This window comes from Ruegeria sp. HKCCD6157 (genome assembly GCF_013110685.1).
GTDB lineage: Bacteria > Pseudomonadota > Alphaproteobacteria > Rhodobacterales > Rhodobacteraceae > Ruegeria.
The window spans coordinates 401281-512441 of record NZ_WVRB01000001.1 but is presented as its reverse complement, the minus strand read 5'-3'; the positions used below and the strand labels follow the sequence as shown (position 1 = coordinate 512441).

The following is a 111161-nucleotide window of genomic DNA, read 5'->3' as shown; positions in this document are numbered from 1 at the left end:
ATCAGTCGGCTGTTCTTGAGACACTGATCTCTCAGGCCAGCCTGACGGACACGGATCGCAGCGCCATTGGCGCCGCGGCTGCGCAGCTTGTGCGCGACATCCGGTCCAGCACTTCTCCGGGGTTGATGGAGGTGTTTCTGGCCGAATATGGCCTATCCACCGACGAAGGCATCGCCCTGATGTGTCTGGCCGAAGCGTTGCTGCGCGTGCCGGATGCCGACACAATTGATGCGCTGATTGAAGACAAGATCGCGCCCTCCGATTGGGGCAAGCATCTGGGGCAATCCTCGTCCTCGCTGGTGAACGCCTCGACATGGGCGCTGATGTTGACCGGAAAGGTGCTGGACGAGGGCAAGGCGTCTCCGGTCGGGGCGCTGCGCGGTGCGATCAAGCGGCTGGGCGAGCCGGTGATCCGCACTGCCGTGGCCCGCGCGATGAAAGAGATGGGCCGGCAGTTCGTTCTGGGGGAAACCATTCAGTCCGCCATGGACCGCGCACGCGGGATGGAGGAGAAAGGCTATACCTATTCCTACGACATGCTGGGCGAAGCAGCCCGAACCGAAGCGGACGCGGCGCGCTATCACCTGTCCTATTCCCGCGCCATCTCGGCCATTGCCGAGGCCTGCACCCATGACGACATCCGCGCCAATCCGGGTATTTCGGTAAAACTGTCCGCCCTGCATCCCCGTTATGAGCTGGCACAGGAACAGCGTGTGATGGACGAGCTGGTGCCGCGGCTGCGGGCGCTGGCCCTACTGGCCAAGGCGGCCGGAATGGGCCTGAACGTCGATGCAGAAGAGGCGGATCGCCTGTCGCTGTCGTTGCAGGTGATAGAGGCGGTGATGTCCGACCCGGCCCTTGCGGGCTGGCACGGGTTTGGCATAGTGGTTCAGGCCTATGGCCCGCGCGCAGGCCTGGTCCTGGATACGCTGCATGGCATGGCCGAACGTCACGATCGCCAGATTATGGTGCGATTGGTCAAAGGCGCCTATTGGGATACCGAGATCAAACGCGCGCAGGTCGAGGGGGTGGATGGCTTTCCCGTCTTCACGCACAAGGCGGCAACCGACGTCTCCTATATCGCCAATGCACACAAACTGCTGGGCATGACCGATCGGATCTATCCGCAATTTGCCACGCACAACGCGCACACGGTCAGCGCCATCCTTCACATGGCCAAGGATCAACCGTTCGAGTTTCAGCGCCTGCACGGCATGGGCGAGACCTTGCATCAGATCGTGATGGACAAGCAGAACACCCGGTGCCGCATCTATGCACCTGTGGGGGCGCATCGCGACTTGCTGGCTTATCTGGTTCGGCGCTTGTTGGAGAACGGTGCGAATTCATCCTTCGTCAACCAGATTGTGGACGAGGATGTGCCACCGGAAGTGGTCGCCGCCGATCCGTTTGTTGCGATCCGGACCCCTCCGCCCGCACTGCCGACCGGGCCGGAATTGTTCCAGCCTGAAAGACCGAATTCCAGGGGTTTTGACCTGCATCACACACCAACCCTGGATCAGATTGATGCGGCACGGGATCAGTTCCGCGCCCATCACTGGTATGCGCAACCCTTGCTGGCCGACGCGGCCAAACCCGATGCGGATGAGCCGGTGATCAATCCGGCACGGCCGCAGGACAGGCCCGGCGCGGTGGCCCCAGCCAGCGCGGCGGATGTGGAAATGGCACTGGCCTCGGCCAACCCCTGGGATGCCCCAGCCGCCGAACGCGCCCGCATCCTCAATGCCGCAGCCGATCTTTACGAAGCCCATTATGGCGAGTTGTTTGCCCTGCTGGCGCGTGAGGCCGGGAAGTCGCTGCCCGATGCGGTGGCCGAACTGCGCGAGGCGGTGGATTTCCTGCGTTACTATGCAGCCAACATGCCCGATGCCGAACCCGCAGGGATTTTCACCTGCATCAGCCCGTGGAACTTCCCGCTGGCGATTTTCTCTGGGCAGATCTCTGCGGCGCTGGCCACCGGAAACGCGGTTCTGGCCAAGCCTGCGCCCCAGACGCCCCTGATCGCACATCGTGCCGTGCAGCTGCTGCACGAGGCGGGGGTGCCGCGCGATGTGCTGCAACTGCTGCCGGGTGGGCCCGCCGTAGGTGCGGCGCTGACGTCGGATCCGCACATCTCGGGCGTGGCCTTCACAGGGTCAACGGCCACCGCGCTGAAAATCCGTGCGGCGATGGCCGGATCCATGCGCCCCGGAACGCCGCTGATCGCGGAAACCGGCGGTCTGAATGCGATGATCGTCGACAGCACCGCCCTTCCTGAACAGGCCGTGCAATCGATCATCGAAAGCGCCTTTCAGTCGGCGGGCCAGCGATGTTCCGCCCTGCGCTGCCTGTATTTGCAGGAAGACATCGCCGATGACGTTCTGACCATGCTCAAAGGGGCGATGGATGCGCTGTCGGTCGGCGACCCCTGGCTTTTGTCGACGGATTGCGGACCGGTGATCGACGAACAGGCCCGTCAGGGCATCGTCGAGCATGTGACCAGGGCGCGCCACGAAGGGCGGGTGCTGAAAGAGCTTCCGTTGCCGCCCGAAGGTATCTTTGTTGCGCCGACACTGATCGAAATCCCTGGCATCGCCGCGCTGGAACGCGAGGTGTTCGGCCCGGTGCTGCACGTCGCCCGGTTCAAGTCGCAAGAGATCAACAAGATCATCGCCGATATCAACGCCACCGGATACGGCCTGACCTTCGGCCTGCACACCCGCATCGACGACCGCGTGCAGCATGTGACCGAGGCGATCCATGCGGGCAACATCTATGTCAACCGCAACCAGATCGGCGCCATCGTCGGGTCTCAGCCCTTTGGTGGCGAAGGATTGTCAGGCACGGGCCCCAAGGCGGGCGGGCCGAACTACATGATCCGGTTCTGTGCACCCGACCGTCAAAGCACGGCGGATACATGGGGCGCCGTGGCTGATCTGCCTGCGGCGCAAGGTCAACCTGCGCCGGTCAAAACCCGGTCCCTGCCCGGCCCGACCGGTGAATCGAACCGCCTGAGCGAGTATCCCCGTCCGCCTCTTTTGTGCTTGGGACCCGGAGAAGCCGCAGCGCGTGCGCAGGCCGATGCTGTATATGCGCTGGGTGGCACCGCCATTCAGGCGACCGGGATGCTTGACCTGCACCGGTTGGAAAACCTGACCGGCATTTCGGGCGTGTTGTGGTGGGGAGACGACGAAACAGCGCGGCTGATCGAACAGCATCTGGCGCGCCGCGACGGCCCGATTCTGCCGCTTATACCCGGCAAGCCCGACCGCGCGCGTGTTCTGGGTGAACGCCATGTCTGCGTGGACACGACCGCGGCGGGCGGAAACGCCGCGTTGTTGGGAGGTGCGGCATAAGCTTGCCTTGACGCTGGGCGCACAAAAGCCCAGCGTCACGGCATGTTTCCGATCCGCGACCATAACCCCTCGGGGCGCACACCTTATGTTGTCTATGCCTTGCTGGCGGCCAATATCCTGATCTTCCTCAGCTATGTGGGGATCATGGATGATGGGCCGCGGATCGGCAGGCTGTTTTTCGACTACGCCATTATTCCGGCGCGGGTCAGCGACGGGTTCGGGCTGGAAACCCTCGTGACATCCATGTTCCTGCACGGGGGCTGGATGCACTTGGCGGGCAACATGCTGTTTCTGTGGATCTTCGGTGACAATCTGGAAGACGAGATGGGCCATCTGCCCTTCCTGCTGTTTTACATGGCGGCCGGAATCGGCGCGGGCCTGATTCACGTCATCACCGGGCCCGAGTCCCAAGTTCCCACTGTTGGGGCCTCGGGCGCGATTGCGGGCGTGATGGGCGGGTATCTGTTGCTGTTCCCGAAAGCACGGGTGGATATCCTGCTGATCCTGATCGTCTATTTCAGGGTCTTTACCATTCCCGCCTTCATCATGCTGGGCGTCTGGCTGGCGATACAGTTCTTTGGCAGCGTCACCAGCAATCCGGACGAAGGCGGCATCGCCTATTGGGCCCATACCGGGGGGTTTGCCGTTGGCCTGATCCTGTGCATACCGCTGTGGCTGAGACGCGGCGGAATTCAGTTCTGGGATCGCACCCATGGCCACCCGCCCCACCCGGAGGCGAAGTACAAGCTGTCACAATCCCGCATTCCGCGCGTTCCGCGCCGCTAAAGCCGGTTCAAAGGGCGCCTAGCCCCGGATCACCTTTGCGAACTGATCGAAGATCGGTTCGTTTGAACAGATCACTTCACCATCTTCCAGCACGTTGCCTTCAGGGTTCAGCGCCTGCACGAAGCCGCCAGCCTCTTTGACGATGATCACACCGGCGGCCAGATCCCACGCATTCAGGCGGCGTTCCCAAAAGCCTTCGTACCGGCCTGCGGCCACATATGCCATATCCAGCGCGGCGGCGCCCCAACGACGCACGCCGGCGCAGGCAGGCATCAGACGCGCCAGATCCTGTAGGGTTGCTGGCAGATCCGAGCGGCCACCAAAGGGCAGGCCGGTCGCGAAGACCGATTCAATCATGCGATGACGACCCGACACGCGAATACGGGTGTCGTTCATCCAGGCGCCCTCACCCTTTTCAGCAAAGAACATCTCGTCCTTGGCGGCGTCATAGATCACGCCGGCAACGATCTTGCCCTTGTGTTCCAGGGCTATGGAAATCGCCCAATGCGGCAGGCCGTGCAGGAAATTGGTGGTGCCGTCCAGCGGATCGACGATCCAGCGGCGGGTCGGATCCTCGCCATCGATGGAGCCGCCCTCTTCGGCCAGCCAGCCATAGGTCGGCCGTGCGCCCAGCAGCTCTTCTTTCAGGATGGCTTCGGCGGCGATGTCGGCCTTCGAAACGAAATCACCGGCACCTTTCATCGACACCTGCAGATTCTCGACTTCACGGAAATCCTTGACCAAAGAACGCCCCGCCTTGCGCGCGGCCTTGATCATGATGTTGAGATTTGCGCTGCCAACCATTGTCAAAAGGCTCCTGTCCGGTCAAACCGCGCGTATACTGCCGCAATGCGCCCTTGCCAAGAGGAATGATGCGCATAACAGACCCGCAGGAAACGCCGTTACTGGGATTGCAGCTTGCGCGCTTCTTCCCGGGCCAGTTTCACCAGTTCCTGCACAAAGGGTTTCTCCAGATCTTCCGACCGGACCGCGGCATAGAGACGCCGTGTAATGCCCTCTTTCGTCAAGGGTCTGGTGACGTAGTCCGAGTTGTATTTGACCTCGCGCACGACCCAATCCGGCAGCACTGAAATGCCCCGGTTCGATGCGACCAGCAGAAGGATGACGGCGGTTAGTTCCACCTGCCGGATCGTGGCAGGCTCAACCCGCGCCGGGATCAACAGCTGGCTGAACACATCCAGACGCGTGCGTTCCACCGGATAGGTGATCAGGGTCTGGCCGCGAAAATCCTCGGCCTCGATATAGTCTTTCTTGGCCAGGGGATGGGTCGAAGCGGCCACAAACACCGCGTAATAATCGAAAAGTTCGACAAATTCGACGCCCGGCAGGTCTTCGGGATCGGACGAGACCACCAGATCGACCTCTTCCTTCTGCAAGGCCGGAAGCGCGTCGAAGGCCAGACCGGGGCGGATATCGACATCCACGTCGCCCCAGGACTTCCTGAAAGATTCGAGCACCGGGAACAGCCATTCGAAACAGGCGTGGCATTCAATGGCTATGTGCATCCGCCCCGTGCGCCCGTCCCGCAGCGAAGAAAATTCATTTTGGGCGGCTTCGACCTGCGGCAGAATTTGCTCGGCCAATCGCAACAGGCGCAAACCGGCAGCCGACAGTTTCATGGGTTTGGAGCGGCGCAGAAACAGCTCGACCCCAGCCTGATCCTCCAACCCTTTGATTTGATGGCTCAATGCGGACTGGGTGATGTTCAACTGATCCGCGGCGCGGGCCAGCCCGCCGCATTCATGGATCGCCTTGATGGTGCGCAGGTGCCGGAATTCAATATGCATTTCAAACAGCATTCATGTTGTTGTTGAGTAATATGAGTTTGTTTCACAATGCTTGCCATGGCACAAGAGGCTCAGTTGATCCAGTGAGGCCACGATGTCCAAACCTGAAATTTCCTTCGAGTTCTTTCCGCCCAAAACTCTGGAAGCCTCTTTCCGCCTTTGGGACACGGTCCAGACATTGGCCCCTTTGGATCCCCGCTTTGTTTCCGTCACCTACGGCGCTGGTGGCACGACGCGTGAACTGACACGCGACGCGGTTTCGACCCTGCACAAGTCATCGGGCCTGAACGTGGCCGCTCATCTGACCTGTGTCGATGCTTCGCGGCAGGAAACGCTGGAGATCGCAGACACCTTTGCCCGCGCCGGCGTGCAGGACATCGTCGCCCTGCGCGGCGACCCGCCAAAGGGTCAGGACAAGTTTGTGCCGCACCCCGACGGGTTTTCCAGTTCAGTCGAACTGATCGAGGCTCTGGCCGAAACCGAAATGTTCAGCATCCGTGTCGGGGCCTATCCCGACACCCATCCCGAGGCTGCAAACATGGCTGCGGATGTGGACTGGCTGAAGGCCAAGCTGGACGCAGGCGCAGACGAAGCGCTGACACAGTTCTTCTTCGAAGCCGAAACCTTTTTTCGGTTCCGCGATGCTTGCGCCAAGGCCGGTATCGACAAACCGATCGTGCCTGGCATCTTGCCGATCGAGAACTGGGCAGGTGCTCGCAACTTCGCCAAGCGCTGTGGCACGCATATTCCCCTGTGGGTCGAACAGGCGTTTGAAAAGGCGGTGCGCGACGAGCGTGAGGATCTGTTGGCCACGGCAATCTGCACAGAGCTGTGTTCAGACCTGATCGAAGGCGGCGTGGACAAGCTGCACTTTTATACCCTGAACCGTCCCGAACTGACGCGCGATGTCTGCTTTGCACTGGGCATTACACCGAGCGTTGAGTTGGAAAACGTCGCCTGACTTTCAAAAAACTCAATGATTCGCCCGGGTTACGTTTACGCCCGGGCGTTTGTCGTTTCAGAAGATGTGTACTGTTTCACAACCCCGCCCGTAAAACGGTGCCTTTGAGGGACAATTGAATCTCAGCATCGCGATTGTTGTCCCCAGCCCGGCAAATCATCCCTGAAATTTGACAAAACTATGACTGTGACCACACTGGTTCTGTGTAGTTTGTAAAGAGTGTTTTGAGTATGGAACCTGTCGATAAAGTGCGGGCGCGCGCGGATGCGTTGGCGGATCTGGGGTTGAGTCCCTGCGCCGGTTCCCAAGAGATCAGGGACGCCTGGAGGCAGATCGCATTCCATTCACATCCCGATCATACGGATGGGGACAGTTCCGGTTTTTCGCGCGCCAAAGCGGCTTATGATTTTCTGCGCAAGGAAGGGTTGGTTACAAAAGGTGGTGCCAGTTCCGGCCCTCCGCAACCGCGCCGCCCCCGTTTGAAAAAGCGCATCATCGAACTTCCGCTGGAAGATATCGCCGCCTGCAAGGCGATTCTGAATCCCGACCAGAGGTTGCCGCAAATGCACGATGAAGCCGATACTCAGGACACATCTGACGCATGTGTCTCGGATCACGTTCCCGACGCGGTCGGGTGTTACGGGCGGCATCTGACCTATTTTGTCACCACGCCCGTGCATCATGGGGCAAATCGCGTGGCCTTGCCAACGACCGTCCTGACCAACGCGCGTCACACCGAGGCTGAAATTCTGAGCTTCCAGTCAAAAGATACCGGCGCCGGAGAAGTCATCATCCCCGATACGATCCGCGAACGGAAGTTTCCGGGGGCCAAAAGTGTACGGATCAGGTTTGATGCCGATCAGGATATTCGGGATCAATTCTGGCTTGCGGGGTAACGGCCTCAGCCCGGCTTGACCAGCCGGGCTTGGTTCTTTTGATGCCGGATCAGTTTGAAACCGGGCCTTCCGACGTGAATTTCGGGATCACATTGGTCGAGGCGTCGCTTGGTTCGATACCGGGCCAGTTGCCTTCGGCAAGATTGATATTGCCTGGAATGTCTTCCTCGAAAAATCCGACAACCACGTCGGTGATGTTGAGATACAGCTTGTCATCCACGATCCGCCACAGGTTTGGATTTGCAGGAACCTTGCCACCACGCGACACGCCGTAAGCGCAGTGCCCATCATATTGCGGCGCGTAGTATGCTGGGTTTTCAAGGAATTTGTCGCGGTTTTCCTCGGTCGCAAATGCCCAGGTCGCACCGTTGTACTCGGCGGTGATGTTGGTATTTCCACGCACACCTTCGGGCTGCGACTGGCCAACTGGCATCTGATCCAGGCTGCGATAGGCAACGACATCATAACCCGAAACAGCAAAACCTGTGCCGTCGATATATTGAGGGCCGGCAAAAGCCGGAACCGCCAGAGCTATGGCCGCAGCGAGTGTCAATGCAAAGCGTTTCATGTCGTCTATCCTTTTCGGGTCAACTAAGTCCGTGATGCCTTGCGGCAGGTCTGACAGGACAATATGCGATTCCCAAGCGGTGCGTAGTCCCCCTAACGCCGCTGTGACCCGACACGAGAAAACGTGAGAGTTTGGCGGCGGATTGTTACAGAATACGCCAGTTGAGTAGGGTTGGACTCGGCGGTTTGCAATATTAGCTGTATGGCAGCCCTGACATAGGCAAGAAAGGCAAGTGATGAGCGACCAATCCTCGTATACCCCTCCAACGGTCTGGACCTGGGACAGTAAAAGTGGCGGACAATTCGCCAACATCAACCGACCGATCGCCGGAGCGACCCATGACAAGGACCTGCCGGTCGGACGGCATCCTCTTCAGCTGTACTCGCTCGCGACACCCAATGGCGTGAAAGTCACGGTGATGCTGGAAGAGCTGTTGGCACTTGGTCATGAAGGCGCTGAATACAACGCCTGGCTGATCAACATCGGAGACGGCGATCAATTCAGCTCGGGCTTTGTCGAGGCCAACCCGAACTCGAAAATCCCCGCGCTTTGGGATCGGTCGGGAGACAAACCTGTTCGTGTTTTTGAAAGCGCCTCGATCCTGTTCCATCTGGCCGAAAAGTTCGGCGCGTTTCTGCCGGCATCCGGCCCCGAGCGGACCGAGGTGATGAACTGGGTGTTCTGGCAGATGGGCAGCGCGCCGTATCTGGGCGGTGGGTTCGGGCATTTCTACGCCTATGCACCCGAGAAATGGGAATACCCGATCAACCGTTTCGCCATGGAGACCAAGCGCCAACTGGATGTTCTGGATCGTGAACTGGCGGAAAAAACCTTCATCGCGGGCGAAGACTATTCAATCGCCGACATGGCGATTTGGCCCTGGTATGGCCAGTTGGTTCTGGGCCGCCTTTACAGCGCGGCAGAGTTCTTGGACGTGGAATCCTACAGGAACGTCATGCGATGGGCCAAGGCTATCGACGCGCGCCCTGCGGTTCAGCGCGGCCGCATGGTCAACCGCGCGTTTGGCGAGCCGCACACGCAGCTTCACGAACGTCACGACGCCAGCGATTTCGAAACCCGCACGCAGGATAAGTTGGAAGCGGCGGCGGAATAAACATATCCCAGGCGCAACGACACGCGGTGCAGCTTGCGCCGCGTGTTCGCGTTTGGATGGTTATTTCAGAATGGGTGGGTTGTCCGGATTGCTGCCGGGGGCTTCGCGGACCGTTTCGGCAATTTGCGGCTGGGGCAAATCAAACCGAAGGCCCACCTTGGCCAGAAGCGCGGCGGTGGCCTCGCTTGCGGTGAAAAACCCGACATCCATCGCGCCTGCCTCGATCCCGGAAAAGGTCAGCGCCTCGGACGCGGCCTTGGCCAAAGCGGGCTCGGCCCCCTCGATCGCATCGACAAATCCCAACAGATGGCCCTGCGCGCCCGATTTGGACTTGGTGGCAACCAGATAGGCTGCGCTGGCAAGTCCGCCCGCCGTCGCCAGTTTCGCATCCAGCGCGGTCAGCAGGTTCTGCGGCAGACCGGCAGGGGGCAAAAACTCGGCAAGCTCTTCCTCGACCTCTTGCGGGCTGTGTTGCAACGTTTCAGCCAACCATTCCAGGGCTTCCGCCGGGACCAGCATGGAAGATGGCGCAGTCTCCAGGTTCAGACCAAGCCCGATGCCCTGCCCCGACAGCATCCCCGAAAGCACCCGCCCCGACAGCGCCACATAAGGCACGGGCCGCCCGGCAAACTGCGCCAGCCGGTCCTCACGATCAAAAGCCAGAACAAAGCGCCCGTCAGCCACATCGAACAATTCGGGCGAGATATTTTCGTCCCGCGCTTCTTCGGTCAGCATCAGAAACAGCTCGCTATCGGCAAGCCGTTCAAAGAAACGCAGACGGGCGGCATCACTTGTCGGGTCCGCCTGCATCGCGGCATGCGCAGTGTCCAACGCCGTGGATTCAGTCATTCAGCACCTCTTGGACCCGTGTACGCAAAACAGGCAGCAGTTCAGCCTCGAACCACGGGTTTTTCTTCAACCATGCCGTATTGCGCCAGGACGGGTGAGGCAAGGCAAAGACCCGCGGCGCATGGTCCCGCCAGTTGCGAACGGTGTCCGTCACCGACCCGCGCGCGCCAAGATGAAACTTGTGTGCATGACCTCCGACCAACACGGTCAGCGGCACACGCCCCAGGTCCTGCATCACCCGGTCGTGCCAGGTCTTGCGGCAAATCGCAGGTGGCGGAAGATCAGCATTGCGCGCATCATACCCAGGAAAGCAGAACGCCATCGGTACGATCGAAACACGGTCGCGATCGTAAAAAACCGACTCACCAATCCCCAGCCAGTGCCGAAGCCTGTCGCCGGACGGGTCGGTGAAGGGCCGCCCCGACTCGTGCACACGGGCGCCCGGTGCCTGCCCCGCGACAAGGATCGGTGTTCCGGGGCGGAACCAGACCACCGGGCGCGGCTCGTGTGCGGTTTCTGTTTGCGCGAACCTGTCGGCACACAAGCGGCAGGCGCGGATTTCCTGACGTAACGCGTTCATCTGATCCTGAAGGCCCCTGCCCATCCGGTCTGTTGTTGGCTGCCAAAACAGATAATAACGACCTGACGCGGCACCAAGTGACCGATAACCTTTGCTGCACCCAATCAGACATTCATGCGCGCAACCGGACCGCATTGATCATTTGTTTCATAATTCGACATAATGTAGCCAACATGGGACGGTAAAAAATACCCTTTCTGGCCGCCCGCAAGTGCGACAACACGAACGAAACGAGCAGCAGACCCCGAATGCTAGAATTCGACAACGTCAGCAAATCCTTCTGGACCGGAACGCGCCGCAAGGTGATTCTGGATCGCGTCTCGTTTCGGGTCGAACTGGGTACCTCACTGGGCGTTCTGGCCCCGAACGGAACCGGAAAAACCACGTTGATCAACATGATGGCCGGCCTGGAGAAACCCGACGAAGGCGTGGTCCGCCGCGAATGCCGGGTATCTTTTCCCATGGGGTTCACTGGTGGCGTGTCGGGAAAACTGTCAGCGCTTGAGAACGCGCGCTACATCGCCAAGATCTACGGCATGGACCCCGACTATATCGAGGCCTATTGCAAATGGCTCTGCGGTCTGGGCGAATATTTCGACCAGCCCCTTGCCACCTACTCCTCTGGGATGAGGGCGCGTTTCACCTTTTCTTTGATGCTGGCGCTGGACTTTGACATGTATCTCATCGACGAAGGGATGCCGGCGACAACAGATGTCGAATTCAACGAAAAGGCAGGGGCGATCCTGAAGGAAAGGTTGCGCACGACGACTTTGGTGATCGTATCGCACAGCCCGTCCGTGTTGGAGAAATTCGCCCAGAAAGCGGCCGTACTTCTGGACGGGCAATTGTATATGTTTGACTCCTTGGAAGAGGCAAAGCAGCTGTATGACTACGAAACCCAAGGTTAGAAAATACAACTGGCGCCGCAGACGCCAGACGGAAAGCTCGGCCGAGGCGCGATCGGACGCCATCTCGCGTATTCGCAACGCGACGCAAGGCCCCGAGGCCGCCGGCGAAGCACAGCCCGGGACGCAGCTGGATGACATCAAGCGCGAAGGTCTGACGGGCCGTCAATTGCGTATCGCACGACGTCTGGCGCAGAAACACGGTCTGGCCGCAACGTCGGACTATGACGCGGTGCGATTGCTGCGTAAAAAGGGCATCGACCCCTTCCAGCGCACCAATCTTCTGGACCTTGCCGCCGCAAGGCCGTCGGACGGGGGTGACAAACCCAAGGACAGGATCAACGTTCAACTGCCGCAGGCCATGGGCGCCGAGAAAACGAACCTGCCCGGGCCCGAGCTCAGCCCGGCTGAACGGCGCAATTTTGAAATTGGCCAAATCCAAAAGGACATCGCCCGCCGTCGCAAGCGTAAATTGTTTGGGCTGTTTGCGCGTCTGGCGGCTTTTGTGTTCCTGCCGACCTTCATTGTCGGCTTCTATTTCTATCGCATCGCCACGCCGATGTATGCCAGCGATTCCGAATTCCTGATCCTGCAAGCGGATGGCGGACCGGGCAATATCGGCGGTCTGCTTGCCGGCACGCAATTCGCCACCACGCAGGATTCGATCTCGGTTCAGTCCTTTCTGGAATCGAAAGAAGCTTTGCTGTTGCTGGACCGCGATGCCGGGTTTTCCGATGTCTTCAAGCAGGAGTGGATCGACCCGATTCAAAGGCTGGCGCCGGACGCCTCGCTTGAAGACGCCTATAAACTGTTCAAACGCATGATCACCATCGGCTATGACCCGACCGAAGGGGTCATTCGGATGGAGGTTGCCGCCCCCGACGCGCAGACATCGACCGAGTTTTCCGAACGCCTGATTTCTTATGCCGAAGACAGGGTAAACGCCTTGTCCGGAAAAAAACGCGAAGACCAGATGCGCGACGCGCTGCAAAGTTTCGAAGCGGCGCAGGAAGCGCGCAGGCAGGCTCAGGAAGAGTTGATCGAGCTTCAGCTTCAGGGCGCGGTTCTTGACCCCGAAAACGTCATTGCCAGCCTGCGTGCCCGCATCAACGAAATCGAAATACTGGTTCAGGACAAAGAGCTTGAGCTCGCCGCGCTTCAGGACAACCTGCGCCCAAACAAGGCAAAGGTTGATGGCGTCAAGGCAGATATCGCCCGCCTGGAAAAGGTTCTGAGAGAACTGAATGCCGAGATGCAGGATGCCTCGGACGGCGAAAACTCGCTGGCGCGGCTGAGCGTGCGTATCCAGATCGCGCAGGCGGACCTGGCGGCGCGTGACATGATGCTGCAAACGGCAATGCAGCAAATGGAAGCGACCCGGTCCGAAGCCAACCGGCAGGTGCGCTATCTGACCGTCTCGGTCAACCCCGTTCCCAGTCAGGAACCCAGTTATCCGCGCAAGTTCGAAAATACGATTTTGGCATTCCTGTTGTTTGCTGGTATCTACCTGATGATCTCGCTTACCGCGTCGGTCCTTCGTGAACAGGTATCCTCATAAAACTCATGAAACATGTTAAAATCTCCGACCTGACAGTCGGCAACGACCTTCCGCTGACCATCATAGCTGGACCATGCCAGCTTGAAACGGCAGACCATGCGCAGATGATTGCGGGCAAAATGAAAGAAGCCTGCGACGCAGCCGGGGCGCAATACGTCTTCAAGGCGTCTTATGACAAGGCGAACCGGACATCCCTGTCGGGCAAGCGTGGCATGGGCATCGATGCGGGGCTGAAGGTACTGGATGACATCCGCAAAACGATGGGTATCCCGGTTCTGACCGATGTTCATACCGAAGCGCAATGCGCCATCGCCGCCGAGGCGGTGGACGTTCTGCAAATTCCGGCATTCCTGTGCCGTCAGACCGACATGCTGCTGGCGGCCGGGAACACCGGCAAAGCGGTCAATGCGAAAAAGGGGCAATTCCTTGCACCCTGGGAAATGACCAACATCGTCGACAAAATCGAAAGCACCGGAAATCAGAATATCCTGCTGACCGAACGCGGCACCTCATTTGGCTACAACACGCTGATTGCCGATATGCGTGCGCTGCCCCAAATGGCGAAAACCGGGTATCCGGTGGTGATGGACGCCACCCATTCCGTGCAGCAACCCGGAGGCAAGGGCGGGTCTTCGGGCGGACAACGCGAATTTGCACCCGTGATGGCCCGCGCCGCGGTTTCTCTGGGTGTTGGGGCCGTGTTCATTGAAACCCATCAGGATCCGGACTCGGCCCCATCGGACGGGCCAAATATGATCCCGCTCGACCAGATGCCCCTACTTGTTGACACATTGATGCGATTTGATGCGCTTGCTAAAGCGAATCCGATTCAGATTTAACGATTGAGATTTCTTATGATCAAACCCCTCACCGAGGTAACACCCAACAGCTGGAACTTTCTGCGCGACGCGATGATCACGCCCACCGGGTTCCGTGAATACGATGCCCGTTGGAAATATCCTGAAGAGATCAACCTGCCCGGAATGACCGCGCTTGGGCTGGGGCTTGGCACACAGATGCACAGGCGCGGGATCGAGCCTGTGATCGCAGTCGGAAACGACTATCGTGACTATTCATTGGCGATCAAAAATGCCCTGATGCTGGGCCTGATGCAGGCTGGTATCCGTGTCAAAGACATCGGCCCTGCGCTCAGCCCCATGGCCTATTTTGCGCAGTTCCATCTGGATGTGCCCGCAGTGGCCATGGTCACCGCCAGCCACAACCCGAACGGCTGGACCGGGGTCAAAATGGGTTTTGACCGCCCGCTGACCCATGGCCCGGATGAGATGTCGGAACTGCGTGACATCGTTCTGAACGGCGAGGGCGTCGCGCGCGAAGGCGGCTCGTACGAGTTCGTCGATGGCGTCAAAGAGGCCTATATCGACGACCTGGTCGGCGATTTCAAAATGTCCCGCCCGCTGAAAGTGGTCTGCGCAACAGGCAACGGCACGGCTTCGGCCTTTGCGCCCGAGATTTTCGAACGGATCGGGGTTGAAGTCGTGCCCAGCCATAACCGGCTGGACTATACCTTCCCCAACTACAACCCGAACCCGGAAGCCATGGAGATGCTGCACGACATGGCCGCCACGGTGAAATCCAGCGGTGCCGACCTGGCGCTGGGGTTTGACGGTGACGGAGACCGCTGCGGCGTCGTCGATGATGAGGGTGAGGAGATCTTTGCCGACAAGGTTGGCGTGATCATGGCGCGTGATCTGGCCAAGCTTCACCCCGGATCGACCTTTGTTGCGGATGTGAAATCCACCGGTCTGTTTGCCAGCGACCCCGAATTGCAGGCCCTGGGCGTCAAAGCCGATTACTGGAAGACCGGCCATAGCCACATGAAGCGCCGCGTCAAGGAAATCGGGGCACTGGCAGGGTTCGAAAAATCAGGCCACTACTTTTTGGCCGAACCGATCGGGCGTGGGTACGACTGTGGAATGCGTGTCGCAGTAGAAATCTGCAAACTAATGGACCGCAACCCGGGCAAGAGCATGTCGGACCTGCGCAAGGCCCTGCCCAAGACCTGGTCCACCCCCACGATGTCACCACACGCCGCCGATACCGAGAAATATGATATCCTTCAGCGGCTGGTCGACAAGCTGGTCGCCAAGGGAGATGCGGGCGAAACACTCGCTGGCCGTGCAATCAAAGAAGTGGTCACGGTGAACGGCGCACGCGTGATTCTGGACAACGGAAGCTGGGGCCTGGTGCGGGCTTCGTCCAATACCCCCAATCTGGTCGTCGTCTGTGAAAGCAGCGAAAGCGAGGCTGAGATGCGCGCCATCTTCGCGGACATTGACGCCGTCATCCGAACCGAGCCCGGTGTCGGCGATTACGACCAAACCATCTGAACACAACTGCTTGGGGCATATCACGATGCCCCAAGCACGATGGTTGCTCAGTCGCCGCCGAATAATTTGAGCAGACCTTTTTTTGCCTCTTCTTCAAGTTTATTCTTGATGGCGTCTTCGATCTGATCACTGTCGGTGATCGTCGTATCCAATTCGTTGCCGACCTTTTCAAAAACCTTCTGTTTGGCGTCGTCTTCCAGTTCCTTGACCTTCACATCCGCGGCCGCCTCGATCACCTTGGTCAGGTCCGGCTTGATCGCCGGATCGCTCCAGGGGCCTTTGATGTGAACGGGAACCGATATCCCCTGCCCGGAATTGGCACGCAGCGCCACGGGCGTGAACAGATAGTCGATGTTGCGAGCCCCCAGATCCACTGTACCGGTGCCATCTGCGCGGAAATTCTTCAGTGACATGAGCAGGTCGCTGTTCGTCAACACGCCCTGGTCGATGGTGAAACTGGCCGTCAGGCTGTTGAACACGGTGGTTCCGCCTGATCCGGTGCCCTGCCCCATCAATCGGTCCAGATCGAGCCCGGAAATCACTCCGGGACCGACATCCAAGTTTCCCTTGCCGCTGAGGGACCGCATGATCTGATCCTCGGACTGGCCGACGCCCAGAAACTCAAACGCTCCCGCAGCGGTTCCCGACAGGCGTTTGACCCCGGCCATCGTGGTCAGTGCCTGTTTCAGATCGATCCCGGTGGCGGTCACGTTGCCGCCGACAGACAGGCCGTTGCGGTTGTTGGCCACCACCTGACCGTGCAACTGACCCGCAAACAGCGTGGCCGGGTGCATTTCCAGAACGGCCCGCGACCGATCCAGCGACAGGGTCAGATCGCTTTTGCCGAACGTCATCCCGGGCACGGCGATCGAGTTCGCCGTCAGGCGGATCTTACCGTTCGCCAATGCCAGAGCAGACGCGTCGATAGGGTCCTTCGACCACCCCTCAGGTGCAGGAGCGTTTGCCTGAGACGTACCGCCTGAGGCAGAAGCGGTTTCGGAAATCCGCGACAGATCCAAATCACCGGCTTCCAGACGGGCCACGATACGCGGCGGGTCCGAGATGGTGATATCCGCCTCGCCCACGAACCGGTTGTCATCCAATTGCGCAACCATGTTCCGCATGGAAATCCGGCCGTCCTGCGTATACGTCATATGGGCTGAAATGTCGGCGGTCTTGCCCAATCCGGGCGGTACGGATGTGCCAGCCTGACCGAAGGCGGCAAGCATCCTTTCCGTGTCCCGCGTCACCACCTTGGTCGTTCCATCCATTTCACCCGCAAGATTGACGCGCCCGTCAAATCCGATCTCTCCGCCCGGGGCCGTCAAAGCCAGTTCCAGATCAGTCACTGACCCCGCCGCAAATGCTGGTAAGTCCGGGATTTTCAGGTCAACCTGAACCGCCCCTCCAGGCACTGGCATGGCGGCCTCCATCACCAACGGGGCCGCCACCTCGGGCCAGCTTGCAGATAGCGTCACGTCCGAGAAATCCATCTGCGTCGAACCATTTTCCACGTAAATCAGCCGTGCATTTGTCAGCTCCAACCGATCCAGCGTGACCTGCCCCGAGGGCTCAGCCGGCGTGCCCCCCGCGGTCGCGACCGCAGTTGTCGCGGTTGTCGGGGCGCTCAATTCCCAATTGCCGCGCCCATCTGATCGTTCCAACCGCAACACGGGATTGTCTGCAAAAACTCGTTTGATCCGCAGATCCCCGTTCAACAGCCCGGCAGCGTCCACTCCGACGGCCAGGCTATCCGCGCTGAGCATCGGCTCCGGTCCGGCCCAGCTTGCGTTGCCGAAACGCACCGGCCCGGTTTCCATCCCGACCACCGGCCAGAAGGAAATGCGCACATCTCCGGTCAGAGTCAAATCACGCCCGGTCTGGGCCTTGACCTGCTCGGCCAGAATCGCGGCAAGCTTTTCCCCCGGCATCAGCAACAGTGCGCCAATGATCAACGCGATCACGGCGACAACGATAAACAGGATGCGCATCAGCCATTTCATTTTCTGCTCTCCGCCTTCTGGCTTGTCATTGCCGTGATCATTCAAATCACGCATCACATTTGCAAGGGCAAGTTTTCCCGACTATATGCCGCGCATGACGACAAACCCGCCGAACCTCCGCCCCGACCTGGCCCCTTCTGCCCGGATCACCGAGACACCCCAATCGAACCAGCCGACCATCGGCATGGTGTCGTTGGGCTGCCCGAAGGCGTTGGTCGACAGTGAACGCATTCTGACCCGGCTGCGTGCCGAAGGATACGGCATTTCGCCGGATTATGCCGGAGCCGATGCCGTCATCGTGAACACCTGCGGGTTCCTTGACAGCGCCAAAGCGGAATCGCTGGACGCGATCGGAGAGGCGCTGGTGGAAAACGGCAAGGTCATCGTGACCGGCTGTCTGGGGGCCGAGCCGGATTACATTCGCGAACATCACCCCCGCATCATGGCTGTCACCGGCCCACACCAATACGAGCAGGTGCTGGATGCGGTGCATGCCGCCGTGCCCCCCGATCCTGATCCGTTCGTGGACCTGTTGCCCGCCAGCAGCGTGCAGTTGACGCCGCGCCATTACAGCTATCTGAAAATTTCCGAGGGCTGCAACCACAAGTGCAAGTTCTGCATCATCCCCGACATGCGCGGAAAGCTGGCCAGCCGCCCGGCGCATGCGGTTCTGCGCGAGGCGGAAAAGCTGGTGCAAAATGGCGTGCGTGAGCTGTTGGTGATTTCGCAGGACACCTCGGCCTATGGCTTGGACCGGAAATACGACATCAACCCGTGGAAAGACGGTGAAGTGCGCAGCCATATCACCGATCTGGCGCGCGAGCTGGGGCAGCTCGATGCCTGGGTGCGGCTGCACTATGTGTATCCCTATCCGCATGTGCGGGACCTGATTCCGCTGATGGCGGATGCCGGGTGCAACGTGCTGCCTTATCTGGATATCCCGTTTCAACACGCCCACCCGGATGTGCTTAAACGCATGGCCCGCCCGGCCGCGTCGGCCAGAACGCTGGATGAAATCAAGGCCTGGCGCGCGATCTGCCCGGATATCACCCTGCGGTCGACCTTTATCGTCGGCTATCCGGGTGAGACGGAGTCGGAATTCCAGACCCTTCTGGACTGGATGGACGAGGCTCAACTGGATCGGGTCGGGTGTTTTCAGTATGAAAACGTCGATGGCGCGCGGTCAAATGACCTGCCCGATCACGTTCCGGCCGAAATCAAGCAGGAACGCTGGGATCGTTTCATGGAAAAAGCACAGGCGATCTCGGAGGCCAAGTTGCGGGCAAAGGTCGGACAGACGCTAGAGGTGATCGTGGACGAGGTCGATGACGAGGCCGCCACCTGCCGCACGAAAGCAGACGCGCCCGAGATCGACGGCAACCTGTTCATCGATGAGGGGTTCGAAAACCTCAGGCCCGGTGACATCATCACGGTCGAAGTGGACGAGGCCGGAGAATACGATTTGTGGGGCAAGCCCGTCTAAGGTCTGACACCACGTCGAGCACACGGCATATGGGCAAAGCTTGAACCGAGTTTATTGGCCGAACACCCGGTCAGACCCGATCTTGGACTGAAAGCCAATCATGGAGGTTTTCATGTCCCGTATCTTCAAGCTTGGCCTGAATTGCGTGGTTTTCCTGATGGCCGCGCATTTCGTGGCTACCCCGGGTTACGCCCAACCCACGCAGGTCGGCTCTGCCGGAGTCATTGAGGTTGGCGGCAAACATCTAAGCTTTCACAAAAACGGCCGTCACAAGATAAACCGGTATTACGTGGCCCCGAAGGCCAGGTCACATGCCAAGCGGCCCAAGGCGCATATCAAAAAACCGGCCCCGGTTTATCGATACACCGCCCCTAAACGGCGTGTCCTCGGGCATATCCCCTACGGGTCGGTCAAGCGACACAAATTCAAATTATTCAAGTTCAAGCATAACTACGGCCTAAAAAGGCACTGAACAGGGTTCGCGCAACGCGAAGAACGCAACCTGTCCGATAGCCGCGAAATCGCAGGCAAGAAAAAACCGCCACAACTGGTGACGGTTTTTCCCGAAAGCGTACAGGCGGTCCGGGTCCGGGCCACCTGCGAATGGCTTACTGAGTGATTGGGTCACAGACCGTTTGGCCAGCCTCGGTTGTGGCCAATTGATAACCACCCGGACAGCTGGGTGTGCCGGCTTTGTCATAGCTGGGCTGAACGTAAACAGGTGTCGGTTCTTCCTGCTGCGCACAGGCAGTCAGGATCAGTGCAAATGCGCCAACGGCAGCGAGTTTCAGTTTCATGTCCGTCAATCCTTTATTACTTTTCTGATATTGCCCAGCTTTTCGGGGCCAGGTTAAGAATACGGGCTGAACGGCAATCTGGCAACTGAATCGATCACGTCTTCGTGAGTCACAGCGAATCCATGCCAATCCAATGGCGCAATGATGTTCTTTGAGGCGTAAAACCTATTCTTCTGACTCCGGCGCCCTAAACTGTTGCAGCGAATTCAGCCAAAGACGGAGAAGCCATATGTCAAACGCGCCCATTGTTGCCCAGAAATCGCCATTTCCGGTCGAGGTCGTCGAAGGGAAAACTTATTTCTGGTGTGCCTGCGGCAAATCCAGCCGCCAGCCGTTTTGCGACGGATCGCACAAAGGCACCGGGTCAGAGCCCGTGAAATATACAGCGGAAAGCAGCAAAAAGGTCTTCTTTTGTGGCTGCAAACACAGTTCGAAACCGCCTTTGTGCGACGGAACGCACAACGGGCTTTGATCAGGTTTTCAACCCATTCAGTATCTCGGCATTGGGACAAAAATCCGGGGCAGTGGTCGCTGTGCCCTGTTGCCGGGCAAGCCAAAACTCGCATTGCACATCACATCCGGCAGCGCGGCACCGCGTGACAAGCTCGGCGTATTTTTCGGGTGAAAGACGTCCTTCGGCCATCGCTTCGGTCATTGAAATGCCCATACAGCGTGACACCGAGCGCGTAAGCCAAAAGTGCTTTTCGATTTCCCCCAACGCGACCTGAGACATCAAGCGTTCTCCACCTGCTTGGTTTTGAGGGCGGCAAAGTATTTGCGATTCGGGCATGTCGACGGCGCCTGTTCAACCTGCTCGCGCCGTTCCAACCATTCCGGGCAGTCCTTGGCCCAGGAACAGCCGCGACACTGCTGCACGATTTCAGCCCATTCTTCCTGTTTCAGATGACCTTTCCGATAGGCCGCGGCCAAGTCGGTTCCGGTTGCTTGCCCCATACGCAACACCAAGCGCAGATGGGTCATGATTTCGCCCAGATGTGTCATGCCAGACCTTTGTGTCAAGGCAGGAGATTGTGAAGCAATTCCTGATTTCGGCAGTATTCGGGCATACGCCGAGCAGATCCGGGATCGTTCAGCAAACTCTTGCAGTGATCCGGGTTCGGGCAGTCGGTACAGCGCAAAACAGCATCAGAGATCTGGTCCACGGAAACGGAACCATCAATGGCGGCTTCCTCAAGATCAATGTCCAGCATTCTTGCCATATCGTCCACCAATCCGGCATGCAGCCGCAGGGTCTCGTGGGTGGGCATGCTGTTTCCTTTCGCTTTCACGCTGTGTCCAAAGCGTAGCGCATCCGCGAAGGCAAACATTGACTCAGGTCAAGATTGGACGCCGATGTGATCCAGATAGGCCCGCGTGGCATCCTGAACGCGGCGAAAGCGATCCCCGCCCAGTTTCTTGCCGCCATACCAGCGCGTCACGATAATTACGTGATTTTTCAGCCCGACGCGTTCGATCATCCGAAGGATCACCATGCCCGCGCCGCTTTCCCCATCATCAGCTTTCAACGCGCCGGTCGGCAAGGCCGCAGCCCAGGTGTTGTGGGTGGCCTTGGCATAGCTCTTGTCGGATTTCAAATCGTTCAGAACGGCGTCGATTTCAGCCCGCGTCGTGACCTGCGCCCCGGACACCGCGTATTTCGAGCCGCGATCCGTCAGGACGACACCCAGGCATGTGAGCCGGCTCATTGGGACAAACCCAACTGCTCTGCCGTTTCCCGCACGATCTGCACACGTTGTGCATTTGGTGGGTGCGTTCCCAAAAACCTGTCACCGGGATCCGGGATGCGATCAAAGAATCTTGCCCCGACCAACGGATTGTATCCCGCATTATACGTGATGATGGTTCCCAATTGGTCTGCCTCCAGCTCAAAGTCTTTCACATAAGCCTGAACGCCGACCTGCGCGCCCAGCTTTTGCGCCTCTTCAATGGCGGCGGCGTCCCCGCCGCGCAACTCTGCCACCCGCCCGAACTCAGCCGCGCTGGCGCTGGCGATTTCACTCTGCCTGGCGATATGCCCCAACACGTGGTGGGCTGCTTCATGCCCCATGACAAACGCCATTTCATCCGCGTTCTTGGTGGATTCGATCATCGAGCGGGTAAATATGATCACCGGCTGCTTGTTTTCATCCAGCGTCTGGAATGCATTGACCGAAGCCTGTGGGTTCAAGTCGACAAGAATCCGAAAGTCGCAATTCTGCCCGGTCGTCTGTTTCAGACACTGTCTGCGGGCTTCCGCCCCAACGGCCCGACTGACCTCTCGGAAGGTTTGCACCATCGGTTCGGCCTCAGGCTCATCCCCCAGCCATTCCTCGGCGGGTTGGACGCGCAAGGCCCCCTCTCCACATGCCGCGAGCAGCAGGGACAGCAAAAAAACAAACCATCTGTGCATGTCATATCCTTTGAGACCGAATGCCGTGATTTCAACATAGTACGACCGTGCCGGCGAAACCACACCGCCGGCTCAACGAACGGCTTGCATTGCGCCCCGGCGGCTTGCACTCTGGCCTCATGTTTACGATTGAGCATGAATTCGACTCGACGGTCATTACGCTTGTGGACGAAGGTGAACAACCTTTGCAGGAAGATGTGGTGATCAACAATTTCGCGGAATGCGTCACGCTGGAACAACTTGATCCCCGCACCGATCAAATACAGAAGATCACTTTGTCACCCGAGCAGGTGCGGGATCTGGCGGCCGCGCTGGATCTGCCCGAAGGTGTTTATCAAATTCGCGAAACCGGGCCTCAGGGGTCATAGGCAAACAGCTTGATCCGTGCGGATTGCCCCTGCTTCAGCGTCAGGGTCGAGGGCGCGACGCCAAGACATTCTGCAAGCAGCAACTGCACGGCCCTGTTGGCCTTGCCGCTTTCCGGCGGGGCCGTAACGAATACCTTGATCTGCCCGTCTTCGACGCTCACCCGATCGCGGGCCGCCTTGGGCGTCACCTTCAATTGGAACACGGCCCCGGCCTGCGCCATCGCGCTGAGATCCGGCAGATCACGCAGCTTGGATTTCGCCATTGTCTCCTCTTCTTTCTCAAAGTCTTGCACGAAGCTCGTCGTAATGAAATTGATCCACGCAATCCATTGGCGTGCCCTTGAAACGGGCAGGATACCGACCAAGATACAGAGTCGTGATGTAAAGGAAGTTAACATATGTCCCTGAAAAACCCCGCCGCTCTGGAGTTTTTGCAGTCGCGCCGGTCCCGGCCGGCCAAGACACTGGTTGCTCCGGCCCCAACGCGGGAGGAGTTGCTGCCATTGCTGACGGCCGCCGCCCGCAGCCCCGATCACGGCAAACTGGAGCCCTGGCGATTCATCGTTCTGGAAAAGGGCGCGATGCCACGTCTGGCGACCCTGACCGAGGCCTGCGGGAAAAGGCTGAACAAAAGCCCGGAAGACATCGCCAAGGCGCGCAGCCAGTTCGATATGGGGCATCTGACCGTCGCGGTCATCGAGGTTCGCAAACAATCCGAAAAGATTCCGGCCATCGAACAATCCTACTCTGCTGGCGCGGTCTGTCTGGCGCTGCTGAATGCCGCGCTGGCTGCGGGCTGGGGCGCCAATTGGCTGTCGGGTTGGCAAACACATGATCGCGAATTCTGTGTCGATGCTTTCGGGCTTGCCGAAAACGAACGCGTGGCCGGTTTGATTCATATCGCCACCGAGGGAGCGACCCCGCCGGAACGCCCGCGGCCCGACGTGGCCGCGTTGACAGAGTGGGTTTCGGAATGATCATCCTGAACGCCTTTTTCAGCGCACTTGGCCAGACCGGAGACCCCAGGTTTCGCGCCGTATTGCTGCGCGGCGTGGGCCTGACCATTCTGCTGCTGGTTCTGGCATGTGCAGGTGCGATCTGGTTGATCAACTGGCTGTCCGGCAGCGAAATCTCACTGCCGTTTGTGGGAGCTGTGCCGTGGCTGAACGACGTTCTGAACTATTCCGGTATCGTGCTCGTCCTGATCCTGCCCGTTTTTCTGATGGTGCCGGTCGCGTCGGCCATCACCTCGATCTTTCTGGACGAGGTGGCACAGGCGGTTGAGGACAAGCATTTTCCGGCGTTGCCGCCCGCACGGCGCATCCCGGCCTCAGAGGCGCTTATGGACGGTCTCAGCTTCCTTGGCGTTCTGATTGTGGCAAACCTGCTGGCGCTGATCCTCTATGCGATTTTCACCCCGCTTGCGCCTTTCATCTTCTGGGCGATGAACGGATTTTTGCTGGGGCGTGAATACTTTACCCTTGCCGCGATGCGAAGGATCGGGCGCGATGGCGCGCGCAAGCTGCGGGCCAAACATTCAACGACGATCTGGGTGGCGGGCACATTGATCGCCATTCCGCTTTCAGTGCCGCTGGTGAACCTGGTGATCCCGATCATCGGGGCCGCCACGTTCACCCATATCTATCATGCCTTGTCAGGCCAAAAGGCCTGACGGGGATTACCTTGGCTCCAACTGGTTCAGCCAGTCGAAATCCCGCACCGAGATCACGCCCGACAGGATGATTCCGGCGATGATCGCCCACAGAATCACAGAGATACCGGTGGTGATCCACATCTTTCTTTTCATGTGATGCACTTCCGGCGCGCCCGCATGCGTGCCGGGAACGATGTCACCCAGATCGCCCTGGGTTTTGATGCGAATGGGCAGCACCACCAACAACGTCATGAACCAGATGACGGCAAACAACACCAGCGCGGCAGTAATGGTCATTTCAGGCCCTCCGGGGCTGGGGGTTATACCTGCTCCAGCTCGACCAGGCAGCCGTTGAAATCCTTGGGGTGCAGAAACAGAACCGGTTTACCATGCGCACCGATCTTGGGCTCACCTGATCCCAGAACACGGGCTCCGGTCGCTTTCAGATGATCACGGGCCGCGATGATATCCTCGACCTCGTAACACACATGGTGGATGCCGCCGGCCGGGTTCTTTTCCAAAAACCCGTTGATCGGGCTGTCATCACCCAGCGGATACAGAAGTTCGATCTTGGTGTTGGGCAGTTCGATGAACACGACCGTGACACCATGATCCGGCTCGTCCTGCGGCGCGCCGACTTTGGCGCCCAGCGCGTTGCGGTATTGCTCGGACGCCGCATCAAGATCCGGTACGGCGATGGCGACGTGGTTCAGACGTCCAATCATGTCTCACTCCTGCTGTCCTGCGTTGCATGGGTTATGGGGGCTGATCCGCCAAAGGACAAGTGCGCCAAATCGCGCGTTAACGTCGTGTTAGCCAGAAGTTCCTAGCGTGAAGCATCTGCTGCATAGGAGAGCTGCCATGGACGATTCGGGCCTACTTGCCACCACCACCGCCGCGCCCACCGCGACTCGACCCTTGCTGGGTCAGACCATATTGGTTGTCGAAGACAGCCGGTACGCTTGCGATGCCATCCGCCTGATGTGCCTACACAGCGGCGCGCGCATTCGCCGTGCGGATTGCCTGAAATCGGCCCGAAGGCATCTACAGATCTATCGGCCTTCGGTCATCCTGGTCGATATGGGCCTGCCGGACGGTCCCGGCGCCGACCTGATCGCCGAATTGGCCGAGGCCACGCCCCGTATCAGTGTCATCATGGGCCTTTCGGGCGATGACGGCAGCGAAGACATGGCTCTGGCGGCCGGCGCGGATGGGTTTTTGTCCAAGCCGCTAAAATCAATGTCACATTTTCAAAAATCCATTCTGGAACGCCTGCCAGAGGACCGGCGGCCCAGCGGGCTTCATGCCGTGCGCGATGAAATCATCCGCCCGGACCCTTTGGCTTATCAGGACGACATGGCCCATATCGCCGATGTGCTCGCAGGTCCCAACGATCACCGTACATTGGACTACGCCGCACAGTTCCTGCACGGCGTCGCGCGCGAGGCAAATGACAGGCCCTTGGCGGAAGCAGCGCGAAAGCTGGCATTGTCACGCGCGAACGGGACGCCGATCATGGCGCAGGCGGCGCAGGTTGCCGGGATGGTGCAGAACCGACTGGAACAGCGAGAGGCGCTTTGAAATGGTGACAGCCTATTTCATCACTGCAACCCTTTTGTGCATCTGGCTGTACCGCCAAACACGGCAGGCCGCGCGTTCCATCCGCGTCAACCGAACCAATCTGAAAGACCCGCTGGACTGACACAGGCTGCCTGCGTGAAAAAATCCGCCCGCGATACGCGGGCGGTTTTCTTACTGGTCCTGAGGGATAATGCGAAGACCCAGTTCCATCAACTGATCCGAGGTCGGGTCCGAAGGTGCGTCCATCATCAGATCTTCGGCACGCTGGTTCATCGGGAACATCATGACTTCGCGGATATTGGCCTCATCTGCCAACAGCATCACGATCCGGTCGATACCAGCCGCGCATCCACCGTGTGGCGGGGCGCCGTAGTGGAAGGCATTGAACAGGGCACCAAAGCGGGATTTTACTTCTTCCTCGCCATAGCCTGCCAGTTCAAAGGCCTTCAGCATGATTTCCGGCTTGTGGTTCCGGATCGCGCCTGAAACCAGCTCGTACCCGTTGCACGCCAGATCATACTGGTAGCCGCGCACATCCAGCGGGTTGCCCTGCAACGCCTCCATACCGCCCTGCGGCATCGAGAACGGGTTGTGCTCAAAGTCGATCGCGCCGGTTTCTTCGTCTTGCTCATAGATCGGGAAATCCACGATCCAGGCAAAGGCAAAACGGTCTTTTTCGGTCAGGTTCAATTCCTCACCGATCACGTCACGCGCCTTACCGGCAACCTTTTCAAAGGCTTTTGGCTTGCCGCCCAGGAAGAAGGCTGCATCGCCGACACCCAGACCCAGTTGCTGACGGATTGCCTCGGTGCGCTCGGGGCCAATGTTCTTGGCCAGCGGTCCCGCAGCCTCCATCCCTTCACCCTGATCGCGCCAGAAGATATAGCCCATGCCTGGCAGACCCTCTTTCTGGGCAAAGGCGTTCATGCGGTCGCAGAACTTGCGGCTGCCGCCGCCCGGCGCGGGGATCGCGCGGATCTCGGTGCCTTCCTGTTCAAGCAGCTTGGCGAAGATCGCGAAACCGGAACCGCGGAAATGCTCGGATACCACCTGCATCTTGATGGGGTTCCGCAGGTCCGGCTTGTCGGTGCCGTACCACAGCGCCGCGTCCTTGTAGGAAATTTGCGGCCAGTCCTGATCAACCTTGCGACCGCCGCCAAATTCTTCGAACACGCCGGTCAGAACAGGTTGAATGACGTCGAACACGTCCTGCTGCTCGACAAAGGACATCTCGAGATCCAGCTGGTAGAAGTCGGTGGGCGACCTGTCTGCCCGTGGATCTTCGTCCCGGAAACAGGGTGCAATCTGGAAATACTTGTCGAAGCCCGACACCATGATCAGCTGCTTGAACTGCTGCGGGGCTTGCGGCAACGCATAGAATTTGCCCGGATGCAGGCGCGAGGGCACCAGAAAGTCGCGCGCGCCTTCGGGTGACGAGGCGGTGATGATCGGCGTCTGATACTCGCGAAAGCCCTGATCCCACATCCGTTTGCGCATGGACGCAACCACGTCCGAGCGCAGGGTCATGTTCCGTTGCATCGCCTCGCGGCGCAGGTCCAGATAGCGATAGCGCAGGCGGGTTTCCTCGGGGTATTCCTGATCGCCGAAGACCATCAGCGGCAATTCGTCGGCGGCCCCCAGAACTTCCAGTTCGCGTACGTAAACCTCGATCTCGCCGGTGGGCAGTTTCGGGTTCACCAGGTCCGGGTCACGGGCTTTGACGGTGCCGTCGATACGGATGCACCATTCGGACCGCACCTTTTCAAGCTCGGCAAAGGCGGCGCTGTCGCCGTCGCACAGGATCTGGGTTACGCCGAAATGGTCGCGAAGATCGATGAACAGCACGCCCCCATGATCTCGAACCCGATGCACCCAACCGGACAGGCGAACGGTTTCTCCAACATTGGCGGCGGTCAAGGCGGCGCAGGTGTGGCTGCGATAGGCGTGCATGGAATATCCCTTCGGGCGCAGAATTCGTCGCGCCGATACACCCTGTCAGCCCCGGAAAGTCAAGGCGGGTTGCCCCTTCAAAACGGCCTTTGCACATTGCCCGAGTAGAAATATACGCCCAGCCCCACCGCAAAAATGATATTGCCCGCAATTGCGTGCAGCAACACCGCATAGAAGAATGACCCACGCTGCCGGTAGGCCCATGTGAACAGCAGGCCGCCGGCGAATGTCATCAGTGCGACGATCCAGCTCCAGTACATCAGGTGCGCGAACGAAAATATGGCCGCGTTAAGCAGATAGGCCGCACGCCCATCCGGCAGGATCGCGTGATAGCGGCGAAAGAACAGAGGGCGGAACAGCAGCTCTTGCGGCAGCGCTGACAAAAGTGGGTAGCCGACCCAGATGAAGGCCAGCATTTCCGGGCGGTGCACAAGCAGGAAGAACGCGGCCTCCGGGCGCGTGATCTGAATCAGACCAAAACAAAAGGCAGCCACGATGGCAGAGAACAAAGCCACCTCGCGCAGGGTCCAGTTGGCCCAGTCGTAACGAAGCTCGGCCCATTGAAACCCGGGCGTCCGGTGCAGCAGCACGATACCAAGTCCGGTCAGCGCAAACAGCGCCGGAAACATCCAGTTCGGAGGGAAAAGAACAGCGATCAGCAGCGGCAAGCCAATATAGAACAGGTTAAATTCCAGCCGCAGCCGTCGCAATGCAACCGGCGGTCCGATCATCATGCTGTTTTTTGTCACCCGTCTATCAGCTCCACCTCGATCAGTCCGCGCAGTGAATTTCCGATCCGCACAGTTTGCGCATTTTTCAGGTCGGTCAAGGTCAGCACGGCTTCGGTGACTGCTTTGTTTTCCAGCAGTTCTTCGCGCAGTATCCCCGGCAAGAGCCCACAGGACAAAGCGGGCGTCAGAACCCGGCCATCAGGCATTTCCATAAACAGGTTCGTGATGGTGCCTTCACAAAGCTCATCCAGTTCATTCAGAAACAACAGTTCGTCCACCCCTTCGGGCAGCGCTGCGCGCGCGGAATCATAGAGCGCACGGCGCGTGGTCTTGTGACGCAACCACAGGTCATTCGAAGCCAGACGCTGATCCGACAGAGCGACGCGCCAGGTTCTGGGATTGTCCACCAGTTCGCCGGTCGACAGATCGAACGAGCCCGACACATCCAGCGTAAGACGGCAACGCAGCGGGGAGTCACAAGCAGCGCCACTCAGTCGGGCGGTCGCTTCATCGGGGTTGAAAGGAATCTCGAACACCCGCGCAGTACGGGCCATTCGTGCAAGATGGCGGTCCAGCCTGACAAAGCCCTGATCCGGGCGGAAGGCCAGTGTTTCAATCAGGCTGAAATCAGGTTCAGCTGGCGGGCGAAGCGGGCTTTCCATAACGCCTCCTCATACTCTGACGGGGCGGTGCTGTCCCAAACGACACCGCCGCCTACGTTCAGAGTGGCCTGATCATCCTCAAGCATCAAGGTGCGGATGGCCACGTTGAACTCGGACCGACCATCAGGCGCGGCCCAGCCAATCGTCCCGCAATAGATGTCGCGCGCCCATGGCTCCAGTTCCGCCAGAATTTCCATCGCGCGGATCTTGGGGGCTCCGGTGATCGACCCGCAGGGAAACAGTGCCGTCAGTATTTCACCCAACCCCACGCATTTGTGCAGCTGCGCCCGCACCAGCGAGACCATCTGATGCACGGTAGCATAGGTTTCCACCCGGAACAGGTCGGGCACATGAACGGATCCGGGCAGCGCGACGCGGCTGATGTCGTTGCGCAGCAAATCAACAATCATCAGGTTCTCGGCCCGATTCTTTTCGTCCGCGCTCAGAAAAGCCCGGCGGCGCGCATCCTCATCCGGGTCTTCACTGCGCGGTTGCGTGCCCTTCATCGGCCGGGTTTCGATCCGTCCACCCTCATCGGTGCGGAAAAACAACTCCGGCGAGCGGCTGAGCAGATCGGGCAGCCCATCCTGCTGCACCAGTGCTCCGTGGCCCACCGGCTGCCCCGCCGTCAGCGCGGCATAGAGCATTTCGCTGTTGCCCGAGACGGTCAGATCAATCGGAAAGGTCAGGTTGGCCTGATAGATGTCGCCGGCACCGATGGCGTCATGCACGGCCCTGAAGGCCTTGCCGTATCGCGCTTCATCCCATCGCGGCCGGACTGCGCCCACTTCGCCCGCAGGCGACGGAAGGGCGACCCGATCCGGTGCATCATAGACCCCAAAGCACAACAAAGGCAGGCGTCGTTCTTCCGGCAAAAGACCATTGAGCCGGGGTTCAAGCGCATAGCCAAGTTCGTAACTGGCATACCCAGCCAGCCAGGCACCAGCTGCGCGCGCCTCGTCCAGTGCCGCCAGAGCCTGGGGCACGTCCTCCGCCACATCCGCGCGGATCACCTGAGACGGACGCTGAAACCGGGTTCCTCGCCCGGCCGGTCCCTGATCGAAACGAATACGCACTTGCATCCTCATTTGCCGTGAGGGGCCATATAGAGAATACTCTGCCAAGTGAAAGAGGGGAAAGCGGCAATTTCGCCCCTGTTTCCGATACCTCTTGCACCTTTTTGCGCGGTCCCTATAACGCAGGACAATTTGGGCGCTGGGGCGGTGCCCTGACTCGCGGACAATCGAAGGAACAAGGCCATGCCGAGAAGAACCGACATCCAGTCGATCATGATCATTGGGGCGGGCCCCATTGTTATCGGTCAGGCCTGTGAATTCGACTATTCCGGTGCTCAGGCCTGCAAGGCCCTGCGAGAGGAAGGATACCGGGTCATTCTGGTGAACTCGAACCCGGCGACGATCATGACCGACCCCGGTCTAGCCGACGCCACCTATATCGAGCCGATCACACCCGAAGTGGTCGCCAAGATCATCGAGAAAGAACGCCCTGACGCCCTGTTGCCCACCATGGGCGGACAGACCGGCCTGAACACCTCGCTGGCACTGGAAGAAATGGGTGTGCTGGAAAAATTCGGCGTCGAGATGATCGGCGCCAAGCGCGATGCCATCGAAATGGCCGAAGACCGCGCCCTGTTCCGCGAGGCGATGGACCGGCTGGGCATCGAAAACCCCAAGGCCGAGATCGTTACCGCCCCCAAGGACGAGAGCGGCAAGAAAGACCTGGATGCCGGTGTGGCGCTGGCCCTTGAAACCCTTGAAACCGTGGGGCTTCCTGCCATCATCCGCCCGGCCTTTACACTGGGCGGCACCGGTGGCGGCGTGGCGTATAACCGCGAGGATTACATCCATATTTGCCGCTCGGGTATGGATGCCTCGCCCGTAGGTCAGATCCTGATCGACGAAAGCCTTCTGGGCTGGAAAGAATACGAAATGGAGGTGGTGCGCGACACTGCCGACAACGCCATCATCGTGTGTTCCATCGAAAACGTCGATCCGATGGGCGTGCATACGGGTGACTCGATCACCGTGGCCCCTGCCCTTACGCTAACCGACAAAGAATACCAGATCATGCGCAATCACTCGATTGCCGTGCTGCGTGAAATCGGTGTCGAAACCGGCGGCTCAAACGTGCAATGGGCGATCAATCCGGTCGATGGCCGCATGGTCGTGATCGAGATGAACCCGCGCGTGTCGCGCTCGTCGGCGCTGGCGTCGAAGGCGACCGGTTTCCCGATTGCCAAGATCGCCGCAAAACTGGCCGTGGGCTATACGCTGGATGAGCTGGACAACGACATCACCAAAGTCACCCCGGCCTCGTTCGAGCCGACCATCGACTATGTCGTGACAAAAATTCCGAAATTCGCCTTCGAGAAATTCCCCGGTTCCGAACCCTATCTGACCACCGCGATGAAGTCGGTGGGCGAGGCGATGTCGATTGGCCGTACGATCCACGAATCGATGCAAAAGGCACTGGCCTCGATGGAATCGGGCCTGACCGGCTTTGATGAGGTCGAAATCCCCGGCCTGAACGTGGGCCTCTGGGACGAGGCCGACGACAAGGCCGCCGTGATCAAGGCGATCAGCCAGCAGACACCCGACCGCCTGCGCACCATTGCGCAAGCGATGCGCCATGGCCTGAGCGATGACGAGATTTTCGGCGTCACCAAGTTCGACCCTTGGTTCCTGGCCCGCATCCGCGAGATCGTCGAGGCCGAGCGTCAGCTCCGCAAGGACGGCCTGCCCGTCACCGAGGACGGCATCCGCAAGCTGAAAATGCTGGGCTTCACCGATGCGCGTTTGGGCAAGCTGACGGGCCGTGACGAAGACAACGTCCGCCGCGCGCGCCGCAATCTGGGCGTTTCAGCGGTGTTCAAACGCATCGACACCTGCGCGGCCGAGTTCGAGGCGCAGACACCTTACATGTATTCAACCTACGAAGCGCCCATGATGGGCGAGGTCGAATGCGAGGCGCGCCCGAGCGACCGCAAAAAGGTCGTCATTCTTGGCGGCGGCCCAAACCGCATCGGTCAGGGCATCGAGTTCGACTATTGCTGCTGCCACGCCTGCTTCGCGCTGACCGAAGCGGGGTATGAAACCATCATGATCAACTGCAACCCCGAGACGGTTTCGACCGATTATGACACTTCGGATCGCTTGTATTTCGAGCCGCTGACCTTTGAACACGTCATGGAAATCCTGACGAAGGAACAGGAAAACGGCACGCTGCACGGCGTCATTGTTCAGTTCGGTGGACAGACACCGCTGAAACTGGCCAACGCGCTCGAGGCCGAGGGCATCCCGATCCTGGGCACCACGCCCGACGCGATTGACCTGGCCGAAGACCGCGAGCGTTTTCAGGCGCTGGTCAATGAGCTAGGGCTGAAACAGCCCAAGAACGGCATCGCCTCGACCGACACGCAGGCGTTGGAAATCGCTGAGGAAATCGGCTTCCCGCTGGTGATCCGCCCGTCCTACGTTCTGGGTGGCCGCGCGATGGAGATCGTGCGCGACATGGACCAGCTGAAACGCTACATCAACGAAGCCGTGGTGGTCTCGGGCGACAGCCCCGTTCTGCTGGACAGCTATCTGGCTGGCGCGGTCGAGCTGGACGTGGACGCGCTGTGCGACGGCACCGATGTGCATGTGGCAGGCATCATGCAGCATATCGAAGAGGCCGGCGTGCACTCGGGCGATAGCGCCTGTTCGCTGCCGCCCTATTCGCTGTCGAAAGAGATCATCGCGCAGATCAAAGATCAGGCGTTCAAGCTGGCCAAGGCGCTGAACGTTGTCGGCCTGATGAATGTTCAGTTCGCGATCAAGGATGACGAGATCTACCTGATCGAGGTCAACCCGCGCGCCTCGCGCACCGTGCCGTTCGTGGCAAAGGCCACCGACAGCGCGATTGCATCCATCGCCGCGCGCGTCATGGCGGGCGAAAAGCTGGCGAGCTTCCCGCAGCGTCCGCCCTACAAGACCGTGGACGACACCAAGATCGCAGATCAGATGACGCTGGCCGATCCGGACATGCCATGGTTCTCGGTGAAAGAGGCGGTCCTGCCCTTCGCCCGTTTTCCGGGCGTCGATACCATCCTGGGCCCTGAAATGCGCTCGACCGGCGAGGTCATGGGCTGGGACCGCGATTTCCCGCGCGCCTTCCTCAAGGCGCAGATGGGCGCAGGTATGGTTCTGCCGACCTCGGGCCGGGCCTTCATTTCGATCAAGGATGCCGACAAGGGCGCGGCGATGCTCGAGGCCGCCCAGGTTTTGGTCGAACAAGGCTTCACGCTGGTCGCCACCCGCGGCACGCAAAGCTGGCTGGCGGAACAGGGTGTGCCATGCGAAGTGGTCAACAAGGTCTATGAGGGCCGCCCGGACGTGGTCGACATGCTGAAAGACGGTCAGGTTCAACTGCTGATGAACACCACCGAAGGCGCGCAGGCGGTCGAGGACAGCAAGGCCATCCGGTCCATCGCGCTTTATGACAAGATCCCGTATTACACCACGGCCGCCGCAAGCCATGCTGCCGCTCTGGCGATCAAGGCGCAGGCCGAAGGGGATGTCGAGGTGAAGTCGTTACAGGGCTAACCCGCCTGAGCCACAATTGGCTCATCAGTGAACGAAAAGAGGCGCGCCCGTTGACCTGAACGCAACGGGCGCGCATTTCTGGTTCTCGTAATCTTCACTGCACTGGCCGCCTGTGACGTGCCGTTTGTTCCTTTGATCTAACCTGATTGGACCCAGCTTTTCAGCTGGACCCACAAGAGGCCAGTGTTCAGGCTGCCAGCGCCTCGCGTTTTTCATCGCGCGCAAAGAAGAGCAGGTAGAACACCGGCGCGGCGACCATTGTCAGGACGGTCGCAAAAGCCAGCCCGCCCATGATCGTCACCGCCATCGAGACGAAGAACGCATCGGTCAGCAGCGGCGCCATGCCCAGAATGGTCGTGATCGCAGCCAGCATCACCGGGCGCAAACGCGAGACCGAGGCTTCGACGATGGATTCGCGCAGGGGCTTGCCCGTGGCGCGAACCAGGTCGATCTCTTCCACCAGCACGATGCCGTTCTTGATCAGCATGCCCGACAGGCTGAGCAGGCCCAGAAGGGCTGTAAAGGTGAAGGGCAGCCCAGTTCCCAACAGGCCGATGACCACGCCGTTGACCGACATCGGAACCAGCAGCCAGATGATGATCGGCTGTCGGATCGCGTTGAACAGCAGGACCGAGATCAGAACCATGATCAGCAGGCTCAGCGGCAATTGTTTGCCCAGGCTTTCTTGCGCATCGCGCGAGTTTTCGAACTCACCGCCCCACTCCATCTTGTATCCGGGGGGTAATTCGATTGCCTCGATGGCGTCCCGAACTTCGGCGTGTACCTGAGCCGCCGTCAGGTCGGGCGGGATGTCCGCGCCGACGGTGATGGTCAGAACACGATCGCGGCGATGAACCAGCGTATTGAGGGATTTGTACTCGAATCCATCGACCATCTGTTCGATTGGTACAAATTTCCCGGATTGGTCCGAATACACCACCTGATCGACGATGGAATAATCTCCGTCCGCCGGACGACGCAGGATGATAGGGATCAGGCGGTCGCGTTCCCGCAGCACACCGCCCGTGATGCCATCGGTCGAAAATTGCAGCGTGGCCGCAATGTCTTCGCGCGTAACACCCGCGGTCTGGGCCCGTTCCGTGGCATAGATCGGCTGCACCGCCAGTTCCTGTTCGCGCCAGTCATGATGAACGAGCAGGGCGTTGGGCGACGCCGCCGCCATGCGCTGCACAGCCTCGTCCGCAAGTTGTCGCAGTACCACCGGATCGCTGCCCGAGAACCGGGCCTGGATCGGATCGCCGCCGCCGGGGCCAAACACCAGGCGCTTGGTTCCGAACTCGCCTTCGGGGAACTGGACCGACCCGAACGCTTCCAGATCCGCTTGCAAGGCCGGGATGTCATCCAGACTTTCCGTGCGGATGATCATGTGACCATAGCTCGGGTTCGGTTTCTCTGCCGAATAGGTCAGCATGAACCGGGTTGCCCCCTGACCGACGAATGTCGTGACCGAAACCACGTCATCGCGTTGGGTCAGCCAATCTTCGAAAACCGCCATGTCCTGTGCCGTGCGGGCAATCGGCGTGCCTTGAGGCAGCTTGTAATGCACAAAGAACAAAGGCGTGTTCGAGTTGGGGAAGAATTGTTGTTTCATCAACCCGAACCCGGCATAGCACGCAACGGTTACGGCGATGAGACCCGCAACAACCAGCCACCGGAAACGGAGCGCAAACCGCAGGATCGCGCCATATGTGCGGAACAGGATGCCCCCGTAGGCGTCGATCTCACCCTCCTCGCCCTGCTTGAAGAAATAGTGCCCAAGCAAAGGCGTGACCGTGATGGCAAGTATCCAGCTGAGCAGCAGCGAAATGCCGATCACCGCAAACAGGGAAAACAGAAACTCGCCCGTTGCGTCGGGGCTAAGACCGATGCCTGCAAAGGCCATGATACCGATTACGGTGGCCCCCAGCAGCGGGATCTGGGTTTTCGACGCCACATCTTCAGCCGCATCGCGCGAAGGTTTTCCTCGCAACATCGCGATCTGCATCCCTTCGGCCACCACGATGGCATTGTCCACAAGCATACCCATGGCAATGATCAGCGCACCCAGGGAAATCCGTTCCATCTCGATCGAGAACAGCGACATGAACAGAAGCGTGCCGACTACGGTCAGCAACAGGGTCGAACCGACGACGATGGCCGCGCGCCAGCCCATGAAGATTCCCAGTACGGCGACCACGATGGCCACTGACATGGCCAGATTCACCAGAAAGTCGTTCGAGGCCTGCTCGACCACCACATGTTGCTGATAGATCGGCAGAATATCGACACCGAAGGGGATATTCGCATCCAGCTCGGCGAATTTGGCGTCAGCCCGCTTGCCGACCTCGACGATGTTTTCCGTCGCCAGACCGGCGATGCCGAGGGTAAAGGCTTCGGTCCCGTTGTAGCGGATCATGATGTCCGGATCGTTCTGACGGGCGCGATAGACATCGGACATGTCGAACAGGTTGATCACCTGCCCTTGCGAGCCGACAGACAGGCCCGCAATGGCCGAGACACTGTCCGAACCCTCGGCCGTCAGAATGGTGGTACGGGCATCTACAGACCTTAAAGACCCCGAGGAATTCACCGAATCCGCATTGGCAATGGCTTCGTTGATCGCTTGCAGCGGGACGTTCTGGTTCACCGAGATCGCCAGATCGGGCTCTACAAAAATCGCCTCGTCCGGCAGGCCCTGAACCTCGACATCGGCGACGCCGTCCACGGTCAGCAGTTCGCGACGTAGAAACGTCGCCAGTTCATGCTTTTCGGCGTCCGAAAACCCTTCGGCAGTCACCGCATAGAACAGGCCGAACACATCACCGAACCCGTCATTCACATAGGGTTGGCTGACACCCGACGGAAGCCCGCGGGCGGCATCGCGCACCTTGGCCCGCAGGCGGGTCCAGATATCGGGCAGTTCGGTGCCGTCGTAGGTCGACTTGATCTCTACTTCGATCAGCGATTGTCCGGGTTGGTTGACCGAGGTGATGACATCCACCTCGCCCATCTGCTGGATCGCGGATTCAAGGGGTTCGGACACTTCAAGCGCCACCTGTTCCGCCGTGGCACCGGGATATTGCGTGGCGATGACCGCGTTCTTGATGGTGAAAGCCGGGTCTTCCAAACGACCAAGCGACGTGAATCCCCAGATGCCACCGAAGAGGGCAATGAGGATGATCAGCCATGTGTAAAGCGGTCGATCAATCGAGGCGCGCGCGATGTTCATCTGTCTGCCCCTCAGTTCGCGAAGCCGGTGAACCGGCGCACGGGCTGACCGTCTGTCAGCACAGCACCGCCAGCCACAACAACTTCGTCACCGTCGGACAAGCCCTTCAACACCCGAACATCGCCCGACTGCGTGGGTTCGATTGTCACCGGAACGCGGCGGACCGTGCCTTCATCCGCGCCAGCCGGAGAGAACACCATGACGCTCAGCTCACCTGTTGCATCCGCGATGACGGCCGTCGCCGGCACGATGATGCCTGTGCGCTCGTCCTGGACCTTTACGTTGACGGTGACGGACGAGCCGGGAAGAATTTGCAGCCCCTCGGGCGGGGTCAGGCCGAACTGAATGCGGAAGGTCTGCCCGACGCTGGAAGTTTCAGCGTCGAATTCACGGATTTCCAGCGGGAAGACTTCATCGCTTACGGGGAATTTGGCGGTGATGGTGATGTCGTCGTTCTGGCCCGAGCGTTGAAACAGGATCTCGGGCACATCCACCTCGATGCGCAATTCGGACATGTCGTGGATGCGGACGATCGGCGTGCCGGCCGATACGGTGGTAAAAGCCTCGACCGCGCGGCTGGAGACCAGCGCGTCAAATGGCGCGGTCAGAGTCGCGTGTTCCAGTTCGTATTCGGCATCGCGCAGAGCGATCGCGGCCAGTTGCGCTTCGGTCTCTGCGTCATCGACCGCCACCTGGCTGGCCGTGGTGCCCCGCAACCGCGACAGGCGTGCGACGGTTCGGTCGGCCTGTTCCTTTTGCAGCTGCGCCCGCTCGAGCCGCAGTTCGAACGGCTCCTGATCCAGTCGCGCAATCAGGCCTCCTTTGGGGATGACAAACCCTTCGTTGACCGGCATTTCGACGATCTGACCGGCGACCTGAAAGGCAAGATCGACCGTCTGCCGCGCGGCAACACGACCGAAGAACTGGCGGGTGAAGCCGGGCGTTGTTTCGTGCACCTGCATCAGCTTGACCGGTTTCGGAGTATCTTGAGCGGCAATCGGAGTTGCCAAAACGGCCAGTGCAAGGCCCAGAGAGGTCAGGAGTTTCATTTCTTCAGTCCCTCGGGAATTCCCGTTTTCAAAACGTTGTCACGGATTTTGCGCGCCAGTCGCGCGAATTCGGCTGTTTCTTCGTCGTTCAGGCCCGAGGCCCTGTGAAACAGGTCTCCGGCCTCGGCCACCAGCATGTTGCGGGCTTCTTCGCCACGCTCGGTCAGCACCAGCAACCAGGCGCGGCGGTCTTCGGGGTCACGCTCGCGCGTGAGATAGCCGGCTTTTTCCAGCGAATCCGCGGTGGCGGTGATTGTGGACGGTACACTCAGCATATCCGCAGCCAGAACCCCCATGCGTTTCGGCTGATCCAGCTTGATCAGCATGTGGCATTCGGGGTGGCTCAGGTCGGTTTCGATGCTGTCGAATGTCTCTTCCAGTTTCCAGTACAGGGCATATACCCCCATGATCGCCTGAATCTCGGGGCTGAGGCGGCCAAGCCTGGTGCTGATATCGTCGGGCATCGGGGATCTCCGCGCGTTTGGAGGGGTCATATACTTCAGTTTCTGAACTATTCAAGATATGAAGCTACGGCTTTACGCACATTCCCTTAGGTCAACATACCTTGATCAAATCACAACGTGACTGCATTTTGGGCAAATCCGAAACATTCAGGGCTCGCCATGTATACCCCCGCCATCACCGGTACCGGTGTCTTCACGCCTCAGAACGTCATCACCAATGCCGAGCTTGTCGAGGCATTCAACGCTTATGCCGACAAACAGAACGCCAAGAATGCCGAAGCCATCGCCGCCGGACAGATGGAGCCGATGCAGCATTCATCGGAAGAGTTCATCGTCAAGGCATCGGGGATCGAAAACCGCTACGTGATGGACAAGAGCGGCGTGCTGGACCCGGACGTGATGCATCCACTGCTGCGGCAGCGCAGCGATGATGAACCCGGCATCATGACCGAAATGGCGGTGGATGCCTGCAACAAGGCGCTGGCACAGGCGGGGCGTACGGCGGCGGATGTTGATCTGGTAATCTGCGCGGCTTCGAACCACGAGCGCGCCTATCCGGCGATTGCGATCGAAATCCAGCAGGAACTGGGGATCAACGGGTTCGGCTTTGACATGAACGTCGCCTGTTCGTCAGCCACGTTCGGCATTCAGGCCGCGGCGGATATGGTGCGGTCGGGATCGGTGCGGGCGGCGTTGGTGGTGAACCCCGAAATCTGCTCGGGCCATCTGGAGTGGCGCGACCGCGATTGCCATTTCATCTTTGGCGATGTGGCGACGGCAACGCTGATCGAACGGATCGAAGACGCAAAAGGGCCGCATTTCGAAATCCTGTCGACGCGCTGCGCCACTGCGTTTTCCAACAATATCCGCAACAACAACGGCTTTCTGCGCCGCTCGCGCCCTGATGGGCTGACTGACCGGCGCGACATGCAGTTCATGCAGAACGGTCGGAAAGTATTCAAGGAAGTACTGCCGATGGTCAGCAAGCATATCAGCGACCACATGGATGCCGAAGGGGTCGGAAACTCTGATCTGAAACGCCTGTGGCTGCATCAGGCCAACAAGACGATGAACGACTTCATCGGCAAGAAAGTTCTGGGCCGCGAACCCGAGCCGGGCGAGCAACCCAACATCCTTCAGGATTATGCCAACACGTCATCTGCGGGGTCGATCATCGCGTTTTCGAAGTATTCGGACGACTTGCAGGAGGGTGATCTGGGCCTGATCTGCTCTTTCGGCGCCGGGTATTCGGTCGGGTCGGTGATCGTGAAGCGCCACACCTGACGGTTGATCTTGTCTGGCCTAGCCTGCCCCAGTCACTTGGAAGATCTGAAAGGCTGCACCTTCCGCGCCTTGTATCCGTCTGAGATAGGCCGGGATTTCACCCGCAATCAATCGCGACTTCAAACCACGGCCCTGTGACGCCCAGGACCAGAATTCGGCGCGCGGTGCGGACGTACAGAGCATGACGTAATCCACGTCCAGCTCGGTCAGACGTGATCCGATCTGGTCGGCGTCCGATCGGAACAGTTCGATCTGCGCCAGAATTCCAGCCTGATTCCGGTGATAATTGCCCGCCAGAACGGAATGGTCGGTATGGCGCAGCACGTTTGCGGCAAAGTCGAAATCAACAAGGAATCTGCCGGCTGGAAGATCACGCAGGGCCGCATAGGCTTCGGGCGTTTTGCAGGATGCGCCCGAGTTCTGCTGTGACTGTCGGGCCGGCTTCGCGGATGCGGCAAGGGACGGCCCGGCAAAACGCCCCAGCTGCTCATCGATGCTGGCCCCGGTTTTCGGCGAGATGCAGAGGATGAAAGCAACCATCGCAAGCCCTGACAACGCGCGGCGACGGCTTGCATAAGAGCTGTACAGGACACGCAGGATCTGTGCCTGGACAGCCACCAGCGAAACACCCAGGAATGTCATCATTCTGGACTGATAGAGGAACACCACCAGGCCGGTCACGATCAGGGCCAGAAACAGGGCGTATTCCAGTCTGAAAGGCGATCTGACTGCAAAGATCAGGGCGGCTGCCATGCACAGAATCGACATCGCGATCAGGGCCAGCGCTTCGCCCCGGTGCAGTTGCAGAATGACGTTGATCTTCTGAGCTTCCGCCACCTGGCTCAGCCAAAAGTCGCGCATATCCTGAGGCAGGGCTTCGATCGGGTTGCTGAGACAATGCGGGGCGAAGCCGTAAGCGCAGGCCAATGTCACCACGCCAATTGCAACGCATGCGCCGATGCGGACCCACAGTGACCAGCCAGAGCCGATCCAGGCCGCAATGCAAAGCCCTGCCGCGGCAACGCTCGCCGGCAATGCCACGCTGAGAGTCAGGGCGTCACAGCTTGGAAACAGAAAGGCCTCGTGTCCCGTTGTTGCAAGGCTGGTCAGCACAAGCGTCAGGACCAGCCCTATACCAAACGCCATGGTCCGGCGACGGGTCGGTTCGCCGTTTAAGATCCAGTCAATGGCAAAAAACACGGCGGCAAGTGCGATCTGCAATATCGATTCGGTACCTATCGACACCGAAAGCGCCAGGCAGACACCGAGCAGCCATCCGGCATATGGTTTGTCCCTGCGCAAAGCAAACAGCATCAGGGCCGTGACGAACAGAAGAATCTGAGCATTGTGGTGATCAAACGAAAAATAGTCGAACTTTCTGGAGTGTTCGAGCGCAAGCACCCCCACAACCAGCGCCGAAACGGCGCCTTCCCGCGCGCCCAAAACACTGCCTGTCACCGCAAAGGCCCACAAGGTCAGACCCGCCAAAAGTGAGGGCCAGACGAATGCCGTCACCTGAAGGGCCATATCGGGCGGCAAAACCAAACCGAATGTTCCGTAGAGCAAGGCAATCGGCGCGTCGATCAGTCGGGACCAATGCATCAGCGTCCCGCCCTCGGGGCCCAGCCGATACTGATGGCTGTCGAACCAGCCCTGCCCCTGCAACAGATCCTGCACGACCACCCAGCGCATCACGTCGTCAGAGCCTTCCTGATGACCACTCAGGGCCAGTAACACCAGAAGTGCCGCATAGGCGCATACAAAAAAACGCAGAACCACCCGGTCTGCGAAAATACTGTATGTTCCCTGCGATTTCTGCATGGTCCTCTGCCCTTGACGATCTTGCCCGCGACGGACCTTACAGGACAGACGTGACTGAATTGAGGCAACAGGCACGGTCAGCGTTTGTGTCTTTTCGAGCATGAAAAGAGGTAGGCCGCACAGGCGAAAACTGGCCAGTCATGGGTGCAACGGTTCCCGACCCCGGCTAGCTGACGCTTTCTTCTTCCAGATGCAGCTTCATCTCGATCAGAACCTGTTGCAGCAAACTGGTTTCTTTCAGCAACCGTTTGGCTTCGTTGACGGTGATGATTCCGTCTTCGATTGCGGCCTGATACTCGGTCATCAACATCGCAAACCGCTGGCTGAGCGCAATGACATCCGAATTGACACCACCGGTGCGGGGGGTAGAGGTGTTGCGGTCGCTATAGGACAAGGTGATGTTCTTCAGATCCGCCAAAGCCGACGTCACATGCGGATAGGTCGCCGCGTTTTCAAGGCGGGCCACCGCGTCCACTGGCATGAACCTGTCCTCGTGTTCAGCATTGTCTGAATAGTATCGTCCTAAAGTGGCCTTGGATTTCCCTGTAATTTCACACGCGGCTTCGATTCCAACATCCTTGACCAGCGCTTCTGTGTGTTTTTTCAGATAGGCCCCGATATCTGCCATTGTTTTACCTTTGTTACCTGCAAACGCCTGCCCGATGTCCAAACGGGGGAAAGCGTGGGTAAATTTCCCATAACTAAGTCATAATTGAAATGTCATACATTGGCTATCCCTCAGATATGCGGGGGATTTTGTGAGTGAGTGGCGGCAGTTCAAGCCGGTAACGAGTGATTGCAGGGTGATATTGTTAAACCTTGCTGCGTTTTGGCCACATGTTGGCCGACGGCGTCGCTGTTGCAGATGTGGGGGTTCCATCCCCTAGAGCGTAGCTCGGCCTCTGCGAACGCAACGGCGACGTCGCTCCATCAAAACGATTGATATCTTGTTCCTTTTCCCCAAGCGTTTTAGACCCGCGTCATGGCAAAGCTGTATTTCAACTATTCAACCATGAACGCGGGGAAATCGACCGTGTTGCTGCAAGCCTCGCACAACTACCGCGAGCGTGGGATGCAGACCTACCTGATGACCGCGGCCATTGACGGAAGGGCGGGTGCCGGACGGATCGCATCGCGCATCGGCATCTCGGAGGAGGCCGATACCTTCACGCCTGGCGACGATGTCTTCGCGATGATCCGAAACCGTCTGGACGACGGGCCGGTAACCTGCGTGTTCATCGATGAGGCACAGTTCCTGTCCGAAGCTCAGGTCTGGCAGCTGGCCCGGGCGGTCGACGATCTGGACGTACCGGTGCTGGCCTACGGGCTGCGGGTGGATTTTCAGGGCAAGCTGTTTCCCGGATCAGCCGCGCTGCTGGCCCTGGCTGATGAGATGCGCGAGGTCCGCACCATCTGCAAATGCGGACGCAAGGCCACGATGGTGATACGTCAGGACGAAAACGGCAATGCCATCACCGAAGGTGCCCAGGTTCAGATCGGTGGCAACGAGACCTATGTTTCGCTTTGCCGCAAACACTGGCGCGAGGCGGTGGGCGACTAGACCGGGTTGGGCAACGCCTCGCCCGCCACAAAGGCCGCCACGTTATCCAGCGCCATGTGCCCCATGCTGCTGCGCACCTCTTCGGTGGCCGTACCCAGATGAGGCAACAGGGTGACGTTGTCCATTTCACAAAGGGCCCGGGGCACTTTGGGTTCAAACTCGTAGACATCCAGCCCGGCCCCGGCAATCTGACCCGATTGCAGCGCCGCGATCAGGGCCGCTTCGTCCACGACCTCGCCTCGCGCGATATTGACCAGAATGGCCGAAGGATTCATCGCCTGAAGAACCTGCGCGTCGATCAGGTGTCGTGTTTCGGCACCGCCGGGAACGGCGAGCACAACGAAATCGACCGAGGCGGCAAGGGCTTCAAGGTCAGGTGTGAACTCGGCCGGAAAGTCCAGTTGCTTGGCGCTGCGGGATTGATAGGCCACCTGCATTTCGAAACCGAAATGGCACCGGCGCGCGATGGCCTGCCCGATACGGCCCATCCCGACGATACCGACGCGTTTGCCCGTTACATGATGGCCCAGCATCTGCGTGGGATGCCAACCTTGCCATTGGCCTGCGCGAACGAGCCGTTCGCCTTCGCCCGCGCGTCGCGCCGTGGTCAATAGCAGGGTCATGGCGATATCCGCCGTGGCGTCGGTGACTGCGCCGGGCGTGTTGGTCACCTCGACCGAGGCTGCGCGCGCGGTCGCGACATCGATGTGATTGTAGCCGACGCCGAAATTGGCCAAAAGCTTGCACCGAGGCGCGCCTGCATCCGCAAATATCCGAGCCGAAAACTGATCACCCAGCGTGGGCACGACCACGTCGAAATCCGTCAGCGCCGACAGCATTTCCTGCCGCGACATGGGCGCCGTATTGTCTCGAATCTTCACGTCAAACGCGGCGCGGGCGCGGGCCTCGACTGCCGGCGTCATCGGGCGTGTGATCAACAGTTTCATCAATGCATCCGCCCGCCTGTCGGAACTCGGCCGTCGGGACCGATCAGAACAATCTCGCCGTTTTCATCGGGCAGACCCAGCACCAGAACTTCGGACATGAATCTGCCGATCTGGCGAGGGGGGAAATTGACCACGGCCATGACCTGTTTGCCCACCAAGGTCGACGGATCATAATGCGCGGTGATCTGGGCCGACGTCTTGCGCTCGCCAATCTCATCACCAAAGTCGATCCACATCTTGATCGCGGGTTTGCGGGCTTCGGGATAGGGTTCAGCGCGGATCACCTCGCCCACGCGGATATCAACCTTGAGAAAATCGTCGAAAGAAATCTCACTCACGTGACAGCTCCTTGGATCGGTCGGTTGCGGCCTTGACGGCACGGTGCAGCAAGTCAGGGAAGCCGCGTTCTTCATGCATCAGCACCTCAAGCGCGGCTTGGGTCGTGCCGTTCGGCGATGTTACATTGATCCGCAGTTGAGACGGATCCTCGTCAGCGGACATCGCCAGTGCGCCGGCTCCAGCCACCGTCGATTTGGCCAGTTTCATCGCAAGGTCGTGCGGCAGGCCCTGCGCCTCGCCTGCTTTGGCAAGTGTTTCAATCAGATGGAACACATAGGCAGGACCGGATCCGCTGAGGCCGGTGACCGCATCCATCTGCGCCTCGTCTTCAAGACGCACCGTCTCACCCACCGCCGACAGCAGGTTTTCGGCCAGAGCCAGATCCTCGACCGAGGCGTGGCTGTTGCCAATCAGCGCGGTGATGCCCCGACGGATCGCGGCGGGGGTGTTGGGCATGGCGCGAATGATCGGCGTATCGCTGCCCAGAACGGATTCGAACGTGGCAATCGAGGTGCCCGCCGCGACCGAAACAAACAGCGTGCTGCCACCGCCCAGCGCCTGAATGGCGGGCAAGGCCTCGCCCATCATCTGCGGCTTGACCGCGACCAACACCACGGCAGGGGCTTCGGGCAAGGGTGTGTTGATGTTGACGCCCTGCGCCTTCAGCCAGTCGGACGGGTGCGGATCGATCACCCAAACGGACGCTGGCGGAAGGCCGTGTTCCAGCCATCCCGCCAGCATTGCGGACCCCATCTTTCCGCACCCCAGAAGCACAAGCCCCTGTTCGGCCACACGCGTCATGTCCATTTGCCCCTCCCGCGTTACATGTCGGTTTGGGGCAAAGCTTTACGCCCGGCCGTAGGCCTCTGCAATGGCCACTTGCATGGCTTCTTCTGGCTCTCGATTACCCCAAGTCACCAGTTGGATCGCCGGATAATACCGCTCGGCGCTCATGACAGCGGCGGTGATCATCGTGTTGATCTGATCCGCGCTGGCTGTCTGTCCCCCTGCAAGGACCAGCCCATAGCGGTAGACCATCAGCTTTTGGTTTGCCCAATAGGTAAAGGCACCTGCCCAGCACTGGTCATTCATCTTGTTGAGCAACTCATAGAGCTGCATTTCACGCTCGGCCGGCGGCTCCATTTCGAACGAGCACACCATGCGCAGCGTTTCGTCATAGTTGGACCAGGCCAGAGTGATCGAATAGGTCCGCCACTGGCCTTCGACGGCCATGGCAATCTGATCGTCCCCAATGCGGTCAAAATCCCAGTCGTGATGTTCGGCCAGATGTTCAACAATGTCGATCGGATGAATGTCTTCTTCGAGATACTGCTCGGAAAGGGCCATAATGCCACCTCACTAATCTCTAGCGTTTTGGGGCTGGCAGCGCCCCAGCGCTAGTTGCCTGCTCTACAAGCCGGGCTTCCCCCGTGGGCCTGTACTAAATATGGTGCGACGTGGCGGGAGTTCTGGCAACCCTATTTCTTGGGGATAACAGCAATAAGTTGTGGACAGTCGGCAACGGCGATCAAAATATTGCCAGTCGCACCAGCTTTGTCTTGATTAAATTCTGCGACGCGTCAAAATACACATCACCGCACAATCCGGGCTGGATTGCGCGGCTTTAAGCTTTGTCCAGACAACTTGAAAACGGGAAACGCCCGGGCGTTATTTATCCAGTTTCGCCTCGAGCGCAGCAATGCGGGCTTCGAGTGCGGCGTTTTCTTCGCGCGCTTTCTGTGCCATGGCGCGGACGGCATCGAATTCTTCGCGGGTGACGAAATCACGGTCGGCCAGCCAGCGGTCGATCATCGACTTCATCGCGTTCTCGGCCTCTTCCCGCGCGCCCTGCGCGACACCCATGGCGTTGGTCATCAGCTGGGACATGTCGTCCAGTATCTTGTTGCGGGTTTGCATATCACTACTCCGGTATCGCGGTTGATCTCTATATGGGGAAAGAATGCCGCAGGCTCAAGGTTGACTTGCCCTGCAAACCCCGGGCAATGAGACGCACATGCAGGCTGTTCTGAATTTCCCCGATCTGTCGCCCGAATTGTTCTCGATCTCGCTGCTCGGGATGGAGTTCGCGTTGAGGTGGTATGCGCTGGCCTATATCGCGGGCATCCTGATTGCGTGGCGGCTGGCAGTCGTGGCGTTGCGCCGCCCTGCCCTGTGGCCTGCGGACGGCTCGCCGATGAAACCTGACCAACTGGAAGATCTGGTCACCTGGATCATTCTGGGCGTGATCCTGGGCGGGCGGCTGGGTTTCGTGCTGTTTTATCAACCCGGCTATTACCTGTCGCATCCGCTTGAGATCGTGAAGGTCTGGCAAGGCGGCATGGCGTTTCATGGGGGGCTGCTGGGCGTGATCCTGGCCGCGTACCTGTTTGCCCGCCGCCATCAGATCCCCGCCCTGTCGCTGGGCGACCTGGTTGCCTACACCGTGCCACCCGGCCTGTTGTTGGGACGACTGGCCAATTTCGTCAATGCCGAGCTGTGGGGCCGCCCGAGCGAGCTGCCCTGGGCCGTCATCTTTCCCGGTTTTGCCGCGCAGGACTGCCCCGGCGTGGTTGCGGGAATGTGCGCCCGGCACCCTTCGCAGCTGTACGAAGCGGCGCTGGAAGGCGTGTTGCTGGGAGCGTTGTTGCTGTGGCTGGTCTATCGCCGGGGGGCCTTTCAGAAACCCGGCCTGATCATGGGCACGTTTCTGGCCGGTTACGGCGCATCGCGCTTTATTGTTGAATTCTTCCGTCAGCCGGATGCGCAGTTCGTGTCGCCCGGCAATCCGCTGGGATTGGCCTGGCATGTGGGCGGATATGGCCTGACCATGGGGCAGATCCTGTCATTGCCCATGATCGCGCTTGGCCTGTGGTTTGTCTTTCGCGCAGGGCGGGCAAAATGAGCCTGACCGATCGCCTGATCGCCCGCATCCGACAGGATGGACCGATGAGCGTGGCCGACTACATGGCCGAATGCCTTCTGCATCCCACGCTGGGCTATTACACGACGCGTGATCCGTTGGGGGCGGCCGGGGATTTCACCACGGCACCGGAAATCAGCCAGATGTTTGGCGAACTGATCGGGCTGTGCCTTGCGCAATGCTGGATGGATCAGGGCCGTCCCGCGCCATTCACCCTGTGCGAATTGGGGCCCGGGCGCGGCACTCTGATGAGTGACATATTGCGTGCCACCCGAACCGTGCAGGGATTTCACGATGCTGCCCGGATTGTGCTGGTCGAGGCCTCGCCTGCCCTGAAGCAGGTGCAGGCGGACACGCTGAAGGACTACACACCGAACTGGGCCGACAGTGTCGCAGAGTTGCCGGACCAGCCACTGCTGCTGGTGGCGAACGAGTTCTTCGACGCGCTGCCTGTCCGGCAGTTCCTGCGCGACGGTGACGGCTGGTGCGAACGCCTGGTCGGCGAACGCGACGGCGAATTGCTGTTTGGCCGAGGCCCCAACGGGCCGCAGGTGGCGCTGGCGGACAGGCTTTCGGACACCAAGGATGGTGATCTGGTCGAGCTATGCGCTGCAGCGATCCCCATTCTGACCGTGATTGCCGGTCGGATCGCCAGCCACGGAGGTGCCGCGCTGATCGCCGATTATGGCGACTGGCATTCGTTGGGTGATACGCTGCAAGCCCTGCAAAACCACCAGCCCGCCGATGCTTTGGCGTCACCCGGTCAGGCCGACCTGACGGCACATGTGGATTTTGAACCTCTGGCCATTGCGACCCGCGCTTGTGGAGCCCGGCACACACGCCTGACACCGCAGGGCGTGTTTCTGGAACGGCTTGGCATAACCGCCCGGGCGCAGGCTTTGTCCCGGTCGCTGAGCGGTTCCGAGCTGGATGCCCTGGCCGCCGCGCATCGCCGGTTGACGCATCCGGCCGAAATGGGAAATCTGTTCAAGGTGATGGGCCTCTATCCGGCCTATGCTGCACCACCGCCGGGATTGGAGCCATGACACTGGAAATTCTGACTTCGGACTTGCTTTCCCCATTTCGTCACGGGTTCTTCACCCGTCGCGGCGGGGCGTCCTCTGGTATCTTCGGCGGGTTGAATTGCGGGTATGGATCGTCAGATCAAACCGAAATTGTCGCACTGAACCGCCGGCGGGTTGCCGATGCGATGGGCGTCGCGCCCGAGGCGATGATCGGCGTGCATCAAGTTCATTCCTCAACGGTTCTGACGGTTGAACAGCCCCTGGAAGGTGACAAACCGCGCGCCGACGCGGTCGTGACGGCCACACCCGGTCTGGCGCTGACAATTCTGACGGCAGATTGCCAGCCAGTTCTGTTTGCCGATCCCGCGGCCAATGTGATCGGAGCCGCCCATGCGGGCTGGCGCGGCGCGCTTGACGGTGTGCTGGAGGCGACGCTGGACGCCATGGAAGCGCTTGGCGCAACACGCCGGAATATCAACGCCGTCATCGGCCCCAGCATTTCGCAACGCGCCTACGAAGTGGGCCCCGAGTTTCTGGACGCATTTATCGCCGATTCTCCAGACAACACCCGGTTCTTTGCAAACGGACAGGATGACCGGCTGCAATTCGACCTGCCCGCCTTTGGCTTGCACCGATTGCGGCAGGCCGGTGTCGGGCAGGCGGAATGGACCCGGCACTGCACATATTCCGACCCGGACCGGTTCTATTCCTATCGCCGCACAACACATGCAAACGAGGCCGATTACGGGCGGTTGATCTCGGTCATAAGATTGTGATTTTGGCCCAGATTTAGGCGTCGCGCCACTTTTCCGCCACATTTGTTGTGTTTACCGGACTCAGAATCGTAACGAGTTTTGCCAGCTATCAGATGGTCTTCTGACGTCCTTGTTTCGGACGCTGGCGTGTTGAGTGGAAGGATGGACCGACTATAAATTTCTTGTCTGCAAAACATCCCGGATAAGCCTTATCCATGCCGCAAACGTGCGTCACAAAAGGTTCATAACGGATGCGGGAAACAAACCCGTTCAGAGCAGGACCAGAAAATGAAAACCAAATCTCGCTTTCTCAAAGCCATGGTTGCCGCCACGCGGAGCCAGAAGCTGGAAATGCCGTGGAAGCGGGTATCAAGCCATTCTGTCAGGGTCGCCAGCCGCATCGCGGCACGACGCTGAGACAGAAACACCCTGAGGCCAAGCTGCCGGTCTCGATTGGGTGAAGGCGCTTCGGGCTTGCTCCTGCCCGATGCGTGGCGTGTCGCGATCTGAGGGGGTCGAGACGGATTCAGGAGTTGTGTGTGTGCGGGCAATTTTCGCCCGTGAAGTACGAGTTTGTCTGGGGGGTCAATGTGTTGACCATTGGAAAGCGAGATTTTGTCGCAATGCGGGGTCCGACCGACCGCCGCCCAAGGGTCACCCATTTGTTTCAAGACAAAGAACCAGTTCGCCAGGTTGGCCTGTACGGGGATACGCCGCGCCTGACCGGACAATTTGAGGGGAAGGAATATTTATGACTATTCCTAGTTCACTGGCCCGTGCGGCCAGAAATGCGATCGAAACGACAGCCATGCTGCGGGAAGCACCGCGGCCGGTTGCGAAACCAAAGGCTCAGCTGCGCCGGTATGAAGTCAGCAGCCTGTTGAAAAACGGAAACGTGGTTCAGACCAGACACATCGCGCCCGCTCTGCCAATGTTCGAAGACGCCTTTTGTGCCTTCACGCGCGGATCGCTGGTTGAAACGGAACATGGGCCCATGGCCATCGAAGACCTGATGCCGGGGGATACAGTCCTGACTCAGGATGGCGCGTCGGAAACCGTACTGTGGAAGGGATCTGTCACTCTGATCCCCGGACGCCCGGATTCGCGGGGCCGCACGCGGCCGCTTACGCGCGTCACGGCAGATACATTCGGGATGCAAAAGCCGATGTCGGGTGTAATCGCCGGGCCTGCAGCACGGATCGTGGGCACACCGACGCATTTACGGCATTTGTATGGAAATGACCCGATTCTGACACCTGTGTCCGAATTTCAGGATGGAACGGGCGTGATTGAAACAATGCCGCCGACGCCAGTTGAACTGTTTCACATTTGTCTGAAACGGCATTCCGTTATTCGGGTAGATGGTTTACAGTTCGAAACGTATCACCCAGGTGTGAACGCGGTCCGGATGATCAGCCACTCGTTGCGGTCGGTTTATCTGAACCTGTTTGCGCATATCGAGTCGCTCAACGATTTTGGTCCGCTGCTGATGCCGCGTGCCGGGGACGGAGAAATCGACGCGATGACAGCCTGAGTACGATAGCGATTACTGCATTATGGGGGGCATCATGCAGCTGTTACTAAGTTGGATTCTATCCTTGGCGGTGGCTGCCATGCTGCCACCGAACACCGCACCTGCAAAACGTCTGGGGGTTACGCCGTCCGGTTCATTCGTTCTTCCAGAACGTCGAACGGCACGCCTGGTTCGTCTTTTGCGCCGCGGATAACAAGCGAAGTCTTGACGCTGGCCACGTTTGGCGTGGTCAGCAGTTCACCGGTCAGAAACTGCTGAAAACTGCTGAGATCGGGTGCGACGCATTTCAGGATGAAGTCCACCTCGCCGTTCAGCATGTGGCATTCACGGACAAGCGGCCATTCGCGGCAGCGTTCTTCGAACGCGCGCAGCTCGGTCTCGGCCTGACTGTCAAGACCGACCATGGCGAACACCTGCACTTCGAATCCCAACTCACGGGAATTCACCTCGGCGTGGTAACCGGTGATATAGCCGGATTCTTCCAGTGTGCGCACGCGGCGCAGACAGGGCGGCGCCGAAATTCCGACCCGTTTGGCAAGTTCCACATTGGTCATACGACCGTCTGCCTGTAGTTCCGCCAGAATCTTGCGGTCGATATCATCCAGCCGAGTCGTGACCATCAAATGCTCCTGATTATTGCGGTTCTTATATCAGCCCCCCACGCGCGCGCAATAATGTTTCGTACATGCGCAATTTTCTTTGTTTTCAAATCTCTCATTTCGCCCTGACCCTGCGCAAGGTGGCTTGAACGGCCTTGAACAGTAAGGGGCTTTAAGCCGGGTCTGTCGGTCGCTATATCGGGGCGACGGGCCAAAAGCCCAATTCAGGCAATTCGAGCGGAGTTACCATGGCCGACACACGACACACCAAGGTTCTGATCATCGGATCGGGGCCGGCAGGATACACTGCGGGCGTTTACGCAAGCCGCGCCATGCTGGAACCCATCCTGGTGCAGGGTATCGAGCCCGGCGGCCAGCTGACGACAACGACCGAGGTCGAGAACTGGCCCGGCGACACCGAGGTACAGGGCCCGGACCTGATGATCCGGATGCAGGATCATGCCAAGGCCATGGGTTGCGAAGTGATTGGCGACATCATCAACGATCTGGACCTCAGCCAGCGCCCCTTCACCGCCAAGGGCGACAGCGGCACTACCTACACGGCGGACGCCGTCATTCTGGCGACCGGCGCGCGCGCCAAATGGCTGGGCCTGCCGTCGGAAGAAAAGTTCAAGGGCTTTGGCGTTTCAGCCTGCGCCACCTGCGACGGGTTCTTCTATCGCGGACAGGAAATCGTGGTGATCGGCGGCGGCAATACGGCCGTGGAAGAGGCCCTGTTCCTGACCAATTTCGCCAGCAAGGTGACTCTGATCCATCGCCGCGATGAGCTGCGCGCGGAAAAGATCCTGCAAGACCGGCTGATGAAGAACGACAAAATCGAGCCTCTGTGGTTCCACGAGTTGGACGAAGTGATCGGCACCGACGCGCCGCTGGGCGTCGAGGGCGTTCGCGTCAAACATGTCAAAACCGGAGAGATCACTGAAATCCCCTGTAAAGGCGTGTTTGTTGCCATCGGCCACGCGCCCGCGAACGAGCTGGTCAAGGACACGCTTGAAACGCATATGGGTGGCTATGTCGTCACCAAGCCGGGCAGCACGGAAACCTCGGTTCCGGGCGTGTTCGCAGCGGGCGATCTGACCGATCACGTCTATCGTCAGGCGGTCACAAGCGCCGGTATGGGCTGCATGGCGGCACTGGATGCCGAACGGTTCCTGGCGGAAAACGAATAACGCGCGTTCTGAATGTTGCAGGGCTGCCCCGGTGAATTCAGATCCGAAGGCCGTCAGCCTTTTCAGTACAGTGCCCCCGGGGTTTAAGGGGGCACTGCACAGCATACGCTGCTCTGCAATCACTGATCGGCAGCCGATGCCACCTGCCAATCCCTTGACCCCCAGCCGGCGGCGTATCAGGATTGCCGAGGGAAAAGCGAAAAACAGGTGAACATTTGAACAACGCTCTTTGGCGCGGCGGGTGGTCAACCCGACTCAGGATCGTCAGTGGTCTTGTGTTGTTTGTGTTCGCGTTCTTTCACTTCATAAATATTGGCTTGGGCCTGTTTCACACGGATTACCTGCACGGGATGCAGGACGGTCGAAAGGCCGTTACCCGCCACGATGTCATGAGCGTGCTTCTCTATGCTGCCCTGTTCACGCATGCAGGTCTGGCCCTGACATCGATCGCGCAACGCAGAACCCTGCGCATGCCCTTCAGCACGGCGTTGCAGGTCGTTCTGGGCTTGCTGATTCCGCTGCAACTGATCTCGCACATCGTGCAGACGCGGGTCGCGCACGAAGTCTATGACGTCAATGACGAGATGGGATATATCATCATTTTGATGTGGCCCAGTATCGCCGTATGGATGCAAAGCGCCTTGTTGCTGATCGTTTGGATACACGGCTGCATCGGTTTGCATATGTGGTTGCGGCTGACCCGGTGGTGGTCGCGGGTCGTGCCCTATCTGATCGGCGTTGCGGTTTTCGTGCCATTATTCGCGTTGGCCGGATTGCTGACCGAAGGTCGACGCATATGGGCCGACTTTGCTGATGAATTCCTGCGCGAGCAATATATCGAGCACTACAATTGGCCATCGCCCGAAGCCTTCCAGACCCTGTTCAGTGTAAAAGATTATGGCCTTTTGATCTTCTGGCTGGCTCTGGGGGCGACGGGTCTGGTTTACATCGGGCGCAAACTGTGGCGGCGCAGGCATTCGGTGCGCGTGAATTACGCCAAAGGGCCCGAGGTGGTCGCGGAAAAAGGCATGACGTTACTTGAGATTTCGCAGGTGAACGGCGTGCCGCACGCCGCCTTGTGCGGTGGAAAGGGGCGCTGCACCACATGCCGTGTCATCGTAGAGGATGGCAGCGACGCCCTGCCGCCGCCCGGCGACGTCGAAGCACGCAGCCTTGCCGCTGTGGGCGCCTCGCCGCAGACGCGACTGGCCTGCCAGATACGCCCAACGGAACCCACCACTGTTTTTCGGGTTTTCAGGCCAGATGGCGGGCGCATACGCGGACATGCCAGCCAGGGTCAGGAACGTCAGTTGGCTGTTTTGTTTCTGGACATGCGCAGCTTTACCGCGCGCACGACCGGCCAATTGCCTTATGACATCGTGTTCCTGCTGAACCGGTTTTTCGATGCGGTCGTGCCAGCCATCACCAAGGAAGGCGGTGTCGTGGACAAATATATGGGAGACGGGCTGCTGGCCGTTTTTGAAAAGCCGAATGCGGCAGCGTCCGCCCGTGCCGGATTGCAAGCCGCCATCGACATCAGTCACGCCCTTGATGAATTCAACGCACAGCTCGAGGCCGAAGGAAGCCCCGGCATTCGCATCGGGATGGGTCTGCATCTTGGGGATCTGGTGGTGGGTGAGATCGGAGCCGCGGGCCATGCGTCGAAAACCATAATCGGCGACGCCGTCAATGTCGCCAGCCGTCTGGAAAGCGAAACCAAGGCGCTGAAGGTCGAACTGCTGGTCTCGGAAGAGTTGCTGAAGGCCGCAGGTGTCGTCGTGCCCCAGAACGGCATCAGATTGTTCCAGCTGCGCGGCGTGTCTGAACCGATTCCCGCCCTGCCCGTCACCCGTGCGTCCACACTTGAGCAGAACGCCACAAAACAGGAACAGAAATTCTCTGCATGAACCAATAACCTCTGATCGCAAGGATCAGATCATCGATTTGACCCGTGAATTAGAAATTCCTTCCAATTCAAAAATATTCGGCGCATATCCTCCTTTGTTACATTCCCGCCTGTGGACTTCGCCTGTCAGTCGGTGCAAACGCCTCGAAACCGCCTGATATCCACTGGCAAATCAACACTGCGACAAGAGAATTCCAATGACGATGTTAAGCAATCTGGCCCCGATCCCCGAACTGTATGTGTCATACGATTCGGCGCAGAAGCTGAAGGTGGAAGCGGCCGACCTGACCAGCTGGGATCTGAGCCCGCGTCAGATCTGCGACCTGGAACTTCTGATGAATGGCGGGTTCAACCCGCTCAAGGGATTTCTGAGCGAAGCGGATTACGACAATGTGGTCGAAAATATGCGCCTGGCCGATGGAACGCTTTGGCCAATGCCCATCACATTGGATGTCAGCGAAGACTTCGCGGATCAGATCGAACTTGGGCAGGATATCGCGCTGCGTGATCAGGAAGGCGTAATCTTGGGCACCATGACCGTGATCGACCGCTGGACTCCGGACAAGTCACGCGAGGCAGAGAAGGTCTTTGGCGCCGATGACGATGCCCACCCGGCAGTGAACTATCTGCACAACGTGGCCGGCAAGGTCTATCTGGGCGGACCGGTGGTCGGAATCCAACAACCCGTACATTACGATTTTCGTGGGCGCCGCGACACGCCGAATGAATTGCGCGCCTATTTCCGCAAGCTGGGCTGGCGCCGCATCGTGGCCTTCCAGACCCGCAACCCGCTGCACCGCGCACATCAGGAGCTGACCTTCCGCGCCGCCAAAGAGGCACAGGCCAACCTGCTGATCCACCCGGTCGTGGGCATGACCAAACCGGGCGACGTCGATCATTTCACCCGCGTGCGCTGTTACGAGGCGGTGCTGGATAAATACCCCGCTTCGACCACCTCTATGAGCTTGTTGAACCTGGCCATGCGCATGGCTGGCCCTCGCGAGGCCGTCTGGCACGGCCTGATCCGCGCCAACCACGGCTGCACCCACTTCATCGTCGGCCGCGACCACGCAGGCCCCGGCAAGAACAGCAAGGGTGAGGATTTCTACGGCCCCTATGACGCGCAGGATCTGTTCCGACAGTTTCAGGACGAAATCGGCGTTGAAATGGTGGACTTCAAGCACATGGTCTATGTGCAGGAACGCGCCCAGTACGAACCGAATGACGAGATTCTCGACAAGGACAACGTCACGATCCTGAACATCTCGGGTACCGAACTGCGCCGCCGCCTGCGTGAAGGGCTGGAAATCCCCGAATGGTTCTCGTTTCCCGAGGTGGTCGAGGAACTGCGCCGCCGCTTCCCGCCGCGCTCCAAGCAGGGTTTCACCGTGTTCTTCACCGGCTTTTCGGGCTCGGGCAAGTCGACCATCGCAAACGCGCTGATGGTCAAGCTGATGGAGATGGGCGACCGCCCGGTGACGCTGCTGGATGGCGACATCGTTCGCAAGAATCTCAGCTCGGAACTGGGCTTCTCGAAGGAACACCGCGACCTGAACATCCGCCGCATCGGATATGTGGCATCCGAGATAACCAAGAACGGCGGCATCGCCATCTGCGCCCCGATCGCGCCCTATGCCACCACGCGCCGTGCCGTGCGGGAAGAGATCGAACAGTTCGGAGCCTTCTGCGAGGTGCATGTGGCCACCAGCATCGAGGAATGCGAACGCCGCGACCGCAAGGGTTTGTACAAGCTGGCGCGCGAGGGCAAGATCAAGGAGTTCACGGGCATCTCGGACCCTTACGATGTTCCGGAAAACCCCGAGCTGCGCGTCGAAACCGAAAATGTCGAGGTCGACAACTGCGCCCATCAGGTGCTGCTGAAACTGGAAAGCATGGGCCTGATCGCAGCAAACGGATAACAGCCTCATCTGACCTTGTTTGGCGGCCTCCGGTCATTCCGGGGGCCGTTCCTTTTTTGGTCACCAATTGACAATTGCCGTTGGTCCTGATGGTTTTCAGGACCTCAAGGCGGGTGTGAAACTGAGATGACGAACAGGTCTCCGACCATTGCCAGTTTCTGGTTTGGATCCGATCTGAGTTGGTTGGAGCAACTTTGCCTCCAGTCCTTTCTGGATCATGGTCACCGCTTCGTCCTGTATGTCGCGCACGAGGTAAAAGGCATTCCGGCAGGTGTCGAAACCCGCCCTGCCAGCGACGTTTTCTGGCCGCCGCCTTTTGTGGTCAAGGCCGAAGACAGACAGGGCGTTGCCGTCTTCTCGGATATTTTCCGGCTGCATCTGATGCGGCAAGGCGAGATGATCTGGGTCGATCTGGATGCCTATTGCGTACGGGCGTTCGACTTTTCGACGGATTTCGTGTTCGGTCTCTCCAAACGGGGTGACTTCCCGACGGGTGTGCTGCGCCTGCCCACAAGATCGGCGACCCTGGAACGGATGCTTGAATTTGTCATGTCGTCTAACCCGTCCCAACCCTGGCGTGGACGCAGATTGCAGCGCTACAATCGGGAACGAACCGCCAGAGGGGAACGCTGGGGCATCGAAGCCCTGCCCTGGGCCAGTTCGGGGCCCAAAGCCTTTGGCCATTTCCTGCGCCAGACGGCAGAGGACCGCCATGCCATGGCTGCTGAAACCTTTTATCCGCTGGCCAAGGAGGAATTGTGGAAGCTCCACGATCCGCGCATCGCGACGAACGAAATCGAAACCGAAGCCGTGCATTCGGTACACATCTACGGCCATCAGAAGAAACTGATGGCCAACCGGATGGCCGGGCTGCCGGTTTCAGGGTCATATCTGGACAGGTTGTGTAAACGACACGCGATCGAGCCAAGTACGGCCCCGATTCTGCGGTTGGCCTGGATGTAGCCCGTGGCATCCGGCCAGGGTTTCGCGGGTCAGCCCTTGGTCGGCTCCCGCCTAGTTTATCGGCATTTCCGGAAGGTCGACCTGCCCGCGCATCAGGATATGCCCCTGACCAGAAACCTTGATGCCCGTCATCGCATCAGACGGGCCGACACGCGTGACGATGGCTTTCCCGGGGCGGCCCATATCGTGACCCTGCTGGGCGATGAAGCTTTCCTTTTGCATCAAGCCATGTTTCCACAAATAGGCGGCCATCGCACCGGTGGCAGACCCGGTAAACGGATCTTCGGGCGGGCTGGGCGGTGCCAAGAGAAGGCGTGAAAACGTATCCCCCTCATCGGTTGCCCCTTGCAGCGTGACAAGAAACGGCTCGGCCATGTCCGAGCCGGAATACCCCGCAGTTTCAGCCACTTTGCGCAACGGGCCTTCAACCAGTTGAGCAGCCCGCAAGGCCGCATGATCCCGCAGAACGGTGATGCAGAACGGCAAGCCGGTTGAAACCATTTGAGGCGGAGAAATGATTGCTTCCGGTGGCAGGCTGACCGCTTCCGCCACCAGTTCCGCTGGGACGCGCGTACCGAATTGCGGTGCGACCTGAGTCATTTCGATCTGATCCCCCTGCAAACGGATCGACACCAGGCCGGCACCGGTTTCCAGCGTCAGACGCTCGCCCGAGATCATTCCGCGGGATCGCATCGCCGCGACGGTGGCGATAGTCGGATGCCCCGCAAAGGGAATTTCGCGGCTGGCCAGAAAGTAGCGGACGCGGATGTCGGCCACGTCGGACGGCCCGGTAAAGGTGCATTCGACCAGAGAGGTTTCGCGCACATAGGCCATGCAGACCTCTTGCGTCAGGCGCGCACCTTCATGGACGACGGCACATCCGTTGCCACCGAAGGCGCGATCACTGAAGGCGTCCACCCAGTCAAAGTCAAACCAGCCCATGATGCCACTCCTGCTTTAGCATTTGTGGCACGATCACTGCATAGGCAGAAAATGTCACGTCTTTTCAGCAGTGTTTCAGGCCGCCTAGTGAACCGCCACCGGAGACAGATCATGTTCGCGCGCCAGCACGAAGGCCAGCTTGCGGTCAGCGACCAGCGCCAGTTGCTGCCCGTCGGAATCGTGGACGGCGTAAAGCTGATCCAGATCGCCGGCCTGTTCACGAACTTCCCGAGGCAATTCAGATACTTCAACCGTTTTGACATAGACAATACGGTTGCCTTGGGCGTTGATTTCAATCGGTGTATTCATTGCTCTTACCCCTTCCGTATGTTGATCGTCTGAACCACAGTTTCCGGCACGGCGCGGGTCAGATCCACATGCAGCAGACCGTTTTCCATGATCGCCTCGCCCACTTCGACGCCATCGGCCAGCACGAACATGCGCTGGAACTGACGCGCCGCAATGCCGCGATGCAGGAAGATGCGCCCCTCGCTGTCGTCGCGCTGACGGCCCCGGATCACCAACTGGCGATCCTCGATCGTGATTGACAGATCCTCTTCGGCAAACCCGGCCACCGCAAGAGTGATGCGATAGGAAAAATCCGAGGTCTGTTCGATGTTATAGGGCGGGTATCCCTCATTTCCGGCCTTTGCAGACCGTTCCAGAAGGCGTTCCAACTGCTCGAACCCCAAAAGATGCGGGTATGAGCCAAGAGTAAGTTTCGACACGTATTTTCGTCCTTCTTTGTAAAAGCGACGTGGTGTGCGGCCCCGTTCTGGCAACCGCCTGCAATAGAATATGGGAAGAAACCAGGATGTCCACAAGGTCTGGCGCGATAACGTCTGACACACTATCTTGTTGGCCAAGCACCACAACCAACTCGAGTCGCCAATGAACGCGCCTACCGATCTTTCGATGAAAACAGATGAAGTATTGCGTGTTGAGCTTGAGGTTTTCCGCCGACAGCACCGCGATCTGGATGAGGCGATTCAGGCATTGCATGACAAGGGAACGGCCGATCAACTGACCTTGCGGCGCCTGAAAAAAGAGAAACTGCGCCTGAAAGACATCATCCGCCTGATCGAAGACCGCCTGACGCCCGATATCATCGCCTGAACGCCCTGTACCGCATTGCCAGCCAACCGGATTTGGCTATAGTGCGCGCTCTTTCTGAGCGCGGGGACGTATGCGGATGAGCGATGTGAAAGTGGGGATCATCATGGGCAGCCAGTCGGACTGGCCAACGATGAAGGAAGCCGCGGATATTCTGGACGAACTGGGCGTCGCCTACGAAGCGCGCATCGTATCGGCTCACCGCACGCCGGACCGGCTGTGGGATTATGGCAAAACCGCTGTTTCGCGTGGGTTGCAGGTGATCATTGCTGGTGCAGGTGGGGCTGCGCACCTTCCGGGCATGATGGCGTCGAAAACGCGGGTGCCTGTGATTGGCGTCCCGGTGCAGACCCGAGCCTTGTCGGGCGTGGATTCGCTGTATTCCATCGTGCAGATGCCCAAAGGGTTTCCGGTGGCGACCATGGCGATCGGGTCCGCCGGCGGGGCCAATGCCGGCCTGATGGCGGCGGGCATTCTTGCATTGCAGGATGATGCTTTGGCCGAAAGGCTGGACAGCTGGCGTGACGCGTTGTCAGCCTCGATCCCCCAGGAACCGCAGGGATGAGCCGGATCGGCTTTGTCGGCACCGGCCATATCGCCGCGCCGATTGCGCGGCTGATGGCCGCCAAGGGGCACCAGATCAGCGTGACCGAGCGCAACGCCAAGGTTTCAGCCGCCTTGAAGGCGGAACTGGGCGTAACCGTCGCTGCGCCTCAGGTCGTGATTGACACCTCGGACATCGTGTTCCTGTGCCTGCGCCCGCATATCGCGGCCGAGGTTCTGGACCCGCTGACATTCCGCGCCGATCAGCAGATCGTGTCGGTCATGGCGGCGGTTTCGGCCGAGCACCTGGCCGCGCTTTGCGCCCCGGCGTCGGATTTCGTGCAGACCATCCCGCTGGGCTTTCTGGAAACCGGCGGCTGCCCGATGGCGGCTTTTGGCAATGATCGCCTGCTGGCGGATCTGTTTGAACCGGAGAACCCCGTGGTCAAGGTTGCGGATGAAGCCGCGCTGAACGCGCATTTCGCCATTTGTGCCATGGTTCCCGGCATTCTGGACCTGATGGCCACCGGTGCCGAATGGCTGGGTGACGCAACCGGTGATGCGGACGGGGCCGAGTTCTATACAACGCAGTTGATGGCGGGTTTTCTTGCCTCGATGGAAAAAGGCGCCGCCGGACGGTTGGCGCAGGAGCGTGACGCCCTGGCGACCGAGGGCACGCTGAGCCTGCAAATGACGGACGCCCTGAAAGACGGGGACGCGCACGAGGCGCTGCGTTCCGCGCTTGGGGCAATTGGCAAACGTTTGGAGAGTTAAAGATGGCGGAAATGCTCGCCCAAGGTGCAGTGATCGGGATTCTGGGGGGCGGTCAGCTGGGCCGGATGCTGTCCGTAGCAGCCGCCAGGCTGGGTTTTGTCAGCCATATCTATGAGCCGGGTGCGAACCCACCGGCGGGGCAGGTTGCGGATCGCGTCACTACTGCGGCCTATGACGATGCAGATGCGCTGAAAGCCTTTGCCGATGCGGTGGATGTCATCACCTATGAGTTCGAGAACATCCCGACCGAAGCGCTGGACATTCTGGAAGCGCACCGCCCGATCCGCCCCGGGCGCGAGGCCTTGCGGGTCAGCCAGGACAGGTTGACCGAGAAGACGTTTCTGCAAGAGCTGGGCCTGAAGACGGCCCCGTTTGCGGATATCGCCGACCTGAACAGCCTGAATGCGGCGATCGAGCAGATCGGGACACCCGCCATCCTGAAAACCCGCCGCTTCGGCTATGACGGCAAGGGGCAGGCCCGGCTGCGCAAGCCCGAGGATGCCGAGGCCGCTCTGGCCGATATGGCCGGGGCACCAGCCATTCTGGAAGGGTTCGTGGATTTCTCGCACGAGGTGTCGATCATCGCGGCCCGTGGTCTGGACGGTCAGGTCGCCTGTTTCGATCCGGGTGAGAATGTGCACCGCGATGGCATCCTGCGCACCACCACCATCCCTGCCCGCCTGTCCCCGGCCCAGCGCACAGACGCAATCCTGCTGGCGGCGAACATCCTGAACGCTCTCGAATATGTCGGCGTGATGGGTGTTGAGCTGTTCGTGACGCCCGGTGGCCTGATCGTGAATGAAATCGCTCCGCGGGTTCACAATTCGGGGCACTGGACGCAGAATGGCTGTGCCGTGGATCAGTTCGAACAGCATATCCGCGCCGTGGCGGGCTGGCCTTTGGGGGACGGGCAACGCCATTCCGACGTCGTGATGGAGAACCTGATCGGCGACGACATGGACCGTGTACCCGAGTTGGCCCGCGAGCGGGATGTGGCGCTGCATCTCTATGGCAAGGCCGAGGTAAAGGCCGGGCGCAAGATGGGGCATTTCAACCGCATCAAACGTTGAGGCTGTCGCGCCTGCGCGCGAAGCCTTCGGCGAGAGTATTTTGGAAAAGATGAAGGTTTTTCCGGGCCTATCCCAGAAACCGGGTGGCGATGTCGCCTGACATGTAACTGACGCGCCCACCGGCCAGAGTGGCGGCAACGCGATGGGTGTCCGCATCCAGGATGACCAGATCCGCGCGTTTTCCCGGCGCGAGCGTGCCCCTGTCCTGCATGTCCAGGACCCGCGCGGGGCCGGACGAGACCAGTGCCCAGGCACCGGCCAGATCCAGCAGACCGGTTTTGGCCAGCATCAACACCGCGCGGCGCGGGCTGGGATAGTGATAATCCGAGGCCAACGCATCACAGAGCCCCATGGCGATCAGTTCGACGGCGCTTGCGTTCCCCTTGTGTGATCCGCCCCGCACGACGTTGGGAGAGCCGAGGATAACGTAATCCCCGGCAGAACGCGCGGCTTCGGCGGCTTCAAGCGTTTCGGGGAATTCGGCAATGCGCACGCCCCGATCGCGCCACCATGCCCTTGTCTCGGCGGTCGCGTCATCATGGCTGCCCAAACGCACCCCCATTGAGACAAGTTCGGCGCTGAGTGCTTCGACGGCAGCGGGAACCTCGTTCCTACGGGCATGCATATGGAGCAGCATCTCAAAATGCGCATCCGGATTGCGTCCGGCCTTCAACGCCTGCCCGGTCAGGCGCGGCGGCTTTTTGCCCTGCGCCAAACGATCATGCGGCAGGTGATCATTGAACACCACATAGGGCACCTGCCATTCGGCGATGCGATGGGCCAGACCCTCGTAATCCTCCAGCATGTTGGTCTCGAACCGCAATTGTGGGATCAGATCCGTGACGGCGCTGTTCTTGACCGCAGCGATGGCCCTAAACACCTGCGCGGCAAACTTGGGGCCACGCACGCCACCTTCCCAGCTGTAGAACTGGGCCAGAACGGCGGTGGTGATGCCATTGGCGGCCAGTTCGGCTTCGGCTGCCAGAATGCCTTCGCTCATTTGCTTCATTGCGCCCCGGCGCGGGGCGATGTGGCGTTCGAACCCGTCCCCGTGCAGGTCGACGATACCGGGCAGGACAAGATAACCGGACAGGTCAACCTTGCGCCCGGTCCGATCTTGCTGAATGACACCCTCCGCCATCGAGAGATCGCAGCGCGACAGACCATCCTCCGGCAACAGAACCTCTGCGCCGGTCAAAGTCAGATCCAGAGAGGTCATCGTGTGGGCTCCGAGTCAGGTTCCGAGCAATCCTGCCCGATGCAGATCTCGTCGATTATCTCCATCACGCCGTCCAGCCAGGTGATCTGCCGATCGAATTGGCCAAATTCGATGAAATGCAGCGCCTGTGCCATAACCCGCGGGTTGTTCATCATGAACGTGTGGGTCACCGGTAGAACAAGATGATCCTTCATCCCTTCGACCTTGGTGGTTTCAACCGAAACCTTACCGTCATCCGGCCCGTCGATCAGCGATGAAAACAGCGGGTTGAGCGAATTCTCACCCGCGATCACCCCCAGCTCAAAATCCACCGGCGGCAGGCGGCGCGGGATGCCTTCGGGACCTGTGCCCAATTGCAGGCCCGCCGGGCCGTTCAGATACCCGAACACTTCCCATGCGCTCAGCTCATCGACCAACTGGCTGCCCTGATTGGGCGGGCCGAGCATGACGACACGACCCAGGTTTTCGGGCCGATGGTCCTTGAGCCAATAGCGCAACAGGATACCGCCCATGGAATGCGCAACGACATTGGCTTTGTCATCACCACATGCCTCAAGCGCGTCCGGTATGGTTTGCCTTGCCAGTTCCGGAATACCGATTTCGGTCGATGGATACCCGTGGCGCACAACGGTATAGTCATGCGCCTTGAACAGCTGCTCCATCACGGTGAACGAGGCCTCGGTGCGCGCAAGACCGTGCAGAAGGATCACGCATTTCGCACTGGCTGCGGCTGGAACGAGGCAGAAGAGCAAGGCAATCAGAAGTTTCATAACCGCCAGATAAAGCCTATCGGCCCTCGATAAAAGCCCTAGCCCCGGTGACGTCGCAGCACGGCCAGCGCGATACCGCCCAAAACTAGCGTGGCGCCGATGATCAGCCGTGCTCCGGCAATCTCGCCCAGAAAGGCGACACCGCCGAGAATTGCGATCACCGGCACGCTGAGCTGAACGACAGCCGCCACGGACGGGGCCAGTTGAGGCAAAACACGATACCACAAAGCATAGCCAAGCCCGGATGTTACCGCACCGGACAGGACCGCCAGCAGATACCCCACCCCATTCATCTGCCAGACGCCGCCGGTGGCCAGCATCGCCAGGGCAGTCAGTGGCAAAGCGACAATGAAATTGGCGGCCGTCCCCTCCAGCGGGTTTTTCTCTGATCGGCCCGCTATCGAGTAAAGGGCCCAACCAATACCGGCGGCGGCCATCAGAGCCGCGCCAGCCAAGTCGACTTGAACGGCGCCAGTCGGCCACAGCACATAGGCAAGACCTGCAAGCGCAACCCCTGCCCCCGCCACCTGCCGGGCGGTCGGAGTCGCGCCCGTCAATGCGCCGACAGAAAACATCGTTATTTGCACCACGCCGAACAGAATCAATGCACCCAAGCCTGCATCCAGCGTCAGGTAGGCGATTGAAAATCCAATCATGTAGAGCGTCAACGACCCCGCGCCAATGATCCGCCTTCGATTGCGCAGCGGAAGGCGCCCTCCGCGTGCCAGCACAAGAGCGGCCAGGACCACGGCCCCCGCCAAAACCCGAACGATGGCAAATCCGGTTGGATCGCTGGCTCCGCTGTCGATGGCCAGCCGGTTCAGAATGGAGTTCGCCGCAAAGGCACACATGGTCAGGGCGGTGAGCAAAAACAATCTCATGCCATCCGCATAGCCGTTCGGGCGGGATTTGCACACTCACTTTCGCGAAGGTTGTGGGAACAGACATCCGGCGCCGGACAAAGCAGCGTCTAAACACGCCTTGAAAACAGAACTGTCAACACAAAACGGGGCCGCCCGAAGGCGACCCCTTTCTCAAGCTCCAAGGCTCCCCCCTCGGCAGCTTGGCGATACCGCCAAGCGCCTGTCGGGTCGCCAGAATTCGCCAGAGGCGAATTCGGCGTGCTTACATCATGCCGCCCATGCCGCCCATGTCGGGCATGCCGCCGGCAGGTGCCGCGCCTTCCTTGGCCGGCTTGTCGGCGACCATTGCTTCGGTGGTGACCAGCAGGCCAGCAACCGATGCAGCGTCTTCCAGAGCAGTACGAACCACTTTGGCCGGGTCAATCACACCGAACGAGAACATGTCGCCATATTCTTCGGTCTGCGCGTTGAAGCCGAATGCTGCGTCCGACGATTCACGGACCTTGCCGGCTACTACTGCGCCGTCGACACCCGCGTTCTCGGCGATCTGGCGCAGCGGCGCTTCGATGGCCTTGCGAACGATGTTGATACCTGCGTCCTGATCGGCGTTTGCACCTTTCAGAGCTTCCAGTGCTTTACCGGCCTGGACCAGAGCAACACCACCGCCCACAACAACGCCTTCCTGAACGGCAGCGCGTGTTGCGTTCAGAGCATCGTCCACACGGTCCTTACGCTCTTTCACTTCAACTTCGGTCATGCCGCCGACGCGGATAACGGCGACACCGCCTGCCAGTTTGGCAACGCGCTCTTGCAGCTTCTCGCGGTCGTAGTCGCTGGTGGTTTCTTCGATCTGGGTGCGGATCTGAGCAACACGTGCTTCGATCTCGGCTTTCTCGCCAGCACCGTCGACGATGGTGGTTTCGTCTTTGGTGATTTCGATTTTCTTGGCGGTGCCCAGCATGTCCATGGTGACGGACTCGAGCTTCATGCCCAGATCTTCGCTGATAACCTGACCGCCGGTCAGGATTGCGATGTCCTGCAACATGGCCTTACGGCGATCGCCGAAGCCAGGTGCTTTGACAGCAGCAATTTTCAGGCCGCCGCGCAGTTTGTTGACAACCAGAGTTGCCAGCGCTTCGCCTTCAACGTCTTCCGCGATGATCAGCAGCGGCTTCTGCGACTGGATCACTTGTTCCAGCAGCGGAACCATCGGCTGCAGCGACGAGAGTTTCTTCTCGTGCAGCAGGATCATGCAGTCGTCGAGCTCTGCAATCATCTTGTCTGCGTTGGTGACGAAGTAAGGCGACAGGTAGCCGCGGTCGAACTGCATACCTTCGACAACGTCGGTCTCGGTTTCCAGACCTTTGTTTTCTTCGACGGTGATGACACCTTCGTTGCCGACCTTCTGCATCGCGTCTGCGATCTGCTGACCGATTTCGGCTTCGCCGTTGGCCGAGATGGTGCCAACCTGGGCAACTTCTGCCGAGTCTTTGACTTCGCGCGAGGCTTCTTTGATGCCTTCAACAACCTTGGCGGTTGCCAGGTCGATGCCGCGCTTCAGGTCCATCGGGTTCAGGCCAGCTGCAACCTGCTTCAGGCCTTCTTTTACGATCGCCTGTGCCAGAACGGTTGCGGTGGTGGTGCCGTCGCCGGCTTCGTCATTGGTGCGGCTGGCGACTTCTTTCACCATCTGCGCGCCCATGTTTTCGAACTTGTCTTCCAGTTCGATTTCCTTGGCAACCGAAACACCGTCCTTGGTGATGCGCGGTGCGCCGAAAGATTTGTCCAGAACCACGTTGCGGCCTTTGGGGCCCAGGGTCACTTTAACCGCGTCGGCCAGGATGTTCACACCCTTCAGCATACGATTGCGGGCATCGGTGTCGAATTTGACGTCCTTTGCAGCCATGTCGTTTCTCCTTGAGAAATAAGTTTGAAATGAAGATCAGAGAAAGCGCTCGCTTACTCGATGATCCCCATGATGTCGCTTTCTTTCATCATCAGCAGCTCTTCGCCGTTGACGTTGACCTCGGTGCCCGACCATTTGCCGAACAGGATCTTGTCCCCAGCTTTGACAGCCATTGCGATCAGTTCGCCGCTGTCCTTGCGCGCACCTTCGCCGGTTGCGACGACTTCGCCTTCGCTCGGCTTTTCTTTTGCGCTGTCAGGGATGATCAGGCCGCCTGCGGTTTTCTCTTCGCTCTCTACGCGGCGAACCAGCACACGGTCATGAAGCGGTTTCAATGCCATCTTTGCAGCTCCTTGGGCTCAAAGTTTATCTATCCTCCCCCCGCCTTCCGACGAGGCGTTAGCACTCGGGGTGTGTGAGTGATAACGACGCATAGCTAGGGAGTCTAAAAGTCCGAGTCAACAATTTGTGAGAGATTTTTTTGCAAAATGGATCAGTCAGCCTGTTCCCAGCTATAGGCCCAATGCTTCAACCCTTCTGCGCCCTCTGACGTAAGCCCATAGATGCCTTTTTCAACCTTCTCGAACCACCCGTAGTGGTTTTCCCGCATAAGCCGGGTGGCGACCGGGACCGCGACCGATCTGGCGACGTCCGCCCCCTTGGACGGGCCATTCTCGGCCAGATAGGCCGCACATTTCAGCGCATCCTGCCGATACGCCGTCACGATACCATGGCGCGTCGCGCCTCCGGCGTTCGGGTCGCCTTGTAGCCGGTCGAATTCGCGCAGCAACCGTGCGGCTCTGGCTTTGTTCTTACGGGGCGCGTAGGGGCCGGGATCGCACTGAACCTCGACCGTGCCATCAGCCCGCACGGTGATCAGGCCCAGGCCGAGCCTACGACACAGTGCCAGATTATCCTTGAGCGCCCGCCGGGCCGTTCGGCCCGTGGGTTTGCAGACGGCAACATAGACCAGATCGGTGAGTTTCAGCCGGGTGATCGCCTGATGAAACAGGGACAGCGTGAACCGCAGTTTCAGTTCGACGATCACCGGCGCATCCCCATCGCGCACCGCAACGATGTCGGCTGCGCCGACTTCACCTTTGACGGTGTATCCCTGACGCTCCAGCAGCGCCTTGACCGGGGGATAAAGATCCTGCTCGCGGTTCATGCGGCCATGCTACGCAGATTGTCGGGGAATACCAGACGGGCGGCTTGAACATCGGCAGGTGGCGTGGCTAAGTCTGGGTTCAACTTCTTGACACCATTCAGGCTGGCCCCATGCGTTTGCTCACTTTTCTTGCGTTCCTTCTGTTTCCGATCTCGGCTCAGGCCGCATGCGAGGGGGTGGATCTGCGGCCACAACTGCCCGAGGAAACCCGGACCAAATTGCAAAGTGCAGTGGCCCAGATCGCTTATCCTGAAGGCAATCACTGGATTGCACGCAAGGGCGACACGGTTTTGCACATCATCGGCACTTTGCACAGTTACGATCCGCGCATGGAAGACGTGATTGACCGCCTGTCGCCCGAACTCAGCAAAGCGGACGCCTTTTATTTCGAAGTCACTCAAGACGACATGGACGCTTTCGAGAAGACCATGGCCAACGACCTGAGCGCGGTGATGATAACCTCGGGCCCTACGTTGATCGACCTGATGGCGGAAGACGACTGGGATGCGCTGTCCGCAGCCCTGGCCCAGCGCGGTATCCCCGGCTGGATGGCTGCAAAGATGCGCCCGTGGTTCCTGACCATGATGCTGAGCATTCCGCCCTGCATGATCGAGGATCCGAATTCAACTTATGGAATGGACGCCCGCCTGAACGATCTGGCCGTTGAAAAAGGTATCCCGCAGCACTCGCTGGAACGAATCGAAGACCTGATGGCCATGTTCGACAGTTATCCGCTCGAGAAACAGGTCGAGTCGCTTGTGCGCCTGTCCGGGGCGATGCAGGGCAATGCGGACCAATTGGCCACCATGGCCAACGCGTATCTGGAAGAAAAGCACGCCGAGATCATACAGCTTGCCCGCCTACAGGGGCTTGAGCAGTCGGGCCTGAGCCCCGAAGCCTTTGATGCGGAATGGCAAAACTTCGAGCAGCAGTTGCTGGTGCAGCGAAATGCCAACTGGATGGCGCAGATTCTGGACATCAGGGGTCAGACAGTTGTGATTGCGGTCGGCGCGGGGCACCTGAGCGATGATTACGGCCTGCTGAACCAGCTGGAAGAAGCCGGATACGTTCTGACACGCGCCGAATTCTGAACGGACCCAGCGGTTTTCAGACCAAGCGTCGCAGACAGTGCTCAGCGGCGTGACAACGGCCTTTAGCCGCCCTATAAGGCGCGCAAATTTCCATTCCGCAGGACACTGACATGACGACGCTAGTATTTGGCCACAAATCCCCCGACACAGATTCCACAGGTTCGCCGATCCTGTGGTCGTGGTACCTGAACGAGGTCAAGGGTGAGCAGACCGAACCCGTATTGCTGGGTGAACCCAACACCGAAGCAACATTCATGCTGGAAAACTGGGACCTGCCCAAGCCGCGGATCCTCGAGGACCTGCCCGCGGAAACTCCGGTGGTTATCGTCGACACCAACAACCCCGCCGAACTGCCGGCCAACATCAACGACGCGGACATCCGCGCCATCATCGACCATCACAAGCTGGTCGGTGGCCTGGAAACCAAAGGCCCGATCGACATCACCGTGCGCCCCTTGGCCTGCACCGCCACCATCATGGTTGATCTGATGGGCGAAGATGCGGCTAAGATGCCCGACGCCATCAAGGGTGCCGCGCTTACCTGCATTCTGTCGGATACTCTGGAGTTCCGCTCTCCCACCACCACGGCGCATGACCGCGAGGTTGCAGAACGTCTGGCGGCCGAGCTCGAGCTGGACATTTCGGCATATGCGGCAGACATGTTCGCGGCGAAATCGGACGTCTCGTCCTTTTCGGACGCCGAGTTGATCCGCATGGACAGCAAAGAATACGAGGTCGACGGCACCAAATTCCGGGTCTCGGTTCTGGAAACCACCGCCCCCGGCGTCGTTCTGGACCGCAAGGCCAGCCTGGCGGACTCGATGGTGGACGTTGCCAAGGAAGACGGCGTCGATCAGGTGCTGCTATTCGTGGTTGATATCCTGAACGAAGAAGCCACGCTGCTGGTCCCCAATGATCTGGTCAAAACCGTGGCCGAGAAAAGCTTTGGCGCAACCGTGGACGGGGACGCCGTCGTTCTGCCCGGTATCATGAGCCGCAAAAAGCAGATCATTCCGAACCTGAAGGTCTGATCCTCAAGCGACCCAAATCTGAAGGCGCCCAATTCGGGCGCCTTTTTTCTTTGCTGACAGCCATTTGCGGACGCGTTGTCGGTTGTTAGTCTGACCGGGGGTCCAAAGCCTATCCCAGGTCAGGTAAATGCAATGGTCGTACGAAAACTAAGCACCACCCGCAGCATCCTTCTTTTTGAAGGTGCCGACAAGGCGGCGTATTGGCGACGCTTTGCAATGTTGCTGACGCTGTCGGTCGTGATTGCCACCATGGGTTTGCTGCGCAACTCCGGCGCTGTCGTGATCGCGGCCATGCTTGTGGCGCCGCTGATGACCCCGATCCTCGGGGTGGCCGCCGCGATGGTCATGGGATGGCTGAAACGCGCGGTGACGCTGGCGCTTACGGTCTGTCTGGCTGCCATTGTCTGCGTGATGATGGCATGGTTTCTGGTCTATGTCGCCGATGTTCCCCGTGGCATTTTGATCCCCGACCAGGTCCTGGCGCGCACCGATCCCGGCACCGAAGACCTGATCGTTGCGCTCGCTGCCGGTGTGGCCGGGGCCTATGTCCAGATCAACAAATCCGAATTGAGCCTTCTACCCGGCGCGGCCATCGGTGTTTCGCTTGTTCCCCCGCTGTCGGCCTCGGGCATTCTTTTATATTTTGACGAACCCGCCGAGGCCTATGAGGCAGGGCTGCTTTTCGCAACGAACCTTGGCGCGATCATTCTGTCAGCCTGCGCGGTTTATCTTGTCTATGCCGCGCGGTCCGTGGTTTTCAGCAAGGGAAAGCGCAAGCTGAACTTTACCGCCAGCGTCTTTGTCGCGATCGCGTTTCTGGTCGTCGTCGTCCTGCAACTTGGGAAGTCCACCTACAACCGTTACCTGGAGACACGGACCGAGGCGCAACTGGCCGATGCCATTCGCGCATGGGCCGATCCGGTTTCCGTGGAAATCATCCGCATCGACGTCAACGCTCAGCGCAAGCGGGCCGAGGTTTGGCTGATCGTCGATCTGCCGGCCGAAGCGCAGTTCAAGGTTTCTTCCATTGCCGGTTTGCTGCCACCCAAGCTGCGTGAGACCCCTCTGGTCGGGGTGCTGGAGGAGGAGCTTGGACCCGGATACCTGGCCATAATCCGGTATCAGCCGCGCATCGGGGCCCAGATCATCCTGGGAACGGAAAACGTTCAGCAGGCCCCGGACGTCACTGAAATTACCGAAGACGAGTAGCAGTTTCACCCGTTCCTTCGCGCAAACGGGAATGCGGGATGGTGTTCGGGCCCAAGCTTTGCCATAGCTGTCGCCAGCGCGATATCAGACCCAGAGGCCCCCATGACCCAGATCGTTTCCTCGCTTTCCGAGATCTCGGACCGTTACAAAGCATTGTTCGTCGACCTTTGGGGCTGTGTTCACAATGGCATCACGGCCTACCCCGAGGCCGTCGAAGCGCTGAAGGCCTATCGCGCCAAGGGTGGACTGGTGGTCTTGGTCACGAACTCTCCCAAACCCCGCGCCGGGGTGGCAGAGCAACTCGTGCAATTCAACGTCCCCGCCGACGCGTATGACACCATCGCCACCAGCGGGGATTCCGCGCGATCTGCGATGTTCCGGGGTGCTGTGGGGCACAAGGTTTACTTCATGGGCGAGTGGCAGCGCGATGCGGGCTTTTTCGAACCGCTGAAACTGCTGGATCACCCCATCCATATCGAGCGTGTGCCGCTGAAGGAAGCCGAGGGTATTGTCTGCTGCGGCCCGTTCGACCCGATGGCCGACCCGGATGTGAACCGGCCGGATTTCCTGTACGCCAAGCAGATGGGGATGAAACTGCTTTGTGCTAACCCTGACATTGTCGTGGACCGCGGCGAGGTGCGCGAATGGTGTGCCGGTGCTTTGGCCAGGCTGTACACCGAAATGGGCGGCGAGAGCCTGTATTTCGGCAAACCGCATCCCCCGATCTATGATCTGGCCCGTCGCAGGTTGCAGGAACTGGGGTACGATATCCCCGACAGTGACATTCTGGTGATCGGCGACGGCCCCCACACGGACATTCTGGGCGGCATGGGAGAGGGCATTGATTCTCTGTTCATCTCGGGCGGATTGGCCGCGGCAGAAACAAAAACGTCGCATCATCCGCACCACGAATCCTTAACCGCCTATATTGAAAGGGAAAAGATCAATCCAACCTACACGATCGGGCGCTTGAGGTAGCAAGAAAAGACTTGATTTTCTGCAACTGCGAAGTAATAAAGTTGCCAACCTTGGCCAAATGATGGTTTTTTCTTTCACGGCCGACTTCGAGTGAGGGCAACATGTTGGACAATCTTCCGCGCGGAACGATCTGTATCGAAGACATCGAAATGGGCATGTCCCGCCACCTGCGCAAAGTGGTGACGGATGAAGATATCGAAATGTTCGCGCAGGTCTCGACCGACCGGAATCCGGTGCATCTGGACGACGACTATGCCCGCGATACGATCTTCGAAGGCCGTATTGCCCACGGAATGCTGACGGCGGGTCTGATCTCGGCCGTGATTGGTGAACAACTGCCGGGTCATGGCACCGTTTACATGGGTCAGTCACTGAAGTTCCTGGCGCCTGTGCGTCCGGGTGACATGGTGTATGCCGAGGTGAAAGTGATCGACATCGATTTTGCCAAGCGCCGCGTCAAGCTAGACTGCCATTGTTCGGTCGAGGGCAAGAAGGTCCTGATCGGCGAAGCCATGGTGCTTGCCCCGTCGCGCAAGTTCGACTGACTGGCAAACACAGTTTTGCAAAAGGCGCCGGACCGGCGCCTTTTTTGTTTGGGCACTCAACTGCACACAAGGTCGTCAGGAAGAACGAGTTCGTTTTCGCCCTTTCAGCGCACCTGATTCCAGAATGATTTCCGACACCACGTGTTCACGCCTGTAGGCCATCACATGAACCCCGGAAACACCGACGATGTCCCTAATCTGCTGGATCAGTTCAATACAGATCTTCTTGCCCTCTTCCGCGGGCTTTTCGGCCTTTTCCATCCGCTCGATGACATGATCCGGGATGTGAATTCCGGGCACATTGCTGCGCATCCAGCGTGCCGCGCGTGCCGAAGCGATGGGCCCCACACCGGCGATGATGAATACTTTTTTGTCCAGACCGGCATCCCGAACACGATCCATGAACCTTTCAAAGAGCGGAATGTCGTAGATATAGTTGGTCTGAATAAACTCGGCCCCCGCCTCGACCTTCTTTGCAAGACGTTCCGGGCGCCAGTCATAGGGCGGTATACAGGGGTTTTCCGCCGCACCCAAAAACAGTTGAGGGGGGCGCGTGATCTTGCGGCCGGAAAGAAACTTTCCCTGATCGCGCATCGTTCGGATCGTCCGCAGCAAGGTCAGGGAATCAAAGTCGAACACCGGTTTTGCCCCCGGTTGATCCCCAACACCGACACCGTCGCCCGTCAGGCATAGCACGTTGCTGACGCCCAGCGCCGCAGCCCCCAGAACATCCCCCTGAATGGCGATCCGGTTCCGGTCTCGGCAGGAAATCTGATAGACCGGAGAATACCCCGCGCGGGTCAACAACGCACAGATCCCTATCGAAGACATGTGGCAGTTGGCACCAGACGCATCGGTTGCATTGATCGCATCCGCCACTTCACCCAGCGGCTGCGCCGCCTGAAAAACATCCTCGGGGTCAGCGCTGTCTGGCGGGTTCAGTTCAGCGGTCACCGCAAAGCGGCCCGAACGCAGAACTCTTTCCAATCGACTGTGCGAGACATAGCCTTCGGGAACAGGCACATAGCCGATCGGCTCGACCTCGCTGCGATGGGCATCATTCATTTCTTCAGCTCCCGGTTCACCGCGTTGGGGGGTTCAGCAGCCAGAGGTGCCGCAGAGGGTTCGTTTTCGCGCGCCTCCGGGAACGCCTGCGCAAGCGTTTCGCGGGCAGCGTCTCGGGCCTCGCGTTCCTGCGCGGCGATCTCGCGGCTGACCCGCAGCCAGGATGATGATCCCTTCAACGTGTGTTCCACAGGCGGAAGGACCTCTTTTATCTTGTCGCCCCCATGTTGCATGCGGCTGGCCCCGTCCCAGGCCAAAGCCCAGACGCATTTCATATCGGGCTTCACCTCGCAGAACTCACCGGGGCGTACGCCGCCGCATGGGCCGTTGCGCAGTTGCTTGGGGCAGTTCATCGGGCAAGACATACCCGTCGAAGACAAAACGCATTGTCCGCACATCTTGCAATCAAACAAAAGACTTTTGACGCCTTTTTCGACCAGCGCTATGGGGCGTTCAACGCGGTTGTAGCCGATCCTTGCAAAGACCGGATCCATCGCGACCATGCCCCGTTCGACACATTTGTAAATCCACTCGAACGCACGGGCGTTGCGAATCGCGAACAGTCGCAATCGATACATGGTCTGCCTCCTATGCTGGGTTCATTTGAACCTGGCCGGGCCATCGTTCGCCCCCCAGCGTGGTCCGAGGGCCGGAAACCCAGTCTACACCCAGTATTTTTTTTGGATCAAGCAGTTGGCCGAATGTCGCACAGCATTCCGGGGATGCCCCGTGTGCAATCAAGTCTGACGAATGGTTTTGGTGTGTTTCGCCAGGACCCGTACCTTGAATTCAAACTGCCGCTTGAACAAATCGCAACGCAACGCTACGCAATCGCCTATGCACATCATCCGGGATTTCCAGTTTGTCGAGCCAGAAGATCGCGGCGCCAGCGTTGCGATCGGGAATTTTGATGGCGTCCATTTGGGGCACCAGTCGGTCATCGAACTGGCCCGCGACGCGGCCCCGGATGCGCCACTGGGGGTCATGACATTCGAGCCGCATCCACGTGAATACTTTGCGCCGGACTCTCCTCCGTTCCGCCTGATGCGCGGCAATGCGCGGGCGCATCGGCTTGAGAAGCTGGGTGTGGAGAAACTGTACGAGCTGCCGTTCAACGCGGCGCTGGCCGGGCTTTCCCCTGATGAATTCGCGCGCAACGTGATTTGTGACGGTCTGGGTCTGTCCCATGTCGTGGTCGGGGCCGATTTCTGTTTTGGCAAGGGCCGCAGTGGGACGGCTGACGATCTGGTTCGCTTCGGGCAAGAGATGGGATTTGGCGTGACGATTGCCCCTTTGATGCAGCGGTCAGAAAACGTGGTCTCGTCAACCGCCATCCGCACCGCATTGAGCGAGGGTCGCCCAAAGGATGCAGCCGCGATGCTGGGCCATTGGCACAGGATCGAAGGCGAGGTGATCGGCGGCGAGCAACGCGGGCGGGAACTGGGTTTCCCAACTGCGAACATGTCCATCGAAGGGCTCCACCCGCCGAAATTCGGTGTCTACGCGGTATTGGTCGACGTGCTGGATGGCCCGCATCAGGGCAGTTATCACGGCGCGGCCTCGGTTGGGGTGCGCCCGATGTTCCATGGCGAAGTGCCAAATATCGAAACCTTCCTGTTCGACTTTTCCGGCGACCTGTACGGGGCGACCTTGTCGGTGGGGCTGATCGAATTCCTGCGCCCTGAAATGACATTTGACGGGCTGGATGGTCTGATCGCGCAGATGAATGCCGATTGTGAACAGGCCCGGGACATTCTGGCCGCCCTATGAGCGCTGATCCGATTCAACGCACTGGCCTGCCCGCCCGGTTCTGGGAACGCAAACCCCTGCGCAAGATGAACCAGCGCGAATGGGAAGCTTTGTGCGACGGTTGCGGCAAATGTTGCCTGAACAAGTTGGAGGATGAGGACAGCGGTGAGGTTGCCCTGACCTGCGTCGCCTGCCGCCTGCTGGACGATGAAAGCTGCCGCTGCACGCAATACGACATCCGGCATCAATTTGTCCCGGAATGCATCGTCATGACACCCGACAATATCGACGAACACGCCTATTGGTTGCCGCAAACCTGCGCCTATCGGCTGCTGTGGGAAGGCAAACCGCTTTACGACTGGCACCCATTGTTGTCTGGTACGCCGGAAACCGTGCACGCCGCAGGCGTGTCGGTCCGAGGGCGCACGGTGTCCGAGTTCGAAACCCCCATGGAAGAGTGGGAAGACTACATTATCGAGGAGCCTAGCTGATGTATTTTGCATCTGACAATTCCGGGCCGGTTCACCCTCAGGTCATGGCCAAACTGGCCGAGGCCAATCAGGGCTATCAGATGGCCTATGGCGCCGACACGATGATGAACGAGGTGCGTGACCGCATTCGCAGCATCTTTGAAGCGCCGGGGGCTGCTGTCTATCTCGTGGCAACCGGGACAGCGGCAAATTCGCTGGCCCTTGCCACGTTGTCCAACCCCTGGGAAACGATCTTCTGTTCTCCGGTTGCCCATATCCATGAAGACGAGTGCAACGCGCCCGAGTTTTACACCGGGGCCAAGCTGACCCTTGTTCCCGGCGGCGACAAGATGGCGCCGGACGCGCTGCGCGGGTCCATCCTGGGCGAAGAAACCCGCGGGGTTCACGGGCCGCAGCGCGGGCCGGTTTCGATCACCCAAGTCACCGAGCGCGGATCGGTCTATTCGCTGGAGGAGTTGCAGGCGCTGTGCGGGGTCGCAAAGGAATATGGCTTGCCGGTCCATCTGGATGGGGCCCGGTTCAGCAATGCCCTGGTGGCCCTGAATTGCTCTCCGGCTGACATGACATGGAAAGCCGGGGTGGATGCAGTCAGCTTCGGCGGCACCAAAAACGGCCTGATGGGCGTCGAGGCCGTGGTGTTCTTTGACGAGAGCAAGGCATGGGAATTCGAGCTGCGGCGCAAACGCGGGGCGCATCTGTTTTCCAAGCATCGCTACCTGTCCGCTCAGATGGCGGCCTATCTTGAGGATGATCTGTGGCTGAAGCTGGCGCGTCAGGCCAATGCAAACTGTGCCCGGCTGGCCGATGGCTTGCGTGCAAAAGGTGCCGAGTTCCTGCACGAACCACAGGCCAATATGATCTTTGCCGCTTTTTCACGCGCAAAGCACAAACAGCTGCATGAGGCCGGGGCAATCTACCACCTCTGGGGGGCTGAGCTGGAAGGTGGCGATGACGATGAAAGCCTTGCATGCCGACTGGTCTGCGACTGGTCGATCGGAACGGCCGAGATCGATCAGTTTCTCAGCCTGTTGTAACACCCGTCCCTTGGCCAGCTTTCCAGAGCTTTCGAAGCAGCACGCTGGTTTCACGGGGGTGCGAAATGGGCAGCATGTGCCCCGCACCTTGAACGACCTCATGGCGTGCGTTCGGCAGACGGTGCTGCAATCCTTTACAGATTGCGGGGATCGTCGGGTGGGTCTTTGATCCGCTCAGCAACAGGGTTGGCATCGATACGCGCTTGCATCCGTCGGGGTCAAGCAACCCGGCGCGGTCATCGTACAGAACGGGATAAGACGCGGGAACAACATGAATCCCACGTACCATGCTGGCGCGCGTCCGCTCTGGCAGGTCAGGCCATTTGGGGCTGATGTCAGTGCTCCACATCCGGTTGAACAACCGCGCGGCCAGCACATTGTCGCCTGCTTGGAACGCTGCTTCAATCGGCTGGGACTCTCGCAGGTGCTGATCGAACAAATCGGGCGCGTCCTGTTTTGCCACGGCAAAGAACACAGGCTCGATCAGGGTCAAGCTTCGAACAAGGTCCGGGTGCTCCATGGCCAGTCTGAGCGCAACGATCGCCCCAAAGGAATGGCCGACCAGATCCGTGGGCTCGGTCAATTCGACCGCCGCCAGCCCTGTCACAGCGTCAAAGAAATCGCTTTGACCGTCCCAATCCGGACTGCGCCCATGAGACAGCATGTCCGGTGCAACAAGACACACGCTGCCATCCAATGCCTTGGCCAGGCCGGACCACGCGCCGGAATGTGCAATGGTGCAATGAAGGGCAAGCAATTTGCGCCCTCCGTCGCCCAATCGTCTCACGAAGCCGGACTGCATCGCCGTCGGGGCTGTCATCCATTCATCTCGGACAGATGCCGATCCAGATCGTCCAGGCGATCCTGCCCCCAGAAGCGTTGACCATCCGGCGTGATGTAGAACGGCGCGCCGAACACGCCGCGATCCACGGCTTCTTCCAGATTGGCGGCATAGGTTTCGGCCCCGACCAGCAGACCGCTGTTGGCCAGCTCCGGGTCAAACCCGGCATTTGCCAGGCAGTCCCTGATCACATCATCCTGAGCGACGTCCTTTTCTTCGGCCCAGCAGGCGCGCAGGATCAACTGGCACAACTTGCCCACGTCGCCCGAACCATCCTTGATCGCGGCGATGATCGCATAGGAAGACGGCGCCATGTTGGTCGGCCAGTGCGCCGGTTGCAGGTTGAACTCCATCCCCAGATTCTTCGATTGGCGCAGCAGCTCCTGAGCGCGGTATTCGATGCGCGATACATGACGGTCCTTCGGCGGCGTGCCCCCGGTGCGTGCGAACAGGGCCATGATGTCCAGCGGCTTGTAGTTGATCGTTGCGTCGTGTTTCGCCGCAATCTCTTCCAGCCGGTTCCCCGCAAGATAGCTGTAGGGCGAAATTGTCGCAAAAAAGTAGTCAATCCGGGTCATGTTCACTTTCTCCGCTGCGTTACCTTTGCGGGACGGTAAGGCCATGCTAAGCGGTGTCAACATCACGAATCTGTCACATTGCCATTGCTGCCCGGGGACCTCAGCCGATGCCGACACTTCACGAACCCAAGCTTATCGCTGGGAACGCCAACCTTCCACTTGCCGAAACCATCGCCCGCCGCATGAGCCTGTATCGCGGTGTCGACCAGGGATTGGTCGATGCGCGCGTCGAACGTTTCAATGACGGCGAGATCTTCGTCGAAGTGTTCGAGAACGTACGCGGCGAGGATATGTTCATCATCCAGCCGACCTCGAACCCGGCCAACGACAACCTGATGGAGCTGCTGATCATCGCCGACGCACTGCGCCGCTCGTCGGCGCAACGGATCACGGCCGTGATCCCGTATTTCGGCTATGCCCGCCAGGATCGCCGCACCAAGGCCCGCACGCCCATCAGTGCCAAGCTGGTGGCCAATATGCTGACCGGTGCAGGGATCGAGCGGATTCTGACGATGGATCTTCATGCCGCGCAGATTCAGGGCTTTTTCGATATGCCCGTCGACAATCTGTACGCTTCGCCGATCTTTGCGCTGGATGTCAAAAACCAGTTCAAGGACAATCTGGATGAGATCATGGTGGTTTCACCCGACGTGGGCGGCGTGGCGCGCGCCCGTGAACTGGCCAAGCGCATCAACGCCCCCTTGTCGATCGTTGACAAGCGGCGCGAGAAAGCAGGCGAAGTCGCGGAAATGACCGTTATCGGGGATGTGAAGGACAAGATCTGCCTGATCGTCGACGACATGTGTGACACCGCCGGAACGCTTTGCAAGGCCGCGCAGGTCCTGTTGGACAATGGCGCCAAGGAAGTTCATTCGTACATCACGCATGGCGTCATGAGCGGCCCTGCGGTCGAGCGAGTGACGAACTCGGTCATGAAGTCGCTGGTGCTGACCGACACGATCCAGCCGACCAAAGAGATTTTGAAGGCAAAGAATATCCGCATCGTTCCGACTGCGCCGATCTTCACCCAGGCGATCCTGAACATCTGGAACGGAACCAGTGTGTCTTCGCTGTTCGAAGACAAGACACTGACCCCGATCTACGAATCCATGTATCAGATGGATTGAGCTACAGGGGCGGCCGAACATGTCGCCCCCTGATATCTGAAATACCGATTGCGCGGATATCTGACCATGGGGCGCGATCGGCGACACAAGTGGAATCACCTCCATGACTGCCAACAAACGTATTGTTCTTTCCAGCGATCACGCGGCGATCGAGCTGCGCCAGTCCGTGACCAACCACATCGCGCAGCAAGGTTGGGACGTGGTTGATATCGGCCCGACAACCCCCGAAAGCACCCATTACCCCAAGCATGGAAAGGCCGCGGCGCAGGCCGTTGCCTCGGGCGATTGCAGCTTGGGTATCGTCCTCTGCGGCACTGGGCAGGGTATCATGATGGCTGCGAACAAAGTGCCCGGCATTCGCTGTGGCGTTTGTTCAGACGCATTCTCGGCCCGCATGATCCGCCAGCACAACAACGCCAACATGCTGTCGATTGGTGCGCGGGTTGTCGGCGAAGGTCTGGCGCTGGACATCGTTGACGCGTTTCTGGGTGCCGAATTCGAAGGCGGCCGCCACGCCACGCGCGTGGACATGATCGAAGCGCAGGACGACTGAGTCCAATCAATCGTTCAAACGCCTGAAAACATGGCGAACCCGGATCAGGAAATATTCCAATCGTCCGGGTGTGCCACCTCTCCTATCGCGGTCCAGCTTGCCCGGATGCGGGCAATCCGAGTGTCGGACCAGGTCCGGAATACTGCGTCAAAACCCTCGGCGGTGATATGTTCGGCCTGAACCTCTGCGCGCAGCGCAGAGGACGTGTCGACATCCCACAGCGAGATCCCGATCTGCACCACGGGCGGGGTCCGAAATGCTTCTTTGAACCGAATGTGTGTGCGGCGTTCACGCGGCCCCTGCCCGGTCCACATATCGCCGCCTTCAGCAAACTCCGAGAACAGGACATCTTCACCCTGCTCAATTCCAATGGGATGGGTTAGAAACTTTTTCATCTTATCATCATTATTCTTGAATTCCCGCAACTTACCCCGGCATTTCGGCAAAAGCACGACAAAAAAACGGCCCCGCAATTGCGAGGCCGCTCAAATTTTTCACCGGTGGGCCCGTTACAGGCTCATATGTGTTCCTAGGGCTTCCATGTCAGCCAGCAGCTTGGCCGCGTCGTCGACGATGGTCTGATCATCGCCACCCTTGGCTGCCTCATGCGAGGCGCGGGCGTCTTCGATCAGCTCGTCCAGATGCGCGCGGGTCACTTCATCCACCGGGATGGCCTTTTCGGCCAGGACCGACAGGCTGTCGCCGTTGATCTGGGCAAACCCGCCGGTGACCAGGTATTCGCTGGACCCTTCGGGTGCCTCGACCTTGAGCAGACCGGGGCGCAGCGTGGTGATGGTGGGCGCATGATCGGGCATTGCCGTCATGTCCCCGTCCGCGCCGGGAATCTGGACCGCGCTCGCCTGCAGCGAAGCAAGGCTCCGCTCGGGGCTGACGAGGTCGAATTGCATCGTGTTTGCCATCAGGGATACTCCTTAGGCGGCTTCTGCGGCCATCTTCTCCGCTTTGGCGATCACTTCGTCGATGCCGCCAACCATCAGGAAGGCCGCTTCGGGCAGGTGATCGTATTCGCCGGCCACAACGGCCTTGAAAGACGCGATGGTCACATCCAGAGGAACCTGAACGCCGGGCGAACCGGTGAAGACTTCGGCCACGTCGAACGGCTGCGACAGGAAGCGTTCGATCTTACGGGCACGGGCCACGGTCAATTTGTCCTCTTCCGACAGTTCGTCCATGCCGAGGATGGCGATGATGTCCTGCAACGACTTGTAGCGCTGAAGGATCTGCTGAACGTCGGTCGCAACCTTGTAGTGCTCTTCTCCAACGATGGCCGGATCAAGCAGACGCGAGGTCGAGTCGAGCGGGTCAACCGCAGGGTAGATACCCTTTTCCGAGATCGCACGGTTGAGAACGGTGGTCGCGTCCAAGTGAGCGAACGAGGTTGCCGGCGCGGGGTCGGTAAGGTCGTCCGCAGGCACGTAGATCGCCTGAACCGAGGTGATCGATCCCGACTTGGTCGAGGTGATGCGTTCCTGCAAGGCGCCCATGTCGGTGGCCAGTGTCGGTTGGTAGCCCACCGCCGAAGGAATACGACCCAGCAGAGCCGACACCTCGGAACCCGCCTGCGTAAAGCGGAAGATGTTGTCGACGAAGAACAGAACGTCGGTACCGGACTGGTCGCGGAACTGCTCGGCCAAGGTCAGACCGGTCAGAGCAACACGTGCACGCGCACCCGGAGGCTCGTTCATCTGACCATAAACCAGGGCCACTTGGCTTTCCGACAGGTTGTCGGGTTTGATGACGTTCGATTCGATCATCTCGTGGTACAGGTCGTTCCCTTCACGGGTCCGTTCACCAACACCCGCGAACACCGAGAAGCCCGAGTGCACTTTTGCGATGTTGTTGATCAGTTCCATGATCAGAACGGTTTTACCAACGCCGGCACCGCCGAACAGGCCGATCTTACCGCCTTTGGCGTAAGGGGCCAGCAGGTCAACAACCTTGATGCCGGTCACCAGGATTTCCGACTCGGTCGACTGTTCGTCGAACTCGGGCGCGGGCTGGTGGATGGCGCGGGTTTCGGTGGCTTCGACCGGGCCCTTTTCGTCGATCGGTTCGCCGACCACGTTCAGGATGCGGCCCAGGGTGGCGTTGCCGACCGGAACCGAGATCGGTGCGCCGGTGTCGGTCACGGCCTCGCCGCGGACCAGACCTTCGGTCGCGTCCATCGCGATGGTGCGGACAGTGTTTTCACCCAGGTGCTGAGCAACTTCCAACACCAGGCGCTTGCCGTTGTTGGTGGTTTCCAGCGCGTTCAAAATTTCAGGCAGCTGATCTTCGAAGTGCACGTCGACGACGGCCCCGATGATCTGTGTGACTTTGCCTTTTGCATTCGCCATGTTTCGTCTCCGGTTTTCTTACAGCGCTTCGGCGCCGGAAATAATTTCAATCAGCTCGTTGGTGATCACGGCCTGACGCGAGCGGTTGAACTGGATCGTCAGCTTGTCGATCATCTCACCCGCGTTGCGTGTCGCGTTGTCCATCGCGGACATCCGTGCACCCTGTTCAGACGCCCCGTTTTCGAGCAGAGCCGAGAAGATCGCAGTCGCAACCCCCTTGGGCAGCAGGTCGGCCAGAATGGCTTCTTCGCTGGGCTCGTAGTCGAAGATGGCACCGCTGTCGTCACCCGCCGCTTCGTCCTCGAACGAGGCAGGGATGATTTGCTGTGCCGTCGGGATCTGGGTCACGACGTTGACGAACTTCGAGTAGAAGATCGTGGCAACGTCGAACTCTCCCCCGTCGAAACGAGACAGGATGTCCTTCGCGATGTCCTGCGCGTTGGCATAGCCAAGACGCTTGACCTCGCTCAGGTCGATATGTCCAACGAACAGATCGCCAAAATCACGCTTCAGCGCGTCGCGGCCCTTCTTGCCGACAGTCAAAACCTTGACTGTCTTGCCTTTCAGGCGCAGCTCTTCCGCCTTTTGGCGGGCCAGCTTGGCGATGTTCGAGTTGAAGCCGCCGCAGAGGCCGCGTTCAGCTGTCATGACAACCAGCAGATGGACATCCTCGCTGCCCGTACCACGGAGCAGCTTGGGGGCGCTGTCGCTGCCCCCGACCGAAGCCGCCAGCCCTGCCATCACGGCATTGAACCGTTCGGCATACGGACGCGAGGCTTCGGCAGATTCCTGGGCGCGGCGCAGTTTTGCAGCCGCGACCATCTGCATGGCCTTGGTGATCTTGCGGGTCGATTTGACCGACTCGATCCTGTTTTTAAGATCCTTAAGATTTGGCATATGCCCGCCTCTCCCTTAAGCGAAGGTTGCGGCGTATTCGTCCAGCGCAGCCTTGATCTTGTCGGAAGCGTCACCCTTGATCTTGGGATCTTCGTCCGTGATCCACTGAAGCAGATCCGCGTGCTTGCCACGCAGGTGCGCCAGCAGGCCAGCCTCATAACGGCCAACATCGGACACGTCGATCTTGTCGAGGTAACCGTTAGTACCGGCAAAGATTACGCAGACGATCTCAGCGTTGGTCAGCGGCGAGTACTGCGGCTGTTTCATCAGTTCGGTCAGACGTGCACCACGGTTCAGCAACTGCTGAGTTGCGGCGTCAAGGTCGGAACCGAACTGCGCAAACGCAGCCATTTCGCGGTACTGAGCCAGTTCCAGTTTAACCGGACCCGCAACCGACTTCATCGAGTTGGTCTGAGCCGAGGAGCCCACACGCGAAACCGACAGACCGGTGTTCACAGCAGGGCGGATGCCCTGGTAGAACAGTTCAGTTTCAAGGAAGATCTGACCGTCGGTGATCGAGATCACGTTGGTCGGAATAAACGCCGAAACGTCACCACCCTGAGTTTCGATAACCGGCAGAGCGGTCAGCGAGCCCGCGCCGAAGTCTTCGTTCAGCTTAGCCGAACGTTCCAGCAGACGGGAGTGGAGGTAGAAAACGTCACCAGGATAGGCTTCACGTCCGGGCGGACGGCGCAGCAGCAGTGACATCTGACGATACGAAACAGCCTGTTTCGACAGGTCATCATAGATGATCAGCGCGTGGCGGCCGTTGTCGCGGAAGTATTCAGCCATCGCAGTTGCGGCGTAGGGCGCCAGGAACTGCATCGGAGCCGGGTCCGAAGCGGTTGCGGCCACAACGATCGAATATTCAATCGCACCGGATTCTTCCAGTTTCTTCACCAGCTGTGCAACGGTCGAACGCTTTTGACCGATTGCAACGTAAACGCAGTACAGTTTTTTCGACTCGTCGTCGCCTGCTGCGTCGTTGTAGGTTTTCTGGTTCAGGATTGCGTCCAGAGCAACGGCGGTTTTGCCGGTCTGACGGTCACCAATGATCAGCTCACGCTGGCCACGGCCGATCGGGATCATCGCGTCAACCGATTTCAGGCCGGTTGCCATCGGCTCGTGAACTGATTTACGCGGGATGATGCCGGGGGCCTTGACGTCTGCAACGCCACGCTTGGTTGCGTTGATCGGGCCTTTGCCGTCCAGCGGGTTGCCCAGACCGTCCACAACGCGGCCCAGCAGCTCGTCACCGATCGGAACGTCCACGATCGAGTTGGTGCGCTTGACGGTGTCACCTTCTTTGATGTCACGGTCGGAACCGAAGATAACGACACCGACGTTGTCGCTTTCCAGGTTCAGCGCCATGCCCATGATGCCGCCGGGGAATTCGACCATCTCACCGGCTTGCACATTGTCCAGACCGTATACACGGGCAATCCCGTCACCGACGCTCAGCACGCGACCGATCTCGGCCACTTCGGCTTCCTGACCAAAATTCTTGATCTGGTCCTTCAGGATTGCAGAAATCTCTGCAGCTTGGATTCCCATTTATCCGACCTCTTTCATTGCATTCTGTAGGGAGTTCAGCTTCGAACGGATCGAACTGTCGATCATTTTCGAGCCCACTTTAACGACAAGACCGCCGATGAGGCTTTCATCCACGGTCGCATTGATTGTCACCGTCTTGCCCACACGCTCGGACAGTGTCTTGGACAGTTTTTCCATCTGGGTCTTGGTCAGTGCCTTGGCCGAGGCAACCTCGGCGGTCACTTCGCCACGCTCTTCGGCCAGCATGTCGCGCAGAACCTTCAGCAGTTGCGGCACGACGAACAGGCGGCGCTTCTGCGCCATCAGACCCAGCGTGTTGCGCAGGATGGGGTTCAGACCCATCTTGTCTGCGATCGCAGTGATCGCGCCTTCCTGTTCAGCGCGGGAAACCAGCGGCGATGCGATCAGGTCGCGCAGCTCTGCACTGTCGTCCAGCGCGGCTGCCAGATCATTGATGCCGGATTCCAGACCTGCAAGGTCGTTGTTCTCTTTTGCGATCTCGAAGATCGCGGTGGCATAGCGCTCGGCGATGCCAGTGGAAATCGAAGCTGGTTCGGACACGTCCACCCTTCCGATATTTTGGGCCCCGAATTCGCGTGCGGCAGCTACCCCGGGGGCGTGAAGAAACCCCGGCCAGACGGTCGGGGATCAAAATCACCGGGGATGTAGCAGAGCCGAACCAACCAAGCAATACGCTATAGCGGTAACAGATTTATCCACAAATTGTTATTTTTCATTAACTTACAGCAAGTGCGACGGTTTGAACACATTGGCCCAGTTGAAAAATGTTACGAATATGCAGGTTTTTGCGATTCCTGTGACTTTTTTTCCTCAATTTTTCGCATGGAATTGCCCGGGGTCTCAGGCGGGCTTCAGCAAGCCGTCCAGCGCCTTGATCGGTTTTTTGACCGCGTCCTTGCTCACGCTGCCGCTTGGCGGGCGGATATGTTTGCTGACTTCGACCATCAGCACCCCACCCGCCATCACCGTCGGAATCCGCTGGCCGGTCTTTTCGATCAGGTTGCCGGATTTCAACCAGAATCGCCGGAACGACGGAGGCATATACAAGGCCGAGCAATGCACCTCGGGCAGGAAGTGATGCGCCTTGAGCTGGTTTTCCAGCTGAGTTGCAGAGTACGGACGTCCAAACCCGAACGGGGTCTTGTCCGACCGTGACCACAGGCCCGCCCGGTTTGGAACGATGAAGACGGCCCGGCCACCGGGGCCCAGCACGCGCCAGCATTCGTCAAGCAATTGGTTTGGCCGTTCCGACGTTTCCAGCCCATGCATCACCACAAGCTTGTCCACGTGGCCGGTCTCGATCGGCCAGAGTGTTTCTTCGGTCAGGACCGAAACGTTGGGCATGCCTGCCGGCCATGGCATCACGCCCTGTGGTCCCGGCATCAACCCGATGACCCGGCGCGCATCCGACAGGTAAGGGCGCAGCAAAGGCACCGCAAAACCGAATCCCGCCACTGTCTGGCCTTTTGCTTCGGGCCAAAGTTCGATCAGACGCCCGCGAATAGCCGCCTGCGCCGCACGCCCCAATGTGCTGCGGTAATAGAAGTTCCTCAGATCCTGTACATCAAGATGCATTGCGGACATCCGGTCAATCGGCTTAGCTGGGCGTAGTCTAGCAATGAAAGGGCAAAAGGCCATGCCTCTTGAAATCGTTACAATCCCGTGCCTGAGCGACAATTACGCCTTTCTGGCGCATGACGCCGTCACTGGCCAGACCGCCCTGATCGACGCGCCCGAGGCCGCACCGGTCCTGAAGGCGCTGGATGACCGAGGGTGGACACTGTCGCATGTGCTGTTGACCCATCATCACTGGGATCACGTGGACGGGCTGTCGGGGATTTTGGCCAAACAGCCGGCAAAAGTCATCGGGGCCGCCGCTGACGCAAATCGCCTGCCGCCGCTGGATCAGCAAGTTACCGAGGGGGACAGTTTCGAGATCGGCGGCGAACCGGTTCAGGTTCTGGACGTTTCCGGGCACACGGATGGCCATATCGCATTCTACATGCCGCAGAGTTCCGCCGTGTTCACCGCCGACAGCCTGATGGCGCTGGGTTGTGGGCGCCTGTTCGAGGGCACACCCGCGCAAATGTGGGTCTCTTTGAACAAGCTGGCCGCCCTGCCGGACGACACTTTGGTCTGTTCAGGGCACGAATATACACAATCCAACGCCAAATTCGCGATTACAGTCGATCCCGAAAACCAAGCCTTGAAAGATCGCATTGCGGATATCGACCGCGCGCGTGCGGCCGGAAAAGCCACTGTTCCTTCGACTCTGGCCCTTGAAAAGGCCACAAATCCGTTCCTGAGGGCCGCCGATCCGGCGATTCAGGCGAAATTGGGTATGGTGGGTGCTGACCCCGAGGCCGTTTTTGCCGAAATTCGGGCTAGAAAAGACCGGTTCTGATGCCTATTTGCTCCTCTTCAGGGCCACGGTCACAACAAATGTGACTGTCAAGTGAAAGAAAACCCTTGAAGCCGGGCCACGATCAACCAAACTCTAGTATTATGAGGACATGGTTGGGATGGGGTTCCGGCCAAGAAACCGCCCCCTTCTGACCCAAGACAGAGGAGCACCCGCGTGCCTTCATTCTCGAGCACATTGGAACAAGCCATCCACGCGGCCCTGGCGGCTGCGAATGAACGGCGCCATGAATTCGCAACGCTGGAGCATTTGCTGCTGGCCCTTCTGGAAGAACCCGATGCCGTGCGCGTCATGAAAGCGTGCAGTGTCGATCTGGACGAGTTGCGCAGCACTTTGGTGGAGTTCATCGACGAGGATCTTTCGAATCTGGTCACGGATATCGACGGATCCGAAGCCGTACCCACCGCAGCGTTCCAGCGCGTCATTCAGCGCGCCGCGATCCACGTGCAAAGTTCGGGCCGGACCGAAGTGACCGGCGCCAACGTTCTGGTCGCCATATTCGCCGAACGCGAAAGCAATGCCGCCTATTTCCTGCAAGAGCAGGACATGACCCGTTACGACGCGGTCAATTTCATCGCGCATGGCGTCGCCAAGGATCCTGCCTATGGCGAAAGCCGCTCGGTATCCGGTGCGGATCAGGTGGAAGAAGACGCCCAGACCGCATCCGGCGAAGCCGAACAGAAAGAAAGCGCGCTGGGAAAATACTGCGTGGATCTGAACGCCAAGGCTCGAGCTGGCGATGTCGATCCGCTGATCGGACGCTCGGATGAGGTGGAACGCTGCATCCAGGTGCTGTGCCGCCGCCGCAAGAACAACCCGCTGCTGGTGGGGGATCCGGGTGTGGGCAAGACCGCCATCGCAGAAGGCCTTGCGCACAAGATCGTCGGTGGCGAGGCCCCCGATGTGCTGGCCAATACCACGATCTATTCGTTGGACATGGGCGCGCTGCTGGCCGGAACCCGCTATCGCGGTGATTTCGAAGAACGTCTGAAAGCGGTTGTGACCGAACTGGAGGATCACCCGGACGCGGTGTTGTTCATCGACGAGATTCATACCGTGATCGGTGCCGGGGCGACCTCGGGCGGGGCTATGGATGCCTCGAACCTGCTGAAGCCTGCGCTTCAGGGCGGCAAACTGCGCACCATGGGCTCGACCACCTACAAAGAGTTCCGTCAGCACTTCGAAAAGGACCGAGCGCTGAGCCGCCGGTTCCAGAAGATCGACGTGAACGAACCTTCGGTGGAAGACAGCGTAAAGATTTTGCGCGGGCTGAAGCCTTATTTCGAAGAGCATCATGACATTAAATACACCGCCGATGCGATCAAGACGGCGGTCGAGCTGTCGGCGCGTTACATCAACGACCGCAAGCTGCCCGACAAGGCCATCGATGTGATCGATGAGGCCGGCGCGGCGCAGCATCTGGTCGCGGAAAGCAAGCGGCGCAAGACCATTGGCGTCAAAGAGATCGAGGCGGTTGTCGCCAAGATCGCGCGTATTCCGCCCAAGAACGTCACCAAGGATGATGCGTTGGTGCTGAAAGACCTCGAAGCATCGCTGAAACGGGTGGTGTTTGGTCAGGATCTGGCAATCGAGGCGCTGTCCAGTGCGATCAAACTGGCCCGCGCCGGTCTGCGCGAACCTGAAAAACCCATCGGCAACTATCTGTTTGCCGGTCCGACGGGGGTTGGCAAGACCGAGGTGGCGAAACAGCTGGCAGATACCCTGGGCGTGGAACTGCTGCGTTTCGACATGTCGGAATACATGGAGAAACATGCGGTTTCCCGCCTGATCGGTGCCCCTCCGGGCTATGTCGGGTTTGATCAGGGTGGTTTGCTGACCGACGGTGTCGACCAGCATCCGCATTGCGTATTGCTGCTGGACGAAATCGAAAAGGCCCACCCGGACGTGTTCAACATCCTGTTGCAGGTGATGGACCACGGCGAGTTGACCGATCACAACGGGCGCACGGTGAATTTCCGCAACGTGGTGCTGATCATGACCTCGAACGCGGGCGCGCAGGAACAGGCCAAAGCCGCCATCGGCTTCGGTCGCGATCGGCGCGAAGGCGAAGACACGGCCGCGATCGAGCGCATGTTCACACCGGAATTCCGCAACCGTCTGGATGCCGTGATCTCCTTCGCACCGCTGCCGAAAGAGGTCATTTTGCAAGTGGTCGAGAAATTCGTCCTACAGCTTGAGGCACAACTGCTGGATCGTGGCGTGACCATCGACCTGACCCCAAAAGCTGCCGAGTGGCTGGCCGACAAGGGATATGACGACAAGATGGGTGCACGCCCGCTGGGTCGCGTGATCCAGGAGCACATCAAGAAACCCCTGGCCGAAGAGCTGTTGTTCGGCAAGCTGACCAAGGGCGGCGTGGTTCGTGTCTCGGTCAAGAAAGGCGAACTGGATCTTGAAATTCTTGGCCCGGACCAACGGCGCATTTCAGGAGACAAACCACCTCTGTTGACGGCAGACTGACCAAAATACAGACAACTCCTTCAAAGCCCGGCGATCCCCATCGCCGGGCTTTTTCTCTGCTGGCAGCATAAAATGCGACGGAAAAAGACTTCTGCTGCGTGTCATCTTCAATGATGAACGCGAGACAGGGATCGACACGTGAGCAAAATTTCAATCCTCTGGGGCGCCGCCTTTGCCCTATCCGCCGTTGCCGCTGTGGCAACTGCACAGCACAGGTTTCGCTATCACGACGAAACGACCGCAGAACCGTTGAGGTTGGTGCCCGCAACCGAAAACCCCGGGAAAAGCAGCGCTTTGGTGAAAGAAAAAGGCGGAAAAATCAAAGTGACGGGCAACGGCATTCCTGATCATCTGGTTGGCCGGTTTCCAAACCAAGGCAATCCGCACCGGATCGAACAGCAGAAGGTCAGGTTGAAATTGCCTGCAAATCCAACGGCCAAAGGTGCAATCACGCCGCTGCAAATGGGGTGGAACTTTGGCGTGTCACTCAACGGGGTTGTGTTCGACCCGCTGGCGGCCGAGTTCTGGCATGGCGACCCCAGGTCCGGGTGGTCCTACAATGCTCTGGGTGGCGCTGTTTCCTTGGGATTGGACGCCAATTTTGCCCATGTACAGCCGAACGGAAAGTATCACTATCACGGTGTACCGACAGGGTTGGTCAAGCTGCGGGGATGGTCACCGTCCGAGCATTCACCCTTGATCGGCTATGCGGCAGATGGTTTCCCGATATATGCCGTCACTGGCGTCGTAGGGGGCAAAGTGACCGAAATGACGTCGTCCTATCGTCTGAAACCCGGCAACCGGCCGGGTGGCGCTGCGCCGGGCGGGCGGCATGACGGCACCTTCAACGAGGACTACGTTTTTGTTCAGGGTCACGGCAATTTGGACCAATGCAACGGCACCTTCACCGTTTCAGAAGAATACCCTTCAGGAACCTATGCGTATTTTCTGACCGAGGATTACCCTGTGGTACCGCGCTGCTTCATGGGCACTCCGGATCAAAGCTTTCGCTTTGGCAGACGGTAATCGGTTTGACCCCATCACGCGGATTACCCAGGCAAGAGGCTAGGGTTTTGCTATCTTTCCGTGAGTTTCAGCTCGATCCGGCGGTTCTGTGCCCGCGCCTCGGGCGTGTCAGCCGGATTGACCGGCTGGAATTCACCAAACCCGTTTGCCGCCAGACGATTGGGTGGGATGCCCAGCGCGTCGACCATATAGCGCACAACAGACAACGCGCGACCCTGGCTGAGTTCCCAGTTGTCCCGGTATCGGCCCGAACCGGCCAGCGGAACGTTGTCGGTATGGCCGTCGACCCGGATCACCCAGTTCAGACCGGGCGGAATTTCAGCGGCGACACTGCGCAGGATGTTGGCAACTTTCGCAACCTCCTGCTGCCCTTCCGCGGACAGCACGGCTGATCCTGTCGGAAACAAAACCTCGGACGAAAAGACAAAACGGTCGCCTTCAATCCGCACGCCTTCCTGATCTCCAAGGACATCCCGAAGACGTCCGAAAAATTCCGAACGATAACGTTGCAGATCTTCCGCCTGCGCTGCCAGTTCCTCATTCTGACCGGCCAGTGCTTCGGCCTCGGCCTCGAGACGCAGGCGTTCGGCTTCTTCCAGCAGGCGGCGCCGGCGTTCTTCCGAAGCGGCACGGGCCAGCGCGGCATTCAGGTCCTGACCCAAAGTCTGGATTTGGATTTCGGCGGCCTCGTTGCGCTCTTCGAAATCGTCCAGCAGGGCCTGCAAGGACCCCAACTGCCCGCGCAGGGCGGCAATCTGCTGGTTCAGCAGAGCCGCCTCACGCTGGGCCTCGGCTGAGATTTCTTTCTCTTCCGACAATGTCGATTCGGCCAGAGCCAGCAAGGCCTGCCTTTGTTCGGCCAAGGTGCGTTGTTCATCAGCATCCGCCTGCGCTTGCGTTTGCGCCTCCAGGGCGGCTTCAAGCTGGGCGCGCAATTCATCAGGATTCACGTCGCCGAATTGTCGCTCAAGCTCAGCCCGCGCGGCTTGCGCGGCGGCCAGAAGAGTCAGCGTGTCTTCGGCCTCTTTGCGTTGTGCCTCCAACGCGAGCGTCATGGCCGTCAGTTCGGCATCCGCATCCTGAAGACGGTTTCGCAATGCCTCGGCAGCAGCGGCTTCGACCAGGCGGGCGGCTTCTTCATCGCTCAGTTGCTGTTCAAGGGTGGCAATTTCCGCCGCGCGTTCCTTGCCGCTTTGCTCCAGATCCGCAACCATTGCTTCCAGCGCCTCGCGGCGGGCGGCTGCCAATCGGGCCGCTTCCGTCTGCGCATCGATTTCCTCGCGACTTTGTGCAAGGGCAAGGTTCAGTGCCTCTTGTTCCGTCAGCAATTGCTCGCGCTCAGTCTCAAGCGCTGCGATGTCGCCCAAAGCCTGCTCCTGCTCGGCAAGCAGCGCCGCAACCTGTGCTTCGAAATTCGTGATACGGGTCTGCGCCTGATCCAGCGCGGCGGCCTGACGGTCGCGTTCGGTGGTCAGTGAGGAGATCAGCGACTGCGCTTGCGCCAGATCGTCTTCGGCCTGCGACAGCGTCGTGTTCAACGCACCCAGCCTTGCCTGCAAGCGGCTGTTTTCACGCTCTTCCAAACCCAGTGCGCCCGCAAGCGCAGCGACTTCGTCTGCCAGTGTCGTCAGTTCGTCTTCCTGCCCCGAAATGGTCTCGCGCAGAACAAACTGAATCACCATGAAAATGGTCAGAACGAATGTCAGCACCATCAGCAGCCCGGTCATCGCGTCCACGAATCCGGGCCAGACCGAGCTCTGGAAGCGTTGACCGGTGCGGCGGGACAGCGCCATGGACTACTCTCCTTCCGGCGTGGTGCGCACCGCGCCTCGGGGCAGGGTCAGGGCCTTGACCAGCAGTTCGATATCCTTGCGGAATTCGTTCATGCTTTCCTGACGACCCGCCGAAATCTCTTCGAGAATGCGCAGCAACTGCACGTCCATCGAGCGCAGGCGCATCCGGCTTTCGGCGTCGATTCCATCGCCTGCACCATGTTCGCGCATGTGGTCAAGCAACGCATCCTGCCCCAGCGCGACACGCTCCAGAGCCGAAGTGACGCTTTCGGTATTGGCCTGGCGATTGTTCATCTCGGCAATCACATCGACCAGTTGCCCCAGCTTGGCCGAAACCTCGGCCCGCTCACTTTCCTGAGCGGCAAACAGATCCTGCAACGCATCCATCTGTTCGGACATGGCATCCAGCACAGGTGTCAGTACGGCGATCTCTGCCCCGCCCTCTTCACCACCGGCGAATCCAACGCGGGTGATCGTGGACAGCCATTCTTCGAGCTCGCGATAAAAGCGGTTCTGCCCGTGCCCGGCAAACACTTCGAGCAGACCAACGATCAGCGATCCCGCCAAACCCAGCAGAGACGACCCGAACGCAACACCCATCCCCTGCAACTGCGCCTCGAGCCCCGTCATCAGGCGATTGAAAACGGCCAGCCCCTCTTCGCCTTCCTGCGGGTTCAGGCTGCGGATGGTGTCGACAATGGCTGGAACGGTTGTCGCCAGGCCAAAGAATGTACCCAGCAGACCCAAATAGATCAGAACATTGGTTATATAACGCGTGATTTCCCGTTCTTCTTCGACACGCTCGGCCACGGAATCCAGAATGGACCGGGTTGAGGTGGAACTGATCTGCGAGCGCGCGCCTCGCTCGCGCAGCAGCGAAGCCAAAGGCGCCAGCAATTGCGGTGTACGCGCATCTTCGCGAACGACGCCCCCGACAAAGGCCTCGATCCAGCGCACGGACCCGATCAGTTGCGTAACCTGATAAAAACAGGCGAGGACGCCGATAAGAAATACGATCAGAATGAAACCATTCAGATACGGATTGGCATAGAAAACCGGCAATACGTAAGGCAGTGCCAGAAACACGCCCAGCCCGGACAAGCCGATCGCCATCAACATCAACAGAATTTGTCGAATGGGATGCGAGAAATGGGGTCTCGCGCCCTGATGTGCCTGCGCCATGCGCGTGGTTCCCGGTATTTGCCTGCTTTGCGTCGAATCTAGCGGGATTCCGCGCGTGACGCCAAGAGTTTATGCGGTGATGTCGCGCACCCGTTGCGCCAACCACTCAAGATCATGGTCACGCAGCCCGATCTCGGCCAGATGTTCTACGGTGTTGTAAAGATATTCGTCATTCGGACCGCGCCCGCCAACCGCATGGGCGATGATCCGGGCCTGTTCCTCCAACGGCATCCCGCCGCAATACTGGACGTGGTCGGCATCGATCACATAGGTAACGGCATTGACGATTTCGCCGTTTTCCAGGTGCACATCCAGCATACGTTCGACATAGGCCGAGGAAATCAGCTCGCGCTCGCGCAGCTCGTGCAGCGTACGGTCTTCGTGACCCGCCTCGACTGCAAGGGCCAAACCGGTGCAACTTGCGTTCTCCTGTTCGTCCAGTGCCAGCACCAGGCCGGGTTTTTCTTCGGTCCCGCGATGGTGGATCGAGCTCATGCAGAAGGACCGGGAATAACCATGAAGTGTCGCGCGTTCACTGCGTGCCACCGGAAAGCCCGGATTCCACAGCAGTGATCCATATCCGAATACCCACATCGTCATTGCACTGGTCCTTGCCTGTTTCGGCCTATAAACATCAATTCCAAGGCGGGAAAAAGGGCCTTTCGAATGCGTCTGATACGAGTGTTGATTTTTGTTTCCCTGGCATGGAGCGCCTATTGGTTCGTGGCCGGATATGGCCTGCGCTCTGCGATCACTGGCTGGTTCGAACAGCAGGAGGCGCGCGGCTGGCAAGCGGATTTCTCGAATGTCGCGACAGCGGGCTATCCGACCCACCACATGACCCGTCTGAACAATCCGGCGCTGGCGGATCCGGTGAACGGCACGGCATGGAGCGCGGATTGGATCGAATTCAAAAGCCCCGCCATCTGGCCCGGTCGTCAGATATTGCGGTTCGCGGACACACCGCAACGCCTGTCATATTTCGACCAGACATCAACAATTGTGGCCGACGAATTGCTTGCCGAGCTGCAATTGCAGCCCGGCGTCTCGCTCGTGCTGGAGAAAATGGCTTTGACGGCGGGAGCCTGGTCGGTGACGGAAAACTCCACCAAGCTGGCCTCGGGCGACACGCTGAGCCTGATCATGGAACAAAAGCCAATTTCAGAAGCCTATTCTATCACGGCCCGCGCGGATGGGTTTACACCGGGGGAAAAACTGCGGGCCCTGATGCATTCCGCAAGTTCATTACCGCAGAGCTTTGAGACGCTGGAACTGGATATGGTCACCACTTTCGACAAGGTTTGGAGCCGGTCCGCCCTCGAAGACAGCCGTCCGCAGCCCGTGGCCATCGATCTGCGTCTGGCCGAGATCAAATGGGGTGAGCTGCGCCTGTTCGCGACAGGCGATCTGGATGTGGACGCCCAAGGTATCCCGACCGGAGAGATTGCCGTCAAAGCCGAAAACTGGCGGGATATGATCGCAATGGCAAACGCGGCAGGAGCCCTTCCTGATCAGGCCGTAGATCCCGTCACCCGAGGGCTGAACTTTCTGGCAGGGCTGGGCGGAAACCCCAACGCGCTGGATCTGCAACTGAATTTCCGCGATGGTTTCGTGGCGCTCGGGCCGCTGCCTTTGGGCCCTGCCCCGCGCCTGATCCTGCGTTAACGGCAGTAGGGTCCGCTGCGATAGCGGGCCGTATCAAGGTGGAAATGATCCTTGTGATAGCGATCGGAATTCGGTCCCAGCACGGTACCAAACGGGCCGCACGCCCCGCGCCAGATCTTCTTGAGCTGTTTCTGAGAAGGGTTCTTGCGCCACCCGTTCAGGACGGTCACCACCTCACCGTCAGCCATTTTGAAACCTGAGATATCGATCGCACGACCCTTGCCATGTTCGGATATCCGCGCGCCTTTGCGGTTGTTGCGGGTTCGGCAGGCATAATGGGCGGCGATTTGCAGCTCGACCACGGGCCCGCGGCGTTTGAAGGTGGGTTTGACGGTCTTATCGACCCACTTGTTCAACGCAATGGCGGTGCCGCAATCCATCGTCGAGGGGCGGCTGAGCATCACACCCGAAACCGAGGTGATCTGCACCGCATCCTTGACACCGCAGGCTGAATTCTTGCTGCCCACACGGCCAACAGGTTTGCCTTGAATGGCAATATCCCCGCAAACAGACCCTTTGCGCAGCTTGCGCCTTTTGAACAACACCTGCTGTTCGACAGACTCGGGCCGCAAATAAGGCATCAAGGACGTGTCCGGCCCCAGAAGCGGCAGTTCCGACGGGCGCGCCGCCGCAGCGGTGACTTGCGGGGAAACCGGACGCGAAACCGGACGCAGGTTGGCAATGTCAGAAGGGGCAGGCGTGCTGACAGCCTGCTGAACAGTCAAAGGGCGCATGAGGGGCACCAAAGACTGGTCAAGGGGCGCGGCCTGAACCGGCGCGGCGCTCAAAGCCACGACCCCGATCAGAATATGCCCCCAGCGCAGTCTCATGAACTTGCCTTTCCCCGCCCAAAGTCCGGCGCATCCGTATCCTGCCCGGCATCGATGATGCCGCGACGAATAGCACGGGTGCGGGTGAAGTAGTCAAACAAATGATCGCCGTCGCCGGTGCGTATGGCGCGTTGCAGGGCAAAAAGCTCTTCGGTGAACCGGCCCAGGATTTCCAGCGTCGCATCCTTGTTGGACAGGAACACATCCCGCCACATGGTCGGGTCGGACGCGGCAATCCGGGTGAAGTCGCGGAAGCCGGCGGCCGAATATTTGATGACTTCGCTGTCGGTTACCCGTCGCAGATCGTCGGCCACGCCAACCATCGTGTAGGCAATCAGGTGCGGCGCATGGGACGTTACGGCGAGAACCAGATCGTGGTGATCCGCATCCATCTCATCGACATTCGACCCCATACCCTCCCAAAGCGCGCGCAGGCGGGCAATGGCATCCGGGTCCGAACCCTCGACCGGGACCAACAGGCACCAGCGATTGTCAAACAGTTCGGCAAACCCGGATTCAGGGCCGGAATGCTCGGTCCCTGCCAAAGGATGCGCGGGGACGAAATGCACACCGTCGGGGATATGCGGTTGCACCGCCCGAATGACGCCCCGCTTGACCGAACCCACATCCGAAACGGTGGCACCGGGTTTCAGCACGGATGCAATTTCTTCTGCAACTGCGCCCATAGCCCCCACAGGCACGCAGAGCACGACAAGATCGGCGCCTTCGACCGCCTCGCGTGCCGTGTCGCAAACACGGTCACACAATCCGATCCTGCGCGCGGTTTCACGGGACTTTTCAGACCGGGCATAACCCGTCACTTCCCCGGCCAGCCCTGCACGTTTCATCGCCCAGAACATGGACGAAGCAATCAGGCCCAGCCCGATCAGCGCAACGCGGTCGTAAATCTGGCTCATGCTGCGCCCTCTTTGAATGCAGTGATCGCCGCAACCACACGGCGGCAGGCTTCTTCGTCGCCCACGGTGATCCGCAAGGCGTTCGGCAGGTTGTAGCCTGCAACCCGGCGGACAATCAAACCCTGCGTTTTCAGGTAGTCATCGCAGGCCTCGGCCTCGGCCTGATCGGCGAAACGCGCTAGGATGAAGTTGGTGCAGGACGGGTCCGACGGCACGCCTGTCTTGGCCAATTGATCGGCCAGCCACACACGAAGGCGCGCGTTTTCGGCCTGACAGAAGGTCAGGAATTCCACATCGTTTACCGCAGCTTCAGCCGCCGCCAATGCGGTCATTGACAGGTTGAAGGGCTGGCGCACCCGGTTCAGCACGTCGATGATCGGGCGGTGCGCATAGCCCCATCCGACACGCATTCCGCCCAGCCCGTACACCTTTGAGAAGGTGCGCGTCATGATTAGATTCTCATGGGCGTCAACCAGCGACGCCCCGCCATCGAACCCATCGACAAACTCCGCATAAGCGCCATCAAGAACCATCAGGCAGGCGTCGGGCAGACCCAACGCCAGACGTTCCAGTTCGTCGTTCGGGATCATGGTCGAAGTTGGATTGCCGGGGTTGGTGACAAACACGATCCGCGTCTGCCCCGTCACCGCGGCGAGAATGGCATCCACATCCACCTTGCGGTCACGTTCGGCCACCATGACCGGCGTCGCGCCGGCCATGCGGGCGATGATCGGGTACATGGAAAACCCGTGCTCGGTATAGATCACCTCGTCCCCCGGCCCCGCGTAAGCCTGGGCGACGAATTGCAATACCTCGTCGCTGCCGACACCGCAGATGATCCGCGCCGGGTCCAGCCCATGGCGCGCGCCGATGGCCGCGCGCAGGCTCGCGTGGTCGGTGCTGGGATAACGATGCAGAATGGCCGCGCTGTCGCGCACCGCCTCTATTGCCTTGGGGCTGGGACCAAAGGGGTTCTCGTTCGAGCTCAGCTTGATCACATGCTCCACTCCCGCCACATGCGACTGGCCGCCCTGATACAGCGCGATGTCCATAATGCCGGGTTGTGGGGTGATCTTGGTCATGAGAGGCTCCGTTGAATGGGCCTCTCATACCTGTCTCAAAGGGTTGAGAAAAGCGGCAATTCCCTCATGCGGCCTTGAAGCGCGCTGTTGCCGGGTCAGCGTTGTAGTAAGGCGTGAATTCTTCGGTCCGGTGCGACAGGTCATTGACGCTGTCGATGATGAACTGAACCGTCTCTTCGCTCATCAGATATGAGAAATTCAGACGCACCCAGCCGGGTTTTTTCATTTCTTCCCCAGCGGACAAGGCAGCGTGCAGCGCCTCTGACGTTGCCTGATCGATCCCCAGCAAGCGGTGGGCGTAGGGTCCGGCACAGGCACAGCCGCCCCGCGCCTGAATGCCGTAGATATCGCTGAGCATCCGCGTGAACAGCTGCTGATGCACGGGCTGGCCCGCAGTGTCGCGCACCAGGAAGGAAAAGATCGGCAGACGGTGCGCTTTCTCGACCCCAAGCAGGGTCAGGTTCGGGTTGTTCTTCCAGCCGTCCAGCGCCATTTGATTGTACTGCGCCTCACGCCGGGCGATTTCGTCCGTTCCGACGACATCCTTGACGATGAAGGCCAGCGCCGCACGAATGTCTCCGATCACGTTGGGTGTCCCGGCCTCTTCCCGGGTGGACAGATCGGTGCTGTAGTCGTGCCGCCACGGTGACACGAAACTGACGGTTCCACCGCCGGGCCAGCTGGGGCACGTCCGTTTCACGGCCGATTGGTTCACAACCAAAACGCCTGACGCGCCCGGGCCACCGGGAAACTTGTGCGGCGAAACCACGATCGCGTCCTTTCGGGCCCCTTCGGGCCCCATGTCCATCGGCAGGTAGGGTCCACCACCGGCATAGTCCCAAACGGCCAAGGCACCATACGCCTTGAGCATCCGCGTGATCGGGTCAGGATCGGTGACAATGCCCGTTACGTTGGACGCGGCAGAAAACGATCCGACCACCAAATCGGCATCCACATGGGCCTCCAGCGCGGCTTTCAGCGCATGCAGGTCCACGCCACCGCCCTTGGCCTCGGGGATTTCGATGACACGTGCCTTGCTTTCGCGCCAGGGAAGAATGTTTGAGTGATGTTCATACGGGCCGATCAAGACAATCGGCTGGTCAGCCTCTGCCACCCCTAGCAGGCTGACCAACCGATTGAGCCCCGCAGTGGCGCCGGACCCGGTAAAGATCACCGCGTCCTCTTCCCGAGCACCAACAATGCGGGCTATTTCCGCCCGCGCTTCGCGGCGCAGACGTGTCATGTAGGACCCACAGTAGGAAGCCTCGGTGTGACTGTTCGCGTAAAACGGCAATACGTCCTGCGCCACAAAATCCTCGACCTGCCGCAACGCGCGGCCCGAAGCAACGTAATCCGCATAGACAAGCGGCACGTCTCCAAGCAGACCCGAGATCAGAACGTTCTCGCCGATCAGCCCATCGCGCAGATTTGAATTGTGAGCGGTGGAACAGAGTTCCGCACGGAATTTGGACAGGGTCATGGCATTGGCTCCTTACTGCCATACCAATGTGATATTTCTGGCCTGAGGAAACTTCACATATCTTTGCGTAGATTTTTGAAAATTTGTGTCATATGATCAGTTATGGCATCAAAAATAGATCAAATCGATACACGCATTCTGAAAGAACTGCAAAAGGACGCCACCCTGTCACAGCGGGAATTGGCGGATCGGGTTGGCCTGTCCCAGAATGCCTGCTGGCGGCGCTTGAAGGCCCTGAACGAAAACGGTGTGCTGATCGGATCCACGGCCCGCATCGCACGAGAGGAACTGGGGTTGAGCCTTGTGGTCTTCGTCATGCTCCGCACCCGACACCACTCTGCCCAGTGGCTTCAGGCGTTTCGGAGCCATGTTCTGACAATCCCGGAAGTCGTGGATTTTCATCGGATCGGAGGGGATTACGACTATCAGCTGAAAGTCGTAACGCAAGACATGTCGTCATATGACAAGGTCTATCAACGATTGATCGAAAAGGTCGAGCTGGACAGCGTGACCTCGTATTTCGCGATGGAAGCGATCGCCGAAGGCAGGCCCCTGCCGATCTGACACGCACTTCATTTGCCCAAAAACACCCTAAGGAGTCGCGGGCAATGTCGCGATGACGGCTTCGCCATGGGCAAACCATAAAAAAAGACCGCGCCAAAAGCGCGGCCTTTCAGAATTCGATTGCGGCGAAGATCAGTTCTTCGCGTAGAATTCGACAACCAGGTTCGGTTCCATGACGACCGGGTAAGGCACATCGCTGAGGCCCGGCGCGCGCACGAACGTCGCGGTCATTTTCGAGTGGTCGGCGTCGATGTAGTCAGGAACGTCACGCTCGGCCAGCGCAACGGCTTCCAAGACAACTGCCAGTTGTTTGGATTTGTCACGCACCTCGATCACGTCACCTTCTTTGACTCGGTAGGACGGGATGTTGACACGCTTGCCGTTCACTTTGACGTGGCCGTGGTTCACGAACTGGCGTGCGGCAAAAACAGTTGCGACAAACTTGGCGCGATAGACCACAGCGTCCAGGCGGCGCTCCAGCAGACCGATCAGGTTTTCACCGGTGTCGCCCTTCACACGCTCGGCTTCGGCGTAGATGCGGCGGAACTGCTTCTCGGTCAGGTCGCCATAGTAGCCTTTCAGCTTCTGCTTGGCCCGCAGCTGCAGACCGAAGTCAGACAGTTTGCCCTTGCGGCGCTGGCCATGCTGGCCGGGGCCGTATTCGCGACGGTTGACCGGGGATTTCGGGCGACCCCAGATGTTCTCGCCCATCCGGCGGTCGATTTTGTACTTGGCAGACGTGCGTTTGGTCACGGCTGATCTCCTTCGTTAGGTCGAAGCCCTGACGGGCCACTATGAAGGGCGTTGTCCTCTTGAGGTCTCCCCCATGACAGGCATCCCCTTGCGGGGGCCACCAACACCAATGAAGCCGCGCTTATATCCGCAATGCTGGCGGAGTCAACACAGCATTCCGCAAAGTTCAGAAAAACGATCAGGGCAGACAGCCAGCGAACCCGGCAGCGCGCGGAAACCGTCTGGCGGCACCTTGAAAACTTAGTTTGAGGTCGGGAAAGAAACTACCGTCGCGCTGCTTTTCGCGGCGGGGTTTGGGATCATCGCAAGCTCGGTCACTTCGACAATCCAGAACTCTTCGTCCCGTGGCGGGCAAGCGCCTTCGAACACGAGAGCCCGCGACGTATCGTTGCCATCGGCAACAAGCTTGGCAGAGAACTTCTGCGCACCATTGGTAAGGGTAAGGGTTCCGGCCACGTGGCCTGGAATGTCACGGACAATTGGAAAGTGGCTGTTCACCTGACTGGCAACGCCCCCGACATTTCCTATTTTTTCGATGCTTTGTTCGGCAGCCTCGCTCATGACGATTGCTTGACCACGCCATGACCATGCCGATCCGATCGCCAAACAGGAAAGAGGAGCATCTTCAAGCCCGTCAATTTCCGTCTGACACCAGGATATAGCTATTTGACCGTTTGTTCCGGCTCTCATCTGCCCACTCGCACTTACAACACCCCAACACTTAATTTTATCCTTATCAGCACAAATTCCGGCGGAAAAGAGACAGAACTGCAGCAATCACAAGATTGTTGTTAATGTGACTCAATATTTGGCGCCATCCGTCAGGGGTGACGGCCCGTCGATGACGGTTGTGGTCAGCGATGGCAGAAACCGATGCCAGATATCAATTCCAATTCATCGGAGAACGTGTGGAACGCTGTCCCGACAACTGCGGGTACAACGCTCAGAGCAATGGGGGCAGTGTTCCGGATTTCCGTCAGCCGCGCGCCCAAGAACGGTTTCCTGAGATAAGGCTCTCATCAAATCAGGCCGCAAAAGCACGCGGGTCCTGAGCGTCAACGGGCTGAAGGGCCTTTGTTTGAGTCAATTTTCAAATGGCGCAGGAAATTCATCCATGTCACCCTCGGGTTGCCGGGATCACCGGTACGCTATTGCCAACGGAAGCCTGACTCCGACAGTTGTCTTTGAACCCGCCCGGGATAGTCGGATACGATTGCGTCCACGCCCAAATCGATCATCCTGCCGATATCTTCGTGTTCGTTGACTGTCCACACGACGACGCACAGGCCCAGTTCTTTTGCGCGCGTGACGTTTTCGGGCGTTACATCCGCAAAGTACGGGCACCAAAGCGAACCGCCGGCCTGCTTTACCAAGTTTGGAATTTCGTCGCGACGGCCACGAAAGTCCGGGCAAACGGATTTTGAGGAATCCTCGCCAACATCGTCGGCATTGTCCGGAAGTTGCGTCAGGTAGGATGAAGGCATATCCGGAGCTTGCCTCTGACACTCCGCCAACAGGTTCCAATCAAAACTGTGAAGCACCGCGCGCGAAGATAACCCTTTGCCGCGAACATCCCCAAGTACTCTGCGGACAAAGTTCTCTCGGTAAAGTGCATCATGGGCCAGGTCGGGGTCCGACTTCAGCTCGAGCATCAGATGGGCATCACGGTATTTCGGGTCATCGACCAAATCGAGCAGATCCAACAGCCTTGGAACACGAACATCGTCTATTTGCGCCTGATCCGGGAAGCGTTGGCCATAGGCGGAATGGCCGTCCAGACGCCCGATATCGAATTGTCGGATCTGTTCGTAAGTCAGCGAGGATACTTTCGGCTCTTCCCCGGTCAGAAACAGGCCATTGCCATCGCGGAAACTGGCCGAATGCAGGCGATGATTGTGCGTAATGACCGGCACATCATCGGCTGTCAGGACAACGTCAAATTCAAGAAGCGGGACGCCAATGGAAAGTGAAAAGTCGAAGCCGATCATGCTGTTTTCAGGCAACACGCCCCGTGCCCCACGATGCCCCACGACCCGGATCAGGTTCTCCCCACCGCGAAAGGCCTCAACCTGTTGAAACGCCATCAGCCTTCCAGCCTTTTGCCTGTCGCGTGGTCAAACAAATGCATTTTCTCCGGTGCCACCGAGAACCGCATAATCGGATGGCGTCCTTCGATCGGGTGAACACCGGGAAGGCTTGCCGTGATTGCGCTTTCAGAGCCCGACAGGTGACCGTGCAGCAACGTGTTGGCCCCAAGCGGTTCAGCCATCTGAATCGCGGCTTCAAGCGGGCCATTGTCATCCGACAACAGATGCTCTGGTCTTATGCCAAGCTTCACGGTGCAGTCCGGACCCCCAGAGGGGCCGACTTCGATTTCTCCGATCTTGACCGCCCCGTTTTCGCGCCGTGCTTCGAATATGTTCATTGCCGGGCTGCCGATGAATTGCGCGGCAAACAGCGTTTGTGGAGTTTCATAGACCTCGAGCGGCGTGCCGATCTGTTCGGCGATGCCGCCGTTCATCACGATCATCCTGTCCGCCATCGTCATTGCTTCGACCTGGTCATGCGTGACGTAAAGTGACGTGATCCCAAGTTTTTCCTGAAGTTCGCGTATTTCCAGACGCATCTGAACACGAAGCTTGGCATCGAGGTTCGAGAGCGGCTCGTCAAACAGGAAAACAGCGGGCTCGCGGACAATAGCCCGGCCCATCGCGACCCTCTGGCGCTGACCGCCGGACAACTGCCTGGGCTTGCGATCCAGCAAAGGTTCAAGCTGCAACAGCTTAGCCGCCTGGGTCACCTTTTGATCGATCTGAGCCTTGGGCAGCCTCGCGATCTTCAGGCCATACCCCATGTTCTGACGCACGGACATATGTGGGTAGAGCGCGTAGTTCTGGAACACCATGGCGATGTCGCGATCCATGGGCTCTTTGTCATTGGCGCGTTCACCGCCGATCCGGATTTCCCCGGACGTGACCGTTTCCAGCCCTGCCACCATCCGCAACAATGTGGACTTGCCGCAGCCTGACGGGCCGACGATCACGATGAACTCTCCATCGGCGATATCGACATCAACGCCGTGGATCACATCCGTCGGGCCAAAGCTCTTTTTGACATTCTCTAGAGTAACTGTTGCCATTTCTTACTTCTCGCTATCGACAAGGCCACGGACAAAGAGCTTTTGCATCGACACCACCACGATGACCGGCGGGATCATCGCCAGAATGGACGTCGCCATGATCGTCGGCCAATGCGCAAAGTCGTCACCGGACGGGAACATCTGCTTGATACCCATCACGATGGTATTCATTTCGGGATCGGTCGTGATCAGCAGCGGCCAAAGGTACTGGTTCCACCCATAGATGAACAGGATCACGAACAGTGCGGCGATGTTGGTCCGGCTCATGGGGACGACGATATCGATGAAAAACCGCATCGGTCGCGCGCCGTCGACCCGGGCTGCCTCGGCAAGCTCATCGGGGATGGTCAGAAAGAACTGACGGAACAGGAAGGTTGCCGTGGCCGAGGCGATCAGGGGAAAGATCAGCCCGTAATAGCTGTTGAGCATGCCGAACCCGGCGACAACTTCGAACGTCGGAACGATGCGGACTTCGACCGGCAGCATCAGGGTCAGGAAGATCAGCCAGAAGAACGTCGTTCGCCCGGGAAAGCGGAAATAGACAATCGCGAAAGCCGACAGCAGAGAGATGATGATTTTGCCGACTGCAATTCCGATTGCCATCACCAGGCTGTTGAACAGCATCGTGGCAACGGGCACATTTACCCCCGAGAACAGCGCCGCCTTGTAGTTCACCCAGAACTGATCGCCGGGCACGACAGGCATCGGTGGCGAGACGATCTCGGCCTGGGTCACGGTCGAAGCCACGAAGGCAAGCCATATCGGGAAAAATATGATCAGGACACCGAGGATCATGAGGGCATGGGACAACCAGATGCCCGCGCCGCGTTTTTCGACCATTCCGTGTTGTTGGGCCGCCATCAGTAATGCACCCTCTTTTCCACGTATTTGAACTGGATGACCGTCAACAGTCCCACGACGATCAGCAAGATGACTGATTGCGCCGAAGACGAACCGAGGTCCTGCCCCACAAACCCGTCCGAAAATACCTTGTAGACAAGGATTGTCGTCGACTGTTGCGGCCCACCGCCGGTGATCGTGTGGATCACGCCAAAGGTTTCGAAGAAGGCATAAACGACGTTCACCACCAGCAAGAAGAACGCCGTCGGCGACAGCAGCGGCAGTACGATCGTGAAGAATCGGCGCCAGAAATGCGCGCCGTCAATCGCCGCCGCCTCGATCACGGATCTTGGAACGGATTGCAGGGCAGCGAAAAAGAACAGGAAGTTATAGCTTATGCGCCCCCAGGCCGAAGCAACGACCACCAGCCCCATGGCTTCGGTGCCGTTCAGAACGTGGTTCCAGTCATATCCAAGCTGGCCAAGATACCATGACACGACGCCGACGCGCGTGTTGAACATGAAAAGCCACAGAACGCCCGCGACCGCAGGGGCAACAGCGTAGGGCCAGATCAGCAACGTCCGATAGACCCCGGACCCTTTGATCAATCGATCCGCAATGACCGCAAGAAACAAGGCAGGGATCATCGAGCACAACGTGACCAACGTGGAAAACACCGCCGTTGTTACGAAAGAGGCGCGATAAAACTTGTCACTCAGCAGGAATTCAAAGTTGCCGAGCCCCACGAACTGGGACGACAGCCCGAACGGGTCAGGTATGAACAGCGACTGCCATATGGCCTGACCGGCGGGGTAGAAAAAGAAAACAGCGGAAATGATGACCTGAGGGGCGATCAACGCCAACGGCAACAGCCAGCCGCGAAAGGTGACGCGTTTTTCCATCCTGAAAACCCACCGAAGAAAGAAAATGCGGGCCCCGAAAGGGCCCGCATAACGTTACGACTTATTGATTGGCGGATTCGAACCGGCGCAGCAACGCATCACCGCGTTCCTTCGCGCTGTCCATCGCTTCCTGAGCGGTCTTCTCACCGGACCAGATCGCCTCAAGCTCTTCGTCGATGATGCCCCGGATCTGGTCGAACGATCCCAGACGCAAGCCTTTCGAATTTGCGGTCGGCTCTTTCGCAGTCATCTGGATCACTGCGACGTCGGTGCCCGGGTTTTCGTCATAAAAACCTGCGGCACGCGTAACCTCACCCGCTTCTGTCGTGATTGGAAGGTAACCGGTGTTCTGGTGCCACGCCGCTTGTACATCAGGTGATGACAGGAAGCTCAGGAACTCTCCGACGCCCTTGTACTCTTCGGGCTCATGACCCTCCATTACCCAAAGAGACGCGCCACCGATGATGGTGTTTTGCGGCTCACTGGTGACGGATTCCCAATAGGGCAGCGGACGCACGTCGAAATCGAACTCGGCCTCTGCCTTGATGCCGGCGTATCCGGCCGAACTTTCGGTGAACAATGCGCACTCGCCTGACCGGAAGTTCGCACCACCTTCGTTTCTGCGGCCGGTATAGATGAACTTGCCGTCCTCGGCCCAGTCACCCATCGCGGTCAGATGTGCAACCTGCACCGGACCGTTCAGCATCAGCTCGGTATCCAGACCGGCAAATCCGTTGTCCCGTGAGGCAAACGGAACATCGTGATAAGCTGAAAGGTTTTCAAGGTGAATCCAGCTTTGCCATGCTGTCACCAGCGGGCAATCTTCGCCACCTGCCTTCAACTGCTCGAGCACTTCGCCGACTTTTTCCCAAGTGGACAGATCCGTGTCCGGATCAACGCCTGCTGCTTGCATGGCATCGCGGTTGACCCACAGGACCGGCGTCGAGGAGTTGAAGGGAAGCGACAGCATCTCTCCGTCAGTGGTTGTGTAGTAGCCTTTGACGGCGCCAATATACGCGTCGGGATCAAAAGACGCGCCGCTTTCGGCCATCACCTCATAGACCGGCTTGATCGCCCCTTTGGCTGACATCATCGTCGCCGTTCCGACTTCGAACACCATCAGGATATGTGGCTGTTCACCGGCCCGGAATGCGGCAATCCCGGCATTCAGGGTTTCCGAGTAGTTGCCTTTGTGGCTTTCGACCACGACGAACTCATCCTGACTGGCGTTGAATTCTTCAACCTGTCCTTTGACAAGTTCACCTAGGCGACCGGTGAAGGCATGCCAGAACTGGACTTCGGTTTGCGCCATTGCCGCCAAGGGGGACAAGGCCGTGGTGAAGGCAAGAGCGCCAAGCAGATTCTTTTTCATGATTCCTCCCATGCATCAGGGTTGATGCTTCGTTGAATACCGACCGCAACGCGTAAACGGCCCACATGACGATTTCACGACGTTAACGTTACAAAAATATAATTCAAGGCCTATCTACTTGGTGAAAAAATAACATAGTGTTATGAAATGGCGCAGCAGATCGGGATCAGCAATGAGTCAAATTCTGAGAGTTCGGCAGTTGGAGGCCCTGATGGCCGTGACCACCAACGGGTCTGTCACGGCCGCGGCCGCTGATCTGGGCGTGACCCAGCCAGCTGTCAGCAGACTGCTGTCCGATCTTGAAAAATCGCTCGGGTTTCAGCTTTTTGACCGCCGGGAAGGTCGATTGGTGCCAACGCAAGAGGTTCGCTATCTCTTGCCAAGTGTCGAGCGCGTTCTCGAATTGATGAGACAGATTTCGGATGTCAGTCAGGATATCACACAACGCAAAGCAGGGCACATCCGTGTCGCTTGCCTGCCGGGATTTGCCACCAGCCATCTGCCCAAAGTCGTCGCCGGTTTCCTGAAGGATCGGCCAGGTGTCACGCTGACGATCGAACCTGACAGGCCTGAACGCATTCTGGAATGGATGATCGGCGAGCAGTATGATTTCGGAATCACTGACAGTTTTCACGGTCATCCGGCAGTAGAAAGCAGGGACATCGACGTTCGCACGGTGTGCGTGTTCCCCACCGGGCACGAGCTGGAAGGCCTGTCCGAAGTTACCCCGGCGGATCTTGCACATAGCAAAATCATCCACACCCGACGCGACAGCGACTTTTTCGGGCGGCTTTCGAAAGTGTTTCAACATGCCAATGTCGAATTGAACTCGCATATCGAGGTCAGGCAGTTCACGGCAGCATGTGAATTGGCGCTGGAAGGTGTCGGAGTCTCGGTCGTTAGCGAACTGGATGCCGTCCAATACACATCGAGGGGATTGAGTTATCGGCCATTCAAGCCGTCTTTGACGCACACCCTCTCGTTGGTGCGTCCAATTCTGAAGCAACCGTCACTGGTAACGCTGGAATTCATCGAGCAGTTTCAGGAAAGCCTAAGCCCTTTCAAGGTCGGGTAGCGCCGCCTTCGACCATATTCCTGTGACACCGCAGGAACTGATCCGACAACAAGACCGGTGTCCCGGCCGAAAGTCGCATGTGATCTGCTCGTGCTCAGCGAGATCTACAGCGAAACTCCCTGCACTGCCCCGGGGTCCGACTGAGGTTGGCACGGCGCCGCAGCAGCCTGCTGCAACGCCGTCCAACATGGTGGTTCTTCAGATCGCGGCCTTTCGGCTTTCATCCAGGTAAATTTCACGAAGGCGTTTGGCAATCGGACCGGGTGTACCATCACCCAGCGTGACTCCGTCGATTTCCACTACCGGCATCACGAAGGCGCTGGCCGAGGTCGTGAACGCCTCATCAGCCTCTTTGGCTTCGTCGATGGTAAACAGCCGCTCTTCAACTTCCATCTGTGCTTCGGCTGCCATGCGCAGCACGGCCTTGCGAGTGATCCCGTGCAGGATGTCGTTGGACAGCGGGCGGGTCACGATCTTGCCGTTCTTGACGAAATAGGCGTTGTTGCTGGTGCCCTCGGTCACAAAGCCGTCCTCGACCAGCCATGCATCGTCGCAGCCCGCTTTCTTGGCCATCATCTTGCCCATCGAAGGGTAAAGCAGTTGCACGGTTTTGATGTCGCGGCGACCCCAACGGATGTCCTCGATCGAGATGATCTTGGCACCTTTCCGTGCCGCCGGGCTGTCAGCCAGCCCGGGCTTGTTCTGGGTGAACAGAACGAGGCTTGGCTTGGTATCGGCCGAAGGGAAGACAAAATCCCGGTCACCGTCACTGCCGCGCGAAACCTGAAGGTAGACCAGGCCCTCTTCGATGCCGTTCAGATCAACCAGCTTGCGGTGGATTTCCAGCAGCTCTTCCTTGGTGCAGGGCTCGGCCATCTCCAGCTCGTCCAGAGACCGCTTCAGGCGCACCGCGTGGCCCTCGAAATCGATCAGCTTGCCATCCAGCACACTGGTCACTTCGTAAACCGCGTCTGCAAACAGGAAGCCACGGTCAAAGATGGATACCTTGGCCTCGGTCTCGGGCAGGTATTCGCCATTCACATAAACGGTGCGAGTCATGTATCTCTCCTTAGCCCCAAAGTGCCGCCATGGGCGGGTGCACTCCGGCATCATCAAATGTCAGCGGTGTCGCGCGGTCTTCGGCCAACAACAGCGGGCCGTCAAGGTCCGTTACCATCGCGCCCTGCGCCAACAAGGTCGCAGGGGCCATCGCCAGTGAACTGCCGACCATGCAACCAACCATCACGCGATAACCCTCGGCCAGCGCCGCTTCGCGCAGGGCCAGCGCCTCGGTCAGACCGCCGGTCTTGTCGAGCTTGATGTTGACCACATCATACTTGCCCTTCAGCTTGGGCAGGCTGGTCCGGTCATGGCAGGATTCATCGGCACAGACAGGCACCGGGCGGTCCATCCCGATCAGCGCGTCATCCTGTCCGGCGGGCAAAGGCTGCTCGACCAGCGCCACACCCAGCCGCACCAGATGCGGCGCGAGATCGGCGTAAACCTCGGCCGACCAGCCTTCGTTCGCATCTACGATGATCTTGGCATCCGGCGCGCCCGCGCGCACGGCTTCAAGACGGGGCATGTCATCCGGGGTGCCCAGCTTGATTTTCAGCAAGGGGCGATGCGCATTCTCGGCGGCCTGCTTCTGCATCGCCTCGGGCGTGTCCAGCGACAAGGTATAAGCGGTAATCTCGGGCCCCGGCACCGGCAGCCCGGCCAGATCCCAGGCGCGCTTGCCCGCCTGCTTGGCCTCAAGATCCCACAGCGCACAATCCACCGCGTTCCGCGCCGCACCCGCAGGCAGCAGATCCATCAGCGCCTGACGCGTGAACTCCGCAGGCAACCCGGCAATCTCGGCCTCAACGGACTCGAGCGTCTCGTCATACCGCGCATAGGGCACACATTCGCCCCAGCCTTCATGCGCCCCATCCGACAGCCGTACCGTCAGCACCTTTGCCTCGGTCCGTGACCCGCGCGAAATGGTAAACACTTGCGCCAACTGAAACACATCGCGAGAGACTTCTATCTGCACGCACCTGCTCCTTCATCTTTTCCCAAATACTCCCGCCAGAGGCGGAACCGGCCCGCCACCGGCGGGCCGGTTGGATCACATCGCGGCCAGCGCGTCCACCAACTTGCCCGAGCCGAACCGGAACGGATCGGTCGCCGGAAGCCCCATATCTGCTTCGATCTTGGCCAGATATGCTGTCGCGTCCTCTTCGGACATGTGCTGCGTGTTGACCGAAACGCCGACGACCTGACAATCGGGGTTAGCCACTTTGGCCAGGGCCAGCGCAGTGTCGCGCAGGGTTTCGAGCGTCGGCAACTGATAGGTCGGCAGACCACGCATATGCTCGCGGGTCGGTTCATGGCTCAGGATCAGCGCGTCGGGCTGGCCGCCGTGAATCAGCGCCATGGTCACGCCGGAATAGGACACATGGAACAGCGATCCCTGGCCCTCGATCAGATCCCAGTGGTCGTCATCGTTGTCAGGTGTCAGCCATTCGATCGAGCCGGCCATGAAATCCGCAACAACGGCGTCCAGCGGCACGCCATCGCCGGTGATCAGAATGCCCGTCTGGCCGGTCGCGCGGAAGGTCGACTTCATACCACGCTTGCGCATTTCGGCATCCATAGCCATTGCAGTGTACATCTTGCCCACAGAGCAG

General features: G+C 59.3%; 115 protein-coding genes (2 of these 115 only partly in view). 48 read left to right on the top strand and 67 right to left on the bottom strand.

The genetic code is table 11. The features are described from left to right. A protein-coding gene (gene putA / locus GS612_RS02300; RefSeq protein ID WP_171638953.1) for a bifunctional proline dehydrogenase/L-glutamate gamma-semialdehyde dehydrogenase PutA crosses the window boundary here: on the top strand, positions 1-3353 show its 3' portion. Its footprint begins 46 nt before the window's first position; the window shows 3353 of its 3399 coding nt (coding positions 47-3399); its start codon lies beyond the left edge, outside the window; its stop codon occupies positions 3351-3353. A 42-nt stretch (positions 3354-3395) separates the two neighbouring features. After that, positions 3396-4139 carry a rhomboid family intramembrane serine protease gene (locus GS612_RS02295; RefSeq protein WP_171638952.1) on the top strand — a complete coding sequence of 248 codons (744 nt, stop codon included), beginning with the start codon at positions 3396-3398 and terminating at the stop codon, positions 4137-4139. 18 nt (positions 4140-4157) lie between these two features. Here GS612_RS02295 and GS612_RS02290 read toward each other — a convergent pair whose 3' ends face one another. Together GS612_RS02290 and GS612_RS02285 are read right to left on the bottom strand one after the other, a co-directional pair. Further along, positions 4158-4943, bottom strand: a complete 786-nt coding sequence (locus GS612_RS02290; RefSeq protein WP_171118687.1) for an inositol monophosphatase family protein — start codon at positions 4941-4943, stop codon at positions 4158-4160. A gap of 98 nt (positions 4944-5041) precedes the next feature. Next, positions 5042-5947 carry a LysR family transcriptional regulator gene (locus GS612_RS02285; RefSeq protein ID WP_171639918.1) on the bottom strand — a complete coding sequence of 302 codons (906 nt, stop codon included), beginning with the start codon at positions 5945-5947 and terminating at the stop codon, positions 5042-5044. 94 nt (positions 5948-6041) lie between these two features. Here GS612_RS02285 and metF point away from each other — a divergent pair, with 94 nt between their 5' ends. Both metF and GS612_RS02275 read left to right on the top strand, forming a co-directional pair. Then, complete coding sequence (gene metF, locus GS612_RS02280) at positions 6042-6908, top strand: methylenetetrahydrofolate reductase [NAD(P)H] (RefSeq protein ID WP_171232846.1); 867 nt, start codon at positions 6042-6044, stop codon at positions 6906-6908. A 230-nt stretch (positions 6909-7138) separates the two neighbouring features. Then, positions 7139-7804 (top strand): J domain-containing protein, encoded by a 666-nt coding sequence (locus tag GS612_RS02275; RefSeq protein ID WP_152458939.1) that lies wholly within the window; start codon positions 7139-7141, stop codon positions 7802-7804. Between the two features lie 49 nt (positions 7805-7853). Here GS612_RS02275 and GS612_RS02270 read toward each other — a convergent pair whose 3' ends face one another. After that, positions 7854-8372: a YHS domain-containing (seleno)protein gene (locus tag GS612_RS02270; RefSeq protein WP_171638951.1), complete on the bottom strand. Its 519-nt coding sequence runs from the start codon at positions 8370-8372 to the stop codon at positions 7854-7856. Positions 8373-8607: 235 nt separating this feature from the next. On the opposite strand from GS612_RS02270, the gene yghU reads away from it, so the two are divergent. Further along, a complete protein-coding gene (gene yghU / locus GS612_RS02265; RefSeq protein ID WP_171638950.1) occupies positions 8608-9486 on the top strand; it encodes a glutathione-dependent disulfide-bond oxidoreductase in 879 nt (292 codons plus the stop codon). 60 nt (positions 9487-9546) lie between these two features. On the opposite strand, the gene GS612_RS02260 is transcribed toward yghU, so the two are convergent. Continuing rightward, positions 9547-10335 (bottom strand): SseB family protein, encoded by a 789-nt coding sequence (locus GS612_RS02260; protein WP_171638949.1) that lies wholly within the window; start codon positions 10333-10335, stop codon positions 9547-9549. Next, positions 10328-10939 carry a uracil-DNA glycosylase family protein gene (locus tag GS612_RS02255; protein WP_253283471.1) on the bottom strand — a complete coding sequence of 204 codons (612 nt, stop codon included), beginning with the start codon at positions 10937-10939 and terminating at the stop codon, positions 10328-10330. Before GS612_RS02255 ends, GS612_RS02260 begins: the two co-directional genes overlap by 8 nt. Positions 10940-11163: 224 nt before the next feature. Here GS612_RS02255 and GS612_RS02250 point away from each other — a divergent pair, with 224 nt between their 5' ends. The 4 genes from GS612_RS02250 to GS612_RS02235 are packed head-to-tail and all read left to right on the top strand — an operon-like array spanning position 11164 to position 15729. Beyond that, complete coding sequence (locus GS612_RS02250; protein ID WP_152458943.1) at positions 11164-11823, top strand: ABC transporter ATP-binding protein; 660 nt, start codon at positions 11164-11166, stop codon at positions 11821-11823. Continuing rightward, positions 11801-13378, top strand: a complete 1578-nt coding sequence (locus tag GS612_RS02245; protein WP_171638948.1) for a capsule biosynthesis protein — start codon at positions 11801-11803, stop codon at positions 13376-13378. The genes GS612_RS02250 and GS612_RS02245 overlap by 23 nt, the downstream gene beginning before the upstream one ends. A gap of 5 nt (positions 13379-13383) precedes the next feature. Continuing rightward, positions 13384-14217, top strand: coding sequence for a 3-deoxy-8-phosphooctulonate synthase (gene kdsA / locus GS612_RS02240; RefSeq protein WP_171638947.1), 834 nt, complete (start codon positions 13384-13386; stop codon positions 14215-14217). A 15-nt stretch (positions 14218-14232) separates the two neighbouring features. Next, positions 14233-15729 (top strand): phosphomannomutase/phosphoglucomutase, encoded by a 1497-nt coding sequence (locus GS612_RS02235; RefSeq protein ID WP_171638946.1) that lies wholly within the window; start codon positions 14233-14235, stop codon positions 15727-15729. Positions 15730-15776: 47 nt separating this feature from the next. Here GS612_RS02235 and GS612_RS02230 read toward each other — a convergent pair whose 3' ends face one another. Further along, positions 15777-17786, bottom strand: a complete 2010-nt coding sequence (locus GS612_RS02230) for an AsmA family protein (RefSeq protein ID WP_253286089.1) — start codon at positions 17784-17786, stop codon at positions 15777-15779. A 40-nt stretch (positions 17787-17826) separates the two neighbouring features. On the opposite strand from GS612_RS02230, the gene rimO reads away from it, so the two are divergent. Continuing rightward, the gene (rimO, locus tag GS612_RS02225; protein ID WP_171638945.1) at positions 17827-19215 is read left to right on the top strand and encodes a 30S ribosomal protein S12 methylthiotransferase RimO; all 1389 of its coding nucleotides are present in this window, start codon (positions 17827-17829) and stop codon (positions 19213-19215) included. Positions 19216-19327: 112 nt separating this feature from the next. Next, positions 19328-19687, top strand: coding sequence for a hypothetical protein (locus tag GS612_RS02220; protein ID WP_171638944.1), 360 nt, complete (start codon positions 19328-19330; stop codon positions 19685-19687). A 136-nt stretch (positions 19688-19823) separates the two neighbouring features. Here GS612_RS02220 and GS612_RS02215 read toward each other — a convergent pair whose 3' ends face one another. Further along, positions 19824-20012, bottom strand: a complete 189-nt coding sequence (locus GS612_RS02215; protein ID WP_050604769.1) for a hypothetical protein — start codon at positions 20010-20012, stop codon at positions 19824-19826. A gap of 229 nt (positions 20013-20241) precedes the next feature. Between GS612_RS02215 and GS612_RS02210 the strand changes: the two genes are divergently transcribed. Further along, positions 20242-20484, top strand: coding sequence for a CDGSH iron-sulfur domain-containing protein (locus tag GS612_RS02210; RefSeq protein WP_171118708.1), 243 nt, complete (start codon positions 20242-20244; stop codon positions 20482-20484). Here the strand turns inward: GS612_RS02210 and GS612_RS02205 are convergent, their stop codons facing one another. The 5 genes from GS612_RS02205 to GS612_RS02185 all read right to left on the bottom strand — a co-directional run bounded on the left by GS612_RS02205 (position 20485) and on the right by GS612_RS02185 (position 22422). Continuing rightward, on the bottom strand, positions 20485-20745 hold the full coding sequence (locus tag GS612_RS02205; protein ID WP_152458950.1) for a DUF6455 family protein: 261 nt from the start codon (positions 20743-20745) through the stop codon (positions 20485-20487). Then, positions 20745-21014, bottom strand: a complete 270-nt coding sequence (locus tag GS612_RS02200; protein ID WP_152458951.1) for a DUF6455 family protein — start codon at positions 21012-21014, stop codon at positions 20745-20747. Before GS612_RS02200 ends, GS612_RS02205 begins: the two co-directional genes overlap by 1 nt. 14 nt (positions 21015-21028) lie before the next feature. Next, positions 21029-21280, bottom strand: a complete 252-nt coding sequence (locus GS612_RS02195) for a DUF6455 family protein (protein WP_171638943.1) — start codon at positions 21278-21280, stop codon at positions 21029-21031. Positions 21281-21349: 69 nt separating this feature from the next. Further along, on the bottom strand, positions 21350-21718 hold the full coding sequence (locus GS612_RS02190) for a YigZ family protein (RefSeq protein WP_171638942.1): 369 nt from the start codon (positions 21716-21718) through the stop codon (positions 21350-21352). After that, on the bottom strand, positions 21715-22422 hold the full coding sequence (locus GS612_RS02185; RefSeq protein ID WP_171638941.1) for a M48 family metallopeptidase: 708 nt from the start codon (positions 22420-22422) through the stop codon (positions 21715-21717). The genes GS612_RS02190 and GS612_RS02185 overlap by 4 nt, the downstream gene beginning before the upstream one ends. Before the next feature lie 119 nt (positions 22423-22541). Here GS612_RS02185 and GS612_RS02180 point away from each other — a divergent pair, with 119 nt between their 5' ends. Continuing rightward, on the top strand, positions 22542-22790 hold the full coding sequence (locus GS612_RS02180) for a hypothetical protein (protein WP_170346090.1): 249 nt from the start codon (positions 22542-22544) through the stop codon (positions 22788-22790). On the opposite strand, the gene GS612_RS02175 is transcribed toward GS612_RS02180, so the two are convergent. Then, on the bottom strand, positions 22778-23053 hold the full coding sequence (locus GS612_RS02175; protein WP_171638940.1) for a DUF167 domain-containing protein: 276 nt from the start codon (positions 23051-23053) through the stop codon (positions 22778-22780). The genes GS612_RS02180 and GS612_RS02175 overlap by 13 nt on opposite strands. Before the next feature lie 135 nt (positions 23054-23188). Here GS612_RS02175 and GS612_RS02170 point away from each other — a divergent pair, with 135 nt between their 5' ends. After that, complete coding sequence (locus tag GS612_RS02170) at positions 23189-23767, top strand: nitroreductase family protein (RefSeq protein ID WP_171638939.1); 579 nt, start codon at positions 23189-23191, stop codon at positions 23765-23767. Beyond that, a complete protein-coding gene (locus GS612_RS02165; RefSeq protein ID WP_171232861.1) occupies positions 23764-24462 on the top strand; it encodes an EI24 domain-containing protein in 699 nt (232 codons plus the stop codon). Before GS612_RS02170 ends, GS612_RS02165 begins: the two co-directional genes overlap by 4 nt. A 6-nt stretch (positions 24463-24468) precedes the next feature. On the opposite strand, the gene GS612_RS02160 is transcribed toward GS612_RS02165, so the two are convergent. Both GS612_RS02160 and mce read right to left on the bottom strand, forming a co-directional pair. Next, positions 24469-24741, bottom strand: a complete 273-nt coding sequence (locus GS612_RS02160; RefSeq protein WP_171228979.1) for a DUF1467 family protein — start codon at positions 24739-24741, stop codon at positions 24469-24471. Positions 24742-24764: 23 nt separating this feature from the next. After that, positions 24765-25169, bottom strand: coding sequence for a methylmalonyl-CoA epimerase (mce, locus tag GS612_RS02155; protein ID WP_171232862.1), 405 nt, complete (start codon positions 25167-25169; stop codon positions 24765-24767). A 136-nt stretch (positions 25170-25305) separates the two neighbouring features. Here mce and GS612_RS02150 point away from each other — a divergent pair, with 136 nt between their 5' ends. After that, a complete protein-coding gene (locus GS612_RS02150; RefSeq protein WP_171638938.1) occupies positions 25306-26025 on the top strand; it encodes a response regulator in 720 nt (239 codons plus the stop codon). A gap of 171 nt (positions 26026-26196) precedes the next feature. On the opposite strand, the gene aspS is transcribed toward GS612_RS02150, so the two are convergent. The 4 genes from aspS to GS612_RS02130 all read right to left on the bottom strand — a co-directional run bounded on the left by aspS (position 26197) and on the right by GS612_RS02130 (position 30450). Then, the gene (aspS, locus tag GS612_RS02145; protein ID WP_171638937.1) at positions 26197-27975 is read right to left on the bottom strand and encodes an aspartate--tRNA ligase; all 1779 of its coding nucleotides are present in this window, start codon (positions 27973-27975) and stop codon (positions 26197-26199) included. A 77-nt stretch (positions 27976-28052) separates the two neighbouring features. Then, positions 28053-28724: a CPBP family intramembrane glutamic endopeptidase gene (locus GS612_RS02140; RefSeq protein WP_371809264.1), complete on the bottom strand. Its 672-nt coding sequence runs from the start codon at positions 28722-28724 to the stop codon at positions 28053-28055. Next, positions 28721-29368: an aminotransferase class IV family protein gene (locus tag GS612_RS02135; protein WP_171638936.1), complete on the bottom strand. Its 648-nt coding sequence runs from the start codon at positions 29366-29368 to the stop codon at positions 28721-28723. Before GS612_RS02135 ends, GS612_RS02140 begins: the two co-directional genes overlap by 4 nt. Next, the gene (locus tag GS612_RS02130) at positions 29323-30450 is read right to left on the bottom strand and encodes an aminodeoxychorismate synthase component I (protein ID WP_171639911.1); all 1128 of its coding nucleotides are present in this window, start codon (positions 30448-30450) and stop codon (positions 29323-29325) included. The genes GS612_RS02135 and GS612_RS02130 overlap by 46 nt, the downstream gene beginning before the upstream one ends. Positions 30451-30627: 177 nt before the next feature. Here GS612_RS02130 and carB point away from each other — a divergent pair, with 177 nt between their 5' ends. Next, positions 30628-33972: a carbamoyl-phosphate synthase large subunit gene (gene carB, locus GS612_RS02125; RefSeq protein ID WP_171638935.1), complete on the top strand. Its 3345-nt coding sequence runs from the start codon at positions 30628-30630 to the stop codon at positions 33970-33972. A 187-nt stretch (positions 33973-34159) separates the two neighbouring features. On the opposite strand, the gene GS612_RS02120 is transcribed toward carB, so the two are convergent. The 3 genes from GS612_RS02120 to GS612_RS02110 are packed head-to-tail and all read right to left on the bottom strand — an operon-like array spanning position 34160 to position 38714. Continuing rightward, a complete protein-coding gene (locus tag GS612_RS02120; RefSeq protein ID WP_171638934.1) occupies positions 34160-37201 on the bottom strand; it encodes an efflux RND transporter permease subunit in 3042 nt (1013 codons plus the stop codon). 11 nt (positions 37202-37212) lie between these two features. After that, positions 37213-38250: an efflux RND transporter periplasmic adaptor subunit gene (locus GS612_RS02115; protein WP_171168889.1), complete on the bottom strand. Its 1038-nt coding sequence runs from the start codon at positions 38248-38250 to the stop codon at positions 37213-37215. Continuing rightward, positions 38247-38714 carry a MarR family winged helix-turn-helix transcriptional regulator gene (locus tag GS612_RS02110; protein ID WP_152458966.1) on the bottom strand — a complete coding sequence of 156 codons (468 nt, stop codon included), beginning with the start codon at positions 38712-38714 and terminating at the stop codon, positions 38247-38249. The genes GS612_RS02115 and GS612_RS02110 overlap by 4 nt, the downstream gene beginning before the upstream one ends. Positions 38715-38873: 159 nt before the next feature. On the opposite strand from GS612_RS02110, the gene GS612_RS02105 reads away from it, so the two are divergent. After that, the gene (locus GS612_RS02105) at positions 38874-39998 is read left to right on the top strand and encodes a beta-ketoacyl-ACP synthase III (protein ID WP_171638933.1); all 1125 of its coding nucleotides are present in this window, start codon (positions 38874-38876) and stop codon (positions 39996-39998) included. Positions 39999-40016: 18 nt separating this feature from the next. Here GS612_RS02105 and GS612_RS02100 read toward each other — a convergent pair whose 3' ends face one another. Together GS612_RS02100 and GS612_RS02095 are read right to left on the bottom strand one after the other, a co-directional pair. Further along, the gene (locus tag GS612_RS02100; RefSeq protein ID WP_171638932.1) at positions 40017-41819 is read right to left on the bottom strand and encodes a hypothetical protein; all 1803 of its coding nucleotides are present in this window, start codon (positions 41817-41819) and stop codon (positions 40017-40019) included. 166 nt (positions 41820-41985) lie between these two features. Further along, on the bottom strand, positions 41986-42447 hold the full coding sequence (locus GS612_RS02095) for a hypothetical protein (RefSeq protein WP_152458969.1): 462 nt from the start codon (positions 42445-42447) through the stop codon (positions 41986-41988). A 354-nt stretch (positions 42448-42801) separates the two neighbouring features. Between GS612_RS02095 and GS612_RS02090 the strand changes: the two genes are divergently transcribed. Then, complete coding sequence (locus tag GS612_RS02090) at positions 42802-43380, top strand: thymidine kinase (RefSeq protein ID WP_152458970.1); 579 nt, start codon at positions 42802-42804, stop codon at positions 43378-43380. Here the strand turns inward: GS612_RS02090 and GS612_RS02085 are convergent. The 5 genes from GS612_RS02085 to GS612_RS02065 all read right to left on the bottom strand — a co-directional run bounded on the left by GS612_RS02085 (position 43377) and on the right by GS612_RS02065 (position 46583). Continuing rightward, positions 43377-44327: a D-glycerate dehydrogenase gene (locus tag GS612_RS02085; RefSeq protein WP_171638931.1), complete on the bottom strand. Its 951-nt coding sequence runs from the start codon at positions 44325-44327 to the stop codon at positions 43377-43379. The two genes, GS612_RS02090 and GS612_RS02085, sit on opposite strands and share 4 nt — an antisense overlap. After that, on the bottom strand, positions 44327-44665 hold the full coding sequence (locus GS612_RS02080; RefSeq protein WP_117867910.1) for a tRNA-binding protein: 339 nt from the start codon (positions 44663-44665) through the stop codon (positions 44327-44329). The genes GS612_RS02085 and GS612_RS02080 overlap by 1 nt, the downstream gene beginning before the upstream one ends. After that, complete coding sequence (gene proC, locus GS612_RS02075; protein ID WP_152458972.1) at positions 44658-45473, bottom strand: pyrroline-5-carboxylate reductase; 816 nt, start codon at positions 45471-45473, stop codon at positions 44658-44660. Before proC ends, GS612_RS02080 begins: the two co-directional genes overlap by 8 nt. Before the next feature lie 39 nt (positions 45474-45512). After that, positions 45513-46013 carry a YbjN domain-containing protein gene (locus tag GS612_RS02070; RefSeq protein WP_171091662.1) on the bottom strand — a complete coding sequence of 167 codons (501 nt, stop codon included), beginning with the start codon at positions 46011-46013 and terminating at the stop codon, positions 45513-45515. Positions 46014-46334: 321 nt separating this feature from the next. Continuing rightward, on the bottom strand, positions 46335-46583 hold the full coding sequence (locus tag GS612_RS02065; protein WP_152458974.1) for an accessory factor UbiK family protein: 249 nt from the start codon (positions 46581-46583) through the stop codon (positions 46335-46337). Between the two features lie 97 nt (positions 46584-46680). Here GS612_RS02065 and lgt point away from each other — a divergent pair, with 97 nt between their 5' ends. The 5 genes from lgt to GS612_RS02045 all read left to right on the top strand — a co-directional run bounded on the left by lgt (position 46681) and on the right by GS612_RS02045 (position 50900). Further along, a complete protein-coding gene (gene lgt, locus GS612_RS02060) occupies positions 46681-47568 on the top strand; it encodes a prolipoprotein diacylglyceryl transferase (RefSeq protein WP_171638930.1) in 888 nt (295 codons plus the stop codon). After that, complete coding sequence (locus GS612_RS02055) at positions 47565-48632, top strand: class I SAM-dependent methyltransferase (RefSeq protein ID WP_171638929.1); 1068 nt, start codon at positions 47565-47567, stop codon at positions 48630-48632. The genes lgt and GS612_RS02055 overlap by 4 nt, the downstream gene beginning before the upstream one ends. Then, positions 48629-49387, top strand: coding sequence for a peptidoglycan editing factor PgeF (pgeF, locus tag GS612_RS02050; RefSeq protein WP_171638928.1), 759 nt, complete (start codon positions 48629-48631; stop codon positions 49385-49387). Before GS612_RS02055 ends, pgeF begins: the two co-directional genes overlap by 4 nt. Before the next feature lie 267 nt (positions 49388-49654). Then, positions 49655-49783 (top strand): hypothetical protein, encoded by a 129-nt coding sequence (locus GS612_RS20615; protein WP_256367481.1) that lies wholly within the window; start codon positions 49655-49657, stop codon positions 49781-49783. A gap of 334 nt (positions 49784-50117) precedes the next feature. Beyond that, positions 50118-50900 carry a Hint domain-containing protein gene (locus GS612_RS02045; protein ID WP_171168906.1) on the top strand — a complete coding sequence of 261 codons (783 nt, stop codon included), beginning with the start codon at positions 50118-50120 and terminating at the stop codon, positions 50898-50900. A 119-nt stretch (positions 50901-51019) separates the two neighbouring features. Here the strand turns inward: GS612_RS02045 and GS612_RS02040 are convergent, their stop codons facing one another. Beyond that, positions 51020-51520, bottom strand: coding sequence for an Lrp/AsnC family transcriptional regulator (locus tag GS612_RS02040; RefSeq protein ID WP_152458979.1), 501 nt, complete (start codon positions 51518-51520; stop codon positions 51020-51022). 227 nt (positions 51521-51747) lie between these two features. Between GS612_RS02040 and trxB the strand changes: the two genes are divergently transcribed. The 4 genes from trxB (at position 51748) to GS612_RS02020 (ending at position 57477) form a co-directional block, all read left to right on the top strand. Further along, on the top strand, positions 51748-52689 hold the full coding sequence (gene trxB, locus GS612_RS02035) for a thioredoxin-disulfide reductase (RefSeq protein WP_171638927.1): 942 nt from the start codon (positions 51748-51750) through the stop codon (positions 52687-52689). Positions 52690-52904: 215 nt separating this feature from the next. Next, positions 52905-54596: an adenylate/guanylate cyclase domain-containing protein gene (locus GS612_RS02030; RefSeq protein ID WP_171638926.1), complete on the top strand. Its 1692-nt coding sequence runs from the start codon at positions 52905-52907 to the stop codon at positions 54594-54596. Positions 54597-54792: 196 nt separating this feature from the next. Next, positions 54793-56514 (top strand): bifunctional sulfate adenylyltransferase/adenylylsulfate kinase, encoded by a 1722-nt coding sequence (locus GS612_RS02025; RefSeq protein ID WP_171638925.1) that lies wholly within the window; start codon positions 54793-54795, stop codon positions 56512-56514. A 126-nt stretch (positions 56515-56640) separates the two neighbouring features. Next, positions 56641-57477 (top strand): hypothetical protein, encoded by an 837-nt coding sequence (locus tag GS612_RS02020; protein ID WP_171638924.1) that lies wholly within the window; start codon positions 56641-56643, stop codon positions 57475-57477. A gap of 51 nt (positions 57478-57528) precedes the next feature. Here the strand turns inward: GS612_RS02020 and GS612_RS02015 are convergent, their stop codons facing one another. The 3 genes from GS612_RS02015 to GS612_RS02005 all read right to left on the bottom strand — a co-directional run bounded on the left by GS612_RS02015 (position 57529) and on the right by GS612_RS02005 (position 59147). Further along, positions 57529-58419, bottom strand: a complete 891-nt coding sequence (locus tag GS612_RS02015) for a PhzF family phenazine biosynthesis protein (RefSeq protein WP_171638923.1) — start codon at positions 58417-58419, stop codon at positions 57529-57531. Between the two features lie 84 nt (positions 58420-58503). Next, positions 58504-58728 carry a DUF1150 family protein gene (locus tag GS612_RS02010; RefSeq protein WP_171168916.1) on the bottom strand — a complete coding sequence of 75 codons (225 nt, stop codon included), beginning with the start codon at positions 58726-58728 and terminating at the stop codon, positions 58504-58506. A gap of 5 nt (positions 58729-58733) precedes the next feature. Next, positions 58734-59147 (bottom strand): Hsp20 family protein, encoded by a 414-nt coding sequence (locus tag GS612_RS02005; protein WP_058275530.1) that lies wholly within the window; start codon positions 59145-59147, stop codon positions 58734-58736. A 163-nt stretch (positions 59148-59310) separates the two neighbouring features. On the opposite strand from GS612_RS02005, the gene GS612_RS02000 reads away from it, so the two are divergent. The 4 genes from GS612_RS02000 to GS612_RS01985 all read left to right on the top strand — a co-directional run bounded on the left by GS612_RS02000 (position 59311) and on the right by GS612_RS01985 (position 61919). Next, entirely contained in the window at positions 59311-59535 is a 225-nt protein-coding gene (locus tag GS612_RS02000) for a YdcH family protein (RefSeq protein WP_152458986.1), read from the top strand. Positions 59536-59611: 76 nt separating this feature from the next. Beyond that, on the top strand, positions 59612-60097 hold the full coding sequence (gene purE / locus GS612_RS01995; protein WP_152458987.1) for a 5-(carboxyamino)imidazole ribonucleotide mutase: 486 nt from the start codon (positions 59612-59614) through the stop codon (positions 60095-60097). Then, positions 60094-60849: an NAD(P)-binding domain-containing protein gene (locus GS612_RS01990; RefSeq protein WP_171638922.1), complete on the top strand. Its 756-nt coding sequence runs from the start codon at positions 60094-60096 to the stop codon at positions 60847-60849. The genes purE and GS612_RS01990 overlap by 4 nt, the downstream gene beginning before the upstream one ends. Positions 60850-60851: 2 nt before the next feature. Next, entirely contained in the window at positions 60852-61919 is a 1068-nt protein-coding gene (locus GS612_RS01985) for a 5-(carboxyamino)imidazole ribonucleotide synthase (protein ID WP_171638921.1), read from the top strand. A 67-nt stretch (positions 61920-61986) separates the two neighbouring features. Here GS612_RS01985 and GS612_RS01980 read toward each other — a convergent pair whose 3' ends face one another. From GS612_RS01980 to GS612_RS01955, 6 genes are all read right to left on the bottom strand, one after another. After that, positions 61987-63138: an alpha-D-ribose 1-methylphosphonate 5-triphosphate diphosphatase gene (locus GS612_RS01980; RefSeq protein ID WP_171638920.1), complete on the bottom strand. Its 1152-nt coding sequence runs from the start codon at positions 63136-63138 to the stop codon at positions 61987-61989. Continuing rightward, on the bottom strand, positions 63135-63908 hold the full coding sequence (locus GS612_RS01975) for an alpha/beta fold hydrolase (RefSeq protein WP_171638919.1): 774 nt from the start codon (positions 63906-63908) through the stop codon (positions 63135-63137). Before GS612_RS01975 ends, GS612_RS01980 begins: the two co-directional genes overlap by 4 nt. A 38-nt stretch (positions 63909-63946) precedes the next feature. Beyond that, on the bottom strand, positions 63947-64789 hold the full coding sequence (locus GS612_RS01970; RefSeq protein ID WP_171638918.1) for a DMT family transporter: 843 nt from the start codon (positions 64787-64789) through the stop codon (positions 63947-63949). 244 nt (positions 64790-65033) lie between these two features. Beyond that, positions 65034-66677: a chaperonin GroEL gene (gene groL / locus GS612_RS01965; protein WP_152458993.1), complete on the bottom strand. Its 1644-nt coding sequence runs from the start codon at positions 66675-66677 to the stop codon at positions 65034-65036. Positions 66678-66730: 53 nt separating this feature from the next. Beyond that, the gene (gene groES / locus GS612_RS01960) at positions 66731-67018 is read right to left on the bottom strand and encodes a co-chaperone GroES (protein ID WP_152458994.1); all 288 of its coding nucleotides are present in this window, start codon (positions 67016-67018) and stop codon (positions 66731-66733) included. Positions 67019-67170: 152 nt separating this feature from the next. Next, entirely contained in the window at positions 67171-67845 is a 675-nt protein-coding gene (locus GS612_RS01955) for a DUF2161 domain-containing phosphodiesterase (protein ID WP_171118784.1), read from the bottom strand. Positions 67846-67955: 110 nt separating this feature from the next. Here GS612_RS01955 and GS612_RS01950 point away from each other — a divergent pair, with 110 nt between their 5' ends. The 5 genes from GS612_RS01950 (at position 67956) to GS612_RS01930 (ending at position 72699) form a co-directional block, all read left to right on the top strand. After that, complete coding sequence (locus tag GS612_RS01950; RefSeq protein ID WP_171638917.1) at positions 67956-68936, top strand: TraB/GumN family protein; 981 nt, start codon at positions 67956-67958, stop codon at positions 68934-68936. Between the two features lie 110 nt (positions 68937-69046). Next, positions 69047-69967, top strand: coding sequence for a manganese-dependent inorganic pyrophosphatase (locus GS612_RS01945; RefSeq protein WP_171229002.1), 921 nt, complete (start codon positions 69047-69049; stop codon positions 69965-69967). Positions 69968-70099: 132 nt separating this feature from the next. Further along, positions 70100-71176 (top strand): DUF389 domain-containing protein, encoded by a 1077-nt coding sequence (locus tag GS612_RS01940; protein ID WP_171638916.1) that lies wholly within the window; start codon positions 70100-70102, stop codon positions 71174-71176. A 102-nt stretch (positions 71177-71278) separates the two neighbouring features. After that, positions 71279-72154: a TIGR01459 family HAD-type hydrolase gene (locus GS612_RS01935; RefSeq protein WP_152458999.1), complete on the top strand. Its 876-nt coding sequence runs from the start codon at positions 71279-71281 to the stop codon at positions 72152-72154. Between the two features lie 101 nt (positions 72155-72255). Then, the gene (locus GS612_RS01930) at positions 72256-72699 is read left to right on the top strand and encodes a MaoC family dehydratase (RefSeq protein WP_117872517.1); all 444 of its coding nucleotides are present in this window, start codon (positions 72256-72258) and stop codon (positions 72697-72699) included. Between the two features lie 75 nt (positions 72700-72774). Here GS612_RS01930 and GS612_RS01925 read toward each other — a convergent pair whose 3' ends face one another. Next, complete coding sequence (locus GS612_RS01925; protein WP_171638915.1) at positions 72775-73764, bottom strand: methylenetetrahydrofolate reductase; 990 nt, start codon at positions 73762-73764, stop codon at positions 72775-72777. Further along, positions 73761-74342 carry a methylenetetrahydrofolate reductase C-terminal domain-containing protein gene (locus tag GS612_RS01920; RefSeq protein WP_171118794.1) on the bottom strand — a complete coding sequence of 194 codons (582 nt, stop codon included), beginning with the start codon at positions 74340-74342 and terminating at the stop codon, positions 73761-73763. The genes GS612_RS01925 and GS612_RS01920 overlap by 4 nt, the downstream gene beginning before the upstream one ends. A 259-nt stretch (positions 74343-74601) precedes the next feature. Here GS612_RS01920 and GS612_RS01915 point away from each other — a divergent pair, with 259 nt between their 5' ends. The 3 genes from GS612_RS01915 to GS612_RS01905 are packed head-to-tail and all read left to right on the top strand — an operon-like array spanning position 74602 to position 77038. Then, positions 74602-75534: a bifunctional riboflavin kinase/FAD synthetase gene (locus tag GS612_RS01915; protein WP_171638914.1), complete on the top strand. Its 933-nt coding sequence runs from the start codon at positions 74602-74604 to the stop codon at positions 75532-75534. Further along, on the top strand, positions 75531-76004 hold the full coding sequence (locus tag GS612_RS01910; protein WP_152459003.1) for a YcgN family cysteine cluster protein: 474 nt from the start codon (positions 75531-75533) through the stop codon (positions 76002-76004). Before GS612_RS01915 ends, GS612_RS01910 begins: the two co-directional genes overlap by 4 nt. Next, positions 76004-77038 carry a low specificity L-threonine aldolase gene (locus tag GS612_RS01905; protein ID WP_171638913.1) on the top strand — a complete coding sequence of 345 codons (1035 nt, stop codon included), beginning with the start codon at positions 76004-76006 and terminating at the stop codon, positions 77036-77038. Before GS612_RS01910 ends, GS612_RS01905 begins: the two co-directional genes overlap by 1 nt. On the opposite strand, the gene GS612_RS01900 is transcribed toward GS612_RS01905, so the two are convergent. Together GS612_RS01900 and GS612_RS01895 are read right to left on the bottom strand one after the other, a co-directional pair. Beyond that, complete coding sequence (locus GS612_RS01900; protein ID WP_171638912.1) at positions 77025-77858, bottom strand: alpha/beta fold hydrolase; 834 nt, start codon at positions 77856-77858, stop codon at positions 77025-77027. The two genes, GS612_RS01905 and GS612_RS01900, sit on opposite strands and share 14 nt — an antisense overlap. Then, positions 77855-78457, bottom strand: a complete 603-nt coding sequence (locus tag GS612_RS01895) for a 2-hydroxychromene-2-carboxylate isomerase (protein WP_152459006.1) — start codon at positions 78455-78457, stop codon at positions 77855-77857. The genes GS612_RS01900 and GS612_RS01895 overlap by 4 nt, the downstream gene beginning before the upstream one ends. Before the next feature lie 107 nt (positions 78458-78564). On the opposite strand from GS612_RS01895, the gene GS612_RS01890 reads away from it, so the two are divergent. Continuing rightward, a complete protein-coding gene (locus GS612_RS01890) occupies positions 78565-79584 on the top strand; it encodes a ribose-phosphate pyrophosphokinase (protein WP_152459007.1) in 1020 nt (339 codons plus the stop codon). Between the two features lie 103 nt (positions 79585-79687). Continuing rightward, on the top strand, positions 79688-80137 hold the full coding sequence (gene rpiB / locus GS612_RS01885; protein ID WP_171638911.1) for a ribose 5-phosphate isomerase B: 450 nt from the start codon (positions 79688-79690) through the stop codon (positions 80135-80137). A gap of 44 nt (positions 80138-80181) precedes the next feature. Here the strand turns inward: rpiB and GS612_RS01880 are convergent, their stop codons facing one another. From GS612_RS01880 to GS612_RS01850, 7 genes are all read right to left on the bottom strand, one after another. Further along, a complete protein-coding gene (locus GS612_RS01880; RefSeq protein WP_152459009.1) occupies positions 80182-80532 on the bottom strand; it encodes an H-type lectin domain-containing protein in 351 nt (116 codons plus the stop codon). A gap of 114 nt (positions 80533-80646) precedes the next feature. Next, entirely contained in the window at positions 80647-81057 is a 411-nt protein-coding gene (locus GS612_RS01875; protein ID WP_171118811.1) for a F0F1 ATP synthase subunit epsilon, read from the bottom strand. Positions 81058-81069: 12 nt separating this feature from the next. Continuing rightward, positions 81070-82494: a F0F1 ATP synthase subunit beta gene (atpD, locus tag GS612_RS01870; protein WP_152459011.1), complete on the bottom strand. Its 1425-nt coding sequence runs from the start codon at positions 82492-82494 to the stop codon at positions 81070-81072. A gap of 18 nt (positions 82495-82512) precedes the next feature. Then, the gene (locus tag GS612_RS01865; protein ID WP_171638910.1) at positions 82513-83391 is read right to left on the bottom strand and encodes a F0F1 ATP synthase subunit gamma; all 879 of its coding nucleotides are present in this window, start codon (positions 83389-83391) and stop codon (positions 82513-82515) included. Positions 83392-83406: 15 nt separating this feature from the next. Beyond that, complete coding sequence (atpA, locus tag GS612_RS01860; protein WP_152459013.1) at positions 83407-84945, bottom strand: F0F1 ATP synthase subunit alpha; 1539 nt, start codon at positions 84943-84945, stop codon at positions 83407-83409. Continuing rightward, positions 84946-85506: a F0F1 ATP synthase subunit delta gene (locus tag GS612_RS01855; RefSeq protein WP_171118817.1), complete on the bottom strand. Its 561-nt coding sequence runs from the start codon at positions 85504-85506 to the stop codon at positions 84946-84948. Positions 85507-85806: 300 nt separating this feature from the next. Further along, positions 85807-86541, bottom strand: a complete 735-nt coding sequence (locus tag GS612_RS01850; protein ID WP_171638909.1) for a class I SAM-dependent methyltransferase — start codon at positions 86539-86541, stop codon at positions 85807-85809. Positions 86542-86602: 61 nt separating this feature from the next. Here GS612_RS01850 and gloB point away from each other — a divergent pair, with 61 nt between their 5' ends. The 3 genes from gloB (at position 86603) to GS612_RS20475 (ending at position 90895) form a co-directional block, all read left to right on the top strand. Continuing rightward, on the top strand, positions 86603-87370 hold the full coding sequence (gene gloB, locus GS612_RS01845) for a hydroxyacylglutathione hydrolase (protein ID WP_171638908.1): 768 nt from the start codon (positions 86603-86605) through the stop codon (positions 87368-87370). 174 nt (positions 87371-87544) lie between these two features. Beyond that, a complete protein-coding gene (gene clpA / locus GS612_RS01840) occupies positions 87545-89869 on the top strand; it encodes an ATP-dependent Clp protease ATP-binding subunit ClpA (protein ID WP_171638907.1) in 2325 nt (774 codons plus the stop codon). A gap of 138 nt (positions 89870-90007) precedes the next feature. Next, positions 90008-90895, top strand: a complete 888-nt coding sequence (locus GS612_RS20475; protein WP_171638906.1) for a YHYH protein — start codon at positions 90008-90010, stop codon at positions 90893-90895. A gap of 50 nt (positions 90896-90945) precedes the next feature. Here the strand turns inward: GS612_RS20475 and GS612_RS01830 are convergent, their stop codons facing one another. The 3 genes from GS612_RS01830 to GS612_RS01820 all read right to left on the bottom strand — a co-directional run bounded on the left by GS612_RS01830 (position 90946) and on the right by GS612_RS01820 (position 94470). After that, the gene (locus GS612_RS01830; protein WP_171638905.1) at positions 90946-92688 is read right to left on the bottom strand and encodes a peptidoglycan -binding protein; all 1743 of its coding nucleotides are present in this window, start codon (positions 92686-92688) and stop codon (positions 90946-90948) included. Positions 92689-92691: 3 nt separating this feature from the next. Further along, positions 92692-93870: a biopolymer transporter ExbB gene (locus GS612_RS01825; RefSeq protein ID WP_171638904.1), complete on the bottom strand. Its 1179-nt coding sequence runs from the start codon at positions 93868-93870 to the stop codon at positions 92692-92694. A 69-nt stretch (positions 93871-93939) separates the two neighbouring features. Next, positions 93940-94470: a gamma-glutamylcyclotransferase gene (locus GS612_RS01820; protein ID WP_152459021.1), complete on the bottom strand. Its 531-nt coding sequence runs from the start codon at positions 94468-94470 to the stop codon at positions 93940-93942. Positions 94471-94536: 66 nt separating this feature from the next. Between GS612_RS01820 and GS612_RS01815 the strand changes: the two genes are divergently transcribed. Continuing rightward, entirely contained in the window at positions 94537-95535 is a 999-nt protein-coding gene (locus tag GS612_RS01815; RefSeq protein WP_171638903.1) for a DUF2125 domain-containing protein, read from the top strand. On the opposite strand, the gene GS612_RS01810 is transcribed toward GS612_RS01815, so the two are convergent. The 4 genes from GS612_RS01810 to GS612_RS01795 form a co-directional block, all read right to left on the bottom strand. Further along, positions 95532-96365, bottom strand: a complete 834-nt coding sequence (locus GS612_RS01810) for an extensin family protein (RefSeq protein ID WP_171638902.1) — start codon at positions 96363-96365, stop codon at positions 95532-95534. The genes GS612_RS01815 and GS612_RS01810 overlap by 4 nt on opposite strands. After that, positions 96362-97282, bottom strand: coding sequence for a prephenate/arogenate dehydrogenase family protein (locus GS612_RS01805; protein ID WP_171638901.1), 921 nt, complete (start codon positions 97280-97282; stop codon positions 96362-96364). Before GS612_RS01805 ends, GS612_RS01810 begins: the two co-directional genes overlap by 4 nt. Continuing rightward, on the bottom strand, positions 97279-98364 hold the full coding sequence (hisC, locus tag GS612_RS01800; RefSeq protein WP_171638900.1) for a histidinol-phosphate transaminase: 1086 nt from the start codon (positions 98362-98364) through the stop codon (positions 97279-97281). Before hisC ends, GS612_RS01805 begins: the two co-directional genes overlap by 4 nt. A gap of 64 nt (positions 98365-98428) precedes the next feature. Next, entirely contained in the window at positions 98429-99844 is a 1416-nt protein-coding gene (locus GS612_RS01795) for an aminotransferase class V-fold PLP-dependent enzyme (protein WP_171638899.1), read from the bottom strand. 102 nt (positions 99845-99946) lie between these two features. Here GS612_RS01795 and GS612_RS01790 point away from each other — a divergent pair, with 102 nt between their 5' ends. Next, a complete protein-coding gene (locus tag GS612_RS01790) occupies positions 99947-100408 on the top strand; it encodes an Lrp/AsnC family transcriptional regulator (protein WP_171634539.1) in 462 nt (153 codons plus the stop codon). Between the two features lie 132 nt (positions 100409-100540). Here GS612_RS01790 and rpsD read toward each other — a convergent pair whose 3' ends face one another. The 7 genes from rpsD to ugpB all read right to left on the bottom strand — a co-directional run bounded on the left by rpsD (position 100541) and on the right by ugpB (position 107414). Then, entirely contained in the window at positions 100541-101161 is a 621-nt protein-coding gene (gene rpsD / locus GS612_RS01785) for a 30S ribosomal protein S4 (protein ID WP_152459028.1), read from the bottom strand. A 240-nt stretch (positions 101162-101401) separates the two neighbouring features. Further along, on the bottom strand, positions 101402-101722 hold the full coding sequence (locus GS612_RS01780; protein ID WP_171638898.1) for a hypothetical protein: 321 nt from the start codon (positions 101720-101722) through the stop codon (positions 101402-101404). Positions 101723-102309: 587 nt separating this feature from the next. After that, entirely contained in the window at positions 102310-103245 is a 936-nt protein-coding gene (locus GS612_RS01775; protein WP_253286088.1) for a glycerophosphodiester phosphodiesterase family protein, read from the bottom strand. Beyond that, positions 103245-104300 carry a sn-glycerol-3-phosphate import ATP-binding protein UgpC gene (locus GS612_RS01770; RefSeq protein ID WP_171638897.1) on the bottom strand — a complete coding sequence of 352 codons (1056 nt, stop codon included), beginning with the start codon at positions 104298-104300 and terminating at the stop codon, positions 103245-103247. Before GS612_RS01770 ends, GS612_RS01775 begins: the two co-directional genes overlap by 1 nt. Positions 104301-104303: 3 nt before the next feature. Then, entirely contained in the window at positions 104304-105140 is an 837-nt protein-coding gene (gene ugpE / locus GS612_RS01765; protein ID WP_152459916.1) for a sn-glycerol-3-phosphate ABC transporter permease UgpE, read from the bottom strand. A gap of 20 nt (positions 105141-105160) precedes the next feature. Then, the gene (ugpA, locus tag GS612_RS01760; RefSeq protein ID WP_152459032.1) at positions 105161-106042 is read right to left on the bottom strand and encodes a sn-glycerol-3-phosphate ABC transporter permease UgpA; all 882 of its coding nucleotides are present in this window, start codon (positions 106040-106042) and stop codon (positions 105161-105163) included. Between the two features lie 61 nt (positions 106043-106103). Further along, positions 106104-107414 (bottom strand): sn-glycerol-3-phosphate ABC transporter substrate-binding protein UgpB, encoded by a 1311-nt coding sequence (ugpB, locus tag GS612_RS01755; RefSeq protein WP_171638896.1) that lies wholly within the window; start codon positions 107412-107414, stop codon positions 106104-106106. A gap of 172 nt (positions 107415-107586) precedes the next feature. Between ugpB and GS612_RS01750 the strand changes: the two genes are divergently transcribed. Beyond that, positions 107587-108489, top strand: coding sequence for a LysR substrate-binding domain-containing protein (locus tag GS612_RS01750; RefSeq protein ID WP_171638895.1), 903 nt, complete (start codon positions 107587-107589; stop codon positions 108487-108489). Positions 108490-108687: 198 nt separating this feature from the next. On the opposite strand, the gene GS612_RS01745 is transcribed toward GS612_RS01750, so the two are convergent. From GS612_RS01745 to dgcN, 3 genes are all read right to left on the bottom strand, one after another. Beyond that, complete coding sequence (locus GS612_RS01745) at positions 108688-109548, bottom strand: D-amino-acid transaminase (RefSeq protein WP_152459035.1); 861 nt, start codon at positions 109546-109548, stop codon at positions 108688-108690. A 10-nt stretch (positions 109549-109558) separates the two neighbouring features. After that, positions 109559-110524, bottom strand: a complete 966-nt coding sequence (dgcA, locus tag GS612_RS01740) for an N-acetyl-D-Glu racemase DgcA (RefSeq protein ID WP_171638894.1) — start codon at positions 110522-110524, stop codon at positions 109559-109561. Between the two features lie 75 nt (positions 110525-110599). After that, positions 110600-111161, bottom strand: the 3' portion of a protein-coding gene (dgcN, locus tag GS612_RS01735; protein ID WP_171638893.1) for an N-acetyltransferase DgcN. It continues 440 nt past the right edge of the window; 562 of the gene's 1002 nt are visible here — the last part of the coding sequence; its start codon lies beyond the right edge, outside the window; its stop codon occupies positions 110600-110602.

Excerpts from the sequence above, each read along its gene's own strand:
- GS612_RS02295 (WP_171638952.1), top strand. The coding sequence starts at position 3,396 with ATGTTTCCGATCCGCGACCATAACCCCTCGGGGCGCACACCTTATGTT.
- GS612_RS02290 (WP_171118687.1), bottom strand. The coding sequence starts at position 4,943 with ATGGTTGGCAGCGCAAATCTCAACATCATGATCAAGGCCGCGCGCAAG.
- GS612_RS02285 (WP_171639918.1), bottom strand. The coding sequence starts at position 5,947 with ATGCATATTGAATTCCGGCACCTGCGCACCATCAAGGCGATCCATGAA.
- metF (WP_171232846.1), top strand. The coding sequence starts at position 6,042 with ATGTCCAAACCTGAAATTTCCTTCGAGTTCTTTCCGCCCAAAACTCTG.
- GS612_RS02275 (WP_152458939.1), top strand. The coding sequence starts at position 7,139 with ATGGAACCTGTCGATAAAGTGCGGGCGCGCGCGGATGCGTTGGCGGAT.
- GS612_RS02270 (WP_171638951.1), bottom strand. The coding sequence starts at position 8,372 with ATGAAACGCTTTGCATTGACACTCGCTGCGGCCATAGCTCTGGCGGTT.
- yghU (WP_171638950.1), top strand. The coding sequence starts at position 8,608 with ATGAGCGACCAATCCTCGTATACCCCTCCAACGGTCTGGACCTGGGAC.
- GS612_RS02260 (WP_171638949.1), bottom strand. The coding sequence starts at position 10,335 with ATGACTGAATCCACGGCGTTGGACACTGCGCATGCCGCGATGCAGGCG.
- GS612_RS02255 (WP_253283471.1), bottom strand. The coding sequence starts at position 10,939 with ATGGGCAGGGGCCTTCAGGATCAGATGAACGCGTTACGTCAGGAAATC.
- GS612_RS02250 (WP_152458943.1), top strand. The coding sequence starts at position 11,164 with ATGCTAGAATTCGACAACGTCAGCAAATCCTTCTGGACCGGAACGCGC.
- GS612_RS02245 (WP_171638948.1), top strand. The coding sequence starts at position 11,801 with ATGACTACGAAACCCAAGGTTAGAAAATACAACTGGCGCCGCAGACGC.
- kdsA (WP_171638947.1), top strand. The coding sequence starts at position 13,384 with ATGAAACATGTTAAAATCTCCGACCTGACAGTCGGCAACGACCTTCCG.
- GS612_RS02235 (WP_171638946.1), top strand. The coding sequence starts at position 14,233 with ATGATCAAACCCCTCACCGAGGTAACACCCAACAGCTGGAACTTTCTG.
- GS612_RS02230 (WP_253286089.1), bottom strand. The coding sequence starts at position 17,786 with ATGCGTGATTTGAATGATCACGGCAATGACAAGCCAGAAGGCGGAGAG.
- rimO (WP_171638945.1), top strand. The coding sequence starts at position 17,827 with ATGACGACAAACCCGCCGAACCTCCGCCCCGACCTGGCCCCTTCTGCC.
- GS612_RS02220 (WP_171638944.1), top strand. The coding sequence starts at position 19,328 with ATGTCCCGTATCTTCAAGCTTGGCCTGAATTGCGTGGTTTTCCTGATG.
- GS612_RS02215 (WP_050604769.1), bottom strand. The coding sequence starts at position 20,012 with ATGAAACTGAAACTCGCTGCCGTTGGCGCATTTGCACTGATCCTGACT.
- GS612_RS02210 (WP_171118708.1), top strand. The coding sequence starts at position 20,242 with ATGTCAAACGCGCCCATTGTTGCCCAGAAATCGCCATTTCCGGTCGAG.
- GS612_RS02205 (WP_152458950.1), bottom strand. The coding sequence starts at position 20,745 with ATGTCTCAGGTCGCGTTGGGGGAAATCGAAAAGCACTTTTGGCTTACG.
- GS612_RS02200 (WP_152458951.1), bottom strand. The coding sequence starts at position 21,014 with ATGACACATCTGGGCGAAATCATGACCCATCTGCGCTTGGTGTTGCGT.
- GS612_RS02195 (WP_171638943.1), bottom strand. The coding sequence starts at position 21,280 with ATGCCCACCCACGAGACCCTGCGGCTGCATGCCGGATTGGTGGACGAT.
- GS612_RS02190 (WP_171638942.1), bottom strand. The coding sequence starts at position 21,718 with ATGAGCCGGCTCACATGCCTGGGTGTCGTCCTGACGGATCGCGGCTCG.
- GS612_RS02185 (WP_171638941.1), bottom strand. The coding sequence starts at position 22,422 with ATGCACAGATGGTTTGTTTTTTTGCTGTCCCTGCTGCTCGCGGCATGT.
- GS612_RS02180 (WP_170346090.1), top strand. The coding sequence starts at position 22,542 with ATGTTTACGATTGAGCATGAATTCGACTCGACGGTCATTACGCTTGTG.
- GS612_RS02175 (WP_171638940.1), bottom strand. The coding sequence starts at position 23,053 with ATGGCGAAATCCAAGCTGCGTGATCTGCCGGATCTCAGCGCGATGGCG.
- GS612_RS02170 (WP_171638939.1), top strand. The coding sequence starts at position 23,189 with ATGTCCCTGAAAAACCCCGCCGCTCTGGAGTTTTTGCAGTCGCGCCGG.
- GS612_RS02165 (WP_171232861.1), top strand. The coding sequence starts at position 23,764 with ATGATCATCCTGAACGCCTTTTTCAGCGCACTTGGCCAGACCGGAGAC.
- GS612_RS02160 (WP_171228979.1), bottom strand. The coding sequence starts at position 24,741 with ATGACCATTACTGCCGCGCTGGTGTTGTTTGCCGTCATCTGGTTCATG.
- mce (WP_171232862.1), bottom strand. The coding sequence starts at position 25,169 with ATGATTGGACGTCTGAACCACGTCGCCATCGCCGTACCGGATCTTGAT.
- GS612_RS02150 (WP_171638938.1), top strand. The coding sequence starts at position 25,306 with ATGGACGATTCGGGCCTACTTGCCACCACCACCGCCGCGCCCACCGCG.
- aspS (WP_171638937.1), bottom strand. The coding sequence starts at position 27,975 with ATGCACGCCTATCGCAGCCACACCTGCGCCGCCTTGACCGCCGCCAAT.
- GS612_RS02135 (WP_171638936.1), bottom strand. The coding sequence starts at position 29,368 with ATGGAAAGCCCGCTTCGCCCGCCAGCTGAACCTGATTTCAGCCTGATT.
- GS612_RS02130 (WP_171639911.1), bottom strand. The coding sequence starts at position 30,450 with ATGCAAGTGCGTATTCGTTTCGATCAGGGACCGGCCGGGCGAGGAACC.
- carB (WP_171638935.1), top strand. The coding sequence starts at position 30,628 with ATGCCGAGAAGAACCGACATCCAGTCGATCATGATCATTGGGGCGGGC.
- GS612_RS02120 (WP_171638934.1), bottom strand. The coding sequence starts at position 37,201 with ATGAACATCGCGCGCGCCTCGATTGATCGACCGCTTTACACATGGCTG.
- GS612_RS02115 (WP_171168889.1), bottom strand. The coding sequence starts at position 38,250 with ATGAAACTCCTGACCTCTCTGGGCCTTGCACTGGCCGTTTTGGCAACT.
- GS612_RS02110 (WP_152458966.1), bottom strand. The coding sequence starts at position 38,714 with ATGCCCGACGATATCAGCACCAGGCTTGGCCGCCTCAGCCCCGAGATT.
- GS612_RS02105 (WP_171638933.1), top strand. The coding sequence starts at position 38,874 with ATGTATACCCCCGCCATCACCGGTACCGGTGTCTTCACGCCTCAGAAC.
- GS612_RS02100 (WP_171638932.1), bottom strand. The coding sequence starts at position 41,819 with ATGCAGAAATCGCAGGGAACATACAGTATTTTCGCAGACCGGGTGGTT.
- GS612_RS02095 (WP_152458969.1), bottom strand. The coding sequence starts at position 42,447 with ATGGCAGATATCGGGGCCTATCTGAAAAAACACACAGAAGCGCTGGTC.
- GS612_RS02090 (WP_152458970.1), top strand. The coding sequence starts at position 42,802 with ATGGCAAAGCTGTATTTCAACTATTCAACCATGAACGCGGGGAAATCG.
- GS612_RS02085 (WP_171638931.1), bottom strand. The coding sequence starts at position 44,327 with ATGAAACTGTTGATCACACGCCCGATGACGCCGGCAGTCGAGGCCCGC.
- proC (WP_152458972.1), bottom strand. The coding sequence starts at position 45,473 with ATGGACATGACGCGTGTGGCCGAACAGGGGCTTGTGCTTCTGGGGTGC.
- GS612_RS02070 (WP_171091662.1), bottom strand. The coding sequence starts at position 46,013 with ATGGCCCTTTCCGAGCAGTATCTCGAAGAAGACATTCATCCGATCGAC.
- GS612_RS02065 (WP_152458974.1), bottom strand. The coding sequence starts at position 46,583 with ATGCAAACCCGCAACAAGATACTGGACGACATGTCCCAGCTGATGACC.
- lgt (WP_171638930.1), top strand. The coding sequence starts at position 46,681 with ATGCAGGCTGTTCTGAATTTCCCCGATCTGTCGCCCGAATTGTTCTCG.
- GS612_RS02055 (WP_171638929.1), top strand. The coding sequence starts at position 47,565 with ATGAGCCTGACCGATCGCCTGATCGCCCGCATCCGACAGGATGGACCG.
- pgeF (WP_171638928.1), top strand. The coding sequence starts at position 48,629 with ATGACACTGGAAATTCTGACTTCGGACTTGCTTTCCCCATTTCGTCAC.
- GS612_RS20615 (WP_256367481.1), top strand. The coding sequence starts at position 49,655 with ATGAAAACCAAATCTCGCTTTCTCAAAGCCATGGTTGCCGCCACGCGG.
- GS612_RS02045 (WP_171168906.1), top strand. The coding sequence starts at position 50,118 with ATGACTATTCCTAGTTCACTGGCCCGTGCGGCCAGAAATGCGATCGAA.
- GS612_RS02040 (WP_152458979.1), bottom strand. The coding sequence starts at position 51,520 with ATGGTCACGACTCGGCTGGATGATATCGACCGCAAGATTCTGGCGGAA.
- trxB (WP_171638927.1), top strand. The coding sequence starts at position 51,748 with ATGGCCGACACACGACACACCAAGGTTCTGATCATCGGATCGGGGCCG.
- GS612_RS02025 (WP_171638925.1), top strand. The coding sequence starts at position 54,793 with ATGACGATGTTAAGCAATCTGGCCCCGATCCCCGAACTGTATGTGTCA.
- GS612_RS02020 (WP_171638924.1), top strand. The coding sequence starts at position 56,641 with ATGACGAACAGGTCTCCGACCATTGCCAGTTTCTGGTTTGGATCCGAT.
- GS612_RS02015 (WP_171638923.1), bottom strand. The coding sequence starts at position 58,419 with ATGGGCTGGTTTGACTTTGACTGGGTGGACGCCTTCAGTGATCGCGCC.
- GS612_RS02010 (WP_171168916.1), bottom strand. The coding sequence starts at position 58,728 with ATGAATACACCGATTGAAATCAACGCCCAAGGCAACCGTATTGTCTAT.
- GS612_RS02000 (WP_152458986.1), top strand. The coding sequence starts at position 59,311 with ATGAACGCGCCTACCGATCTTTCGATGAAAACAGATGAAGTATTGCGT.
- purE (WP_152458987.1), top strand. The coding sequence starts at position 59,612 with ATGAGCGATGTGAAAGTGGGGATCATCATGGGCAGCCAGTCGGACTGG.
- GS612_RS01990 (WP_171638922.1), top strand. The coding sequence starts at position 60,094 with ATGAGCCGGATCGGCTTTGTCGGCACCGGCCATATCGCCGCGCCGATT.
- GS612_RS01985 (WP_171638921.1), top strand. The coding sequence starts at position 60,852 with ATGGCGGAAATGCTCGCCCAAGGTGCAGTGATCGGGATTCTGGGGGGC.
- GS612_RS01980 (WP_171638920.1), bottom strand. The coding sequence starts at position 63,138 with ATGACCTCTCTGGATCTGACTTTGACCGGCGCAGAGGTTCTGTTGCCG.
- GS612_RS01975 (WP_171638919.1), bottom strand. The coding sequence starts at position 63,908 with ATGAAACTTCTGATTGCCTTGCTCTTCTGCCTCGTTCCAGCCGCAGCC.
- GS612_RS01970 (WP_171638918.1), bottom strand. The coding sequence starts at position 64,789 with ATGAGATTGTTTTTGCTCACCGCCCTGACCATGTGTGCCTTTGCGGCG.
- groL (WP_152458993.1), bottom strand. The coding sequence starts at position 66,677 with ATGGCTGCAAAGGACGTCAAATTCGACACCGATGCCCGCAATCGTATG.
- groES (WP_152458994.1), bottom strand. The coding sequence starts at position 67,018 with ATGGCATTGAAACCGCTTCATGACCGTGTGCTGGTTCGCCGCGTAGAG.
- GS612_RS01955 (WP_171118784.1), bottom strand. The coding sequence starts at position 67,845 with ATGAACCGCGAGCAGGATCTTTATCCCCCGGTCAAGGCGCTGCTGGAG.
- GS612_RS01950 (WP_171638917.1), top strand. The coding sequence starts at position 67,956 with ATGCGTTTGCTCACTTTTCTTGCGTTCCTTCTGTTTCCGATCTCGGCT.
- GS612_RS01945 (WP_171229002.1), top strand. The coding sequence starts at position 69,047 with ATGACGACGCTAGTATTTGGCCACAAATCCCCCGACACAGATTCCACA.
- GS612_RS01940 (WP_171638916.1), top strand. The coding sequence starts at position 70,100 with ATGGTCGTACGAAAACTAAGCACCACCCGCAGCATCCTTCTTTTTGAA.
- GS612_RS01935 (WP_152458999.1), top strand. The coding sequence starts at position 71,279 with ATGACCCAGATCGTTTCCTCGCTTTCCGAGATCTCGGACCGTTACAAA.
- GS612_RS01930 (WP_117872517.1), top strand. The coding sequence starts at position 72,256 with ATGTTGGACAATCTTCCGCGCGGAACGATCTGTATCGAAGACATCGAA.
- GS612_RS01925 (WP_171638915.1), bottom strand. The coding sequence starts at position 73,764 with ATGAATGATGCCCATCGCAGCGAGGTCGAGCCGATCGGCTATGTGCCT.
- GS612_RS01920 (WP_171118794.1), bottom strand. The coding sequence starts at position 74,342 with ATGTATCGATTGCGACTGTTCGCGATTCGCAACGCCCGTGCGTTCGAG.
- GS612_RS01915 (WP_171638914.1), top strand. The coding sequence starts at position 74,602 with ATGCACATCATCCGGGATTTCCAGTTTGTCGAGCCAGAAGATCGCGGC.
- GS612_RS01910 (WP_152459003.1), top strand. The coding sequence starts at position 75,531 with ATGAGCGCTGATCCGATTCAACGCACTGGCCTGCCCGCCCGGTTCTGG.
- GS612_RS01905 (WP_171638913.1), top strand. The coding sequence starts at position 76,004 with ATGTATTTTGCATCTGACAATTCCGGGCCGGTTCACCCTCAGGTCATG.
- GS612_RS01900 (WP_171638912.1), bottom strand. The coding sequence starts at position 77,858 with ATGACAGCCCCGACGGCGATGCAGTCCGGCTTCGTGAGACGATTGGGC.
- GS612_RS01895 (WP_152459006.1), bottom strand. The coding sequence starts at position 78,457 with ATGACCCGGATTGACTACTTTTTTGCGACAATTTCGCCCTACAGCTAT.
- GS612_RS01890 (WP_152459007.1), top strand. The coding sequence starts at position 78,565 with ATGCCGACACTTCACGAACCCAAGCTTATCGCTGGGAACGCCAACCTT.
- rpiB (WP_171638911.1), top strand. The coding sequence starts at position 79,688 with ATGACTGCCAACAAACGTATTGTTCTTTCCAGCGATCACGCGGCGATC.
- GS612_RS01880 (WP_152459009.1), bottom strand. The coding sequence starts at position 80,532 with ATGAAAAAGTTTCTAACCCATCCCATTGGAATTGAGCAGGGTGAAGAT.
- GS612_RS01875 (WP_171118811.1), bottom strand. The coding sequence starts at position 81,057 with ATGGCAAACACGATGCAATTCGACCTCGTCAGCCCCGAGCGGAGCCTT.
- atpD (WP_152459011.1), bottom strand. The coding sequence starts at position 82,494 with ATGGCGAATGCAAAAGGCAAAGTCACACAGATCATCGGGGCCGTCGTC.
- GS612_RS01865 (WP_171638910.1), bottom strand. The coding sequence starts at position 83,391 with ATGCCAAATCTTAAGGATCTTAAAAACAGGATCGAGTCGGTCAAATCG.
- atpA (WP_152459013.1), bottom strand. The coding sequence starts at position 84,945 with ATGGGAATCCAAGCTGCAGAGATTTCTGCAATCCTGAAGGACCAGATC.
- GS612_RS01850 (WP_171638909.1), bottom strand. The coding sequence starts at position 86,541 with ATGCATCTTGATGTACAGGATCTGAGGAACTTCTATTACCGCAGCACA.
- gloB (WP_171638908.1), top strand. The coding sequence starts at position 86,603 with ATGCCTCTTGAAATCGTTACAATCCCGTGCCTGAGCGACAATTACGCC.
- GS612_RS01830 (WP_171638905.1), bottom strand. The coding sequence starts at position 92,688 with ATGGCGCTGTCCCGCCGCACCGGTCAACGCTTCCAGAGCTCGGTCTGG.
- GS612_RS01825 (WP_171638904.1), bottom strand. The coding sequence starts at position 93,870 with ATGGCGCAGGCACATCAGGGCGCGAGACCCCATTTCTCGCATCCCATT.
- GS612_RS01820 (WP_152459021.1), bottom strand. The coding sequence starts at position 94,470 with ATGACGATGTGGGTATTCGGATATGGATCACTGCTGTGGAATCCGGGC.
- GS612_RS01815 (WP_171638903.1), top strand. The coding sequence starts at position 94,537 with ATGCGTCTGATACGAGTGTTGATTTTTGTTTCCCTGGCATGGAGCGCC.
- GS612_RS01810 (WP_171638902.1), bottom strand. The coding sequence starts at position 96,365 with ATGAGACTGCGCTGGGGGCATATTCTGATCGGGGTCGTGGCTTTGAGC.
- GS612_RS01805 (WP_171638901.1), bottom strand. The coding sequence starts at position 97,282 with ATGAGCCAGATTTACGACCGCGTTGCGCTGATCGGGCTGGGCCTGATT.
- hisC (WP_171638900.1), bottom strand. The coding sequence starts at position 98,364 with ATGACCAAGATCACCCCACAACCCGGCATTATGGACATCGCGCTGTAT.
- GS612_RS01795 (WP_171638899.1), bottom strand. The coding sequence starts at position 99,844 with ATGACCCTGTCCAAATTCCGTGCGGAACTCTGTTCCACCGCTCACAAT.
- GS612_RS01790 (WP_171634539.1), top strand. The coding sequence starts at position 99,947 with ATGGCATCAAAAATAGATCAAATCGATACACGCATTCTGAAAGAACTG.
- GS612_RS01780 (WP_171638898.1), bottom strand. The coding sequence starts at position 101,722 with ATGAGCGAGGCTGCCGAACAAAGCATCGAAAAAATAGGAAATGTCGGG.
- GS612_RS01775 (WP_253286088.1), bottom strand. The coding sequence starts at position 103,245 with ATGGCGTTTCAACAGGTTGAGGCCTTTCGCGGTGGGGAGAACCTGATC.
- GS612_RS01770 (WP_171638897.1), bottom strand. The coding sequence starts at position 104,300 with ATGGCAACAGTTACTCTAGAGAATGTCAAAAAGAGCTTTGGCCCGACG.
- ugpE (WP_152459916.1), bottom strand. The coding sequence starts at position 105,140 with ATGGTCGAAAAACGCGGCGCGGGCATCTGGTTGTCCCATGCCCTCATG.
- ugpA (WP_152459032.1), bottom strand. The coding sequence starts at position 106,042 with ATGGAAAAACGCGTCACCTTTCGCGGCTGGCTGTTGCCGTTGGCGTTG.
- ugpB (WP_171638896.1), bottom strand. The coding sequence starts at position 107,414 with ATGAAAAAGAATCTGCTTGGCGCTCTTGCCTTCACCACGGCCTTGTCC.
- GS612_RS01750 (WP_171638895.1), top strand. The coding sequence starts at position 107,587 with ATGAGTCAAATTCTGAGAGTTCGGCAGTTGGAGGCCCTGATGGCCGTG.
- GS612_RS01745 (WP_152459035.1), bottom strand. The coding sequence starts at position 109,548 with ATGACTCGCACCGTTTATGTGAATGGCGAATACCTGCCCGAGACCGAG.